General features: G+C 71.5%; 106 protein-coding genes, 2 rRNA genes and 1 pseudogene (2 of these 109 cut by a window edge). 68 read left to right on the top strand and 41 right to left on the bottom strand.

The window, feature by feature from the left end; genetic code table 11:
• Window positions 1-282: the beginning of an acyl-CoA dehydrogenase family protein gene (locus JOF41_RS04245; RefSeq protein ID WP_189226013.1), read on the bottom strand. 867 nt of this gene lie to the left of the window's left edge; only the first 282 of its 1149 coding nucleotides appear in the window; it begins with the start codon at window positions 280-282; its stop codon lies beyond the left edge, outside the window.
• Between the two features lie 90 nt (window positions 283-372).
• Between JOF41_RS04245 and JOF41_RS04240 the strand changes: the two genes are divergently transcribed.
• The gene (locus JOF41_RS04240; RefSeq protein WP_189226014.1) at window positions 373-984 is read left to right on the top strand and encodes a TetR/AcrR family transcriptional regulator; all 612 of its coding nucleotides are present in this window, start codon (window positions 373-375) and stop codon (window positions 982-984) included.
• A gap of 429 nt (window positions 985-1413) precedes the next feature.
• Here the strand turns inward: JOF41_RS04240 and JOF41_RS04235 are convergent, their stop codons facing one another.
• Window positions 1414-2331 carry a sporulation protein gene (locus JOF41_RS04235; protein ID WP_189226015.1) on the bottom strand — a complete coding sequence of 306 codons (918 nt, stop codon included), beginning with the start codon at window positions 2329-2331 and terminating at the stop codon, window positions 1414-1416.
• A gap of 250 nt (window positions 2332-2581) precedes the next feature.
• On the opposite strand from JOF41_RS04235, the gene secA2 reads away from it, so the two are divergent.
• Entirely contained in the window at window positions 2582-4900 is a 2319-nt protein-coding gene (secA2, locus tag JOF41_RS04230) for an accessory Sec system translocase SecA2 (RefSeq protein ID WP_209616261.1), read from the top strand.
• A 106-nt stretch (window positions 4901-5006) separates the two neighbouring features.
• Here secA2 and JOF41_RS04225 read toward each other — a convergent pair whose 3' ends face one another.
• The 4 genes from JOF41_RS04225 to JOF41_RS04210 all read right to left on the bottom strand — a co-directional run bounded on the left by JOF41_RS04225 (window position 5007) and on the right by JOF41_RS04210 (window position 8432).
• Window positions 5007-5324, bottom strand: a complete 318-nt coding sequence (locus JOF41_RS04225; protein ID WP_189226017.1) for a hypothetical protein — start codon at window positions 5322-5324, stop codon at window positions 5007-5009.
• A gap of 426 nt (window positions 5325-5750) precedes the next feature.
• The gene (locus JOF41_RS04220; RefSeq protein WP_189226018.1) at window positions 5751-6407 is read right to left on the bottom strand and encodes a response regulator; all 657 of its coding nucleotides are present in this window, start codon (window positions 6405-6407) and stop codon (window positions 5751-5753) included.
• A 19-nt stretch (window positions 6408-6426) separates the two neighbouring features.
• Complete coding sequence (locus tag JOF41_RS36580; protein WP_209616258.1) at window positions 6427-7884, bottom strand: sensor histidine kinase; 1458 nt, start codon at window positions 7882-7884, stop codon at window positions 6427-6429.
• On the bottom strand, window positions 7881-8432 hold the full coding sequence (locus JOF41_RS04210; protein WP_189226020.1) for a phosphatase PAP2 family protein: 552 nt from the start codon (window positions 8430-8432) through the stop codon (window positions 7881-7883). The genes JOF41_RS36580 and JOF41_RS04210 overlap by 4 nt, the downstream gene beginning before the upstream one ends.
• A gap of 459 nt (window positions 8433-8891) precedes the next feature.
• Between JOF41_RS04210 and JOF41_RS37620 the strand changes: the two genes are divergently transcribed.
• Entirely contained in the window at window positions 8892-9017 is a 126-nt protein-coding gene (locus JOF41_RS37620; RefSeq protein ID WP_268248850.1) for a hypothetical protein, read from the top strand.
• A 167-nt stretch (window positions 9018-9184) separates the two neighbouring features.
• Here the strand turns inward: JOF41_RS37620 and JOF41_RS04205 are convergent, their stop codons facing one another.
• The 6 genes from JOF41_RS04205 to JOF41_RS04180 all read right to left on the bottom strand — a co-directional run bounded on the left by JOF41_RS04205 (window position 9185) and on the right by JOF41_RS04180 (window position 14305).
• Window positions 9185-10198, bottom strand: a complete 1014-nt coding sequence (locus JOF41_RS04205) for an LCP family protein (protein ID WP_189226021.1) — start codon at window positions 10196-10198, stop codon at window positions 9185-9187.
• Window positions 10199-10270: 72 nt separating this feature from the next.
• Complete coding sequence (locus JOF41_RS04200) at window positions 10271-10660, bottom strand: DUF3037 domain-containing protein (RefSeq protein ID WP_209616254.1); 390 nt, start codon at window positions 10658-10660, stop codon at window positions 10271-10273.
• Window positions 10644-11438 carry a HipA family kinase gene (locus tag JOF41_RS04195; RefSeq protein WP_229796109.1) on the bottom strand — a complete coding sequence of 265 codons (795 nt, stop codon included), beginning with the start codon at window positions 11436-11438 and terminating at the stop codon, window positions 10644-10646. The genes JOF41_RS04200 and JOF41_RS04195 overlap by 17 nt, the downstream gene beginning before the upstream one ends.
• Window positions 11439-11495: 57 nt before the next feature.
• Window positions 11496-12233: an SGNH/GDSL hydrolase family protein gene (locus JOF41_RS04190; RefSeq protein WP_189226024.1), complete on the bottom strand. Its 738-nt coding sequence runs from the start codon at window positions 12231-12233 to the stop codon at window positions 11496-11498.
• 49 nt (window positions 12234-12282) lie between these two features.
• On the bottom strand, window positions 12283-13335 hold the full coding sequence (locus JOF41_RS04185) for a lactonase family protein (RefSeq protein WP_244989503.1): 1053 nt from the start codon (window positions 13333-13335) through the stop codon (window positions 12283-12285).
• A 139-nt stretch (window positions 13336-13474) separates the two neighbouring features.
• The gene (locus JOF41_RS04180) at window positions 13475-14305 is read right to left on the bottom strand and encodes a PPK2 family polyphosphate kinase (RefSeq protein WP_189226103.1); all 831 of its coding nucleotides are present in this window, start codon (window positions 14303-14305) and stop codon (window positions 13475-13477) included.
• Between the two features lie 180 nt (window positions 14306-14485).
• Here JOF41_RS04180 and rocD point away from each other — a divergent pair, with 180 nt between their 5' ends.
• The 4 genes and pseudogenes from rocD (at window position 14486) to JOF41_RS04160 (ending at window position 18819) form a co-directional block, all read left to right on the top strand.
• A complete protein-coding gene (gene rocD, locus JOF41_RS04175) occupies window positions 14486-15706 on the top strand; it encodes an ornithine--oxo-acid transaminase (protein WP_209616251.1) in 1221 nt (406 codons plus the stop codon).
• Between the two features lie 144 nt (window positions 15707-15850).
• Window positions 15851-17225, top strand: a pseudogene (locus JOF41_RS04170) (DUF2252 domain-containing protein).
• A 30-nt stretch (window positions 17226-17255) separates the two neighbouring features.
• Window positions 17256-17981, top strand: coding sequence for a histidine phosphatase family protein (locus JOF41_RS04165; protein WP_189226028.1), 726 nt, complete (start codon window positions 17256-17258; stop codon window positions 17979-17981).
• On the top strand, window positions 17959-18819 hold the full coding sequence (locus JOF41_RS04160; RefSeq protein WP_189226029.1) for an NAD(P)H-hydrate dehydratase: 861 nt from the start codon (window positions 17959-17961) through the stop codon (window positions 18817-18819). Before JOF41_RS04165 ends, JOF41_RS04160 begins: the two co-directional genes overlap by 23 nt.
• Before the next feature lie 105 nt (window positions 18820-18924).
• On the opposite strand, the gene JOF41_RS04155 is transcribed toward JOF41_RS04160, so the two are convergent.
• The 3 genes from JOF41_RS04155 to zapE form a co-directional block, all read right to left on the bottom strand.
• Complete coding sequence (locus tag JOF41_RS04155; protein ID WP_209616248.1) at window positions 18925-20553, bottom strand: ABC-F family ATP-binding cassette domain-containing protein; 1629 nt, start codon at window positions 20551-20553, stop codon at window positions 18925-18927.
• 42 nt (window positions 20554-20595) lie between these two features.
• A complete protein-coding gene (locus JOF41_RS04150) occupies window positions 20596-20841 on the bottom strand; it encodes a DUF3040 domain-containing protein (RefSeq protein WP_189226031.1) in 246 nt (81 codons plus the stop codon).
• Between the two features lie 70 nt (window positions 20842-20911).
• Window positions 20912-21916, bottom strand: coding sequence for a cell division protein ZapE (gene zapE, locus JOF41_RS04145; RefSeq protein ID WP_189226032.1), 1005 nt, complete (start codon window positions 21914-21916; stop codon window positions 20912-20914).
• Between the two features lie 39 nt (window positions 21917-21955).
• On the opposite strand from zapE, the gene JOF41_RS04140 reads away from it, so the two are divergent.
• From JOF41_RS04140 to JOF41_RS04120, 5 genes are all read left to right on the top strand, one after another.
• A complete protein-coding gene (locus tag JOF41_RS04140) occupies window positions 21956-22702 on the top strand; it encodes a pyrimidine reductase family protein (RefSeq protein WP_209616246.1) in 747 nt (248 codons plus the stop codon).
• A 67-nt stretch (window positions 22703-22769) separates the two neighbouring features.
• The gene (locus JOF41_RS04135) at window positions 22770-23360 is read left to right on the top strand and encodes a TetR/AcrR family transcriptional regulator (RefSeq protein ID WP_209616244.1); all 591 of its coding nucleotides are present in this window, start codon (window positions 22770-22772) and stop codon (window positions 23358-23360) included.
• Between the two features lie 94 nt (window positions 23361-23454).
• Window positions 23455-24315: an MBL fold metallo-hydrolase gene (locus JOF41_RS04130; RefSeq protein ID WP_209616241.1), complete on the top strand. Its 861-nt coding sequence runs from the start codon at window positions 23455-23457 to the stop codon at window positions 24313-24315.
• A gap of 84 nt (window positions 24316-24399) precedes the next feature.
• A complete protein-coding gene (locus tag JOF41_RS04125) occupies window positions 24400-25479 on the top strand; it encodes an ATP-dependent DNA ligase (protein WP_244989502.1) in 1080 nt (359 codons plus the stop codon).
• Window positions 25480-25535: 56 nt separating this feature from the next.
• Complete coding sequence (locus JOF41_RS04120; RefSeq protein ID WP_189226035.1) at window positions 25536-25985, top strand: hypothetical protein; 450 nt, start codon at window positions 25536-25538, stop codon at window positions 25983-25985.
• Between the two features lie 22 nt (window positions 25986-26007).
• On the opposite strand, the gene JOF41_RS04115 is transcribed toward JOF41_RS04120, so the two are convergent.
• Complete coding sequence (locus tag JOF41_RS04115; RefSeq protein WP_189226106.1) at window positions 26008-26913, bottom strand: EamA family transporter; 906 nt, start codon at window positions 26911-26913, stop codon at window positions 26008-26010.
• A gap of 98 nt (window positions 26914-27011) precedes the next feature.
• On the opposite strand from JOF41_RS04115, the gene JOF41_RS04110 reads away from it, so the two are divergent.
• On the top strand, window positions 27012-28556 hold the full coding sequence (locus JOF41_RS04110) for an alpha/beta hydrolase (RefSeq protein WP_189226036.1): 1545 nt from the start codon (window positions 27012-27014) through the stop codon (window positions 28554-28556).
• A 285-nt stretch (window positions 28557-28841) separates the two neighbouring features.
• Here JOF41_RS04110 and JOF41_RS04105 read toward each other — a convergent pair whose 3' ends face one another.
• The 4 genes from JOF41_RS04105 to JOF41_RS04090 form a co-directional block, all read right to left on the bottom strand.
• Entirely contained in the window at window positions 28842-29525 is a 684-nt protein-coding gene (locus JOF41_RS04105; protein WP_189226037.1) for a DUF6319 family protein, read from the bottom strand.
• Between the two features lie 43 nt (window positions 29526-29568).
• The gene (locus JOF41_RS04100) at window positions 29569-30174 is read right to left on the bottom strand and encodes a DUF2238 domain-containing protein (protein ID WP_209616237.1); all 606 of its coding nucleotides are present in this window, start codon (window positions 30172-30174) and stop codon (window positions 29569-29571) included.
• Between the two features lie 98 nt (window positions 30175-30272).
• Window positions 30273-33020 carry a glycosyl hydrolase gene (locus tag JOF41_RS36575; RefSeq protein ID WP_307867224.1) on the bottom strand — a complete coding sequence of 916 codons (2748 nt, stop codon included), beginning with the start codon at window positions 33018-33020 and terminating at the stop codon, window positions 30273-30275.
• A gap of 84 nt (window positions 33021-33104) precedes the next feature.
• Window positions 33105-33311 (bottom strand): DUF8847 domain-containing protein, encoded by a 207-nt coding sequence (locus tag JOF41_RS04090; RefSeq protein ID WP_189226040.1) that lies wholly within the window; start codon window positions 33309-33311, stop codon window positions 33105-33107.
• Window positions 33312-33572: 261 nt separating this feature from the next.
• Between JOF41_RS04090 and JOF41_RS04085 the strand changes: the two genes are divergently transcribed.
• Complete coding sequence (locus JOF41_RS04085; RefSeq protein WP_209616233.1) at window positions 33573-34442, top strand: hypothetical protein; 870 nt, start codon at window positions 33573-33575, stop codon at window positions 34440-34442.
• Window position 34443: 1 nt separating this feature from the next.
• Here the strand turns inward: JOF41_RS04085 and ligD are convergent, their stop codons facing one another.
• Window positions 34444-35442, bottom strand: a complete 999-nt coding sequence (gene ligD / locus JOF41_RS04080) for a non-homologous end-joining DNA ligase (protein WP_209616230.1) — start codon at window positions 35440-35442, stop codon at window positions 34444-34446.
• Window positions 35443-35602: 160 nt separating this feature from the next.
• Here ligD and JOF41_RS04075 point away from each other — a divergent pair, with 160 nt between their 5' ends.
• The 7 genes from JOF41_RS04075 (at window position 35603) to JOF41_RS04045 (ending at window position 40645) form a co-directional block, all read left to right on the top strand.
• A complete protein-coding gene (locus tag JOF41_RS04075) occupies window positions 35603-36448 on the top strand; it encodes a helix-turn-helix domain-containing protein (RefSeq protein ID WP_209616229.1) in 846 nt (281 codons plus the stop codon).
• On the top strand, window positions 36445-36639 hold the full coding sequence (locus JOF41_RS04070; RefSeq protein ID WP_209616227.1) for a DUF397 domain-containing protein: 195 nt from the start codon (window positions 36445-36447) through the stop codon (window positions 36637-36639). Before JOF41_RS04075 ends, JOF41_RS04070 begins: the two co-directional genes overlap by 4 nt.
• A gap of 127 nt (window positions 36640-36766) precedes the next feature.
• Window positions 36767-37336, top strand: coding sequence for a DUF3558 family protein (locus JOF41_RS04065; protein WP_307867223.1), 570 nt, complete (start codon window positions 36767-36769; stop codon window positions 37334-37336).
• Between the two features lie 189 nt (window positions 37337-37525).
• Complete coding sequence (locus JOF41_RS04060; RefSeq protein WP_209616223.1) at window positions 37526-37984, top strand: hypothetical protein; 459 nt, start codon at window positions 37526-37528, stop codon at window positions 37982-37984.
• Window positions 37985-38000: 16 nt separating this feature from the next.
• Window positions 38001-38567 (top strand): DUF3558 domain-containing protein, encoded by a 567-nt coding sequence (locus JOF41_RS04055; RefSeq protein ID WP_189226047.1) that lies wholly within the window; start codon window positions 38001-38003, stop codon window positions 38565-38567.
• 27 nt (window positions 38568-38594) lie between these two features.
• Window positions 38595-39917 (top strand): hypothetical protein, encoded by a 1323-nt coding sequence (locus tag JOF41_RS04050; protein WP_209616221.1) that lies wholly within the window; start codon window positions 38595-38597, stop codon window positions 39915-39917.
• Window positions 39914-40645 (top strand): ESX secretion-associated protein EspG, encoded by a 732-nt coding sequence (locus tag JOF41_RS04045; RefSeq protein ID WP_209616218.1) that lies wholly within the window; start codon window positions 39914-39916, stop codon window positions 40643-40645. Before JOF41_RS04050 ends, JOF41_RS04045 begins: the two co-directional genes overlap by 4 nt.
• On the opposite strand, the gene JOF41_RS04040 is transcribed toward JOF41_RS04045, so the two are convergent.
• Window positions 40614-41222, bottom strand: coding sequence for a TetR/AcrR family transcriptional regulator C-terminal domain-containing protein (locus tag JOF41_RS04040; protein ID WP_209616215.1), 609 nt, complete (start codon window positions 41220-41222; stop codon window positions 40614-40616). The genes JOF41_RS04045 and JOF41_RS04040 overlap by 32 nt on opposite strands.
• Before the next feature lie 76 nt (window positions 41223-41298).
• Here JOF41_RS04040 and JOF41_RS04035 point away from each other — a divergent pair, with 76 nt between their 5' ends.
• The 3 genes from JOF41_RS04035 (at window position 41299) to JOF41_RS04025 (ending at window position 44607) form a co-directional block, all read left to right on the top strand.
• Window positions 41299-42450 (top strand): acyl-CoA dehydrogenase family protein, encoded by a 1152-nt coding sequence (locus JOF41_RS04035; protein WP_307867222.1) that lies wholly within the window; start codon window positions 41299-41301, stop codon window positions 42448-42450.
• 12 nt (window positions 42451-42462) lie between these two features.
• Window positions 42463-43632: an acyl-CoA dehydrogenase family protein gene (locus JOF41_RS04030; protein ID WP_189226052.1), complete on the top strand. Its 1170-nt coding sequence runs from the start codon at window positions 42463-42465 to the stop codon at window positions 43630-43632.
• Window positions 43633-43746: 114 nt separating this feature from the next.
• Window positions 43747-44607: an alpha/beta fold hydrolase gene (locus JOF41_RS04025; RefSeq protein WP_209616212.1), complete on the top strand. Its 861-nt coding sequence runs from the start codon at window positions 43747-43749 to the stop codon at window positions 44605-44607.
• Window positions 44608-44675: 68 nt separating this feature from the next.
• Here the strand turns inward: JOF41_RS04025 and JOF41_RS04020 are convergent, their stop codons facing one another.
• Window positions 44676-45986, bottom strand: coding sequence for a serine hydrolase domain-containing protein (locus JOF41_RS04020; RefSeq protein ID WP_209616209.1), 1311 nt, complete (start codon window positions 45984-45986; stop codon window positions 44676-44678).
• Window positions 45987-46124: 138 nt separating this feature from the next.
• Between JOF41_RS04020 and JOF41_RS04015 the strand changes: the two genes are divergently transcribed.
• The 11 genes from JOF41_RS04015 (at window position 46125) to JOF41_RS03965 (ending at window position 59282) form a co-directional block, all read left to right on the top strand.
• Window positions 46125-47072 carry an asparaginase gene (locus tag JOF41_RS04015; protein ID WP_189226055.1) on the top strand — a complete coding sequence of 316 codons (948 nt, stop codon included), beginning with the start codon at window positions 46125-46127 and terminating at the stop codon, window positions 47070-47072.
• A gap of 61 nt (window positions 47073-47133) precedes the next feature.
• Entirely contained in the window at window positions 47134-47448 is a 315-nt protein-coding gene (locus JOF41_RS04010) for a hypothetical protein (protein ID WP_189226056.1), read from the top strand.
• Between the two features lie 9 nt (window positions 47449-47457).
• On the top strand, window positions 47458-47895 hold the full coding sequence (gene msrB / locus JOF41_RS04005; RefSeq protein WP_189226057.1) for a peptide-methionine (R)-S-oxide reductase MsrB: 438 nt from the start codon (window positions 47458-47460) through the stop codon (window positions 47893-47895).
• 222 nt (window positions 47896-48117) lie between these two features.
• Complete coding sequence (locus tag JOF41_RS04000) at window positions 48118-49044, top strand: TIGR04222 domain-containing membrane protein (RefSeq protein ID WP_209616206.1); 927 nt, start codon at window positions 48118-48120, stop codon at window positions 49042-49044.
• Between the two features lie 20 nt (window positions 49045-49064).
• Entirely contained in the window at window positions 49065-49985 is a 921-nt protein-coding gene (locus JOF41_RS03995) for a TIGR04222 domain-containing membrane protein (protein WP_209616203.1), read from the top strand.
• The gene (locus JOF41_RS03990) at window positions 49948-50736 is read left to right on the top strand and encodes a TIGR04222 domain-containing membrane protein (protein WP_209616200.1); all 789 of its coding nucleotides are present in this window, start codon (window positions 49948-49950) and stop codon (window positions 50734-50736) included. The genes JOF41_RS03995 and JOF41_RS03990 overlap by 38 nt, the downstream gene beginning before the upstream one ends.
• On the top strand, window positions 50736-51533 hold the full coding sequence (locus JOF41_RS03985; RefSeq protein ID WP_189226061.1) for an MbnB/TglH/ChrH family RiPP precursor modification enzyme: 798 nt from the start codon (window positions 50736-50738) through the stop codon (window positions 51531-51533). The genes JOF41_RS03990 and JOF41_RS03985 overlap by 1 nt, the downstream gene beginning before the upstream one ends.
• On the top strand, window positions 51530-51877 hold the full coding sequence (locus tag JOF41_RS03980; protein ID WP_209616197.1) for an SCO6045 C-terminal-like domain-containing protein: 348 nt from the start codon (window positions 51530-51532) through the stop codon (window positions 51875-51877). Before JOF41_RS03985 ends, JOF41_RS03980 begins: the two co-directional genes overlap by 4 nt.
• Window positions 51878-51903: 26 nt before the next feature.
• Window positions 51904-52389 carry a hypothetical protein gene (locus JOF41_RS03975; protein ID WP_209616195.1) on the top strand — a complete coding sequence of 162 codons (486 nt, stop codon included), beginning with the start codon at window positions 51904-51906 and terminating at the stop codon, window positions 52387-52389.
• A gap of 179 nt (window positions 52390-52568) precedes the next feature.
• Window positions 52569-55796, top strand: coding sequence for a S8 family serine peptidase (locus JOF41_RS03970; RefSeq protein WP_244989501.1), 3228 nt, complete (start codon window positions 52569-52571; stop codon window positions 55794-55796).
• Between the two features lie 249 nt (window positions 55797-56045).
• A complete protein-coding gene (locus tag JOF41_RS03965) occupies window positions 56046-59282 on the top strand; it encodes a S8 family serine peptidase (RefSeq protein ID WP_244989500.1) in 3237 nt (1078 codons plus the stop codon).
• Window positions 59283-59434: 152 nt separating this feature from the next.
• Here JOF41_RS03965 and JOF41_RS03960 read toward each other — a convergent pair whose 3' ends face one another.
• From JOF41_RS03960 to hemE, 4 genes are read right to left on the bottom strand one after another with little or no spacing between them, the layout of a single operon-like run.
• On the bottom strand, window positions 59435-59824 hold the full coding sequence (locus tag JOF41_RS03960; protein WP_189226064.1) for a YbaB/EbfC family nucleoid-associated protein: 390 nt from the start codon (window positions 59822-59824) through the stop codon (window positions 59435-59437).
• Between the two features lie 52 nt (window positions 59825-59876).
• The gene (hemQ, locus tag JOF41_RS03955) at window positions 59877-60569 is read right to left on the bottom strand and encodes a hydrogen peroxide-dependent heme synthase (RefSeq protein ID WP_189226065.1); all 693 of its coding nucleotides are present in this window, start codon (window positions 60567-60569) and stop codon (window positions 59877-59879) included.
• A gap of 15 nt (window positions 60570-60584) precedes the next feature.
• Window positions 60585-62006, bottom strand: a complete 1422-nt coding sequence (gene hemG, locus JOF41_RS03950; RefSeq protein WP_189226066.1) for a protoporphyrinogen oxidase — start codon at window positions 62004-62006, stop codon at window positions 60585-60587.
• Complete coding sequence (gene hemE / locus JOF41_RS03945) at window positions 62003-63058, bottom strand: uroporphyrinogen decarboxylase (RefSeq protein WP_189226067.1); 1056 nt, start codon at window positions 63056-63058, stop codon at window positions 62003-62005. Before hemE ends, hemG begins: the two co-directional genes overlap by 4 nt.
• A gap of 94 nt (window positions 63059-63152) precedes the next feature.
• Here hemE and JOF41_RS03940 point away from each other — a divergent pair, with 94 nt between their 5' ends.
• Window positions 63153-63701 carry a DUF3000 domain-containing protein gene (locus JOF41_RS03940; RefSeq protein ID WP_189226068.1) on the top strand — a complete coding sequence of 183 codons (549 nt, stop codon included), beginning with the start codon at window positions 63153-63155 and terminating at the stop codon, window positions 63699-63701.
• 116 nt (window positions 63702-63817) lie between these two features.
• Here JOF41_RS03940 and JOF41_RS03935 read toward each other — a convergent pair whose 3' ends face one another.
• Window positions 63818-64999, bottom strand: coding sequence for a dipeptidase (locus JOF41_RS03935; RefSeq protein WP_372448468.1), 1182 nt, complete (start codon window positions 64997-64999; stop codon window positions 63818-63820).
• A 248-nt stretch (window positions 65000-65247) separates the two neighbouring features.
• Here JOF41_RS03935 and JOF41_RS03930 point away from each other — a divergent pair, with 248 nt between their 5' ends.
• Both JOF41_RS03930 and JOF41_RS03925 read left to right on the top strand, forming a co-directional pair.
• A complete protein-coding gene (locus JOF41_RS03930) occupies window positions 65248-65964 on the top strand; it encodes a response regulator (RefSeq protein ID WP_015099292.1) in 717 nt (238 codons plus the stop codon).
• A 67-nt stretch (window positions 65965-66031) separates the two neighbouring features.
• Complete coding sequence (locus tag JOF41_RS03925; RefSeq protein WP_209616189.1) at window positions 66032-67273, top strand: ribonuclease D; 1242 nt, start codon at window positions 66032-66034, stop codon at window positions 67271-67273.
• Between the two features lie 54 nt (window positions 67274-67327).
• Here the strand turns inward: JOF41_RS03925 and JOF41_RS03920 are convergent, their stop codons facing one another.
• The gene (locus JOF41_RS03920; RefSeq protein ID WP_189226071.1) at window positions 67328-67978 is read right to left on the bottom strand and encodes a MerR family transcriptional regulator; all 651 of its coding nucleotides are present in this window, start codon (window positions 67976-67978) and stop codon (window positions 67328-67330) included.
• An 87-nt stretch (window positions 67979-68065) separates the two neighbouring features.
• Here JOF41_RS03920 and JOF41_RS03915 point away from each other — a divergent pair, with 87 nt between their 5' ends.
• From JOF41_RS03915 to JOF41_RS03890, 6 genes are all read left to right on the top strand, one after another.
• On the top strand, window positions 68066-68974 hold the full coding sequence (locus JOF41_RS03915) for a hypothetical protein (protein ID WP_209616187.1): 909 nt from the start codon (window positions 68066-68068) through the stop codon (window positions 68972-68974).
• Window positions 68971-69420: an ABA4-like family protein gene (locus tag JOF41_RS03910; RefSeq protein ID WP_209616185.1), complete on the top strand. Its 450-nt coding sequence runs from the start codon at window positions 68971-68973 to the stop codon at window positions 69418-69420. Before JOF41_RS03915 ends, JOF41_RS03910 begins: the two co-directional genes overlap by 4 nt.
• Before the next feature lie 83 nt (window positions 69421-69503).
• Complete coding sequence (locus JOF41_RS03905) at window positions 69504-70724, top strand: thiolase family protein (RefSeq protein ID WP_189226073.1); 1221 nt, start codon at window positions 69504-69506, stop codon at window positions 70722-70724.
• Window positions 70721-72832 (top strand): 3-hydroxyacyl-CoA dehydrogenase NAD-binding domain-containing protein, encoded by a 2112-nt coding sequence (locus tag JOF41_RS03900; RefSeq protein WP_209616182.1) that lies wholly within the window; start codon window positions 70721-70723, stop codon window positions 72830-72832. Before JOF41_RS03905 ends, JOF41_RS03900 begins: the two co-directional genes overlap by 4 nt.
• A 244-nt stretch (window positions 72833-73076) precedes the next feature.
• Window positions 73077-73526 (top strand): hypothetical protein, encoded by a 450-nt coding sequence (locus tag JOF41_RS03895; protein WP_189226075.1) that lies wholly within the window; start codon window positions 73077-73079, stop codon window positions 73524-73526.
• A 36-nt stretch (window positions 73527-73562) separates the two neighbouring features.
• Window positions 73563-74300, top strand: a complete 738-nt coding sequence (locus JOF41_RS03890; RefSeq protein WP_189226076.1) for a DUF72 domain-containing protein — start codon at window positions 73563-73565, stop codon at window positions 74298-74300.
• Between the two features lie 4 nt (window positions 74301-74304).
• On the opposite strand, the gene JOF41_RS03885 is transcribed toward JOF41_RS03890, so the two are convergent.
• Window positions 74305-74967 carry a MarR family transcriptional regulator gene (locus JOF41_RS03885; RefSeq protein ID WP_244989499.1) on the bottom strand — a complete coding sequence of 221 codons (663 nt, stop codon included), beginning with the start codon at window positions 74965-74967 and terminating at the stop codon, window positions 74305-74307.
• 64 nt (window positions 74968-75031) lie between these two features.
• On the opposite strand from JOF41_RS03885, the gene JOF41_RS03880 reads away from it, so the two are divergent.
• The 12 genes from JOF41_RS03880 to JOF41_RS03825 all read left to right on the top strand — a co-directional run bounded on the left by JOF41_RS03880 (window position 75032) and on the right by JOF41_RS03825 (window position 87648).
• Window positions 75032-75853, top strand: coding sequence for a DUF72 domain-containing protein (locus tag JOF41_RS03880; protein WP_307867221.1), 822 nt, complete (start codon window positions 75032-75034; stop codon window positions 75851-75853).
• Window positions 75846-76226, top strand: a complete 381-nt coding sequence (locus tag JOF41_RS03875; protein ID WP_189226079.1) for an HNH endonuclease — start codon at window positions 75846-75848, stop codon at window positions 76224-76226. The genes JOF41_RS03880 and JOF41_RS03875 overlap by 8 nt, the downstream gene beginning before the upstream one ends.
• A gap of 69 nt (window positions 76227-76295) precedes the next feature.
• Window positions 76296-76661 carry a peptidase inhibitor family I36 protein gene (locus JOF41_RS03870; RefSeq protein WP_189226080.1) on the top strand — a complete coding sequence of 122 codons (366 nt, stop codon included), beginning with the start codon at window positions 76296-76298 and terminating at the stop codon, window positions 76659-76661.
• A gap of 22 nt (window positions 76662-76683) precedes the next feature.
• Window positions 76684-78093, top strand: coding sequence for a plasmid pRiA4b ORF-3 family protein (locus JOF41_RS38105; protein WP_209616173.1), 1410 nt, complete (start codon window positions 76684-76686; stop codon window positions 78091-78093).
• Between the two features lie 73 nt (window positions 78094-78166).
• Window positions 78167-78856, top strand: coding sequence for a ComEA family DNA-binding protein (locus JOF41_RS03860; RefSeq protein WP_189226081.1), 690 nt, complete (start codon window positions 78167-78169; stop codon window positions 78854-78856).
• A gap of 108 nt (window positions 78857-78964) precedes the next feature.
• Window positions 78965-83179: a BREX system serine/threonine kinase PglW gene (gene pglW, locus JOF41_RS03855; protein WP_209616170.1), complete on the top strand. Its 4215-nt coding sequence runs from the start codon at window positions 78965-78967 to the stop codon at window positions 83177-83179.
• A gap of 103 nt (window positions 83180-83282) precedes the next feature.
• Window positions 83283-83648 (top strand): PE domain-containing protein, encoded by a 366-nt coding sequence (locus tag JOF41_RS03850; RefSeq protein WP_209616168.1) that lies wholly within the window; start codon window positions 83283-83285, stop codon window positions 83646-83648.
• Window positions 83649-83686: 38 nt separating this feature from the next.
• A complete protein-coding gene (locus JOF41_RS03845) occupies window positions 83687-84229 on the top strand; it encodes a DUF3558 domain-containing protein (protein WP_209616166.1) in 543 nt (180 codons plus the stop codon).
• 378 nt (window positions 84230-84607) lie between these two features.
• Window positions 84608-84973, top strand: coding sequence for a PE domain-containing protein (locus JOF41_RS03840; RefSeq protein ID WP_209616164.1), 366 nt, complete (start codon window positions 84608-84610; stop codon window positions 84971-84973).
• A 29-nt stretch (window positions 84974-85002) separates the two neighbouring features.
• Window positions 85003-85548 (top strand): DUF3558 domain-containing protein, encoded by a 546-nt coding sequence (locus JOF41_RS03835; RefSeq protein WP_209616162.1) that lies wholly within the window; start codon window positions 85003-85005, stop codon window positions 85546-85548.
• Between the two features lie 13 nt (window positions 85549-85561).
• Window positions 85562-86872 (top strand): PPE family protein, encoded by a 1311-nt coding sequence (locus JOF41_RS03830; protein WP_209616159.1) that lies wholly within the window; start codon window positions 85562-85564, stop codon window positions 86870-86872.
• Window positions 86869-87648: an ESX secretion-associated protein EspG gene (locus JOF41_RS03825; RefSeq protein WP_209616157.1), complete on the top strand. Its 780-nt coding sequence runs from the start codon at window positions 86869-86871 to the stop codon at window positions 87646-87648. The genes JOF41_RS03830 and JOF41_RS03825 overlap by 4 nt, the downstream gene beginning before the upstream one ends.
• On the opposite strand, the gene JOF41_RS37615 is transcribed toward JOF41_RS03825, so the two are convergent.
• The 3 genes from JOF41_RS37615 to JOF41_RS03815 all read right to left on the bottom strand — a co-directional run bounded on the left by JOF41_RS37615 (window position 87612) and on the right by JOF41_RS03815 (window position 88401).
• Entirely contained in the window at window positions 87612-87737 is a 126-nt protein-coding gene (locus tag JOF41_RS37615) for a hypothetical protein (RefSeq protein WP_276515660.1), read from the bottom strand. The genes JOF41_RS03825 and JOF41_RS37615 overlap by 37 nt on opposite strands.
• Window positions 87727-88023 carry a hypothetical protein gene (locus JOF41_RS03820; RefSeq protein ID WP_209616155.1) on the bottom strand — a complete coding sequence of 99 codons (297 nt, stop codon included), beginning with the start codon at window positions 88021-88023 and terminating at the stop codon, window positions 87727-87729. Before JOF41_RS03820 ends, JOF41_RS37615 begins: the two co-directional genes overlap by 11 nt.
• A 159-nt stretch (window positions 88024-88182) precedes the next feature.
• Window positions 88183-88401, bottom strand: coding sequence for a hypothetical protein (locus JOF41_RS03815; RefSeq protein ID WP_209616152.1), 219 nt, complete (start codon window positions 88399-88401; stop codon window positions 88183-88185).
• Window positions 88402-88541: 140 nt separating this feature from the next.
• Here JOF41_RS03815 and JOF41_RS03810 point away from each other — a divergent pair, with 140 nt between their 5' ends.
• The 3 genes from JOF41_RS03810 to pglX all read left to right on the top strand — a co-directional run bounded on the left by JOF41_RS03810 (window position 88542) and on the right by pglX (window position 93520).
• Window positions 88542-89390, top strand: coding sequence for a helix-turn-helix domain-containing protein (locus JOF41_RS03810; RefSeq protein ID WP_209616149.1), 849 nt, complete (start codon window positions 88542-88544; stop codon window positions 89388-89390).
• A gap of 10 nt (window positions 89391-89400) precedes the next feature.
• The gene (locus JOF41_RS03805; protein WP_209616147.1) at window positions 89401-89580 is read left to right on the top strand and encodes a DUF397 domain-containing protein; all 180 of its coding nucleotides are present in this window, start codon (window positions 89401-89403) and stop codon (window positions 89578-89580) included.
• A gap of 85 nt (window positions 89581-89665) precedes the next feature.
• Window positions 89666-93520 (top strand): BREX-2 system adenine-specific DNA-methyltransferase PglX, encoded by a 3855-nt coding sequence (gene pglX, locus JOF41_RS03800; RefSeq protein WP_244989497.1) that lies wholly within the window; start codon window positions 89666-89668, stop codon window positions 93518-93520.
• A gap of 42 nt (window positions 93521-93562) precedes the next feature.
• Here pglX and JOF41_RS03795 read toward each other — a convergent pair whose 3' ends face one another.
• The 3 genes from JOF41_RS03795 to JOF41_RS03785 are packed head-to-tail and all read right to left on the bottom strand — an operon-like array spanning window position 93563 to window position 95495.
• Window positions 93563-94075, bottom strand: coding sequence for a hypothetical protein (locus tag JOF41_RS03795; protein WP_209616143.1), 513 nt, complete (start codon window positions 94073-94075; stop codon window positions 93563-93565).
• Window positions 94072-94410 (bottom strand): hypothetical protein, encoded by a 339-nt coding sequence (locus JOF41_RS03790; protein WP_209616141.1) that lies wholly within the window; start codon window positions 94408-94410, stop codon window positions 94072-94074. Before JOF41_RS03790 ends, JOF41_RS03795 begins: the two co-directional genes overlap by 4 nt.
• A 5-nt stretch (window positions 94411-94415) precedes the next feature.
• Window positions 94416-95495, bottom strand: a complete 1080-nt coding sequence (locus JOF41_RS03785) for a hypothetical protein (protein WP_209616139.1) — start codon at window positions 95493-95495, stop codon at window positions 94416-94418.
• 277 nt (window positions 95496-95772) lie between these two features.
• Between JOF41_RS03785 and JOF41_RS03780 the strand changes: the two genes are divergently transcribed.
• The 6 genes from JOF41_RS03780 (at window position 95773) to JOF41_RS03755 (ending at window position 108251) form a co-directional block, all read left to right on the top strand.
• Window positions 95773-99462 (top strand): DUF6079 family protein, encoded by a 3690-nt coding sequence (locus JOF41_RS03780; RefSeq protein ID WP_209616138.1) that lies wholly within the window; start codon window positions 95773-95775, stop codon window positions 99460-99462.
• A complete protein-coding gene (gene pglZ / locus JOF41_RS03775; RefSeq protein WP_209616136.1) occupies window positions 99459-102128 on the top strand; it encodes a BREX-2 system phosphatase PglZ in 2670 nt (889 codons plus the stop codon). Before JOF41_RS03780 ends, pglZ begins: the two co-directional genes overlap by 4 nt.
• Window positions 102128-103447, top strand: coding sequence for a BREX system ATP-binding protein BrxD (brxD, locus tag JOF41_RS03770; protein WP_209616133.1), 1320 nt, complete (start codon window positions 102128-102130; stop codon window positions 103445-103447). Before pglZ ends, brxD begins: the two co-directional genes overlap by 1 nt.
• Window positions 103440-105557, top strand: a complete 2118-nt coding sequence (locus tag JOF41_RS03765) for a DEAD/DEAH box helicase (protein ID WP_209616130.1) — start codon at window positions 103440-103442, stop codon at window positions 105555-105557. Before brxD ends, JOF41_RS03765 begins: the two co-directional genes overlap by 8 nt.
• A gap of 117 nt (window positions 105558-105674) precedes the next feature.
• Window positions 105675-107561 carry a DUF2075 domain-containing protein gene (locus JOF41_RS03760; protein ID WP_209616127.1) on the top strand — a complete coding sequence of 629 codons (1887 nt, stop codon included), beginning with the start codon at window positions 105675-105677 and terminating at the stop codon, window positions 107559-107561.
• Between the two features lie 54 nt (window positions 107562-107615).
• Complete coding sequence (locus JOF41_RS03755) at window positions 107616-108251, top strand: hypothetical protein (RefSeq protein WP_189226085.1); 636 nt, start codon at window positions 107616-107618, stop codon at window positions 108249-108251.
• Window positions 108252-108263: 12 nt separating this feature from the next.
• Here the strand turns inward: JOF41_RS03755 and JOF41_RS03750 are convergent, their stop codons facing one another.
• Window positions 108264-109145, bottom strand: a complete 882-nt coding sequence (locus tag JOF41_RS03750) for a hypothetical protein (protein ID WP_209616123.1) — start codon at window positions 109143-109145, stop codon at window positions 108264-108266.
• Window positions 109146-109220: 75 nt separating this feature from the next.
• The gene (locus JOF41_RS03745; protein ID WP_189226087.1) at window positions 109221-109622 is read right to left on the bottom strand and encodes a hypothetical protein; all 402 of its coding nucleotides are present in this window, start codon (window positions 109620-109622) and stop codon (window positions 109221-109223) included.
• A gap of 337 nt (window positions 109623-109959) precedes the next feature.
• On the opposite strand from JOF41_RS03745, the gene JOF41_RS03740 reads away from it, so the two are divergent.
• From JOF41_RS03740 to JOF41_RS03730, 3 genes are read left to right on the top strand one after another with little or no spacing between them, the layout of a single operon-like run.
• Entirely contained in the window at window positions 109960-111000 is a 1041-nt protein-coding gene (locus JOF41_RS03740) for an XRE family transcriptional regulator (protein WP_209616119.1), read from the top strand.
• Window positions 111001-111034: 34 nt separating this feature from the next.
• The gene (locus tag JOF41_RS03735) at window positions 111035-111370 is read left to right on the top strand and encodes a nucleotide pyrophosphohydrolase (protein ID WP_189226089.1); all 336 of its coding nucleotides are present in this window, start codon (window positions 111035-111037) and stop codon (window positions 111368-111370) included.
• A 6-nt stretch (window positions 111371-111376) separates the two neighbouring features.
• Window positions 111377-111970, top strand: a complete 594-nt coding sequence (locus JOF41_RS03730; protein ID WP_189226090.1) for an LURP-one-related family protein — start codon at window positions 111377-111379, stop codon at window positions 111968-111970.
• 4 nt (window positions 111971-111974) lie between these two features.
• Here the strand turns inward: JOF41_RS03730 and JOF41_RS03725 are convergent, their stop codons facing one another.
• From JOF41_RS03725 to JOF41_RS03715, 3 genes are all read right to left on the bottom strand, one after another.
• Window positions 111975-112157, bottom strand: coding sequence for a hypothetical protein (locus tag JOF41_RS03725; protein ID WP_189226091.1), 183 nt, complete (start codon window positions 112155-112157; stop codon window positions 111975-111977).
• Window positions 112158-112382: 225 nt separating this feature from the next.
• Window positions 112383-112499 (bottom strand): 5S ribosomal RNA (rrf, locus tag JOF41_RS03720).
• 107 nt (window positions 112500-112606) lie between these two features.
• A 23S ribosomal RNA gene (locus tag JOF41_RS03715) occupies window positions 112607-114799 on the bottom strand (it continues 918 nt past the right edge of the window).

Here is a 114799-nt window from a genome sequence, read left to right as displayed (position 1 = left end):
GTCGGCGTGGATGCCGAGGCAGGAGGCCACGCCCGCGCTGAACCCCGCCAACTCCTCCCCCAGCACCGCGTTGAACCGGTAGTCCCCCGCGTCGCTGCCGCCGTACTCCTCGGGCACCCCCAGGCCGAGCAGGCCTTGCCTGCCCGCCTCCAGCCACACCTCGCGGTCGATGAACCGCTGGGCCACGAACTTCTCGTAGTGCGGCCGGACCGCCCGGTCGACGAACTCGCGCGCCGACTCCCGGAACGCTTCGTGGTCGGCGTCGAACAGCGTGCGGCGCACTGGGCCCTCCTCGGACATACTAAGCGGTTGCTTAGACCTAAGCGTGTGCTTAGCGTGCAGTACGCTCTCCCGCACTGTCAAGGAGGCCCCATGACGAGCACCCGAGGCGAGTTCGACCTGCTTGAACAGACCTGGAGCGAGGTCACCCCGGACGCGGCCAGGCGGATGCTGGTCGCCGCGGCGCGGGCGTTCGCGGAGAAGGGCTACCACGCCACCACCACGCGGGACATCGCCGCGCAGGCCGGGATGAGCCCGGCCGCGGTCTACATCCACTACCGCTCCAAGGAAGAACTGCTCTTCCAGATCAGCCGGATCGGCCACACCACGTCACTGGAAGTGCTGACGTCGGTGCCCGAGGCCGATCCCGTGCGGCGGATGACCGCCGCGGTGGCGGCGTTCGCGGGGTGGCACGCGAAGCACCACACCACCGCGCGCGTGGTGCAGTACGAGTTGAACGCGCTGACCCCGGAGCACCGGACCGAGGTGGTGCGGCTGCGGCGGCGGATCGAGGCCGTGGTGCGGGAGATGGTCGAGGCGGGTGTCGAGGCGGGCGAGTTCAAGGTGCCCGACGTGGACGGCGCCACGCTGGCGGTGTTGTCGCTGTGCATCGACGTGGCCCGCTGGTACCGCCCAGGCGGCCCGCGCACCCCGGTCGAGGTGGGCGAGCTGTACGCCGACCTGGTGCTCCGGATGCTGACCTGACCTCCTGCCCGCCCACCCTCCGCGAGCCGAACCCCCGAATACAACACTCAGGACACACACGCCCGCCCCCGGTGTCACCCGATCATTGGCGTGTCGGGCGTTTCGTCCCCGCGAGTCGCGCGTTCCGACACCACGAACCGAGCGTTCACGCACCCCAACCCGCACTTCCGCGCCTTGGCCCGCGCTTCCGCGCACTTCGGGCAGTACTTACCGGCCCCCGCCAGCCCCTCGGGTAGTACTTGCCGACGCACCAGAGGCGCGCGGAGCGTGCGCAGCGGGGTGCCCGCGAGCCCGCCATCCTTGGCGAGCTGCCGCGCGGCGAGCGCACCTTCCGCACCCCAACGCTCGGTTCGCGGTGCCTGAGCTCGACTCGCGACCTGGACGTAGAACTCAGGGGTTCTGGGGGTTCGACTCGCGGGGAGGAAGGGGTTACTCGCCCTCGAAGAAGTCGCCGATCTCGTCGAGGGCCTCGCCCAGGACCATCCCGCCGAACAGGCCCGCCGCCGCGCCCGCGACCACGCCGCCCGCACCGGGGCCGTGACCGTGCCCCCGACCGTGGAAGCCGGGCGCGGAGCGCCGCCCGGCGACTTGGTCCATCCACTGGTGGACCAGTCCCGCCCAGTCGGTGCGCAGCGCGTCGTCGTGGGTCATGGCGAAGTGGCCGAAGCTGTCGCCGCCCTGGCGGAACAGCCCGCCGCGGCGGTCGGCCTCCAGCACCACGTACAGGTGGTGCGGGTCGGTGACGAAGGTCAGCTCGACCTGGCTGATCTTGCCCAGGAAGTGCTGCGGCGGCAGGAACTCGATCTCCTGGTAGAACGGCAGCCGCTGCGGCACGCCGTGGATGCGGCCCCGCTCGTTGTCCGCGCGGGTGAACCGGAAGCCCAGCGCGCCGAAGGCGTTGAGCACGTGCTCCTGCGAGCGGACCGGGTGCACCGAGATCGGGTCCAGGTCACCGGGGTCGACCGCGCCGCGCACCTCCAGCTCGGTGCGCAGGCCCATGGTCATGCCGTGCAAGGGCTGGCCGTGCACCACCGTCAGCGGCGTCTCGAACGGCACCGGGAACCGGAACGGCAGCGCCAGGTTCTGCCCCGGCCCGACTTGGACGCCCTGGCCGACCACGGCGCGCTCGAACTCGACGGTGCGGTTGTGCTCGTCGTCCCCGCTCTCCACCTCCACCCTGGTGACCAGGGACAGCTTGACCAGGTCGATGGCGGCCGGGTGGTCGCCGCCCGCGATGCGCACCTCGCCGGTCAGCACCTCGCCGGGGCGCACGGCGGGGTTGGCCAGCACGGTGTCCACCGACGGCCCACCGACTCCGAACGCGCGCAGGAACCTCTTGAACACCACGGTGGCCCTCCCGGACGGCTTGTGCGGGCAGTGTCCCCCTTCGACGTCCCTCCGGGTAGGTCGGTTGCCCCTGGACGAAGACCTAGCTGAGCCACCGGCATGAGACGGTGGTCACATACCGAGCAGTCGCTCGGCTGGTTTGGTGGTCACCCTCGCCCGGACACCGTGAAGGAGAGCTCCACGGCGGCTGAGTGAACAGTCAACCGGGTGACGTGCGGAACGTCGGAGGCGTGCCGTACGTTGCCCGTCCGTGACCACTCTCCTGGGACGCTTCAAGCAGCGGCTGCGCCGGTTCGCGCAGAAGCCCGGCTCGGCCGACCTGACGCCCTACCGCGCGCTGCTCACGCAGGTCAACGCACGCGCCGAGGACATCGGGAAGCTCAGCGACGAGGAGCTGACCGAGGCCGCCGCCGCGCTGCGCGGCAAGGACGAGTTCACCAAGGCCGACCTGGTCGAAATCGTCGCGCTGGGTCGCGAGGCGGCCGACCGGGCGCTGGGCCTGCGGCCGTTCGACGTGCAGGTGCTCGGCGCGCTGGGCCTGCTGGACAAGCACGTGGTGGAGATGGCCACCGGTGAGGGCAAGACCCTCGCCGGGGCCATCGCCGCCGCCGGCTTCGCCATCCAGGGCAAGCGCGTGCACGTGGTCTCGGTCAACGACTACCTGGCCCAGCGCGACGCGGAGTGGATGGGGCCGCTGTACCGGCTGCTGGGCGTGTCGGTGGGCTGGCTCAGCCAGAGCTCCAAGCCCGAGGAGCGGCGCTCCGCCTACCAGGCCGAGATCACCTACGCCTCGGTCAGCGAGATCGGCTTCGACGTGCTGCGCGACCGGCTGGCCACCGACGAGGCCGACCGGATCGTGCCCGAGCCCGCCGTGGCCCTGGTCGACGAGGCCGACTCGGTGCTGGTCGACGAGGCCCGCGTGCCGCTGGTGCTGGCAGGCTCCACCTCCGGGCCCGCGGCCGACCCGAAGCTCGCCGAGCTGGTCAAGCGGCTGCGCCGCGACCTGCACTTCGAGGTCGACGACGAGGAGCGCAACGTCTACCTCACCGGCGCGGGCAGCGAGCTGGTGGAGCGCGAGCTGGGCGGCATCGACCTGTACTCCGACGAGCACGTGTCGACCACCCTGACCAGGGTCAACGTGGCGCTGCACGCCCAGTGGCTGCTGCACCGCGACGTCGACTACATCGTGCGCGACGGCAAGGTGCACCTGATCAACGACACCCGCGGCCGGATCGCCAAGCTCCAGCGCTGGCCGGACGGCCTGCAGGCGGCGGTGGAGGCCAAAGAGGCCGTGCAGACCACCGACGCGGGCGAGGTGCTGGACTCGATCACCGTGCAGGCGCTGCTCAACCGCTACCCCGAGGTCTGCGGCATGACCGGCACCGCGGTGGCCGTGGCCGAGCAGCTGCGCACCTTCTACGCCCTGGAAGTGCTGGTCATCCCCTCGAACGTGGACTGCGTCCGGGAGGACGAACAGCCCCGGCTCTACGCCACGCTGGAGCAGAAGGAAGCCGCGATCGTCACCGAGATCGCCGAGGTGCACAAGACCGGGCGGCCGATCCTGGTCGGCACCCTGGACGTGGCCGAGTCCGAGCGGCTGTCCCGCAAGCTGGCGCAGGCGGGTCTGGAGTGCGTGGTGCTCAACGCCAAGAACGACGCCGAGGAGGCGGCGATCATCGCCGACGCGGGCTCGTTCGGGCGCATCACCGTGTCCACCCAGATGGCGGGCCGCGGCACCGACATCCGGCTGGGCGGCCACGACTCGACCGACCGCGAGCGCATCGCCGAGCTGGGCGGCCTCTACGTCATCGGCACCGGGCGGCACGCCAGCAGCAGGCTGGACGACCAGCTGCGCGGCCGCGCGGGCCGCCAGGGCGACCCCGGTGGCTCGGTGTTCTTCTCCAGCCTCCAGGACGACCTGTTCGCCCAGTACGTGCCCGACTACGACGAGGCCATCGAGGTGGCCGAGGACGGCCGGGTGACCGACAGCGGCGCCCTGCACACCATGGAGCACGCGCAGCGCGTGGCCGAAGGCGTGCACCTGGAGATCCATCGCAACACCTGGCGGTACAACAAGCTCATCGAGCACCAGCGGTTGCTGCTGCTCCAGCACCGCGACCAGCTGCTGACCACCGAGCTGGCGTGGGAGGAGCTGTCCAAGCGGCGGCCCGAGCGGGCCGAGGAGCTGGCCGACATCGACCACGAGGTGCTGGTGAAGGCGGCGCGGCTGATCGCCCTGCACCACCTGGACCAGCGGTGGAGCGACCACCTGACGTTCCTGACCGACCTGCGGGAGGGCATCCACCTGCGGGCGCTGGCGCGGCAGAACCCGCTGGACGAGTTCCACCGCGAGGCCATCCCGGCATACCAGCGGATCGTGCCGGACTCCTGGGACGAGGCGGAGCAGACCTTCGCCAAGGTGGTCATCGACGCCGACGGCGCGCACCTGGAGGACGCGGGCGTGCAGCGGCCCAACACCACGTGGACCTACCTGATCAACGACAACCCGTTCTCCTCCGGTCTGGAGGAGACCTTCAAGGGCCTGGTGAAGCTGGTCCGCCGCCGCTGAGCGGCGCTGGAGCGGCGTTGGAGCGGCGTTGGAGCGGCGTTGGAGCGATGCCGCAGCGGCGCCGAGGCGGTCGGGCGCGGCCCCCATCCCGCTGGGGGCCGCTTCCCTAGTTGCCCGCGACGAGCCTGCTGTCCAGGGTTTTCTCCACCGGGCGCGGTCCCTGATCCGGGACCGCGGTCCTGGTTTTCTTCTTGTGCGCCGCACTCCGCTCGGCCACGCGACGTTGCGCGACCGCTCGTTCCACCGCCCACTCGGTCAGCGCCCGGATCTCCGCGAGGATGTCCAGGTGCTCCTGGGACGGCGGGGGGCCGACCAGGTTCGATCGGTTGTGGGCGGTGCGCTCGGCCCGCTGGGCCAAGCTCTGGATGCGGCGGATGAGGTCCAATTGCTGGTCGGAGGGCGGCGAGCGCCGTTGCTCAGTCACCCCGGAAGCGAACACCTCACGGCAGGTGAACGTAAATCACCTGGCAGTGCGATATTCACTGCGTCATCTCAGCTACCCCTATTGTCATCCGGAAAAACGCCACAATCGGGCGACTACAGGTTGCCGAGGTACGCTGGATACCACGCGGCGCAAGCGTTCACGCCGAGCGCACAGGCGGTTGTCGTGCCGCATTGCGCAGTAGCGGTATCAAGCCCCACCCGTTTCTCCGGCCCATTCCGGTGAGGGTTCGGATTTCCGCAAGCGGTGACCCCTCGCTATCGCAGTAGACCGAATGAGGGAAGCCTGTCACGGTGTCCGCCACACTCGTCATCGCTTCCGCGCCACAGCACCGACATAGCCGCCCACCACATGAGCCGGACGCGGCCAGGTGTGAGCACTCATCGCGGACAGGGCGCGACCGAATCGTCAGCACGTGGTGTCCGGGATGAGCCCGGCCTGGTGGGCCACCACCGCCGCCTGGACCCGGTTGCGCACCCCCAGTCGCTTGATGACCGTGCTGACGTAGATCTTCACGGTGCCCTCGGCCACGTGCAGGTAGGCGGCGATCTCGGCGTTGGACAGTCCCGCGCCGAGCAGGCCGAGCACCTCGCGCTCCCGGTCGGTCAACCCCGCCACGCGATCGTTCTCACGCAGCCTGGGACCGGTTCCCGACAGGTGGTCGACCACCCGCTTGGCCACCAGCGGCGACAGGTAGGCCGCCCCCGTCGCGACCGCGCGGACGCCGGCGATGATCTCGTGCGGGTCGCCGGTCTTGAGCACGAACCCGGACGCGCCCGCGCCCAGCGCACGGGCGATGTTCGCGTCGTCGGCGAAGGTGGTCAGCAGCATCACGGCGGTGCCGGTGTCCCGCCGCCGCAGTTCCGCCGCCGCTTCCAGCCCCGTCAACACGGGCATCCTGATGTCCAGCACGGCCACCTGCGGGCGGTGGGCCAGTACCAGGTCGACCGCCGTGCGGCCGTCCTCGGCCTCGGCCACCACCTCGACGTCCCCCGCCGCGGCCAGCACCGCGCGCACGCCCACGCGCACCACCGGCTCGTCATCGGCCAGCACCACCCTGATCACGCCGCCATCCTCGCCTCCCTCAGCCGCCTCGCCGCAGCAGGGTCTTGTCCACCAGCACGCCGTCTCGGAAGCACAGCCGGTACAGGTCGCGGCCACGCTCGTCGAACGGGTTGGCACGGGTGCTGTAGTAGCGGCACACCGCATCGACGGGCGTGACGTCGTCGGGGTCGTCCACCCGCGCACGCCAGGGCAGGGGGATCTCCGCTTCCGGCTGGCCGATCCGCAGCCGCTCGAACTCCGCCTCGGGCAGCATCGAGGTCGCCGCGTCGAACACGATGTAGCCGATCGCGGCCAGCCCGGCCGCCGCGCTCACCCCGAGTGTCGCCAGGAACATCCGGCGGACGCCCGTGCGGACCTGCTCCTCGGCCAGCTCCCGCCGGACGCGGGTCGGCGCGGCCGAGGTGATCGGCTGGGGCGGCAGCACCGCGGTCACCTCGAAACCGCCGTCGGGCAGCGGTTCGGCGGTGAAGGTGCCGCCCACCAGGGCGACCCGCTCGGCGAGGCCGATCAACCCGTAGCCGCTCCCCGGCGGTGAAGCGCGCGTCTGGGCCTCCCCGTTGCGCACCCGCACGGTCGTCCCGCTGAGCTGCACGACGACCGCCGAACCCGGCGCGTGCTTGACCGCGTTGGTGATGCCCTCGGCGACCACCCGGTGCACCGTGCGGGCGATGACCGGGTCGAGCGCGCCGCTCCGGCCGACCAGCTCCACGGCGACCCCGGACTCCCTGGCCCGCGCCACCAGCCGCTCCACCGACCCGGTCTCGTCCGGCTCGGTGCGCAGCAGCCGCACCGCGTCGGCGAGCCGTTCCGCCGCGGCCGTCACGGCCTGGCGGGCCGCCGACGCGGTGGCCCTGTGCTGCTCGGACAGCGCCGGGTCGACCTCCAGCGCCCCGACGCCGAGCGCGGCCCTGGCCAACTCGTGACCGATCAGATCGTGCAGCTCGGCGGCCAGGCGGGTGCGCTCCCGCGCCCTGCCCCGCTCGACGTCGCGCTCCAGCCGCTCGGCCTGCTCCCAGCCCAGCCGCAGCAGCTCGGCGTGCCGCAACCGGTACCGGCCGACGGTCCACGGCACCACCGCGAGCGCGGCGACGACCGCCGTGGCCAGCAGGGCGGTGTCCAGCCCGCCGAGCGCCAGGCAGAGCGCGAACACCGTGGACACCACCGCGACCAGCACCAGCGGGCCGCGATCTCCGGTGCTGTGGCGGCCCGCCAGGTAGGCCACCACCGGCAGCCCGGCCGCGGGGGCGAAGGAGGCCTCCGCACTCGAAGCCAGCACCCCCAGCACGAACCCGAGCAGCCACTGCGCGCACCCCAGGCCGAGGGCCGGGATCGGCCGGGTCTTCACCAGGGTCAGGGCCACGCCGATCACCACGAGGTGGAGCGCGGTCTCCCACACCGCCAAGTGGCGCTCCACGGTCGCCAGCAGCAGGGGAATGCCCGCGAGCACCCAGAGCGACGGCCGCAGGTCCCAGCTCACCGGCGAGCCTTCGCCAGTGGCAGGAACCGGATCATCGGCAGCAGCACGGCGGCCACCACCGCGCCCAGCGTCAACCCCGCCAGCACGTCGTGCGGGTAGTGCACGCCCACGAACACCCGCGACGCCGCCGCGCCCAGCGCCGCGGGCACCAGGAACCAGGCCCAGTTGCGCTGGCACCACCACAGCGCCAGCGCCGACGCGCCGGCGATGGTCGAGTGGTTGCTGGGGAAGGACCAGTCGCCCAGCTCGGGGCACTCCGCGAGCACGGTCAGCGCCCGGCACGGCCGGTCCTGCTGCCACACCGCCTTGACCCCCTCACTGAGCAGGTAGGCCACCACCACCGCGCCCGGAGCGAGCAGCGCCTGCGCGCGTTCCAGCGGCGACCCGCGCCACCCGCGCCACACCACGACACCGAACAACAGCCCGAACAGGACGATCACGCCTTCTGTGGCGATCTCGGCGAACACCTGCACGGGGTGCGGTGTGGCCAGGGCGAGACCGATGACGAAGCGGTACAGGTGAGCGCTGAGGAGGGGAACTTCCGACATGGGCCCGACCGTACGGAATGGATCATGGACGTACACCTGCCGGGTGCCCAGTGTTCACCCTGCCGACCGGCAGGTGTGCCGCCCTGCCGATCGGCAGGGCGGCACCGACGCGGTCCCGCCCCGCTGAGGACCGGCCCGTCAGACGGCGGGAAGCCCTGCCGGCAAGCGCCGGAGATGTTGATCACAAGTCGGCGATCCCGTCACGCGCGTGCGGTGGCCGGTGCTGGAAGGACGGCGGAAGAATGGCGGCACCACCTTCCGCAGCAGGGAGAACAGGGCGTGCTCCGGGCTGTTCAAGATCATGTGAACAACCCGCACGAGTGACGCTGATCATGCGCGTTTAGCCAACGCACAGCGTGCGGAGCAGGATTTCGTGAATACCGGGCGAAGGTGCGGGGTAGTCCGCAGTACGCTGCCTTGGTCCGATCGGGGGACCAAACCGACTACGGGAGTTACCAAGTGTCACTCACGCCGATCTACGACGACCTGATGCGCGAGTTCGAGGACATCGTCGGAGTCGCGCCGGCCGTCGAGGGGGACGCGGCACCGACCCCCGACGAGCAGCCCGCCGAAGCGCAGGGCTAATTCCACCTCGTGGGCGGACTCCACCGATGCGTCAGCGCGGTCGAGAGGACCCGGACGCGCGATGAGCCGAAGAGGGGGTGGCGCGGCACCGCCCCACCCCCTCCGTCCGCGCGATCAGGCTTTCCACGCCGCCCGTCGGCCGCACCGCCGCGCGGCGACGACCGCCGCTACTTCGGCTGCTGGAGCAGGTCCGCGGGAACCGGCTCGTCCTTCTCCAGCGCGCCGAACAGGCGCAGCGCGTTCTCCCGGTTCCACTGCACGACCGAGCCCGCACCGGGCACCGTGGGCGTGCCGCCGACCGGGACCGTCGCGGTGTCCACGCCGCCGCCCATGCCGAACGCCATCCCGGCCAGGTTGTGCAGGTGGTCGTCGTCGTCCACCGAGATGGAGTCGGTGGCGGCGAACAGCAGCGGGAACGCGCGGAACGGGTTGGCCAGCACGCTCGCGCTGGTGGCCCGGTCCGACAGCGCGGCGAGGAACTTGCGCTGGTTCTGCACGCGTTGCAGGTCCGCGGTGGCGAACGCGCGGGAGCGCACGAACCCGAGCGCCTGCGCGCCGTCCAGCTCCTGGCAGCCCGGCTGCAGGTCCAGTCCCGCCAGCGGGTCCTTCATCGGCTCCTCGATGCACATCTCCACACCGCCGACCGCGTCGACGATGCCCGCGAACCCGCCGAAGCCGATCTCCATGTAGTGGTCGACGCGCAGGCCCGTGGCGCCCTCGACGGTCTGCACCAGCAGCGGCGCGCCGCCGATCGCGAACGCCGCGTTGATCTTGTTCTTGCCGTTGCCGGGGATGTCGACGTAGGAGTCGCGCGGAACGCTCACGAGCGTGGAGTTCCCCGAGCCCTCGGGGATGTGCAGCACCATGATGGTGTCCGTGCGACGACCGCCCGCGTCCCCTGTGGACAGCGCGGCCTTCTGCTCCTCGCTGAGGTCGTCGCGGGCGTCCGAGCCGACCAGCAGCCAGTTCGTGCCCGGCGTGTCGGCCGGGCGGCCCTCGTAGTCGGGCAGGGCGTCGATGCGGCGCAGCGACGAGTCCACGTACACCCACAACCCGATCCCGGCGGCCAGCAGCACCACCAGCACCAGCAGGACGATCCGGCCCACCCTGGGCTTGCGGCGCTGCGGCGCCGGGCGGTACCCGGCGTTCTGCTGGTACCCGTGGTGGTATCCAGCGCTCATGCGCGACCCCGATCCGTGTCAGTGACTTGCTCGCACTGGAGTAGACGCGGTGCGAGCGAAGAGGTTGCCACCCTAGTGTTCCAGGGGCAGCACGAGCGCGGTCAGCAGGCGGTCCAGCTCGGCCGCCGGGTCGTCGGTCAGCCCGGTGTGCGTGGGCGAGGTCTGGATGATGGTGCTGCGCGGCGCGGTCAGCCAGCGGAACCGCTGCCCCGCCGAGGTCCGCGACACCGGCCCGGCCTCGGCCGCGCCGTCGCAGGACACGCCCAGGTGGCGCAGGCTCGCCTCCAGCGATTCCACGTCGACGAACGGGTCGAGCGCGCGCAGCCGCCGCTCGTCGACGTGCACCCTGGCCCCCAGGAAGTCCAGCGCGGCGCAGTAGACCAGCACGCCGACGTTGACGAACTCGCCGCGCTCCTGCCGCGGCACCGCGCGCAGCAGCGCGTACTCAAACACGTGCGGCACGAGCGGCCTCCAACGATTCGACCCACGTCCGCGGCCGCGCCAAGCGGGCCGCGAAGAACTCCTGGTAGGCGGCGCGGACCCGGTCCGGTTCGCCGAACGCCTCGTCCTGGTCCAGCCAGGCGTCGGGCACCAGCGCCAGCACCTCGGCGACCAGCTCGGGCGTCACCCGCGCGGACAGCTCGCGGTCGACCTCGGTCAGCGGTCCCGCGAAGGGCAGCATCAGGTGGTCGGCGGCGTCGAAGCGGTACTCCTTGGCGGGGAAGCGATCGGGCCGCCACGAGTGGTGGAAGTACAGCGAGGCGCCGTGGTCGATCAGCCACACCTGCCGGTGCCACAGCAGCGTGTTCGGGTTGCGCCAGCTGCGGTCCACGTTGAGCGCCAGCGCGTCCAGCCACAGCAGCCTGGTCGCCAGCTCCTGGCCCGGCTCGCGCACCACGGGGTTGTAGTCGAACGAGCCCGGCAGGTAGTCCAACCCGAGGTTGAGGCCGCCGCTGGCGCGCAGCAGCTCCTGCACCTCCTGGTCGGGCTCGGCCCGCGCCAGCTCGGGGTCCAGCTCCACCAGCACGATCTCGGGGACCCGGAAGCCCAGCCTGCGGGCCAGCTCACCGACCACGATCTCGGCGACCAGCGTCTTGACGCCCTGGCCCGCGCCGCGGAACTTGAGCACGTACATGCCGAGGTCGTCGGCTTCGACCAGCCCCGGCAGGGAGCCGCCCTCCCGCAGGGGCGTGACGTAGCGGGTGGCCGCGACGGTGCGCAGCCCGGTGGTGTGGTTCACGGGGCGCAATCATGGCCGCCCCCCGGCGGCGGGCTCAAACCGGTTGCGGGCGGGTGCTCACCCGGCGGCTGCCGCCAGCGCGGGCAGGTAGCCGGATTCCTGGCCGGCGCGGTTGGGGTGGTAGGACTCCCCGACCGGCAGCCGCGCGCCGTGCACCCAGGGCGAATCGCCGCACACCCCGTGCCCCGCGAACTCGTCTCGCACGTCGACGAAGACGAAGCCCGCCTTCCCCGCCTCGGCCGCGGTGACCTCGACCAGCGCGTCGGTGGCGCGGTTGAGGGCCTGCCGCTTGCGCTCGCCCAGCCCGAGCGGGCACGGGTCCGGCTCGAACACCCTGGGATAGCCCATGACCAGGACCCGCGCGGCGGTCCGGGCGCGGACCGCCGCGTACAGGCCCGCCAGTCGGCCCGGCAGGTCGGTGCGGGCGAACCGCTCGGCGACCTCGACCCGCTGCAGGCACGCCTCTTCGCCCCGGAGCACGCACGTGGTCATCACGTCCACGAACCCCGCGTCGTTGCCGCCGACGGTGATGGTGACCAGCGCGGTGTGCCGGGACACCCGCTGGGCCTGCCCCGCCACCTCGGCCGTGGTCGCCCCGGCGCACGCCTCGAACAGCAGCGCGGCACCGCGCGCGGCGGCGAGCAGCGCGGGGTGCGCGCCGTCGCTGCGCTTGCACTCGCCGCTCTCCCCGCCCGCTCCCGTGCCCGCCGCGTAGGAGTCGCCCAGCGCGACGTGCTCCGGCGCGGCGGGCGCGGGTACCAGTGCCACCAGCAGGACCGCTGCCACCAGGTTCATGGCATCCGGCGTACCACCCGGCGGCCCGCCGCCCCAGGCGGTTAACCCGTCAGAGCGCCACGCACACCGGGATGGGGGTCGTGAAGGTGCTCGACAGCCGCAGCCGCCCCGACTCGCGGTCGACCGCGAAGGTCGTCACGGCGTTGGAGTTCTGGTTGGCGGCGAACAGCAGCCCGCCGGTGCTGTCGAGGGTGATGTGCCGGGGGTAGCGCCCGCCCACCGGGGTCGCCTCGACCAGCCGCAGCCGCGCGCCGCCGTGCTCGACGGCGAACACCGCGACGCTGTCGTGGCCGCGGTTGGACAGGTAGACGAACCGGCCGTCCGGGGACACCAGCACCTCGGCCGGGTAGTTGCGGGGCGTGGTGGGGGCGTTCGCGGGCAGGGTGCTCAGCACCTGGCCCGGCTTGAGCACGCCCCGGTCGTAGGAGGCCACCACGATCGTGGAGTCCAGTTCGTTGGCGATGTAGGCGTGCCTGCCGCCGGGGTGGAACGCCAGGTGCCTGGGCCCCGCGCCGGGCTGGAGCTTCGCCTCGTCGACCGGCGACAGCCTGCCGTCGTCGCCGAGCCGGTAGCTGAACACCGAGTCGGTGCCCAAATCCACGGCCAGGACGAACTCGCCGGTCGGGTCGGGCAGCACCTGGTGCGCGTGCGGGCCCTCCTGGCGCTCGGGGTCGGGGCCGGAGCCCTCGTGCCGGACCAGGTCCGCGCGCTCGCCCAGGCCGCCGTCGGGCCGCACCGGGTGCACCGACACGCTGCCGGAGCTGTAGTTGGCCGAGAGCACGAACCCGCGGTGCAGCGCCAGGTGGCAGGGGTCGGCCCCGCCGGTGGACTGGGTGTTGATCACCTGCGGCACGCCGTCGGGGCCGATCGACAGCGCGGTGACGGCGCCGTCCTGCTGCTCGTTGACGGCGTAGAGCCTGCGGCCCTCGCGGATCACGAAGGAGGGGTTGGGCACGCCCGCGACCACGCCGGTGGCCCGCAGCCGCCCGGTGGCGCGGTCGTAGGACGCCAGCCCGATCCCGGTTCCCCCGCCCTCCCAGGAGGTGTACGTCCCCAGGTAGGCCCGCGCCCCCGGTTGCGCCTGCGCGACCGACTCCGTCATCAACAACCCCGCTCCCACGGCTCCCAGGAACCGTCGCCTGTTCAGCACCACGCACCGACCTCCGCTCAGCTCGCCCGCGGCGGTCACCACAGTGGCCTAGACCTTTCCGACCCGACAAGGGGTGCGCCGAAGACCGCGCTCAGCGCAGCGGATCGCGCTCCTTGATCTTGGCCAGCTCCACCCGCGGATCGTACGTCGGCCGCGGGTAGACCGGCGCGAGGTCGCGCAGCGCTTCCAGCAGCACCTGCGCCACCGCCCAGTTGCGGTACCACTTGCGGTCCGCGGGGATGGCGTACCAGGGCGCCACAGCGGTCGAGCACTCGCGCAGCGCGTCGGAGTAGGCCGCTTGGTAGAGCGAGAACTTCCCGCGCACGGCCAGGTCGCCCGGATCGTACTTCCACCGCTTGACCGGGTTCTCCAGCCGCGCGATCAGCCGCTCCCTCTGCCGCTCGGGCGAGATGTGCAGGAAGCACTTCACGATCGTCACGCCCTGCTCGGCCAGCTCGTGCTCGAAGGCGTTGATCCGCCGGTAGCGGTCGCGCCACTCGGATTCGGGCACCAGTTCCTCCACCCGGGGGACCAGCACGTCCTCGTAGTGCGAGCGGTCGAACACGCCGATGTAGCCGGGCGGGGGCACCTCGCGGCGGATGCGCCACAGGAAGTCGTGCCGCGACTCCTCCTCGGTCGGCTTCTTGAACGAGGCGATGCGCAGGCCCTGCGGGTTGACCAGGCCGGCGACGTGCCGGATGGTGCCGCCCTTGCCGGAGGTGTCCATGCCCTGCAGCACCAGCAGCACGCGCCTGCGCCCACCGCCGAGCCCCTCGGCGAACAGGATTTCCTGCAGCTGGTCCAGTTGCTCGCCGATGCTCGTCATCGCCTCGGCCGCGGCCCGCTTGGCGAGGGGGCCGACCGGGGTTGCCGCCGGGTCCACCCGTGCCAGGTCGAACTCCGCCGGGTCGACCAGGAACACGTCTCGGGCCGAACGGACCTGCGCGGACTTGTTCACCACCGTCGTAGGGTAGCCGGACCGACCAGGCGCTATCCCCCGCGCAACGGATCATCGGAGATGAGCGGAATTGCGCAACGAAGTTAGCCAAGGCGCAACACTCGACGGCTGAAATCGCTACCTCAAGCCCCTTAGCCTGGTGGTATGACCGCCATCGCCGCTCCCAGCACCGGGCAGTTCATCGCACTCGACGAGGAGTGGAGCACGCACAACTACCACCCGCTGCCGGTCGTGATCTCGCACGGCGAGGGCGCGTGGGTGACCGACGTCGAGGGGCGTCGCTACCTGGACTTCCTGTCCGGCTACTCCTCGTTGAACTTCGGCCACCGGCACCCGGAACTGGTGGCCGCCGCGGTGGCGCAGCTGGGTCGGGTCACGCTGACCAGCCGCGCGTTCCACCACGACCAGTTCGGCCCGTTCTGCCGGGAGCTGGCCGAGCTGACCGGCACCGAGATGGTGCTGGCCATGAACTCCGGCGCGGAGGCCGTCGAGTCGGCCATCAAGGTCGCCCGCAAGTGGGCCTACCGGGTCAAGGGGGTGCCCGAGGGGACGGCCGAGATCGTGGTGGCCGGGTCGAACTTCCACGGCCGCACCACCACCATCGTGTCCTTCTCCACCGACGACACCGCGCGCGCCGACTTCGGCCCGTTCACGCCCGGTTTCAAGGTCGTGCCCTACGGCGACCTGGCCGCGCTGGCCGGGGCGATCACCGAGCGCACCGCCGCGGTGCTGATCGAGCCGATCCAGGGCGAGGCGGGTGTGGTGGTCCCGCCCTCGGGCTACCTGGCGGGCGTGCGCGGGCTGTGCGACGAGCACAACGCGCTGATGATCGCGGACGAGATCCAGTCCGGGCTGGGACGCACCGGTGAGCTGCTGGCGCTGGACCACGAGGGCGTCCGGGCCGACCTGTACACGCTGGGCAAGGCGCTGGGCGGCGGCATCGTGCCGGTGTCGGCGGTGGTCGGCAGCCGCGCGGTGCTGGGCGTGCTGCGGCCCGGCGAGCACGGCTCGACCTTCGGCGGCAACCCGCTGGCCTGCGCGGTCGGGCGGGCGGTGGTGCGGCTGCTGGCCACCGGCGAGTTCCAGCAGCGCTCCCGCGAGCTGGGCGCGCACCTGCACGGGCGGCTGGGCGAGCTGGTCGGGCGCGGGGTGGCCGAGGTGCGCGGGCGCGGGCTGTGGGCGGGCGTGGAGATCGCGCCGGGCGGCCCGCGCGGGCGGCAGGCGTCCGAGGCGCTGGCCGAGCGCGGTGTGCTGTGCAAGGAGACCCACGACACGACGCTCCGGGTGGCGCCCCCGCTGGTGATCACCAGGGACGAGCTGGACCGGGGTATTGACGCAATTGCCCAGGTTGTCGCCAGCGCCTGACCGCGTCGGCAAGTACCACCCGACCCGCCCACTGGGGCCGCTGACCACTACCCGACCCGGTACCTCGTCGCACCGGGTAGTAGTTACGCGCGCGATGACGGGGCACGGGTAGTACTTGCCGACGCGGCGTTCATGATGGCGGCCATGGGTGAACGCAAGCGGGCCGAAGCGGCCGTCGCGCTGGGACGGTGGGTCGCGCCCGAGGAGGTCCGCGCGCGGGGTCGCGAGCTGCGCGCGGCGGTGGGGCACCAGTCCCACCGCAAGGTGCTGCTCGCCGCCGACCGGCCCTCCGTGGTCGAGTACGTCGAGCGCACCAACGAGGGCAGGCTGCCCGACCTGGTGCCGCTGCGCGTCGGCCGGATGATCGCCTCCCCCTACTCGTTCCTGCGCGGCAGCGCGGGCCTGATGGCGGGCGACCTGGCCGCGGGCGTCCGCAGCGGCCTGACCGCCCAGCTGTGCGGCGACGCGCACGCGGCCAACTTCGGCCTCTTCGGCACGCCCGAAGGGCAGATCATCATGGACGTCAACGACTTCGACGAGACGCTGCCGGGCCCGTGGGAGTGGGACCTCAAGCGGTTGGCCACCTCGCTGGTTCTCGCGGGCCGCGAGGGCGGCGTGTCGGACAAGGGCTGCCGGGACGCCGCCGAGGACGCCGTGCGCGCCTACCGCGGCGCGGTCCGGCACCTGGCCGGGATGCCGTTCCTGGAGTCGTGGGGCGCGCTGGGCGACGAGTCGGTGCTGTCCAAGGCCAAGGCCGACGACCTGACCGGCGCGTTCACCAAGGCCGCGGCCAAGGCGCGCAAGAACACCAGCCGCGCGGGTCGCGGCCCGGTGGACCCGGCGCGACGGCGAGCACTGGCGGTTCGTGCCCGACCCGCCGGTGCTGACCCGCGTCGACGACGCGACCGCACGGGCCGTGGTCGGCGCGCTGCCCGCCTACGTGGACACCCTGCGCGAGTCCCGCTTCAACCTGATCATGCGCTACGGCGTGGTCGACGTGGCCTTCCGCGTCGTGGGCACCGGCAGCGTGGGCCTGCGCAACTACCTGATCCTGTTGCGCGGCAACGGCGACGAGGCGCTGGTGCTGCAGGCCAAGGAGGCCAGGCGGTCCGCGCTGGCGCCGTTCCTGGACGTGCCCGAGGCCAAGCACGAGGGCAAGCGGGTGGTGCACGGCGCGCGGCTGGTGCAGGCGGAGACCGACATCCTGCTGGGGTGGACGACCATCGAGGGGCGGCCGTTCATCGTGCGGCAGTTCCGCAACCGCAAGGGCGAGATCGACGCGACCGCGCTCAAGCGCGACGACCTGGACGACTACGGCCGGTTCGCGGGCGCGCTGCTGGCCCGCGCGCACAGCCGCTCCCTGGACCCGCGCCTGCTGGCCGGGTACTGCGCCGACGGCGAGGAGCTGGACGAGGCGTTCGCCAAGTACGCGCTGGACTACGCCGACCAGACCTGCGCCGACCACGAGGCGCTGGTCGCGGCGGTGCGGTCGGGTCGAGTTCCGGCGCTGGTCGAGTAGCCGCGCCCGGCTCTGGGTACGTTGCCGGGGGTGACGGACTTCGCGTGGATCGGACTGATCAGGCACGGCGAGAGCACCGGCAACGTGGCCAGGGAGGTCGCCGAGTCGGGCGGGCACGAGGTGATCGACATCGCGGAGCGGGACGCCGACGTCCCGCTGTCCGAACAGGGCAGGAGGCAGGCCGAGGCGCTGGCCCGCTGGTTCGCCGAGCTGCCGCGCGCCCAGTGGCCCGACGTGGTGGTGTCCTCGCCCTACCTGCGGGCGCTGGACACCGCCAGGACGGCGCTGCGCGGGCACCCGCTGATGCTGGTCGACGAGCGGCTGCGGGACCGCGAGCTGGGCGTGCTGGACCTGCTCACCACGCACGGCGTGGCCGCCCGCTATCCCGAGGAGCTGGCGCGCAAGCGGCGGCTGGGCAAGTTCTACTACCGGCCGCCGGGCGGTGAGTCCTGGGCCGACGTGGCGCTGCGGCTGCGGGCGCTGCTCGGCGACCTGGAGCGGGTGCACCGGGGGCGGCGGGTGCTGCTGTTCGCCCACGAGGTGACCGCCCACCTGCTGCGCTACCTGCTGGAGTGCGTCCCCGAGCGGGACATCCTCGCCATCGCCCACAACACGGTGGTCCCCAACGGCTCGCTCACCTCGTGGGTGCGCGGCGAGCGGGGGTTCGAGCTGGAGCACGAGCACGTCACCGACCACCTGCGCGCCCACGGCGCCCGGCCCACGGAGTCCGAGGATGAAGCAGCGCACTCAGCCTGAGCCGGTCACCTCCGCGCTGCTGCGCGACTGGTTGCCCGAGCACGAGGAGCGCGGCACCGTGCTGGTGGTCGGCGGGTCGCGCCGGGTGCCGGGCGCGGTGCTGCTCAGCGGCATCGCGGCGCTGCGCACCGGTGCGGGGACGCTGCAGATGGCCACCGCCGAGCGGCACGCGGGCGGGCTGGGGCTGGCCGTGCCCGAGGCGCTGGTGGTGGGGCTGCCCGAGGCGTCCTCCGGGGCGGTGTCCCGCGACGCGGCCGACGTGCTGGCCGACTTCGTGCCCAAGGCCCAGTCGCTGGTGATCGGGCCGGGGCTGACCGACGTCGACGAGACCGCCGCGCTGCTGGAGCGCCTGCTGCCCATGGTCGCGCCGGACAGCCCGGTGGTGCTGGACGCCTTCGCGCTCGGAGCGCTGGGCACGCACCCCTCGCTGGGCGACCCGGTGCGGGGCCGCATGGTGCTCACGCCCAACGACGTCGAGGCGGGCTACCTGCTGGACGCGGAGGTCGACGACCACGTCTCGGCGGCGCGGGAGATCGCCGCCAAGCACGACGCCGTGGTCAACCTGATGGGTGTGGTGGCCGCGCCGGACGGGCGGCTGTGGCAGGACAGCACCGGCCACATCGGACTGTCCACATCGGGTAGCGGCGACGTGCTGGCGGGTCTGGTGGGCGGGCTGCTGGCCCGCTCGCCCGACCTGGCGCTGGCCGCCTGCTGGGCGGGCCACGTGCACGCCATGGCCGGGCAGCGGCTGGTGCCGCGCACCGGCCTGACCGGGATGCTGGCGCGCGAACTGCTCGACGAGGTGCCGCAGGTGCTGGTGGAGCTGCGCACGCGTTAGCGCGCGAGCCGACGCCCGAGCCCCTGGGTGCGACGTTCGCACCCAGGGGCCGGGTAGTAGTCACCTGCCCGCTGGGGCGGGTCGGGTAGTACTTGCCGACGCGGGTCAGCGGGCTCTGCGCACCCGTGCCTCGTCCCACACCGGCTCGTCCACCTCGACCACCTCGCCGTCCGAGCGGAACAGCAGGAAGCGGTCGAACGAGCGGGCGAACCAGCGGTCGTGCGTCACCGCCACCACCGTGCCGGTGAACTCCTCCAGCGCCCGCTGCAGCGCCTCGGCCGAGGTCAGGTCGAGGTTGTCGGTGGGCTCGTCGAGCAGCAGCAGGGTCGCGCCGGACAGCTCCAGCAGCAGCACCTGGAACCGGGCCTGCTGGCCGCCCGACAGGCTCTCGAACCGCTGGTCGCCGCGCTGGTCCAGGCCGTAGCGGCGCAGTGCCGCCATGGCCGCGCCGCGGTCGCGACCGGGGCGGCCCGCGTCGCCGTGCCAGAGGATGTCCACCAGCGTCCGGCCATGCCACTCGGGGTGCTGGTGGGTCTGCGCGAACAGGCCGGGCACCACGCGCGAGCCCAACCGCCACGCACCCTCGTGCGCCACCTCGTCACCGCCCAGCAGGCGCAGGAAGTGGCTCTTGCCCGAGCCGTTGGAGCCCAGCACGGCCACCCGGTCGCCGAAGAAGACCTCGGTGTCGAACGGTTTCATCAGGCCGGTCAGCTCCAGCGCCTGGCAGGTGATCGCGCGCACCGCGGTGCGACCGCCGCGCAGCCTCGGGGTGACCTTCTCGTCCACCGGCAGCTCCGGCGGCGGCCCGGCCTCCTCGAACTTGCGCAGCCTGGTCTGCATGGCGCGGTACTTGGCCGCCATGGCCTCGCTGATGGTGGCCTGGACCTGGAGGGTGCGCACCAGCTCGCGCAGCCGCGCGTGCTCCTCGTCCCAGCGGCGGTGCAGCTCGGCCAGCCGCTCGATCCGGGCGGCGCGGGCGTCGTGCCACGAGGCGAACGAGCCGGTGTGCACCCAGGCCGAGTGCGCCTCGACGGTGACCACGTGGGTGGCCGCGACCGCCAGCAGCTCGCGGTCGTGGCTGACCAGCAGCACGGCCTTGGGCGTCTCGGCGAGGCGCTGCTCCAGCCACCGCTTGCCGGGCACGTCCAGGTAGTTGTCCGGCTCGTCGAGCAGCAGCACCTGCTCCGGGCCGCGCAGCAGCGCCTCCAGCACCAGGCGCTTCTGCTCGCCGCCGGAGAGCGTGCGCACCTCCCGGAACCGCGCGCGGTCGAACGGCACGCCCAACGCGGCCACGGTCACCGTGTCCCACAGCACCTCGGCGTCGTAGCCGCCCACCTCGCCCCACCCGGCCAGCGCCTCGGCGTAGCGCAGCTGCGCGGGCTCGTCGTCGGCTTCCATCATCGCCAGCTCGGCCTCGTCCAGCTCGGCCGCCGCGGCGCGCAGCGCGGGCGGTGACGCGGCCAGCAGCAGGTCGCGCACGCAGCTGTCGTCGCGGACCGAGCCGACGAACTGCGGCATCACCCCCAGCCCGCCCTGCACCCGGACGCTGCCCGCGGCCGGGGTCAGCTCACCGGACAGCAGGCGCAGCAGCGTGGTCTTGCCGACCCCGTTGGCGCCCACCAGCGCCACCACCGAGCCCGCGCCGACCTTGAACGAGACGTCGTGGAACAGCTCGCGCCCGTCGGGCAGGCGGAAGGCGAGGCCGTTCGCGTCGAGAAAACCCACGTGCGGCATGGTGACCGCGCGCGGGCCGGGAAGCGAGTGAATTCCGGGAGGTCAGCGCCAGGTGTAACCGCGCAGCAGCATGAGCAGGGAGCCGAAGCCGATCGACGCCAGCGCTGGCCCGACCACGCCCAGCACCAGCAGCAGCACGCCCAGGCCGCCGAACACGCCCGCGAGCGCGTAGTGCACCACCGGGTGCAGGGGGCGTCCCTCCACCAGCGCGCTGGCCAGTGCCGGTTCCTCCACCGCGAGCCGGTGCTCGATCTCGTCCAGCGTTCTGCGTTCCGACTCGCTCAGCATCGCCCACTCCTCCCGACTTCCCCAAGGCAGCAGAGCAGGAGTACCCGTGCGCGGGGCGGTAAACACCCGCTCAGCGGGACAGCGCTACGAGCCGGGACACCGCTCGCAGGTACTTCTTCCGGTAGCCGCCGTTGAGCATCTCCGGGGTGAACAGCTCCGACAGCGCCTCACCGGACACCGCCACCGGGATGTCCCGGTCGTAGAGCCGGTCACCCAGCGCGACCAGCCGCAGCGCCACCGCCTGGTCGGGCGCGGGCGTCACGCCCCGCAGGTGCACCGCGGTCACCCCGTCGACCAGCCTGCCGTAGCGCGACGGGTGCAGCCGGGCCAGCCGCGCGCACAGCTCGGCGAAGTCGTCCAGCGTCGCCCCCGGCGTGCTCTCCGCCTTGGCCACCAGCTCCTCGTCGCTCATCGGCGGGGGCGCGTCGGGCAGGCCGCGGTGGCGGTAGTCCGGGCCGTCGACCCGCACCACGGTGAACTTCGCGGCCATGGACTGGATCTCGCGCAGGAAGTCCGCCGCCGCGAAGCGCCCCTCCCCCAGCTTGTCCGGCAGCGTGTTGGAGGTCGCCGCGATGGCCACGCCCGCCGCGGTCAGCTCCTTGATCAGCCGGGTGACCAGCATGGTGTCGCCGGGGTCGTCGAGCTCGAACTCGTCGATGGCCAGCAGCCGGTGCCCGGACAGCCGCCGCACGGTCTCCGGGAACCCCAGCGCGCCGACCAGGCTGGTCAGCTCCACGAACGTGCCGTAGGCCTTCGGACCGGGCACGGCGTGCCAGATCGAGGCCAGCAGGTGGGTCTTGCCCACGCCGAAGCCGCCGTCGAGGTACAGGCCGGGTTTGCCCGGCTCGGCCTGCTTGCGGAACAGCGATCCCAGCCAGCCCCGCTCGCCCGCCCCGGAGACCCGCTCGGCGAACGCCTGGCACTCCCGCACCGCCGCGGCCTGGCTGGGCTCGTCGGGGTTGGGCACGTAGGTGGCGAACCGGACGTCGTCGAACCGGGGCGGCGGGACCAGCGCCCCGATCAGCTCGTCCGCGTCGACGTGGGGATCGCGGTCGGACAGGCGAGGGGCGGGCATGGCCGAAGCCTATCGGCGTGCTGGGATGGGTTCGTGCAGATGTTGTGGCCGCCACGGGGCGCTGAGACCACCGTCACCGAGGCCGAGCTGGAACGGCTCTACGACTACCCCGCCGACCTGGACCGGCCGTGGGTGCAGGTCAACTTCATCGCCAGCGCGGACGGCGCGGTGTCGGTGGCGGGCAAGTCCGCCGGGCTGGGCAACGCGGCGGACAAGGAGGTGTTCCGGCTGGGCCGCGACCTGGCCGACGTGGTGCTGGTCGGCGCGGGCACGGCGCTGGCGGAGGGCTACCGGGGGGTGAAGGCGACCGAGGTGCGCGCGCAGCGGCGGGCCCGGCTGGGGCTCTCCGCCGTGCCGCCGATCGCGGTGGTCACCGCGCGGTGCTCGATCGAGCCCACCTCCCCCCTGGTCACCGACGCGGTGGTGCCGCCGATCATCCTCACCGCACAGGCCGCGCCCGCTCAGCGGCGGCGGGCGCTGGCCGACGCCGGGGCGGACGTGGTCGTCACCGGCGACGAGGCGGTGGACGTGCGGGCGGCGTTGCGGGCGCTGGACGAGCGCGGCCTGCGCCGGGTGGACTGCGAGGGCGGCCCCGTGCTGTTCGGCGCGCTGATCGAGCAGGACCTGGTGGACGTGCTGTGCCTGACGGTCGCGCCGCTGCTGGCGGGTGGTGACGCCGGGCGCGTGGCGACCGGTCCGGTGCCACCCGCGCCGCTGGCGATGGAGCTGTCCTCGGTGCTGCACCACGAGAGCGCGCTGCTGCTGAGGTACCGCCGCCGCGGTTAGCCCCGATCGTTCACGCCCCGGCCCGCCGACCGGACCCTGTTCTTGACCTGCAGGTCAAGAACAAGGCATGCTCGTCCCCATGGGCCGCCCCAAGGAGTTCGACCCCGAGCGCGCCGTCGCGGAGGCGATGGAGGTCTTCTGGACGCAGGGGTACGGCGCGACCTCACCCCAGCAGTTGGCCGACCGGCTGCGCATCGGCAAGGGCAGCCTCTACAACGCTTTCGGGGGCAAGCGCCAGCTGTTCGACCTCGCCCTGCGCCACTACCTCGATCTCCGCGTCGAGGGCCTGGCGCACTGGCTGGAAGGAACGGCGCCGGTCAAGGACCGACTGCGCGAGGCACTGCTGTTCCTGCTGAGCAGCGACCCCGACACCCTCGATCGCCGCGGCTGCCTGGCGATCAACAGCGCCGTCGAGCTGGGCCGCCTGGACGAGGCCGTGGCCACGCAGGTCCGAGGTTTGTTCGACCGGGTGGAGGGCGTCTTCGCATCGCTTGTCGCCCGAGGCCAGCGCGAGGGCGACATCCGGGGCGACGTCGACGCGAAGGCGCTGGCGAGCGTGCTGCTCAACACCGCCACCGGGCTCCTCGTCCTGTCGCGCCTGGAACCCGGACCCGACCGCCTGACCCGCGTCGTCGACACGACGCTGGCGCTGCTCTGACACGACGGCCCACCGCTCGCCTTCCCGCCCGCCCACATTTTGTACCCGCAGGTCAAGAATCTGTTCCGGCTCACACCACCCCTGGAGAAACGTCATGGGCACCACCCTGACCATGAGCACCTTCGACGCACCGGCCCGGCCGCTGAACATCCCGCTGCCCATCGACCCGCCCGAGGGTGGCTGGACCTGGCCGCCGACGTCGGTGACGCTGATCGCGGGCGAGGACGACGCCGTCCTGATCGACACCCTGCCCACCGTCGAGGACTCCGCCGAGCTGGCCGACTGGATCGAGGCGAGCGGCAAGCGGCTCACGCACGTCTTCATCACCCACGCCCACGTCGACCACTACCTCGGCACCGCCGCGCTCAAGGCCAGGTTCCCCGGCGTCAAGGTCGTCTCGACCGCTGCCACCGCCCGCTTCATCGCCGAGGAGCAGAAGACCAGGCGGGACACCACGGCCTACGCCGCGATCTTCGCCGACGACATCGTCGGGGAAATCGTCATCCCCGAGGCGCTGCCCGCCGACGGCCGCATCGACCTGGAGGGCCACGACATCATCGGCGTCCCGACGGGCCAGTCCGACCTGAGCGAGTCCTCCTACGCCTGGGTGCCCGAGCTGTCCGCCGCCGTCGTCGGCGACATCGCCTACAACGACGTGCACGTCCCCCTGTTCGAGAGCAGCTCCGAGGCCCGCAGGGGCTGGATCGCCACCCTGCGGGAGATCCAGAGCCGCGCCCCGAGGGTCGTCATCGCGTCCCACCGCAAGGCCGACGCCGTCAACGACGCGGGCTCGCTGGCCAAGACCATCGAGTACGTCGAGCTCGGCGACGAGCTGCTCAGCGCCGACCCGCGCCCGAGCCTGGCCGAGTTCGTCGCCAGGGTGGTCGAAGCCGACCCGAGCCGCGCCAACATCACGACGCTGATCTACAGCGGCGCCGTCCAGGGCCTCCGGTAGCACCGCGACCGGGCCGCGCCGATCCGGGACCGCGCCGGTCCGTGGGCGCGGCGGTTGCTGCGCGGCAGCCCTCGACCAGGCAGGATGTCCCCCGTGGCGCTCCCGTTGACCCCTCCCGTGCAGCCGATGCTGGCCAACGCCGTCGACGCGATCCCGACCGGCGGCGACCTGGTCTTCGAGCCGAAGTGGGACGGCTACCGCTGCCTGGTGTTCCGCGACGGCGACGAGGTGGTCCTGCAGTCGCGCAGCGGCAAGCCGCTCAACCGGTACTTCCCCGAGGCCGAGGCGGCGCTGCGGCGCGGGCTGCCCGACCGGGTCGTGGTGGACGGCGAGCTGGTCGTGGCCAAGGACGACAAGCTGGACTTCGACGCGCTGTCCGAGCGCATCCACCCGGCGGCCAGCCGGATCGCGCTGCTGTCGCGGACCACCCCGGCCGGTTTCGTGGCGTTCGACCTGCTCGCGCTCGGTGACCGGCTGCTGCTGGAGGAGCCGACGCACCGGCGCCGCCGGGTGCTGGAGGACCTGATCACGCCGGGTGACTCGGTGTACCTGACCCCGTCGACGGCGGACCCGGAACTGGCCCGGCAGTGGTTCGAGCTGTTCGAGGGCGCGGGCCTGGACGGGGTGATCGGCAAGCCGGACGGCCCGTACGTGCCCGGCAAGCGCGTGATGGTCAAGGTCAAGCACGCCCGCACCGCCGAGTGCGTGGTGGCCGGGCTGCGCTGGCACAAGGACACCGAGCCCGGCAGCGCGGTCGGGTCGCTGCTGCTGGGCCTGCACGACGCCCGGGGGGTGCTGCACCACGTGGGCGTGGTCGGCTCGTTCAAGGCCGCCGAGCGGCGCGAGCTGGCACGGGAGCTGAGCGGTCTGATCACCTCCGGCGAGCACCCGTGGGTCGGGCACGAGGACGGGCGCAGGCTGCCCGGCGAGATCAACCGGTGGCGCGGCAAGCACGCGGACTGGGTGCCGCTGCGCCCCGAGCGGGTGATCGAGATCGCCTACACCCAGACCGAGGGCGCGGCGCCCGCGCGGCTGCGGCACAACGGGCAGTTCCGCAGGTGGCGCCCGGACCGCGAGCCCGCCTCGTGCGGCTACGACCAGTTGGAGCAGCCCGCGCGCTACGACGTGGAGTCGGTGCTGCGCGGAGAGGTCCGGCCCGCCTAGCGGCTCCGGGTGCGAACCCGCCGCACCCGGTGCCTTGGCGGTGCCAGGATGGTGGCATGGTCGACGTGGACGGGTTGATCGCCGAGCTGGACCAGCGGATGCTGCGCGACTGCGGGCGGCTGTCGATGTGGCGCGTGGTGCACCGGACCACCGGCGTGGTCTACACGGTCGTGCTGATCCTGGTGCCCGCCCTGCTGGCCGCCGGTTTCGCCTCGTCGGAGACCCGGCTGGGCAAGGCGCTGCTGCTGGTCGCGGCCGTGGTGGGCGGGTTGAACGTGACGTTCAAGCCGTACCTGCACAGCCGCAAGCGGCGCAGCGACGTCAACACCATGCGCAGGCTGCGCGACGAGTTCCGCGGCGAGGTGGCCAGGGCGTCGGACCCGGCCGCGGTGTACGACAAGTACTCGGCCGCCTACGCCGCGGTGTTCGAGGCGCGCGGGATGGACCTGCTCGACGGCCAGCTCAGCACCGAGGACGCCGCGCGCCGGGAGCAGCCCGCGGCGTGACCACCGCGCACGACCTCCGGGACTACACCTCCGGGCGCGCGCTCCTGGTGGCACCCACCGACGCCAGGACCACACAGCCGATCGCGACCCACTGCGCGGGCCGCAGCGCCTCGTGCAGGACGATCAGCCCGACGAGCGCGGCGACCGCCGGCTCCAGGCTCATGAGGATGCCGAACACGCGCGGCGGGATGCGGCGCAGCGCCTCCAGCTCCAGCGAGTACGGGATCACCGAGGACAGCAGCGCCACGGCCGCGCCCGCGATCAGCACCACCGGGTCCAGCAGCGCGGCACCGGCCTCGGCGACGCCGAAGGGCAGGGCCAGCAGCGAGCCGAACACCAGTCCCAGCGCCAACCCGCGACCATCGGAGGTGCGGCTGCCCATCGCGGTCGCCAGCAGGATGTAGCCCGCCCAGCACACCGCCGCCACCAGCGCGAACGCCACCCCCACCCAGGACAGCCCGCCGTCGGCCCTGGTCAGCAGCAGCACGCCCACCGCGGCCAGCAGCGCCCACAGCCCGTCGACCCAGCGCCGGGACCCCAGCACGGCGACCGCCAGCGGGCCGAGGAACTCGATGGTCACCGCCGCGCCCAGCGGGATGCGCTCGATGGCCTGGTAGAAGGTCAGGTTCATGGCGCCCAGGACCAGCCCGTAGCTCGCCACGACCAGCAGCGTGCGGCGGTCCAGCCGCAGCGACGGACGCCACACCGCCAGCAGCACCACCGCCCCCAGCACCAGCCGCAGGGTGACCGTGCCCGCCGCACCCACCAGGGTGAACAGCTGCTTGGCCACGGCCGCGCCGATCTGCACGCTCACCACGCCCAGCAGCACCAGCGCGGGTGGGGGGATCGCGCCGAACGCCCTGGCCGCGAGGGCCAGCGGCCCCGTCTCGGACAACCTCCGCCTGGGAACCCGCTCCACGTGCACCATGACCACGTCCCCATCCTCCCCCAGCCTGCTCACCGAAGTCTCACTTGGACTGTGTGAGGCTCTGCGGTACCCGAGACGGAAGAGGCAGGGGGACGACTGTGCCGCGTCGGCGTCACGCCGCCTTGTTGCTGGTGGCCCTCAGCGCGCTGGCCGCGTGCAGCGCGGGCCCCTCGACGCGCCCGGTGATCGCCGTGCGCGGCGGTGACCAGGAGCAGTCGCAGGCCGCGGCCCCCACCGGGCCGCGCGAGGTCCCACCGCTGGAGGAGTACCGCTCGACCGGCCTGTCGTGGTCACCGTGCACCGAGGCCACGCGCCTGAGGATGGGCGGCACGGCCCCGCAGGGCGACCAGGAGTACGAGTGCGCGCGGCTGACCGCGCGGCTGGACGCGCCGAGCAGGCCCGGCCGGGGCAGCCTGGGGCTGGCCGTGCTGCGGGTGGGCAGCGGCACCAGCGCGCTGGTCGTGGTCGGCGACCCGGACGGCGAGCCGGGCACGCTCAAGGCCGCGCGGCTGGCGGCGAGCCTGCCGCCGCAGGTGCTCAGCACGTTCACCCTGATCGGCATCGACCGGCGCGGCACCGGCAAGTCCGACGGGGTGCGGTGCGTGCCGGACGCGGCGCGCACCGGCATCCTGGAGGCCGACCCGGCCGACGAGTCCCAGGAGGACCTGCTGGAGTCGCTCGGGCGGGCCAGCCAGGAGTGCGTGCTCGACCTGGAGAACCGGCTCAAGGCGGTCGACTCCTGGCGCACGGCGGCGGACCTGGAGCAGCTGCGCGAGGCGCTGGGCACCGCGCACCTCAACGCCATCGGCATCGGTGACGGCTCCAAGGTGCTCACCCTCTACGCGAGCCGCTTCCCCGACCGCGTCGGCCGGATGGTCTTCGACGGCGCGCCGGACCCGACGCTGGACGTGATGGGCGTGGCCGAGGGCCAGGCGGTCGCCGCGGAGCAGGCGCTCAAGGCGTTCGGCGAGGACTGCGCGGTGCGCCGCTGCCCGCTGGGCGCGGACGCGGGCCAGCGGTTCGCCGCGCTGCTGGACCGGTTGCGCGCCGCCCCGATCCGGGGGCTGGACTTCGACCTGACGCCGGGCACCGCCACCCAGGCGGTGCTGATCGGCCTGGCCGACCGCTCCCGCTGGCCCGCGCTGGCCGACGCGCTGGTGGCGGCGGAGTCCGGCGACGCCGGACCGCTGAACGCGTTCGTCGCGCCCCTGGTGCTGGAGCAGGACGAGAGCCCGCCGCGGCTGGACGCGGACCTGATCACCACCTGCAACGACACGACGACCCGCGTGCCGCCGGAGCGGGTGGCGGGGCTGACCTCGGACTGGCGGGAGAAGCACCCGGTGTTCGGCGCCTGGTACGCGCGCGAGCTGCTGCGGTGCGGCCCGTTCCCGGTGCCGCAGGTGCCGAAGCCGCCGCAGCTGACCGGGGCGCCCCCGATCGTCGTGGTGAGCACCGCCGCCGACCCGGTGACCCCGCAGGCGGGCACCGAGCGCGCCGCGCAGGCGCTGCCCGCGGGCGTGGTGGTCGGCTGGCAGGGCGGCGGTCACGGCGCGCTCGGCCAGTCGTCCTGCGCGACCGGGTTGGCGCAGGAGTTCCTGGTCAACGCCAAGGTGCCCACCCACGGCACGCTCTGCCCCCCGTGACGCGCGTCGGCCCCGTGAGCGCTGAAGCGCTCACGGGGCCGCGGCAGCCAGGGTCAACAGCTGGAACAGCACCCGCATCCAGGGCCTGTGCAGCCGCCGCAGCAACCGCAACTACCGGCCTGGGGCTGTTCCACCGTCTCGATCTCCACCGACATCTCGGCCTCCCCGTGCTCGTGCGGACATCCAGAAGGTATTTCCCCCCTCACCGTCGGACCTACCGCCGGGCGTGGGAAGCCCCCTCACTCGATCGCGACACCGCAATCAACTGGATGTAGCACCGCGCGTTCACGCGGTCAGCTCATCGAGCGCCCGCTGCGCCGCCTCCAGCTCCGCGCGCAACTGCTCGACCCGCGCCAGGTGGCGCTCCCGCGCGGCGCTGAGCACCGCCTCCACCGCTTCGGCCACCTCGGGCAGCAGGTGCTTGGCCGCTTGGGCCACCGCGGCCGCCTGGACCGGCGCGTTGCGCAGCGTGCGCTTGCTGCCGGTCTGCACGTCCACGGTCCACTCGCCCTCCGCCGTGGAGGTCAGCGTCACCGTCACCTCGGCGGGCTTGGCCTGCTTGCGCGCCGGGCGGGCGGGGGCCGGGGCCTGCGCGGGCGCCGCAGCGGGAGCGGGCTTCGGCTTGGTCACCACCGGCTTGGGCTCCGGGGTGTAGATGTGCTCGATCGGAGCGGGCTCGGCGGGCGCCGGAGCGGGCGGGGGCGCGGGGGTCCGCTTGCGCGGCGCGGGCTTCTCCAGCGTCAGCTCCGCCGGGGAGAACGACAGTTCGTCCTTGGCCCCGGTCGGGCGCACCTGGATGAAGTCGCCCTCGGCGGGCTCGGTGAAGGCGAGCACCTTCGCCGAGCGCCCGGCCTCCACGCCCACCGCCGCGGCGGTGAACCACACCGCGGGTTGGCGGCCCGCGGCCAGCTCCTCGCGCAGGTGGTCCAGGTCCTGGGGGGACAACGAGTTCTGCTTGGCCTTGGCCATCGGGCACCTCCACGACTGCGCACACGGTCGCGTGCAGCTTGCCCTATGGCACCGACAACCCGGCCAGCTGCCGGTCGTGCACACGAGCCCACACCCACTGTGCGACCAACGAGCCGGTCAGCGCAAGCAGCATGTCCCAGTGGGTGTCCCACACATCTCCTTGCGTGCCAAGGAAGTCAGTCGCTGCCTCGCCGCCGATGAGCGCGCCCGCCCACTCGACGAACTCGTAGCACGCGCTGATCGCCAGGCAGGTGGCCGAGACGAGGGTGAACGTCCACCCGCCCGGTCGCAGCGGGGTGCGGCGCAGCAGGACCTCGCGCACCACCACCGCCGGGACGAAGCCCTGCACGAAGTGGGCGAACCTGTCGTAGTGGTTGCGGTCGGTCCACGGCAGCTCGCCCAGCGGCACCTCGGCGTAGGTGTAGTGCGCGCCCAGCGCGAGCACCAGGGCGTGGCCGAAGAGCAGCCAGTGCGCCAGCATGGTGAGCGGGAACCGGCGGCGCGTCCACACCAGCAGCGGCAGCCCGATGAGGATGGGGGCGACCTCCAGCAGCCACGTCGGGTAGCTCTTGGGCCGGATGGCCGACGCCGCCACCGCGACGACGACCAGTGCGACCAGTGCGCGCGTTTCGACAGTCCTGCGCTCCATCGGTCGATCATGCCCGTTCCCGTCGCGCGACACCATGATCCACAAAGGACACGAGGGGCGGGAGGGCAACGCCCTCCCGCCCCTCGCGCTCCGGTCGGCTACTGGAAGGTGATCCAGTTGACGTTCACGAAGTCGGCGGGCTGGCCGCTGGTGAACGTCAGGTACACGTCGTGCTTGCCGGTGAGGCCGGAGATGTTGGCGGGCACCGTCCGCCAGCTCTGCCAGCCGCCGGTGTTACCGATGGCGAAGGAGCCGACCGGGGTGGCCGTGGGGCTGCCGAGGCGGACCTCCACCAGACCGCTCACGCCGCCGGCCGCGCCGCTGGCGACCCGCGCGACGAACTGCGTGCCGGTGCGCGTGCCGAAGTCGACCCCCCGGTACAGCGCCCAGTTGCCGTTGTTGATGGCGGCGATGTTCTGGCCGCCGCCGGTGTCCGAGGTGCCCTCCACGATGAGCCCGTTCTGCTGGTCGAACGACTCGGCCTGGATGGTGCCGAAGGCGTTGCGGCTGACCGGCGGAGCGGTGGTCGTCGTGGTCGTCGTGGTAGTGGTGGTGGTCGTGGGGTTGACCCCGCCGGTGCCACCGTCGACCCCGGAGCCTGCCGGGCCGCGCCATGCGGTCGACGAGGCGGGCACGGACAGGGTCTGCCCGTCGGAGAACGTCACCGTGGTCGCCGCCGTGCCGGGGTTGTAGGCGACGTAGGTGCGGGCGCCGTTCTTGTTCAGCACCGCGTGGGTCGGCACGTTCGCCGTCACCGACACGTCCGGCGTGCCGAACGCGCTGAGCGAGGTGATCCAGTGGTGGGCGTGGGCGCGCGAGTCCCCGTCCTCCGGGGCCAGTCCGCCGCCGTAGTTGGCCAGCGCCTGCGCGGGGTCGGCCAGCGCGAGGAACTGGGTGATGATGTCCTTCCACTCGACCTCGGTGCCGCCGTTGGCCGCGCGCAGCTCGTTGACGTTGCCGATGATGTCGTTCTTCCACGCCGCGTGGTACAGCGAGCCGCCGGTGATCGGCAGCATGTTGATGCCGTGGATCTCCTCGGGGTTCGCGGTCCACCACGTGCCGTAGGTGCCGCCCGCACCCCAGACGATGCCCAGGGTGTCGTGGCCGTAGGAGGCCGGGAACACCGCGTTGTCCTTGTCGAACCAGTACTGCCCGATCGCCTCTTCCTGCGTGGTGTGCAGGTAGATGCCCGCGTCGCGCAGGGCGGTGTCACCGGTCGCCTGGCCGAACAGCACCGCGGCGGTGGCGAACATCATCGCCTCGGACGAGGACTCCTCGTTGTTGCCGTGCGCGAAGCCCGCGTGCCCGGAGGCCCAGCCGTGGCCCGCGTAGGCGTCGAAGTGGCGCAGGAACGGGAAGCGCGTCTCGCCGCGGTCGTAGTTGTTGGCGTCCTTGACCAGAAGCTTGATCATGCCGCCGTAGCGGGAGTCGGAGGCCCACGCCGGGTCGTGCTGGGCGACCACCGAGGCGGCCAGCACGTAGTAGCCGTAGTGGAAGTGGTGGTCGTTGAGCTCGGCGTCGGTGCCGTAGCCCGACTTGTAGCCGATCAGCGTGCCCCACGTCGCGTCGTAGGCGAAGTGCCGCTCGGTCTCGCCGGGGGAGGCGGTGAGCCAGTCGGTGAGGCGGTCGCGCACCATGCCGATCAGCCGGTCGCGGCCCGCGGTGTAGCCGATCTGGTTGGCCACGCGGGCCAGCGCGGCCAGCCGCCACAACGCCTTGCCGGTCCAGTAGGTGTCGCTGGCGCCCTTCCACGGGTCGGCCGCGTTGAGCTCCTGGTCGATCTCCGCGCGCAGCCGGTTCTTGTCCGCGGACGGGGACAGCGGCAGGGCCGGCAGCACACCGTTGAAGGTGCTGCGGGTGGTGAAGGACGCGCCCTCGCGCAGCCGCATCTCACCGCGCGGCGAGGTGTAGCGGTAAGCGGTCGTGGTGTCGGTGGAGTTGAGCCACTGGTGCCGGTACAGCGCCTGGAGCGTGCCGGTCTGCGTGCCCTGCTTCGCCGTGGTCGTCGCCGTGTAGGTGGCGGTCATCCGGGCGCTGGCGGAGTCGTAGCTCCAGCTGACCTTCGTGTCGGTGACGAAGGAGAAGGCGTAGCGCTGGAACAGCGACAGCGCGTCGCGGGAGGGCAGCACGGCCACCGAGAAGAAGCCCGCCGGGGAGGTGGCCTCCGCCGTGCCGACCAGCGACCAGGCGGCGGGCGAGAACAGCGCGTAGTCCACGCCGTTGACCGTCACGCCCAGCGTGCCGCCGTTGTTGCTCCACACCGAGGTGGGACCGTTGAACGCGACCCGCGCGTTGCCACCGGTGGCCTCGGCGTAGACGTACGGGGACCCGTGGCCGATGGTCGTGCGCAGGGTGCGCGACCCGTCGGTCCACAGCGGACTGACCGTCCAGTCCGACCACCCGTCGACCTGCGTGCGCGGCGCGTTCAGGCCGCTGACGCCGACGAACAGGTCGTCGCGGTGCATGAACTCGTAGTACCGGCCGTCCGGCGTGATGTTCGGCGACGTCGGGTAGCCCACGCCCAGGCCCTGGGCGGCGGCGTGGAACGTCAGCGGGTGGGCGTACATGTTCTCGGAGTACGGGTTGGCCGGGTAGCGCTGGAACACCAGCGAGGACCACCAGTCGTTGGTGGGCACCGGCTTCCCGGCCATCCGCGCGGTCACCTTGGGGGTGAGCGCGGCGCCGTTGCCGTCCGAGGGGCCGACCGTCCCGGCGGGTCGGGAGGCGGCGTAGCTGCCCGCTCCGACGGTGACCGCGTTGGCCGAGCCGGGCAGGGCGAAGGGGACCGCGGCGGCGGCCACGATGGCGACAGCCAGTGCCGCGAGGCGGGGGCGGATCGAGCGCACAGGGACCTCCAGCCAGGGCGCTCTCGACTGTGAGAGCGCTCTCACGGCGTGAACGGTAAACCGAGCTTTGCTCGATGTCTACGCTCAGCCCTCGGCTTCGACCACGCGCAGGTGGTACTCGCAGCCGTACTCCACCGCGTACCGCAGGTCGTAGTGGTGCACGATCTTGGGACCTTCGTGCAGGTGGACATGGGTGAGCGTCGTCTTCGGCTCCTCCTGGGGACGGTCGAAGGAGTCGACCCGCCCGTCCAGCGGGCCGCCGACGAAGCGCACCACGTAAGCGTGCGTCATCCTCCGACCTCCCTCTCCCGACGTCACCACCCATGGTACGAGAGGCCCAGCGCGGTTGCCCCGAGCTGCGGAAACTACTAGCCGGTCGGAGCAGCACCGAACCAACCCGGACGAGCACGGACCACGCCCGCCCGACAACAACACGCCGACCTCGACATCAGCGCATATCCCACCCGATGTGGACGAATCATGCACGCATCGGATTGACCACCGGCTCATCGAGCGCACCATGGAACATTCGAAGCACACTGGAGGTACCTCGTGCTGCGGGACTTCATCGAATTCCTGGAGAAGCACCTGGACGGTTCCGGAATTACCGGCCTGATCAGAGCGGCGGTGGGAATCCTCACCTTCGGCAGCGTGCTGAGCGTCGTTCTGGGGAGCACGGCCATCAAGGCGAGCCTGGTGGTGGCCACCTGCCTGTGCCTGCTCGGCCTGCTGGCCCTCTCGACCGCTCGCAACCGCGCGTTGCGGGCGCAAGTCGACCACGACCGGCATCTGCTCGCCCTGCGCTGCGACGACCTGACCGGCCAAATCGGTCCCGAATGGCACATTCACCACTGGCACGAGTCGTTGACGGTCGCCCGGAACGGGGACGCCATCGTCTCCATCACCGTGCGCGCCACGGTGACCAGCGAGGAACTGCGCTTCCTCCGACTGCGCCTGGGCTCGGGGTGGCAGCAGTCCGAGCATGTCAGGCGGAGAGTGCGAGTGACGACGACCGGAGTCGAAGTCGATCGCCCCGGAAGCACTCAGTGGCATGACACGACCTATTGGCGCGTGGACGGCAGACTGGAGATCCTGGCGCATTGCGTGTCGTCGCCCCCGAGGAAGGGCGACGAGGTGCGCTTGCACATGGAGATCGTGTGGCCGGGCAAGGCAGCACCACTGATGCGCTGTGCCCCCGACGAGTTCACCGTGTGCTTCAGCCGCCCACTGGCCCACCTCACCTACCGCCTCGCGCTGCCCGCGGGCACTCGCTTGAAGCACCAGCCCATCAACTTGCGCGAGGACGTGGACAACTACGCGCTGTCGGTGTTCGCACCCCGGAAGGGGCGGTCGATCGTCGAACTGACAGCCCACGACATCCCGGCGGACCGCAGGGTGGGGATGCGGCTCGAACTGGCCTGACTCACTCCGCCTTGCGCGCCTTCGACGGCTGCACGCGCATCGGCTCGCCGGGCATTTTGGGGTAGTCCGGCGGGTACGGCATCTCCCCGCGCTCGTCCTTGGCGTACCACTCCAGCAGCGCCTCGATCCCGAACGCCTCCGAGTCCAGCGCGGCGTGCGGGTTCCCGTGCTCTTCCAAGTACTGCGGCACGGTGAAGACGTCGAAGTCATCCGGGTCCACAGTGGACAGCAGATCCCACGTCACCGGCGTGGAGACAGTGGCCCGAGCAGTGCCTCGCACCGACCACGCCGAGGCGATCGTGCGATCGCGGGCGGCCTGGTTGAAGTCCAGGAACACCTTCTCACCGCGCTCCTCCTTCCACCACGACGTGGTGGCCAACGACGGGGCCCGGCGCTCCACCTCGCGCGCCAGGGCGATGACCGCGTGCCGCACGTCGATGAAGTCCCACTCCGGTCGGATGCGCACTGCCACGTGCACACCCCGACCGCCGGAAGTCTTGGGATAACCGGTCATGCCCAGCTCGTCGAGGACTTCGCGCAGCACCTGCGCGACCCGCACCGCGTCGGCGAAGCCGGTGCCCGGCTGCGGGTCCAGGTCCACGCGCAGCTCGTCGGGGTGGTCGGTGTCGGGCCTGCGCACCGGCCACGGGTGGAAGTCGAAGGTGCCCAGGTTCGCCGCCCACGCCAGGACGGCGGGCTCGGTCGGGCACACCTCGTCCGCGGGCCTGCCGGAGGGGAACTTCACGCGGGCCGTCTCGACCCACTCGGGAGCGCCCTTGGGCAGGCGCTTCTGGTAGAACGGCTCGCCCTCCACACCGTCGACGTACCGCTTCAACGTCGTGGGGCGGTCGCGCAGCACACCGAGCAGGGGCTCCGCGACGGCCAGGTAGTACTCCACGACCTGCCGCTTGGTGATCCCCCGCGACGGGAAGTAGACCTTGTCCGGGTTGGACACCCGCACCACGCGCTCGCCTACGGTCAGTTCCAGAGCCTGGGCCACTCCGGGAGCCTAACCCCACTGACCGGGCCGGCGACGCGATTCGCGCCGAGGCGGCAGATGAGCCCGATCGGTTTGTCCACCCGCGCAAGGCGTCCCACCGTCGGGTGATCGATCGGATGGCGCACTGTCGCCGGAGGTCCGCCCTCGCCAGCATCTGCGCATGAACCCGACCGTGAGGGCGGAAGAACTCGGCACGGAGCTGCGCGCGCTGCGCAAGGCCAACGGGCTGAGCCTGGAGGAGGCGGGCGAGCGGATCTCCGCGTCGGCCGCCAAGGTCAGCCGGATCGAGACCGGCAAGTGCGGCGGCTCGTCCGAGGACGTGGCCGCGCTGCTCGCGGTGTACCGGTGCGTCGGGTCGAAGCGGGCGGAACTGCTGGACCTGGCGCGCGGGGTCGACCGGCTCGGCTGGTGGCAGCGCGCCAAGCCGGACTTCGCGCACCGCCAGCGCACGCTGATCAACCTGGAGGCCAGGGCCGACCTGATCGTCAGCTTCGAGGGGATGAACGTGCCGGGATTGCTGCAAACCGGCGAGTACACACGCGCGTTGATGATCGAGAGCGGCATCATTCCGGAAGCCGAGGTCGAAGGCCGCATGGTGACGCGGATGCAGCGGCACGCTGTGCTGCTGAAACCCGATGCACCACAGCTGATCGCGTTCATCGACGAACTGGTTCTTCACCGAGCGATCGGCGGTGTGGACGTGCTGCGACGCCAACTGGGGCATTTGGTGGAGGCTGCGCGGGAGCCGAACACCATCCTCCGCGTGCTGCCGAACGCTGGCGGCCATGCGGGCGCGAACGGCGCGTTCAGCCTCATCCGCAGGTCAAGCGGGCACAAAGTGGTGTTCCTGGAGAACCTGACCTCAAGCCTCTTCCTCGAAGAGCCGAACGAGATCAAGACCTACGAGACAGCCATCCGGGCGCTGGGCGAGCATGCCCTGGATCCGCAAGAATCGATCCGGGTGATCGCCGAACAGGCACGCAAACTGGAGGTGAATGCCGGATGACCACACGACAGGGCTGGCGCAAGAGCAGCTACAGCGGTACTCAGGAGAACTGCGTCGAGGTGGCGATGACCACCGCTCAGGTCGGGGTCCGCGACTCCAAGCACCCCGCCGCAGGCGAACTCTCCTTCCCGCCCGCGACCTTCACCGCATTCTTGCGGAAAGTTCACCTGATCGGACGTGGAGAGCAATAGCGCACCACATCCCCGCGCAATCACCGATACAGTCCCCGGCTGACTCGAACTCGACCGCTGGCGTCGACCAGGGCACGTGCCGGGACAATTCGACGGTGGCGTACAGCGGCCGGACGCCGACTCCCCGATGGGACGACACACGTTCATGAACCACGCGCTCGTCCGCGTCCTGACCGGCTGCGCCGCCGGACTCGCCTTGACTTCCACTGCCTGCTCCGGTGGGCCTAGCACGGCAACGCCCCCTCCCAGCACCGGCGCGGCCGTTGGCGGTGCCAGCACCAGGCCGGACACCGATGCCCTGGTGGGCGTCAAGCCCTGCGACCTGCTGACAGGCGCCGAAGCCGAGTCGCTCGGACTCGGCGCTTCCGGAGAAGCCGATGAGGTCGGCAGCGCCGACACCTGCCTCTGGAGCACGACCGGCAAGGGCGGGGTGACCGTCGGAGTCCGCCCCGAGCAGGGGTTCGACGACCTGGACTACACGGGCGATCCGACCACACCAGTCGAGTTGGGCAAGTTCGACGGGGTCCGGGTCGAAGCACCCAACGGCGGCAAAGGCACTTGCCACGTCGTGATCGATGTGGCCGACTCCGCCAGTGTGCAGATCGCCGCGCACCTCAGGGCGACTTCCACCGACACCGCGGCAGCGTGCGAACGGGCTGTCGAAGCCGCCGAGTTGGTAGCGGCCAAGTTGCCCTGATCGCCACCTCGCGATGCGCAGTGGAATTCCATTCGGATTGGACAAGTGGGTGAACTGCTCTTCACTCGCCGCTTTACTACGGACAGTTCGCCCAATCGGCTATAGATAGCGGTTTTCCGCCAAATCCCCGCCGCCAGGCCGATACAGTCCCCGGCTGACCACAGAGCGCAACCGGGGGAGGTTCGTACTGTGAGTGCCGATGCGGGCTCGACGAGCGATGTCGGCCAGTACGCGATGGAGCAGTACCGGGAGCAACAACAAGGTGGCGGGGGCCTCGCCGGTCTGCTCACCCTGGGCGTGGGTCAGGTCGTCGCCGCCGCCAAGGCGTTGGCCGCCGCGACCGAGGCCCAAGCCCTGTCGGTGGACCCGCACGTGGTGGACGCGATGCTCAAGAAGCTCACCGACATGCAGGACGCCTTGGACCAGGCCGTCGGACGGGCTCACGTGCTCAGCGCCAACACCCCGCTGGGCGGCGGGTACGCCGAGGAGATCGGCCGGGTCAACAGACAGCTCGGGGAGCAGGCGATCACCGGGGTCATCCCCGACATGGTCGCCGCCATCGAAGACCTCAAGACCCAGATCGAGAAGAGCCGGGCCTCCTACCAGAACGTCGACGAGGCCAAGGGCAAGACCTTCGACAACCTGTGACGGGACGACGCACCCCATGAACCCCACACTCGCCCGCATCCCGGTCGTCTGCGTCGCCGGGCTCGCACTGCTGGCCACCGCCTGCACCAGTGAGGAGGTGGGCACTCCCACCGCGGGCGCGGGTGCCAGCACCTCGAACAGCAGCCGCACCTCGAACAGCGGCACCGCCGAGCGGGGTAGCGCGCTGGCCGACGTGCGGCCCTGCGACCTGCTCACCGGCAACGAGGTCACCAGCCTCGGCCTCACCAACCCCGGCGAGTCCGACAACATCGGCGGCACCGACTCCTGCCAGTGGAGCGTGAGCGGCAACGGCGGGCTCATCGTCGGGGTCCGCCCCGAAGCGGGCTTGGACGACATCAGTTACGACCGGGACAAGGCGATCTCGGCCACCGTCGGCAAGTACGAGGCGGTCAAGGTGGAAGCACCTCGCGGTTCCAGGAGTTCCTGCGAAGTCCTCATCCCGGTCTCCGACTCCGCATCCGTCCAAGTCGTGGGGAACTTGAAGTCCACCTCCACCGACACCGCGGCGGCGTGCGAGCGGACCACCAAGGCCGCCGAGCTGATAGCGCCCAAGCTGCCCTGACCGGCGCATGTCCCGAGGGGGGATGACATGACCTACGAGCGACCGGTGGCGCCCACGCCCACCGCCAACTACCCCGCGCACGAGCACGCGGAGATGCAGCGGCAGGTCAACGAGAAGTTCGACCCGGCGGTGGCGGGGCAGATCGCCGACGAGTGGAAGGCCATCGGGGCCACGTTCACCGAGTTGGCGGTGGACTTCACCGTCATCGTCAACGGGTCGCAGGCGGGGTGGACGGGGAGCGCGGCGGAGGGGGCCCGCGCCGCGCTGGCCAAGGTCGGCGAGTTCAGCGACATGACCGGCGACCACTTCACCGCCACCGGGGCGGCGCTGCAGGCGCAGACCGACGTCGCCGCCGAGGCGAAGGCGCGGATGCCGGAACCGGTCGAGTTCGACCCCGGCCGGATGTTCCTGGAGGGGATGGGTGGCGGCATCGTCGGCATCGCCGCGCTGCCGGTGACCATGCCGCTGCGGTGGGCGCAGTCGGAGAGCGCCAAGGCGCAGGCCGTCCAGGTGATGCGGGACCGGGACGAGGGGATGCGGGCGGCGGTGGGCTCGATGCCGGGGTTCACCGAGATCCCGGTGGTGACGCAGGACCAGGGTGTGGCGACCTCCTCCACGCAGACCTCGTCGGTGAGCACCGCCACGATCAACGACCGCGTCGGTCCCACGGGTGTCGCCGACAGCGCCCGCGACAGTGCCCGCGACGCCGACGGTGCCCGCGACACCACGCGCGCGTCGTGGACTCCGCCACCGGCGGTCACGCCGCCGCCTCCCGGCACACCACCGCCCGGCACGCCGCCGACGGCTCCCCCGACTCCGGGGCCGTCCACGCTTCCGCAGGGCTGGGTTCCCGGACCTTCCGGTGGCGGCAGGCCGCCTGCGGACGGGCGATTAGTGCCAGGACCAGGACCAGGACCGGTGCCAGGGCCGGGATCGGTGCCGCCGGGCGGCAGGCCGCTGCCGCCCGGTGCGCGGCCGGGGCTAGGTCCGGGCGGCGGTTCCGCCGGGCGGGGCGCGGGCGGTGCCGGTGCGGCCGGAGCGGGGCGCGGCGGGGTTCCGGGTGGTCTCCCCGGTGGCGCGAAGGGCGGGGTTCCCGGCACGAGCAGTGGCGTCGCGCCCGGACGCGGGCCGAGCACGGGCTTCGGCCCGACAGGTGCCGGGCAGCCCGGTGGTGGCGCGGCCGGGCAGGCGGCGGCTCGCGGGGGCGCGCCCGTGGCGGGCGCGGGCGTCGGGGCAGGCCAGGGCCAGGGCGAGGAGGACCAGGAGCACAAGGCGAAGTACCTGATCCCCACCGACGAGTACTTCGACGACGACCGGCTCGTCGCCCCGCCGACGATCGGTGGCGAATGAGCGCCGCGATCACGCTGTCCCTGCCCGAGTTCGACGTGCTGTGGGAGGACCTGCGGGCCGGGGCGGTGCCCTACCCGTTCGGCATCGCCCAGCACGGGCTCACGCTGGACGAGCGCGCCCGGATCAGGGCCGACGTGCACGCGGGGCTGGAACGCCGCGGGCTGGTCCGCCGGGGCGGCCCGGAGCCGGAGCTGGCGAACGCGCTGCGCCTGCTGGCCGAACCGGAGGTCCGGATCACCGTCATGGGGATGCCGGACGCCGCCACCGAGGAGCTGCTGCGCGCGCTGGTGGCGGCGCGCGGCGGGGACGCGGTGCTGGCCGTGCAGCGGGGCGACGTCGTGCGGCTGGAGCCGCTGCGCGACGTGAGCCTGGCCGCCGCCGCGGTGAGCGTGCTGCCCAGGCAGCGGCCGGGGCCGGGCAGGCCGGTCACGGTGCCCGCGTCCGCGCTCGGGCCGAGGGCTCCCCGTGAGGGGTTCGCGCGGCCGGTGCGCGGCAGCGCCGACGACGACGTCCGGGCGCTGCTGGCGATGCTGGCGGGGCCGATCACCGGCACCGGGCACTTCTCGGTCACCGTCGAGGGGCGGCCCCCGGCCGCCCCGGTGAGCTGGATCGACACCCCGCGCGGCCGGTACGCGGGCACCGGCCGGGAGTGGCTGACCGTCGCCCCGGCCGACCACGACGGGCTGGCCAGGCGGATCAGCCAGGCGCTCGCGCCGACAGGCCGGTGATCAGCGCCTCCAGCGCCAGCTCGAAGCTGTCGTGGTCCAGTTCCCGCGCCACGGCGGGCAGCAGGTGGGCCTTGTCCAGGTTGGGGTACCGGTCGCCGTACTCCCGCGCGTCCCACCCGCTGGAGAACGAGTTCAGCGCCGAGCCGAACACCAGGTACATCAGCGCCGCCGCGATCATGGTGGCCTCGCGCCGCGACCAGCCCGCGGCGACCAGGCCGCCGTGCACGGTGTCGAGCCTGCGCAGGGACGCTTCGCGGTGAGCCGGGCCGTAGGCCAGGAAGGGCACGATGTTGGGGTGCGCCGCCAGCGCCGCGCGGTAGGAGCGGGCCGTGCTGCGCAGGCCGTGCCGCCAGTCGCCGCGGACGAACCCGCTGACGTCCACCTCCGCCAGTATCTCGCCCGCGACCTCGTGCAGCAGGTCTTCCTTGGTGCTCACGTGCCCGTAGAGGGAGGCGGCCTGGACGCCCAGCTCGGCGGCGAGCTTGCGCATGGACAGGCCGTCCAGGCCGTCCCGGTCGATGATGTCCAGTGCGGTGGTCCGGATGCGCGCGGCGCTCAGGATCGGACTCCTCGGCATGGCGCTCCCCTTGCCCGTGGTCGGCTCCGCGCCTACGTTAGATAACCTAACACTGTTCGTTCAGGAGGTCGGCCGGGTGGATCTGCGCGTTCCGGAGGAACACCGGCAACTGGTGGACCTGGCCAGGCGGTTCACCCGCGAGCGGATCGTCCCGCACGCCGCGCGCTGGGACCGCGACGAGGCGATCGACCGCGACCTGGTGCCCGCGCTGGGCGAGGTGGGCTTCCTCGGCCTGGGCGTGCCCGAGGCCGACGGCGGCTCCGGTGGGGACAACCTGGCGTACTGCCTGGTCCTGGAGGAGATCGCGGCGGGCGACTCGGCGGTGCGCGGGATCATCTCCGTCTCCCTGGGCCTGGTCGGCAAGACCATCGCCGCGCACGGCACCGCCGAGCAGAAGGCGCGGTGGCTGCCTCGGTTGTGCTCCGGCCAGGCATTGGGCTGCTTCGGGCTGACCGAGCCGGGCACCGGCTCCGACGCCGGGTCGCTGGCCACCTCGGCCGAGCGCGACGGCGACGACTGGCTGATCACCGGGCGCAAGGTGTTCATCACCAACGGGACGTGGGCCGACGTGGCGCTGGTCTTCGCCCGCACCGGTGGCCCCGGCCCGCGCGGCATCACCGCGTTCCTGGTGCCCACCGACTCCCCCGGCTTCCAGGCCACCGAGATCCGCGGCAAGCTCGGGATGCGCGGCCAGGCCACCGCCGAGCTGGTCCTCGACCGCGTGCGGGTGCCCGACAGCGCCCGGCTGGGCGAGCCGGGGCAGGGCTTCAAGCTGGCCATGGCCGCGCTGGACCGGGGCCGGATGTCGGTGGCCGCCGGCTGCGTGGGGGCCGCGCGGGGCGCGCTGGAGGCGAGCATCGCCTACGCCAAGCAGCGCGAGCAGTTCGGCAAGCCCATCGCCGGGTTCCAGCTGGTGCAGGAGCTGCTGGCGGACATGGCCGTGGAGACCGACGCCGCCCGCCTGCTCACCTGGCGCTGCGCCGACCTGGCCGACCGGGGCGAGCCGTTCGGCACCGAGGCGTCCATGGCCAAGCTCTACGCCAGCGAGGCCGCGGTCCGGGTGGCCAACAACGCCATCCAGGTCTTCGGCGGGTACGGCTACGTCGACGAGTACCCGGTCGGCAAGTACCTGCGCGACACCCGCGTCACCACCCTCTACGAGGGCACCAGCCAGATCCAGAAGTTGCTCATCGGCCGGGCGCTGACCGGCGTCAACGCGTTCGCGTAGAGAGGCACGCCAATGGACTTCACGCTCGACGAGGAGCAGCGGGAGATCCGCGACTGGGTGCGCACCTTCGTGCGCCGGGAGCTGCTGCCGCTGGAGCCGGAGGTGCTGCGCCGCGAGCGCGCCAACCAGCCGGGCCTGACCCGCGACGAGCTCAAGCAGCTGCAGGACAAGGCCAAGGCGGCCGGGTTCTTCGGCGTGCTGACGCCGCAGGAGTACGGCGGCATGGGCCTGGGCGCGCTGATGGCCGCGCTGCTGGAGGCGGAGCTGGGCCGCACCTTCGTGCCGTTCCGGTTCGGCGGCTACGCCGACAACATCCTCTACCACGCCAACGAGGAGCAGAAGCAGCGCTACCTGCTGCCGACCATCTCCGGCGAGCGCACCTCCTGCTTCGCGATCACCGAGCCCGGCGCGGGGTCGGACGCCAAGGCGATCCGCACCTCCGCCCGCAAGGAGGGCGCGGAGTGGGTGATCAACGGCGAGAAGACGTTCATCACCCAGGGCAACGAGGCCGACTTCGCGATGGTGTTCGCGGTGACCGACAAGGACCGGGGCGCCGACGGCGGCGTCACCTGCTTCCTGGTCGACCGCGAGATGGGCTGGCGGTCCGAGCCCATCCCGACGATGGGCCAGTGGGGGCCCGCCGCGCTGGTGTTCGACGAGGTGCGGGTGCCCGAGCAGAACGTGCTGGGCGAGGTCGGCCACGGCTTCACGCTGGCCATGCAGTGGATCGGCCAGGGCCGCTACCTGCTGCCCGCCCGCGCGCTGGGCTCGTGCGAGCGGCTGGTGGAGATGGCCATCGAGCAGGCGCGCAACCGGGTCACCTTCGGCAAGCCCATCGCCGAGTACCAGGCGATCCAGTGGATGCTGGCGGACTCGGCGGTGGAGATCGAGGCGCTGCGCTGGCTGGTGCTGCACGCCGCGTGGCTGGTCGACCAGGGCGCGGACTCGCGGCACGCGCAGTCCATGGCCAAGCTGTACGGCGGGGTCAAGGCCAACGAGATCGTCGACCGGGTGCTGCAGATCCACGGCGGCATGGGCTACACCCGCGAGCTGCCGATCGAGCGCTGGTACCGGGAGCTGCGGCTGCTGCGCATCTACGAGGGGACCGACGAGATCCAGCGGCGGACCATCGCCCGCAACCTCATCAAGGGCCACGCGAAGGTCACCGGATCGCTGGGCTGACCCGGCTCTCACCCGTTCGGGTAACGGTGCACTGAAGGAGGTAAGGCTGGCACCCGCCGGAGGTCGGGTGCGCACCGCAGGGACTCTCCGCGTTCGGATCAGCACTATGGGTGCATGTCATCCCGATCCGCGCTCTTCGAGGCAGACCTGACGCGACTGCGCATCCGCACCGGGGCGGGCACCTTCGACGCGGTCGCCGCCGGTCCGGCGGCCGGCCGCAAGGTGCTGCTGCTGCACGGCGCCTCGGAGTGCGCAGCCGAGTGGTGCCACCAGCTGCGCGCGCTGGCCGCGCACGGCTACCGCGCGGTCGCGCCCGACCTGCGCGGCTACTCCCCCGGCGTGCGCCCCCGGCTGGTGGACGGCTACCGGCTGGGGCACGCCGCGCGGGACGTGGCGGAGATCGCCGACGAGCTGGGCTGGCGGCGGTTCGACCTGGTCGGCCACGACTGGGGGGCGAGCGCGGCGTGGATCGCCGCGGCCCGCTGCCCGCTGCGCGTGCGCACGCTGACCGCGGTGTCCGCGCCGCACCCGGGCGCGTTCGCGCACGCCTTGCGCACCGACCCCGGCCAGTGGCGCCGGTGGGCGTACCTGGACCACCTGCGCGCACCGGGGGCCGAGCGCGAGCTGCTGGCGCACGGCGCGGCCCGGTTGCGCGCGGGGTGGCCGGAGTCCATCCCGCACGAGCGGGTCACCCACTACGTGCGCAGGCTCAGCGAGCCGGGCGCGCTCACCGCCGCGCTGAACTGGTACCGGGCCAACGACTTCACCGAGTCCTACCAGCCGGTGCCGGTGCCGACGCGGTTCCTGTGGGGCGAGGACGACGGCGTGGTGAGCCCGGAGACGGCGCGGAGCACGGCCGACTGGGTGACCGGCCCGTACCGGTTCGAGGCGCTGGCGGGCGTGGGCCGCTTCGTGCCGGAGGAGGCCGAGGAGGAGACCACCGCGCACCTGCTGGACCACCTGGCCGCGCACTGAACGCCCCCGAGCGGACCCGCCACGGGCACCCCACGCGCCCACGCGGTCAACCTCCTCGCTGTGCCCCGTCAGGCGATCCGGCAGGCGGCGGCACCGTTGTGCAGGAAGCGGGCACGGCCGTGCCCGTCGGAGCCGACCAGGGACAGGACTTGGTGGACGCCGGACTTCGGTTCCGCGGTGATGACCGAGTCGTCGTTGAGGCGGACGACCTCGACGCGGCTCTCCGCCCCGCCGAGGAAGGACCGGGCGATGTCATTTCGCGCGCGGTAGGTGAGGAACGCGCGACCCTGCTCGCTGGTCAGGGTGATGTCGTACAGCGTTGAGCGGTACGTGCCGCACATGCGGCCCGCGTCGATCCCGCCGGGGTCTGGGGGCGGCACGGGCAGTGGTGCCGTCTCGACGCGGGCGAGGTCCCTGAGCACGGCGCCGAAGATCTCGTGGGCCAGCGGCTCACCGCCCGTGCTGTTGGTCAGCACGGCCACCGCCACCCCCGCCGAGGGGACCACGCGCAGGAACGCCTTCTGCCCCTTGGCGACACCGGTGTGGCCGACGACGCCGTCCCGGTAGAGCATCCAGCCGAGCCCCCAGCCGATGACGCCGCCGCCGAAGTCCGGGACGGAGTCGACCTGAGGTTCGCGCAGTGCGGCCAGCGCGCGGTCGGTGAGGTGCGGGCGGACGAACTCCAGCAGGTCGCGTGCGCTGATCGCGAGGTGCGAACCGCTGGGCGCGGCGCAGTAGGAAACCGCCCACTCCTTCACCGGGACGACCTCTCCTCCGGTCCGGGTGTGGCCGACCGCGACGCGGTGCAGGATCGCCTCGTAGGCATCGGTGGCGGCGGTGCGCAAACCCAGTGGTACCACCAGTCGTTCGCGGAGCACGTCGTGGAATGGCTTGTCGCGCAACACCTCCACCAGCCTGCCGAGCACCACGTACCCGCTGTTGGAGTAGGAGAAGACGGTGTCGGGCGGGAAGGGGTGCTCCGCTTCGGCGAGGGTGGCGACGAACTTCCCGATCGCGTCGTCGTTGCGCCCGGTGTCGGTGAAGTGGTTGCCGTCGATACCGCCGGTGTGGGTGAGCAGGTGGCGGGCGGTCAGGGACTCGGTGGCGGCCGCGTCGCCGAGCCGGAAGCCGGGCAGGTAGTCGCGAACGGGGCGGTCGAGGTCCAGTGCGCCGTCGTCGACCAACTGCCGGATCAGCGTGGCCGTCCAGATCTTGGTGATCGAGCCGATCTTGAACACCGAGTCGGTCGTGGCCTCGACCCGTGTGCGCAGGCTCAGCACCCCTGCGGCCTCGTCCTGGATCTCCCCGTCGGCCAGCACGGCGACCTGCGCGCCCGGCACGTCGTGCTTCGCGACGAGCTCGTCCAGATCCCACTTCATCACGCCAGGCTAGGGCGCATGGCGGTGGCACCGGTGGACGGTGTCCGGCACCCGATCCGCTTCACCCGGTCCAGCAGCTCGGAAACCAGCACTTAGAGTGGCGACCACCGATGGTGAGCTTTGCTAAGGAGGGTCGGGATGGCGCACGAACTGGTCGCCGAGGTCTGGCGGGGCGAGTTCCTGGAGTCCGTGCACCACGGCTCGGTCGTCGCGCTGAACGGGGACGGGGAGCAGGTCCTCGCGGTGGGACGGCCGCAGGACACCACCTACCCGCGCTCCTCGAACAAGCCGATCCAGGCGCTGGCCATGCTGCGCCACGGCCTCGACCTCGACGGTGAGCTGCTCGCGCTGGCCTGCGCCAGCCACTCCGGCGAGGACTTCCACGTCGCGGGCGTCGGGCGTGTGCTGGCCCGCGCCGGCCTGACCTACGACGACCTGCGGTGCACCCCCGACCTGCCGCTGGGCGAGCGGGCGCGGGTCGCGCACCTGGCCTCGGGCCGGGGTCCGGAGCCCCGGTACATGAACTGCTCCGGCAAGCACGCCGCCATGCTGGCCACCTGCGTGGCCGCGGGCTGGCCGACCGACAGCTACCTCGACCCCGAGCACCCCCTCCAGCTGGCCGTCCGCGACGCGCTGGAGGAGCTGGCGGGCGAGCCGGTGGGCGCGGTCGGCGTGGACGGCTGCGGCGCGCCGCTGTTCGGCATCAGCCTGGTCGGGCTGGCCAGGGCGTTCGGCGCGCTGGCCAGCGCCGCGCCCGGCACGGTGGAGCACCGCGTCGCCACCGCGATGAGGAGCCACCCGGAGTGGGTCGGCGGCACGGGTCGCGACGTGACGGCGCTGATGCGCGGCATCCCCGGCGCCGTGGCCAAGGACGGGGCCGAGGGCGTCTACGCCATCGGCCTGCCCGACGGCTCGGCGGTGGCGTGCAAGATCGCCGACGGGTCCAGCCGCGCGCGGGCGGTGGTCCTGGTGGCCGCGCTGCGCAGGCTGGGCGTGCGGGCGCCCGAGGAGCTGGCGACCTTCCCGGTGCTGGGCCACGGCAGGCAGGTGGGCGCGGTGCGCCCGGCGGTGGCGCTGGCGGGCTGACCCGGCGGATCGGCGCGGCGGATCGGCGCGGCGGGCCCGGCACTCGCACTACCCTGGCGCCATGGCCAGTTCGAGAGCCGCCGACAGCCCGGACGACGAGCCGCGCCCCCGGCTCGACGACGAGCTCATCGGGCTCGACCCGGACGACCCGGAGACCAGGGCGTTCGCCGAGCACCTGGAGCGGATGCGGCGCGAGCGCCCCGCGTTCACCGTGGAGGGCTACCTGGAGGGCGTGTCCGAGTTCGCCGACTCCGCGAACCGGGCGGGCGGCCTGCGCAGGCAGGGCGCGGTGCTGGTGGTGCTGCTGATCCTGCTCGGGGTGGCGGTGAGCGTGTGGTTCGGCGTGGGCGAGATCCTCGCCATCTTGTTCGACTAACGTGGAGGTATGGAACCTGTCGTCGGCGCCACCCCGAAGGTGGTTCACTCCGAGCTGGAGTGGCGGGAGATCCTCACCCCGAAGGAGTACGCGGTGCTGCGCGAGGCGGGCACCGAGCCCGCCTGGACCGGTGAGTACACCGACACCAAGACCGAGGGCGTCTACACCTGCCGCGCGTGCGGCGCGGAGCTGTTCCGCAGCGACACCAAGTTCGACTCGCACTGCGGCTGGCCCTCGTTCTTCTCGCCGCTGGCCGCGGACCGGGTGATCCTGCGCGAGGACCGCGCCTACGGGATGGTCCGCACCGAAGTGCTCTGCGCCACGTGCCACAGCCACCTGGGGCACGTTTTCGAAGGTGAGGGCTACGACACCCCGACCGATCAGCGCTACTGCATCAACTCCATCAGCTTGCGCCTGGAAGAGAAGCCGGTCGGTCCAGCAGACTGAGGGCACATCCGCAGAGCGAGACCTGGGAGGGATCATGCGCTTGTTCAAGGGCACGGACGGCGAGGGCTCCGGCGGCGTCGACGGCGCCTCCAGCTCCTGAGCCGCAGGTCGGGGCAACCCTAAGGCTTGCTCAAGCACCCTTGTCGGGGTGTGGTCCATCGCACACCATTGGCTCTCGGCAGGTGGGACTCGTTCCACCAGGGGGCCACAGGGGGTGGACCGATGCAGCGACCGTGGGGGCTTTCCGGCCCGGAGTTCCTGGATCTGTACTGGATCGCGCTGGCGGTGGTGACCGCTTTCGCGCTCCTGCTCCGGGTGCGCCTGCGGGGGACGCGCGCGAGCGCCCCCGCAGGCGCGCCAGGGCTCTACGAACTGGCTTACCTGAGCGGCGGTCCGCGGCGCGCGGTCGAGACCTCGGTGGCCAGGCTGATCGACACCGGCGCGCTGCGCCTGACACGTGACAACACCGTGCAGGTGGTCGGCTCGCCCGTGCCGGCGGACCCGGTGGACCAGGCGGTGCTGGCCGACGCGGGCCGCTACCGCAAGCGCACGCTGACGCTGCTGGTGCCCTCGGTCTGCGAGCACGAGGCGGTGCGCGCACTGGCCGCACGTCTGTCCGAAGTGGACATGCTGGTGCCACCGGAGGTGGCGAAGTCCAAGCTGCGCCTCGGCGTCGCGCCGATGGCCCTGCTGCTCGTGGTGGGCGTGGCGCGCTGGGTCGGCGAACTGCTGGCCGGTGTGCCGGTCGGCTGGCTGACCCTGCTGCTGGCGCTCACCGGCGTGCTGATCGCCCTGCTGGGCAAGGCGGCTCCGCTGACCCGCACCGCGAAGGGCTCCGCGGCGGTGGCAGGCGCTCGCGCGGGCGAGTTCACCGGGGGGTGGCGGGCGACCGGCTCGACGAGCGACGCCGAGTCGGTCGCCCTGGACGGGATGAGCGCGCACTCCGACGCGGTGCTGCGCGCGAGCATGGACAAGCCCGCCTTCCCCAGCGCGGGAGGACGACGGCCGAGCAGGCGTTCGGCGGGCGCGGCGGGCTACACCTCGACGGGCATCATCCACTTCAACGACGGCGGCCACGGCGGCGGCGACGGCGGCGGCGACGGCGGCGGCAGTTGCGGGGGCGGCGGATGTGGGGGCGGCGGCACCTGACGGCACCTAGGCTGACCGCCATGTCCGACACGGTGTTCGCCCTGGCCTACGGCGCCTGCCTGCTCCTGGCGGTGGCGGCGGGCCTGTGGCTCAAGCGGGTCACCGGCACACCGCCCGCGCGGCGGCTGTCCTTCGAGGAGATCGGCTACCTCGGCGGCGGACCGGTGCGCGCGGCGGAGGTGGCGCTGGCCGGGCTGGTCGCCGACAACCGGGCGCGGGTCTCCGCCGCCGCGGTCACCGCCGTGGGCGGCCCGGACCCCGGCACGGCCACCACGCCGCTGCAGCGCGTGCTGCTGACCGCGCTGGCCCGTCCCCGCGACCTGGACGCGCTGCTGGCCGTCGCGGCCACCAGCGCACCCGCCCGGAACCTGGGCCGCGGTCTGGTCGCCGCGGGGTTGCTGGTGCCGCCGCGCGGGCGGCTGCGGCGGGCGCTGCTGGCGGTCCTGCCGCTGGCGGTGGTGGCGACGACGGGACTGGTGCGGCTGGTGCTCGCGGGCGCGGACGCCTGGGGCGTCGCGGGGCTGGCGGTGACCGGGGCGCTGGCCGTGGTGCTGCTGCTGGGTCCGCCGCCGGTGCTGACCAGGCAGGGCGCGCTCGCGCACGAGCGGGCCACCGCGGGGCTGGCGCCGGTCGACCCGGCGGAGGTCACCGCCCGGCACGGGTTCGCCCGCCCGTCCGCGTCCGAGCGGCGGCCGGAGCCCGCGCGGGCCGACACGGCGGTGTTCGACGGCGAACGGGTGGAACCGATCGACTTCCCCGGCACGTCACAGGAGCCACTGCCGCGCCGCCGCCGCGCCGTGGTCATCGAGCCGCGGCGCTGGCAGCGCCGCAACGGCTGGTTGGTGGCGGGTGGGTGGTTCGCGGGCGGGTGGCTGGCCGCGGAGTTGCTGGAAGGTGGTGGCGATGGCGATCACGTCGACTTCGGCGGGTTCGAGGTCTGAACTGCGCGTCGAGGAGCTGGCGCTGCTGGCGGGCGGCCCCGGTCGCGCGGCGGAGACCGCGCTGGTGGCCGCGCTGCGGGCGCAGGCCGTGCGGATCTCGCGCGCGGGCGTGCTGTCCGCGGTCGCGCGGGGCGCGCGGCCGGAAGGTCCCCTGCACGGCGCGGTGCTGCGCTCCGCGGGCCGCGACCTGGGCGACGCCATCGCGGCGGTCGCCGGAAGCCTGGAAACCCGCGCGCTGCGGGAGCAGCTGGTCGCGCGGGGCTACCTGACCTCGCCCGCCCGCAGGCGGACCGTCTCGGTGGTGCGGCTGCTGGCGCTGCTGCTCGCGATCGGCGCCGTGGTGGCGTCGGGCCCGGCGGACCTGCCGCTGGGCGTGACGATCCCGACCGCGCTGGCGCTGCTGCTGGTCCGGGCCCTGGTGGGGTCGCTGGGCAAGCCGCTGACCCGCTCCGGGCGGCTGGCCGTGCGCGGGCTGGTCGCGTCCGCGGTCACCTCGGACCCGGTGACGCTGGTGGCCCACCGGGGTCTGCTCGGCCGGGTGACCAAGCGGCAGCGGGTGTGGCAGGTGGTGGGCATCGAGCCCGCCGCCGCCGCGACGCTGCGCAAGCGCAAGGGCGGGAGTTCCGGCGACGGCGCCGGGTGCGGCAGCTGCGCCTCGGACAGCGGGTCCTCGTGCGGCGGCGGGTCCTCGTGCGGCAGCGGCTCGTCGTGCGGCGGCGGTGGCGGTTGCGGCGGAGGGGGCGGCGACTGATGGAGCGGCTCGGTGTGGGCATCGGCTGGCGGCCGGAGATCGACCTGACCGTGGAACGGCTGCCGGGCGTGGACTTCGTGGAGGTCGTCGCGGAGAACCTGCGCCCGGACCACCTCCCCGAGTCGGTGGTGCTGCTGCGCGAGCGCGGTGTCCCGGTGCTGCCGCACGCGGTGTCGCTGTCGCTGGGCGGGGCGGACCCGGTGGACCCGGCGCGGGTGGCGCACCTGGGCGCGCTGGCCGAGGTGCTGGACGCGCCGCTGGTCAGCGACCACGTGTGCTTCGTCCGGGCGGGCGGGCTGGACTCGGGGCACCTCATGCCGGTGCCGCGCACCCGCGAGGCGCTGGACGTGCTGGTGGCCAACGTCCGCGCCGCGCAGGCCGACCTGCCCGTGCCGCTGGCGCTGGAGAACGTGGCCGCGCTGCTGGACTGGCCCGGCGGCGAGCTGACCGAGGGGCGGTTCCTGGCCGAGCTGGTGGCGCGCACCGACTGCCTGCTGCTGGTCGACGTGGCCAACCTGCACGCCAACGCGCGCAACCTCGGCACCGACGTGGACCGGTTCCTCGACGAGATCCCGCTGGAGCGCCTGGCCTACGTCCACGTCGCGGGCGGGGTGGAGCACCAGGGCGTCTACCACGACACGCACGCCCACGCGGTGCGCCCGGAGGTGCTGGAGGTGCTCGCCCGGCTGCGCGAGCGCGTGGACCCGCCGGGTGTGCTGCTGGAGCGCGACGACGACTACCCCGCCGACGCCGAACTGGCCGCCGAGCTGGCCGCGATCCGCGCGGTGGTGGGGTGACCGGGCCGCAGCGCGACCGGTTGGCCGCGGCGCAGGCGGAGCTGCTGCGCGCGCTGCTGGCCGGTGGCGAACCCCCTGCGGGCTTCGACCGGGACCGGCTGCGGATCGAGGCCAGGGCGCTGCTGAACAAGCGGCGCGGCATCGTCGCCGCGCTGCGGCCGGACCTGGTGGAGGCGCTGGGCGAGCGGTTCCGCCCGCTGTTCGACGACTACGCCCGCGCCCACCCCCGGCGGGAGGGCACCCGGATGCGGCAGGACGCCGCCGAGTTCGCCGAGTGGGCCGCCGCTCGCGGGGAGCTGGAACCGCCGCGCAAGCGGCGCTGGTGGCAGCGGCGGGCAACCTGAGCGGCCCCCGGTCACGTCCTCGCCACATGTGGAGATCCGTTGTGCCGCTGGGACTGCTGCTGGCCACGGCGTGCGGCGCGCGCTCGGACGCGGGCGCGGTGTGCACGGGGATCGGCGTGCCGGTGGGCATCGGCGTGGACGTCGCGCTCCCGGACGTGGTCGCCGCCGAGATCGAGGTGTGCTGGGACGGCGCCTGCGTGAGGCCACCGCTGGAGCTGTTCCCGTCCAGCCGCGTGGCGGGGACGACCTGCGCGGGCACGGCCCCGGACGACGTGTGCGCCGCCCGCTCCGAGCCGTCCGGGGGCAAGCACGGGTTCGCGAGCGTGCCGGAACTGCCCGCCGAGCCGGTCGTGGTGACCCTGCGGTTGTCAGACCAATCCGGGACGCGCGTGCTGGACGAGCGGATCTCGCTGACCCCCGCGATGGTGCTGCCCAACGGTCCGGATTGCCCATCCGGTGGGCCGCAAGCCGGTGTGTCGATCACATCGGACGGCGTAACAGTTGCGCGCTGAGTAACCGGTTACTGGACTGAACCGGCCAAGAAGCGACCGACCAATCAGTGGCTGCCGCCACTGCTCCACCTGTCTAGCGTCGGTGGCGTCAAGGGCGACGTCGCTCCCGGCACTCCGCCGCGTCCGCGGGGATGCGCGCCCTCGGGCCGCGCAGCGCGGCACGCACCGGGAGGTTGATCTTGAGTCCCAGCACACGCCTGGCGGGCACGGCCGCGGCGGCCGTGCTCGTCCTGAGCGCGGCGGGCCCGCAGGTGTCCACCGCCGCGGGCCCGCCCCCGCCCCCTCGGGCGGACGGCGTCGCCCGCTCGGTCACGCTCATCACCGGCGACCGCGTCCTGCTCGACGGCGACCGGGTGCGCTCGGTGGTCGCAGGCCCCGGCCGGGACCGGGTGGTGTTCCGCAGCTTCCGCCGCGACGGGCACCTCAACGTGGTGCCGGGCGACGCGGCCCGCGCCCTGTCGCAGGGCAGGCTGGACCCGCGCCTGTTCGACGTCACCGGGCTGGTCGAGGCCGGGTACGACGACGCGCGCCGGGACACCGTGCCGCTGGTCGTCGCCGGCGACCGGGCCGACGAGGAGGTGGCCGCGGCGGGCCTGCGGACCACCCGCGACTTGCCCGCCGTGGGCGCGTACGCCGCGCAGGTGGCCAAGGACCGGGCCGCGGACGCCTGGCGCACGCTCGTGTCGAGGGCGAGCGTTCGCAAGGTGTGGCTGGACGGGGTGCGCCGGCCCAGCCTGGACCGCAGCACTGCCCAGATCGGCGCGCCCGCCGCGTGGTCGGCCGGGTACACCGGCGAGGGGGTCAAGGTCGCCGTGCTGGACAGCGGGGTGGACGGCGAGCACCCGGACCTCGCGGGCCGCGAGGCGGCACAGGCCAACTTCACCGACGAGCCGGACAACACCGACGCCGTCGGCCACGGCACGCACGTGGCCTCGATCGTGGCGGGAACGGGCGCGAAGTACCGGGGTGTCGCGCCGGACGCGCGGCTGCTCGACGGCAAGGTGTGCACGGTGGCGGGCTGCCAGGAGTCCTGGGTGCTGGCGGGCATGCAGTGGGCCGCCGACCAGGGCGCGGACGTGGTCAACCTCAGCCTGGGCGGCACCGACACGCCGGAGACCGACCCGCTGGAGGAGGCGGTCGCCACGCTGTCCGCGAGCAGCGGCACGCTCTTCGTGATCGCCGCGGGCAACTCCTCGCGCCCCGGCACGATCAACTCCCCCGGCAGCGCCGACGCCGCGCTGACCGTGGGCGCGGTGGACCGGCAGGAGGGCATCGCGCCCTTCTCCAGCCGTGGCCCGCGCGTAGGCGACGGGGCCGTCAAGCCCGACATCACCGCGCCGGGCGTGGCCATCGCCGCGGCCAAGGCGAGCAAGGGCTTCCTCGGCGACCCGGTGGACGACAGGCACGTGTCGATGTCCGGCACCTCCATGGCCACCCCGCACGTCGCGGGCGCGGCGGCGCTGCTGGCCCAGCAACACCCCGACTGGACCGGCGCGCGGATCAAGGCCGCGCTGGTCGCCTCGGCCAGGAACAACCCCGCCCTGACCGCGTTCGACCAGGGCGCGGGCCGGGTGGACCTGGCCAAGGCCATCACCCAGACCGTCACCAGCGAGCCCGCCAGCCTCGCCATGGGGCTGCAGAAGTGGCCGCACACCGACGACGTCCCGGTGACCAGGACCGTGGTGTACCGCAACACCGGCAGCGCGGCCGTGGCGCTGACCGTGACCACCGACGTGAAGGGGCCGGACGGGGCCGCCGCGCCCAGCGGCCTGATCACCGCCTCCCCCGCCAAGGTCACCGTGCCCGCGGGCGGGCAGGCGTCGGTGACCGTCACCGCCGACACCCGGCGGGGCTCGCTGGACGGCCTCTACGTCGGCTCGGTGGTGGCCACCGGCGGTCCGACCGCGCTGCGCACCGCGATCAGCGTCAACCGCGAGGTGGAGAGCTACGACGTGGCGTTCTCGTTCGTCGACGCCAACGGCGCGCCCGCCAGTGACTACTACGCCTCGGTCATCGGGCTGGACAACGACGTCTTCGCCTTCCCCTACGACGAGGACGGCGCGTTCACCATGCGCCTGCCCAAGGGCGACTACTTCGCCAACGCCGACGTGACGACCGGGGACCAGAAGCTGGCGCTGCTGCCCCGGCCAGCGCTGTCGGTCACCGCCGACACCACGGTCACCGTGGACGCGCGCACCGCCAGGCCGCTGCGCATCACCGCGCCCGACCCTGCCGCGCAGGAGGCCCTGGGCGACATCACCATCGTGCGCAGGCACGGCGACCGGCTGGCCAGCTTCAGCACCGCGTTCCTCGGCGGCTTCGGCCAGGACATCTCCATCGCGCACTCCGGCCCGGAGCTGGCCACCGAGGAGATGACGGTGCTGCTGGGCGCGCAGCTGCGCGGGACGCCGATGGGCGAGGCGCCGCTGACCTACCGGCTGTCCTGGACCCAGCACGGCAGGCTGCCCACCGGCTTCGAGCGCTCGGTGACCCGCGCCGACCTGGCCGAGGTGCGCACCCGGTTCGGCGCGGCACCGGCCGACGGGAAGCGCGGCCTCGGCGGCAACCCGATCACCCCGGACGGCATCGGCGGCTGGGCGTGGATGCCCGACGTCGCCGCGCCGGGTGAGGCGGTCGACCTGGTCACCGTCGACGGCCTGAGCTGGAGCTGGGGCTTCCTGCAGTTCACCCCGTCCGGGGCGGTCGAGGCGTCGCTGACCTCGCCGGAGCGGACCTACGGCAGGGGCACCAGCAGCGCGCAGCGGTTCAACGACCCGGTGTTCTCCCCCGCGCTGCCCCGCTCGCGCTCGCCGCAGGTCGCCCGCTCGGGCGACCGGATCAGCGTGGCCGTGCCGCTGTTCGCCGACGGCGCGGGCAACGGCGGCAGCACCAACGCCACCTCCGCGCGCACCGCGCTGTGGCGCGACGGCGTGCTGGTGGGCGAGACCGCCAACGGCGGCAACGGCCTGTTCGACGTGCCCGGCGGGGCCGCGGACTTCCGGTTGGAGACCTCGGCGGTCCGCGCGCCGGGGATCTCGGAGTTCAGCGCCGAGGTGCGGTCGAGCTGGACGTTCGGCTCGGACACCGTGCCCCAGGGCGAGTTCCGGCCGCTGCCGCTGTCGGTGGTGCGGTTCGCCCCGGTGCTCGACGAGCGCGGCGCGGCCCCGGTCGGGCCGCTGGAGGTGCCGCTGGTGGTGCAGCAGCTGGCGGGTGCGGGACAGCTGGGCCGGATCGACGTCGAGGCGTCCTTCGACGACGGCCGGACCTGGCGCGCGGTGCCGGTGTCCGACGGGGTCGCGCGGGTGGACAACCCGGCCGCCGGGTTCGCGTCGCTGCGGGTCAAGGCCGTGGACAGCGCGGGCAACGCGCTGGAGCACACCGTGGTCCGGGCTTATCGGATCGGCTGAGCGGGGACGGGGGCGTCCGGTCGGTCCGGGCGCCCCTGCCCGAACAGGGCTCACTGCGGGTGATTAACCGTTGGCCTGTTCGAGAGGGGAACTACCACCGAAGAGCCGCTGCCCTCCCCCTTGCGGGTGACTAGCTTCGAGGTGCTGGGGGGCTTCACCACTTCCGGTACACCGCCGCCACCGTGGGGGGCACGACGCCTTCCGGCCGCGCGCGTCCAGCGCGCAACCACCGGACTGGAGGTGTCTGTGTTGGGTTCCAGAGCACCAAGGCGCGGGCTCGCCCTGGCAGCGGCGACGATTGCGGCCGGGTTGGTCGCGGCGGGCGGGCAGGCGTTCGCCGCTCCCGAGACCCCCGCGCCGAGGACGGGCGGACCGAGCGTCGCGGTCACCCTGATCACCGGCGACCGGGTGATCCTCGACGGCGACCGCCCCGGCTCGCTGATCGGCGGTCCCGGCCGGGAGAAGACCGTCTTCCACACGTTCCACCGCGACGGCCACCTGCACGTGGTCCCGCGCGACGCCGTGCCCCGGCTCGCCGAGGGCAGGCTGGACCCGCGCCTGTTCGACGTCACCGGGCTGGTCGAGGCCGGGTACGACGACGCGCGCCGCGACACCGTGCCGCTGGTGGTGACCCGCGAGGGCGACCAGCCGCTGCGCGCCTCGGTGCTGACCGCCACCCGCGAGCTGCCCGCCGTGCGGGCGGTGGCGGGCCGGGTCGCCAAGTCCGGCGCCACCGCCGCCTACCGGGCGCTGCTCGACGATCCGGGGGTGCGCAAGATCTGGCTCGACGGCCTGCGGCAGCCCACCCTCGACCGCAGCACTGCCCAGATCGGCGCGCCCGCCGCGTGGTCGGCCGGGTACACCGGCGAGGGGGTCAAGGTCGCCGTGCTGGACACCGGCGTGGACGGCGAGCACCCCGACCTCGCGGGCCGGGAGATCGCCGAGCGGAACTTCACCGACGACCCGGACGCCGTCGACGCCGTGGGCCACGGCACGCACGTCGCCGCGACCATCGCGAGCGTGGACGCCAAGTACCGGGGCGTCGCGCCGGGGGCCCAGCTGCTGGACGGCAAGGTCTGCATCGACGCGGGCTGCGCCGAGTCGTGGATCCTGGCCGGGATGCAGTGGGCCGCCGACCAGGGCGCGGATGTGGTCAACCTCAGCCTCGGCGGCGGCGACACGCCGCAGATCGACCCGCTGGAGGAGGCGGTGAACACGCTGTCGGCCACCACCGGCGCGCTGTTCGTCATCGCGGCGGGCAACTCCGGCGGCCCCCGGACCGTCGGCTCGCCGGGCAGCGCCGACGCCGCGCTGACCGTGGGCGCGGTGGACCGCCAGGACGGCATCGCGCCCTTCTCCAGCCGTGGCCCGCGCGTGGGCGACGGGGCCGTCAAGCCCGACATCACCGCGCCCGGCGTGGCCATCGCCGCCGCCAAGGCGAGCAAGGGCACCATCGGCGACCCGGTGGACGACAGGCACGTCTCGATGTCCGGCACCTCCATGGCCACCCCGCACGTCGCGGGCGCAGCGGCGCTGCTGGCCCAGCAGCACCCCGACTGGACCGGCGCGCGGATCAAGGCCGCGCTGATGGCTTCCGCCAAGCGCAACCCCGCCCTGACCGAGTTCGACCAGGGCGCGGGCCGGGTGGACCTGGCCAAGGCCATCACCCAGACCGTCACCAGCGAACCGGCCAACCTCGCCATGGGCAGCCAGAGCTGGCCGCACACCGACGACGCGCCGGTGGCCAAGGAGCTGACCTACCGCAACGCGGGCGTCGAGCCGGTGACCCTGGAGCTGTCGGTCGACGTCAAGGGCCCCAACGGCGAGCCCGCCCCGGCGGGCATGTTCACCGTGACGCCCACCCGGCTCACCGTGCCCGCGGGCGGCACGGCCACCACCACCGTCACGGCGGACACCAGGGCGGGCTCCCTCGACGGCACGTTCGGCGGGGCGCTCGTCGCCTCGGCGGGCTCGTCGGCGGTGCGCACGCCGATCAGCGTCGACCGCGAGGTGGAGAGCTACGACGTCACCTTCAACCACCTCGACGCGAGGGGCGAGCTCACCGGCAACTCCGCCACCATGCTCATCAGGCTGGCCGACTTCCGCTTCGTCCCCCTGTCCGAGCCGGACGGCAGCTCGACGGTGCGACTGCCCGTGGGCGACTACTACGCGGCCTCCGACATCACCACCGACGAGAGCGACCTCGCCCTGGTGTACCGGCCGAAGTTCCGGATCACCGACGGCACCCCGGTGAACCTGGACGCGCGCGAGGCCAAGCCGCTCAAGGTCAGCGCGCCCGACCCGGCCGCCACGGCCCTGCTGGGCGACATCGAGCTGGGCCTGAAGCACCAGGGTCGGAGCTACGGCTTCAGCACCGCCTTCCTCGACGGCTTCTACGAGCGGATGTCCCTGGGGCACAGCGGTCCCGAGCTGCCCGCCGACGAGCTGGCCGTCCTGATCGGCACGCAGCTGCGGGGCACCCCCGTGGCCGACAGCCCGGTGCACTACCGGTTCGCCTGGTTGTGGCACGGCAAGGTGCCCACCGGCTTCGAACGCGCGCCCGCGCGGTCCGAACTGGCCGAGGTGCGCACCCGGTTCGGCGGCGGTGGCGATGGCAAGCAGCACGGGTACGGCGCCAACCCGTCCGTCGAGGGCCTCGCCAGCTGGAGCGTGCTGCCCAGGGTGCCCGCACCCGGTTCGGCGATCGACTACCTGACCTCGGACGTCAAGTGGAACTGGACGCTGATGCAGAGCAGCCCGCAGGGCGTCGAGGCCATGCTCGGCAACGACGGCCGCGCCTACCAGGCGGGCCGCTCGTACCAGGAGGACTTCAACAGCCCCGTCTTCGGCCCCGCCATGCCCGAGTCGTCCTACCCGTACCTGTCCAGGCTCGGCGACGAGGTCCGGCTCTCGCTGCCGCTGTTCGGCGACGGCGCGGGCCACGTCGGGTCCTCCGCCGTCTCGTCGGCGCGAACGACCCTGCACCGCGACGGGGTGAAGGTCGGCGAGACCACCTCCCCCGGCAACGGCCGGTTCGAGGTGCCCGCCGGTCGGGCCGGGTTCACGGTGGAGACCACCGCCGAGCGCACCCCCGGCGTCTCGGAGTTCAGCACGCGGGTCAGCGGCAGCTGGACGTTCCGCTCCGACACCGTGCCCGGTGAGCAGGCGCGGACGCTGCCGATGACGGTGGTCCGGTTCGCGCCGGAGCTGGACGAGGCGGGCGCGGCCCCGGTGGGCCGGGTGCTGCGCGTGCCGCTGGTGGTGCAGCAGGACGGCCCGGCGGGCCGGGTCGGGCGCGTCCGGGTCGAGGTGTCCTTCGACGACGGCGGGAGCTGGTCGCAGGTGCCGGTGGCGGGCCGCACCGCACTGGTGCGCAACACCGGTACGCCGGGCGAGTTCGCCTCGCTGCGGGTCAAGGGCACCGACAGCCGGGGCAACGCGTTCGAGCAGACCGTGATCCGCGCCTACAAGCTCAGCAAGATCTGACCCGCGCCCACGTCGCGAGTCGCGCGTTCCGACACCGCGAGTCGCGCGTTCGCGCACCACGAACCGAGCGTTCGGGACACCGGGTAGTGGTTACCGGCCCGCGCGGACGGCTCGGGTAGTACTTGCAGGCGCGGGGGGAGGGGCGTTCGCGATCAGCGGGCGCCCCTCCGGTACGGGGCCTGCGGCGGGTAGACGGGCTGGGTGGGGTGCTGGGGCTGGGCGGGCGGCGCGGGGGCGTGGACGACCGGCGGGGTGGCGGTGATGCCCAACCGCGTCGGGTCGACCGAGCCGTCCCGCAGCAGCGGCGCGGCCAGCTCCCGCGCCTGCTGCGCCGCCGCCGAGGACGCCTCGAACACCAGTGAGAGCAGACTCGCCGCCAGCTCCCGCCCGCTGCGCAGGGCCCGGTCGTCGATGCTCAGGTCGACCAGCTGCCCGGTGGCGGTCACCGTCGCGGTCAGCAGCCCGTCGGGGGACCGCCGGGTGACCCGCAGCCGGTCCAGCTGCCCCCGCAGCGCGTCGATCCGCACCTGCTCTTCCCTCATGGCGCCCCGATCCCCCGTGCCGCTGTGACCGGTCGAGGCTAGTGCACAGCCCCTACGGCAGGTTGGTGACCAGCTCGGCGGCGGGCACCCTGGTGCCGGTGTAGAACGGCGTCTCCTCGCGCACGTGCCTGCGCGCCTCGGTGCCGCGCAGGTGCCGCATCAGGTCCAGGATGCGGTGCAGCTCGTCGGCCTCGAAGGCGAGCATCCACTCGTAGTCGCCCAGCGCGAACGAGGCCACCGTGTTGGCCCGCACGTCCGGGTAGTCCCGCGCCTCTTTGCCGTGGTCGGCAAGCATCTTGCGACGCTCCTCCTCCGGCAGCAGGTACCACTCGTAGGAGCGCACGAACGGGTAGACGCAGACGTACTTGCGCGCCTCCTCGCCCGCCAGGAACGCCGGGATGTGGCTGCGGTTGAACTCGGCCGGGCGGTGCAGCGCGACCTGGCTCCACACCGGGGTGGACGCGCGGCCCACGGCGGTGCGCCGGAAGCCGGTGTAGGCGGCCTGGACCTGCTCGATCTCCTCGGCGTGCCACCAGATCATGTAGTCCGCGTCGGCGCGCAGGCCCGCCACGTCGTACACGCCGCGCACCACCACGCCCTTGGCCTCCAGGCCGTCGAGGTACTCCTGGGCCTCGGTGGCGGCCGGGCCGCGGTCCTCGGGGAGCCTGCCCGGCTCGACCCGGAACACCGACCACATGGTGTAGCGGATGGTGTCGTTCAACTCGGTGTAGTTCAGGCGGGACATGCCCTCATCTTCCTCTCATCTCACCCGGCTGAAGACGTGTGCCGCCACACGTGCCGCGGCCTTGTCGGCGGTGGCGACGCAGGCCGGGATGCCCACGCCGTGCAGCGCTGCGCCCGCCACGGCCAGGCCGGGGACCTGCTCGACGGCCCGCTCGACGCCCGCCACCAGGTCCAGGTGCCCGACCCCGTACTGCGGCAGTCCCCCGCCCCAGCGGGTCACCACGGCGTCCACCGGCGGCGCGGTGACACCGGTCAGCTCGGCCAGGTCGGCCCGGACCGCGGCCACCAGCTCCTCGTCGGAGCGTCGCAGCGACTCCACCTCGCCGTGCCTGCCGACCGAGCCGCGCACCAGGACCGGCTCGTCGCCGCCCAGGTGCGCCCACTTGCGGCTGGAGAAGGTGAACGCCTTGGCGGTGAACGGGGTGCCGTCGGCGTGCCGCTCGTGCTCGGCAAGCAGCACGCCGGAGCGCTCCGGCAGCGCCGTGCCCGGCGGCAGGGCCAGCGCGACCACCGCCATCGACGCGAGTTCGACCTCGGCGTACCGGGCGGCGGCGAGCGGGGCGATCCCGTCCAGCAGCTTGCGGGCCGATGGCGCGGGCACGGCGAGCACCACGGCGTCGGCCTCCAGCGCGGTGGGCGCGGCGGCGGAGCCGATCTCCAGCCGCCAGCCGCGCGCCGTGCGGGTCAGCGCGCGCACCGGCTGGCCAAGGACCAGCTCCGCGGCGGCGACCTCGGCCAGCCGGTCGACCAGCGTGGACAGGCCGCCGCGCAGGGTGCCGAACACGGGCGGGCGGGCGGCGCCCGGCGGGGGCGGTGCGGGCAGCGCGCGGGCGGCGGCGGCCAGCAGCGAGCCCGCGCCCGCGTCCAGCTCGCCCGCCAGCCGCGGCATGGTGGCGCGCAGCCCCAGCGACGCGGTGCGGCCCGCGTAGACGCCGCCCAGCAGCGGGTCGACCAGCCGGTCGGCCACCTCGGGGCCGAAGCGCTCGCGCAGCAGCGCGCCGACCGCCACGTCCGCGCCGTCCAGCCGGATCGGCGGCAGCTCCGGCTCGGCGGCCACCCGGCGCAGGCCGTCCTCGGACAGCACCGCGCGCACCGCCTCCGCCGAGGCGGGCACGCCCAGCACGGTGCCCGAGGGCACCGGTCGGATCTCACCGCCCGCGCGGATCGAGGCCGCCACGCCGGTCGGGTGCACCAGCTCGTCGGTCAGCCCCAGTTCGGCGACCAGGTCGGCGGCTTCCGGGCGGCGGTGCAGGAACGCCTCCGCGCCCACGTCGCAGGCCCGGCCGCCGACCCGCGCGGTGCGCAGCTTGCCGCCGAGCCGGTCGGCCTGCTCCAGCACGGTGATGCGGGCGTCGGGGCCGAGCAGGCGGCGCAGCCGGTGCGCGGCGGCCAGGCCGGAGACTCCGCCCCCGACCACCGCGACGTGCGGTCGGCTCATCGCTGCCGGTGCACCATCTCGACCGCCTTGGTGATCACGTCCGGATCGGTGTCCGGCAGCACCCCGTGGCCGAGGTTGAAGATGTGGCCCGCCGCGGCGCGGCCCTCCGCCACGATGCGGTCGATCTCGCGCTCCAGCACCGGCAGCCCGGCGAACAGCAGCGCCGGGTCGAGGTTGCCCTGCACGACCGGCGGGGGCAGGTCCGGTGCGGCGTCCCGCAGCCTGCGCACGGCCACGTCCAGCGGGGTGCGCCAGTCGACGCCGACCACGTCCGCGCCCGCCTCGCGCATGGCGGGCAGCAGCTCACCGGTGCCCACGCCGAAGTGGATGCGCGGCACGCCCTCGACCGAGCCCAGCACCCGCCGGGAGTGCGGCAGCACGAACTCGCGGTAGTCGCGCTCGGACAGCGCGCCCGCCCACGAGTCGAACAGCTGCACCGCCGACACGCCCGCGGCGACCTGCACCCGCAGGAACTCGGCGGTGATGTCGGCGATCCGGCCCAGCAGCGCGTGCCACAGCTCCGGGTCGGCGTGCATGAGCGCCTTGGTGCGCTCGTGGTGCCTGCTGGGGCCGCCCTCGACCAGGTAGGAGGCCAGGGTGAACGGGGCGCCCGCGAACCCGATCAGCGGCACGCCGCCCAGCTCGTCCAGCAGCAGCCCGATCGCGTCGACCACCGGCTGGACCTGCTCGGCGTGCAGCTCGGGCAGCGCGGCCACGTCGGCGGCGGTGGTGATCGGCTTGGCCACCACCGGGCCGGTGCCCGGCACGATGTCCAGGTCGACCCCGGCGGCCTTGAGCGGCACCACGATGTCGGAGAACAGGATGGCGCCGTCCACGTCGTGCCTGCGGACCGGCTGCATGGTGATCTCGCGGACCATCTCCGGGTCGAAGCAGGCGTCGAGCATGGCGGTGCCCGCGCGCAGCTTCCGGTACTCCGGCAGCGAGCGGCCCGCCTGGCGCATGAACCAGACCGGCGTGCGGGATGGGGTGCCGCCGCGGGCGGCGACCAGCAGCGGAGCTGCGTCCAGGGCGGGGTTCGGCTTGTCGCTCATCTCCCCCTCATGGTCCCACGGGCCGGGAAAGCCGTGCCGCGCGGTCCGGCGTGGCTTGCCCGCGCGGCGGGGCCGTGGGGCCTAGAGTCGGTCCGTGACCGGAGCCGCGGGGGAGCCCGAACAGTTCCGGCGGGCGGTGGCGACCCTGAAGTCGGTGCGAACCCGACCAGAGGTGGAGCTGACCGAGGTGCGCCCGCCGCAGCGGCTGGCGCCGTGGGCCTTCGCCCTGACCGCGGAGGTGACCGGCCCTGCCGACGAGCTGTCCACCGGGCGGCTGGTGCTGCTGCACGACCCCGACGGGGTGGAGGCGTGGGGCGGGGTGTTCCGGCTGGTCGCCTACGTCCGGGTGGAGCTGGACCCGGAGCTGGCCGCCGACCCGCTGCTGCCCGAGGTGGGCTGGAGCTGGCTGACCGAGGCGCTGGAGCAGTCCGGGGCGCGGTTCACCGCGCTGGGCGGCACCGTGACGCAGACCTCCTCGGCCCGCTTCGGCGACATCGCGGGGCCTGCCCGCACCGACGACCTGGAGCTGCGCGCGTCGTGGACCGCCGAGGACGCCGAGCTGGCCGCCCACGGCACCGCCTTCTACGACCTCATGGCCACCGCCATCGGCCTCCCCCCGGTCGGCGTCACCACCCTGCGCTGACCACCCCACCCGCGTCGGCAAGTACTACCCGACGAGCGCACGGGGGCCGCTAACTACCACCCGAGGTGCGCGAACGCGCGGTTCGGGGTGTCCGGAGGCTCGATTCGCGGGGGTGGTCAGGCGTCGGCATCCCGGAGGACGCGCAGGATGTTGCCGCCCGCCAGCTTGGCGCAGTCGTCCTCGCTCCAGCCGCGGTCCAGCAGCTCGCCGAACAGCGCCGGGTAGCAGGACACGTCCTCCAGCCCGCGCGGCTGCGCCCGCACGCCGTCGTAGTCCCCGCCGATCCCGATGTGGTCCACCCCGGCGACCTCGCGCGCGTGCTCCAAGTGGGCGACGACGTCCTCGACGGTCACCTCGGGGGTGGGCACGCGCTGGACGTAGGAGCGGATGAACCGCTCCCGGACGGCCAGGTCGTTGTGGTTCTGCCCGGCTTCCTCCATGGCCTCGCGCAGGCCCGCGTCCCACTCGGCGAACCGCTGGGAGACGAACTGCGGCACGAAGGTGATCATGCACACGCCGCCGTTCGCCGCCAGCGAGGCCAGCACGTCGTCGGGCACGTTGCGCGGGTGGTCGGCCACGGCGCGGCAGGAGGAGTGGCTGAAGATGGCCGGGCGATCGCCGACCTCCAGCGCGTCCCGCATGGTGGACGGGGCCACGTGGGAGAGGTCGACCAGCATCCCGATCCGGTTCATCTCGCGCACGACCTCGCGGCCGAAGTCGGTCAGCCCGCCGTGCACCGGCTCGTCGGTGGCCGAGTCCGCCCACGGGGTGTTCTCGTTGTGGGTCAGCGTCATGTAGCGCACGCCCAACCTGCGCAGCGCCCGCAGCACCCCGAGCGAGGAGTTGATCGAGTGGCCGCCCTCGGCGCCGATGAGGGACGCCACGCGGCCCGCCGCGAACGCGGCCTCGGCCTCGTCGGCGGTCGTGGCCAGCGCCAGGTGGTCGGGGTGGCGGGCGGCGATCGCACGGACCAGTTCGACCTGCTCCAGCACGGCGGTGACCGCTGCGTCGCCCGCGAGCGCGCACGGGACCCACACGGACCAGAACTGCATCCCCAACCGGCCCTCGCGGACCCGCACGAGGTCGGTCTGCAGCGCGGGTTGACGGGTGGTCAGGTCGACCTCGGCGGCCGCGGAGAAGACGTCGACCGACGTTGACTTTTCACCGAATTGCTCCGCGCCGTCGGGGGACACCAGGGCGCGCAGCGCCCACGGCAGGTCGTTGTGCCCGTCGACGAGCGGGGCCCGTGCCAGCAGTTCCGCCGCGCGGGCTCGCCCCTGGGTGCTCGCCACAGGCAACTCCTCTGTGTCGTTGCGAGAAGGACTCGCGTTACGGACCCTGACGGTTTGTCAGCCGATCGTGTGACATCGGGGCCCAACGGTGACAACTCATTCGGGATAGATACCCGATTGATCGTCCCGTAGACCCGCTTGGGCGGCTACGCTGCCCCAGACGACACCACTTTCGGTCGATCAGTGGCGCGGCTGATTGGACGAAAGTCCCGGTGCCGGTCGGGGGGCACGACCGACTCCAGGGAGGTAGTGACGTGGCTGCCGTCGGCTTAGGTCAGGCCGTTCGTACCACGCCAGCCGGCTCGTTGCCGGCGAACATGGTCCCGCACCCGCGGGAGGAGCTTTTTTCGGTGTTGGTGGTCGACGACCACCCGCTGCTGAGGGAGGCGATATCGGCTCGGCTCACCCAGATGGGAGCCGGGACAGTGCATGAGGCGGCTTCGGTCGCGGAAGCTCGGGCGCGGGCTCTCGCCACCGGACCGTGCGACCTCGCGATCCTCGATCTGGGTCTGCCGGATGGCACCGGCATCGACCTGGTCACGGAACTCCGTGCCCAGGGCTGGCCCCGCATCGTGGTCCTCGCGTCCTCCGACGACCCCTACGCGGTCAGGTCGGCCTTCCAAGCGGGCGCCCAGGCGTACCTGCTGAAGTCCGCCTCGCCGATGGTGGTCACCGACGGGGTGCGCAGGGTCCTCGACGGCGGCGTCTACGCAGATCCCAGCGTCGCCCCCGTGCTCGCCGCGGGGACGAGGGTGCCGGGCACCGACAACACGCCGCGGGAGCTGTCCGCGCGTGAGGTCGAGGTCCTCCAGCTGGTCGCCGATGGCCAGAGCAACAAGGAGATCGGCGAAGCGCTCAGCCTGTCCGCGCTGACGGTGAAGTCTCACCTCTCGCGGATCGGCCGCAAGCTGGGCACCGGGGACCGGGCGCAGATGGTGGCGCTGGCCATGCGCGCCGGCGTGATCCGCTGAGCAGGTCGGCACACTGAACCGGCCGAACACACCCGCGAGTGGTGCGTTCGTCGTAGGGTCATCCGCCGTGGACGTACCCGCCGACGAGCCAACCGAACCAACCGGAGCTGATCCGGTGCCGCTGACGGAACCCGCTGACGGGGTTCCGCCGGTGGTGGCCGACGCCTCGGCACTCCGGCGAGCCGCGAGCGCGCTCGCCGGAGCCGAGGGTCCGGTCGCGGTGGACACCGAGCGAGCCTCGGGCTACCGCTACTCGCAACGCGCTTACCTGGTGCAACTGCGCAGGCAAGGCGCCGGGACCTGGCTGGTTGACCCGATCGCCCTCGGCGGTCGGCTCGACCCGCTGGTCGAAGCGCTGGACGGGACCGAGTGGGTGCTGCACGCGGCGTCGCAAGACCTGCCGTGCCTCGCCGAACTCGGTCTGCGTCCGAGCGCGTTGTTCGACACCGAGCTGGCGGGCAGGCTGGCCGGGTTCGAACGGGTGGCTCTGGGCACGCTCGTGGAGCGCTTGCTCGGCTATCGGTTGGAGAAGGGGCACGGCGCGGCCGACTGGTCGCGCCGCCCCCTTCCCGCCGACTGGCTGAACTACGCCGCGCTCGACGTGGAGCTGCTGGTGGAGCTGCGCGACGTGCTGGAGCAGGAGCTCAAGCGCCAGGGCAAGCTGGCGTGGGCGCTGGAGGAGTTCGAGGCCGCCCGCACCGCTCCCCTGCCGCGCCCTCGCTCCGAGCCGTGGCGCCGCACCTCGGGCATCCACCGCATCCGCAACCCGCGGCAGCTGGCCGCGGTGCGGTCGCTGTGGGAGGCCAGGGACGCGATCGCGCGCGAGCGCGACATCGCGCCCGGTCGCGTGCTGCCCGACAGCGCGCTGGTCGAGGCAGCCGTGCGCAACCCGGCCGACGAGGCCGCGCTGCTGGCGCTGCCGGTCTTCCGGGGCCGGGCGCAGCGTCGCGTGGTGGGCGTCTGGCTGGGCGCCCTGCAGCGGGCCGCCGCGCTCCCTCGCAGCGAACTGCCCGAGACCTCGCAGCCGCACGACGGGCCGCCGCCCGCGAACCGCTGGGCCGACAAGGACCCGGCCGCCGCGGCCCGCCTGACCGCCGCTCGCGCGGCGCTGACCGCCGTGGCGCAGGCGCACACGCTGCCGGTGGAGAACCTGCTGCTGCCGGATCTGGTCCGGCGCACCTGCTGGCAGCCGCCCGCGGACACCTCGCCCGAGGGCGTGGCCGCGGCGCTGCGCGAGGGTGGCGCCCGCGACTGGCAGGTCCAGCTCACCGCCGAGGTCCTGAGCGGGGCGTTGACCTCGGATTCCTGATCGCACCCGCGTCCGGACGCGCGGTGGGTTCCGGCCGCGCGTCCGGGCGTGGGATCACCGCGCCCCGTCGTCCCCGGACTGCCCCGTACGGCGTTCGGACACCGCTTGCCTCGCCATCCGGCGCACCAGGGCCAGGGCCGTGTCCCCCAGCACGGTGCCGACCGCGACGCCTTCGAGCACCTCTTCCCTGGTTCCCGCGCCCAGAGTGAACACGTAGTCCAGGTCCCGCTCGGCCACCCGGTCGCACGCGTCGGCGTAGTCGTCCAGCAGGTCCGCGAAGCGGTCGTGCCCCACCTCGCGCGCGGTCGTCAGCACGCCGACCAGCGCCTGGAACGCGGGCGAGTCGGGTGCGCAGGAGTACCCCCGGCGGGCGACGAACTCGGTCGCCTGCTCGCGGGCCACCTCGTCCTCCCGCGACTGGACCGGGAACTCGGGCGTCACCGCGGCCTCGACCGTGCCCAGCGCCTTGTGCATCGACCCCTCGGGGTCGTCCAGCGCGCCCAGCACCTCCCGCACCGCGGCGATCGACAGCCCGCCGACCTCGACCATCGCCCGCACCAGCCGCAGCCTGCGCACGTGCCCCTCGCCGTAGCGGGCCTGGTTCGGGCTGGTCAGCTCGCCCGCGGGCAGCAGCCCTTCCCGCAGGTAGTACTTGATCGTCGGCACCGGAACGCCGCTGCGACGGCTCAACTCCGCGATGCGCACGCAATCCCCTTCCCGAGGAAGCACTCAATGTGGATACTGTAGCTATCCGATAGTAGAAAGTGCCGCTATCCAATGTAAGGGGACACCATGACCCGCCTCCTCCACCTGCACCGGCCACTGGTGCTGTTCTCCCTGCTCATGGCCGCCATGATCCCGGTGTCGCTGGTCGGCCTGGCGGTCGACGACCGGGTGCTGGCCGGGTCGCCGATCTGGCTCAAGCCGCTCAAGTTCTTCATCTCGCTCGTGCTGTACGGGCTCACGCTGGCCTGGGTGCTGAAGTTCACCACGCGGTGGCGCAAGCTCACCTGGTGGGCGGGCACGGTGCTGGCCGTGGGCGGCACCGTCGAGATGGTGGCCATCGTGGGCCAGGTGGTGCGCGGCAGGCAGAGCCACTTCAACGTCGCCACCTCGTTCGACGCCGCCGTGTTCGCCGTCATGGCCGTCACCATCACCGTGGTGTGGGCCATGCACGCGATCATCTCCGCGTCGCTGCTGCTGACCCGCTTCACCGACCGCGTCGCCGGGTGGGCGGTCCGGCTGGGCATGGCCATCTCCCTGGTCGGCCTGGCGCTGGGCGCCCTGATGACCCGCCCCAAGCCCGGTCAGAACCCGGCCGACGGCATCGTCGGCGCGCACAGCGTCGGGGTGCCCGACGGCGGCCCGCAAATGGCGGTGACCGGTTGGAGCACCACGGGCGGCGACCTGCGCATCCCCCACTTCGTGGGCATCCACGCGCTGCAGGTGCTGCCGCTGGTGGTCATGCTGCTCGGTTCGCGGGCCACGGTGCGCGCGGTGTGGGCCGCCGCCACCGGGTACGGGGGGCTGACCGCGCTGGTGACCTGGCAGGCCCTGCGCGGCCAACCGCTGCTCCAGCCGGACGCGCTGACGCTGGCGGGCCTGGCGGCGGTGCTGCTGGCCACGGCCGTCGTGGCGTGGGCGCCCACCCGGAGGACGACCGGGACCGCCCGGACCGAGAAGGCGGTGCAGCCCGCGTGACCGGATTCCTGTTCGGGATCACCTTCTGGCTGACCGTGCCGTTCTGGGGGCTGATGATCTTCGCGCCGCGCTGGCGCTGGACGCCCCGCGTCGTCTCCTCGCCGCTGATCGCCGTGCCACCGCTGGTCGTCTACACGGCGCTGGTCGTGGGCCACCTCCCGCAGCTGTGGTCGACCATGAGCGCCCCGGACCTGACCACGCTGCGGGAGTTCACGACCACGCCGTGGGGCGCCTCGGCGGTGTGGGCGCAGGTGATCGCGTGGGACCTGCTCATCGGCGCTTGGATGTACCGGGAGAGCAGGCGGCTGGGCCTGCACCCGCTGCTGATGGGGCCGCTGCTGGTGTTCACGATCATCCTCTCGCCGTTCGGCTTCGCGGTGTTCCTGGCCATCCGGGCGGCGTGTGACGCACCCGACAGGGCGACCACTGTGGTTACCGAGGAGTAACGAGGGCTAGAGTTGTGTTACCGACCGGTAGGGAGTCGCGCCCCCCGGTCGCTGGATTCGTCACCACAAGTGGAGGAGACGCCGTGGCCGCACCCGTAGCGCCGGCACGCGTTCGAAACGTGGTCTTCGTGGACGGCGTGCGCACGCCGTTCGGCAAGGCCGGTCCCAAGGGCATCTTCGCGGAGACCCGCGCCGACGACCTCGTGGTCAAGGTGATCCGCGAGCTGCTGCGGCGCCACCCGGAGCTGCCGCCGGAGCGCGTGGACGAGGTGGCCATCGCGGCCACCACGCAGACCGGCGACCAGGGCCTGACCATCGGCCGCACCGCCGCGCTGCTGGCGGGCCTGCCCAAGTCGGTCCCCGGCTACGCCATCGACCGCATGTGCGCGGGCGCGATGACCGCGGTGACGACCTCGGCCAGCGGCATCGCCTTCGGCGCCTACGACGTGGTGATCGCGGGCGGCGTCGAGCACATGGGCCGCCACCCGATGGGCGAGGGCGTCGACCCCAACCCCCGGTTCCTGTCGGACAAGATCGTCGACCCGTCCGCGCTGGTGATGGGCTCCACGGCGGAGAACCTGCACGACCGGTTCCCGGCCATCACCAAGCAGCGCACCGACGCCTACGCGGCGGCGTCGCAGGCCAAGTACGCCGACGCGGTCAAGAACGGCAAGATCGGCCCGGAGCTGGTGCCGGTGGCCACCCGCTCGGCCGAGCACGGCTGGGGCCTGGCCACCGCCGACGAGCCGCCGCGCCCCGGCACCACGGTCGAGGACCTGGCCAAGCTCAAGACGCCGTTCCGCCCGCACGGCCGGGTCACCGCGGGCAACGCCGCGGGCCTCAACGACGGCGCGACCGGCTGCATCCTGGCCGAGGAGGAGACCGCCCGCGAGCTGGGCCTGCCCATCGGCATGCGGCTGGTGGGCTACTCCTTCCTGGGCGTCGAGCCCGAGGTCATGGGCGTGGGCCCGGTGCCCGCCACGGAGAAGGCCCTCAAGCGCGCGGGCCTGACCATCGACGACATCGGCCTGTTCGAGATCAACGAGGCCTTCGCCGTGCAGGTCCTGGCGTTCCTGGACCACTTCGGCATCGCCGACGACGACCCCAGGGTCAACCCGTGGGGCGGCGCGATCGCCACCGGCCACCCGCTGGCCTCCTCCGGCGTGCGGCTGATGACCCAGCTGTCCCGGCAGTTCGCCGAGCGCCCCGACGTGCGCTACGGCATCACCACCATGTGCATCGGCATCGGCATGGGCGGCACCGTGATCTGGGAGAACCCGAACTGGACGGGAGAGGCGAAGTGACCGCGTTGACCCCCGAGGAGGCCAAGGCCCTCTTCCCCGACGAGGTCGTGACGCACGCGAAGACCCGGCTGATCACCGTGCCGGGCCTGACCGCGCCGGTCGCGCTGATCACCCTCGACAACGGCCACGACCACACCCGCCCGTCCACCTTCGGCCCGCAGGGCCTGGTGAGCCTGGGCCGGGCCTTCGACGAGGCGGCCGCGGCCTCCCCCGCGGCCATCGCGGTGACCGGCAAGCCGTTCGTCTTCGCCGTGGGCGCGGACCTGACCGCCGTGGAGGGCGCGAGCTCCCGCGAGCAGGCCGAGACCATCGGCAGGCTCGGCCACGACGTGTTCCGCAAGTTCACCGAGTCGTCGATCCCGACCTTCGCCTTCGTCAACGGCGCGGTCATGGGCGGCGGCCTCGAACTGGCGCTGTCGTGCCACTACCGCACGCTGGCCGCCAACGCGGCGGCCATCGCGCTGCCCGAGGTGTTCCTGGGCCTGTTCCCCGGCTGGGGCGGCACGCAGCTGCTGCCCAACCTGATCGGCGCGAACGACGCGGTCACCGTGATCTTCGAGAACGCGCTGAACCAGAACAAGATGCTCAACCCCAAGAAGGCGTTGGAGCTGGGCATCGCCGACGTGCTGTTCGACTCCGCCGACTACCTGGAGCAGTCGCTGCTGTGGCTGTCCTCGGTGGTGCGCGGCGAGATCACCCCGGCGCGCAAGGAGATCGACCGCGGCGAGGGCTGGGACGCCGCCGTGGCGCGGGCCAAGGCGATCGTGCACGGCCGCACCAAGGGTGCCGCCCCCGGCGCCCTCAAGGCGCTGGAGCTGCTGGAGCTGGCGCGCGAGAACGACCTCGACCGCGGCTACGAGGCCGAGACCCAGGCGCTGGCCGACGTGGTCATGACCGACGAGCTGCGGGCGGGCCTGTACTCGTTCAACCTGGTGCAGAAGCGGGCCAAGCGGCCGGCGGGCGCGCCGGACAAGTCGCTGGCCCGCAAGGTCACCAAGGTCGGCATCGTCGGCGCGGGCCTGATGGCCTCGCAGATGGCGCTGCTGTTCGCGCGGCGGCTGGAGGTGCCGGTGGTGCTCACCGACATCGACCAGGCGCGGGTGGACAAGGGCGTCGGCTACGTCCACGGCGAGATCGACAAGCTGCTGGGCAAGGGCCGGGTGTCGCCGGACAAGGCCAACCGCCTCAAGGCGCTGGTGTCCGGGTCGCTGGACAAGGCCGCGTTCGCCGACGCGGACTTCGTCATCGAGGCCGTGTTCGAGGACCTGAAGGTCAAGCAGCAGGTGTTCGCCGAGGTCGAGGAGCACGTCTCGGCCGAGGCGGTGCTGGCCACCAACACCTCGTCGCTGTCGATCACCGACATGGCCTCGGGCCTGAAGCACCCCGAGCGCGTGGTGGGCTTCCACTTCTTCAACCCGGTGGCGGTCATGCCGCTGCTGGAGATCGTGCGCGCCGAGCAGACCGACGACGCCACCCTGGCCACCGCGTTCGCGGTCGGCAAGCAGCTGAAGAAGTCCAGCGTGCTGGTCAAGGACGCGCCCGCGTTCGTGGTCAACCGGCTGCTCACCCGGTTCATGGGCGAGGTGGTCAAGTCCATCGACGAGGGCACCCCGTTCGAGGTGGCGGACAAGGCCACCGAGTCGCTGGGCCTGCCGATGAGCCCGCTGGTGCTGCTGCAGCTGGTCGGCCCGGCGGTGGCGCTGCACGTGGCGCAGACCATGCACGGCGCGTTCCCGGACCGCTTCGGCGTCAGCGAGAACATGGCCGCGTTCGTCAAGGCGGGCAAGACCGCCGTCTGGCAGTGGGACGCGCAGGGCAACCAGACCGTGGACCCCGAGGTCCAGGCGCTCTGGCAGTTCGGCGACAAGCCGCTGACCGGTGAAGAGGTCAAGGCCCGCGCCCTGGAGGCGCTGGCCGAGGAGATCCGGATCATGCTCGACGAGGGCGTGGTCGCCGAGGCGCAGGACATCGACCTGTGCATGATCCTGGGCGCGGGCTGGCCGTTCTGGCTGGGCGGCATCACCCCGTACCTGGACCGCTCGGGCATCTCCGAGAAGGTCACCGGCAAGCGGTTCCTGGCTCCCGGAGTCGCCTCCGTCCCGGCCTGACCCCCGCTCGTCCGCACGCGCCCGGTCCCCTCGCGGGGGCCGGGCGCGTTGCTGTGGCCACTCACGCGGTACGGCCGATCGGGTCAGGGCGAGCCAACGGACGACAACCGCCGCTCACCGCGCGCAACGCCGCGACGACGACCGCTCCGCACCGCGTTCACCGGTTGCTGCGGCGGGGTCACGCACTCGCGCAGAGGAGTGAGGGAGCGCTCCCCGACGTGTCCGGTGACCGATCTTGGGTGGCATGAGCTCCCACCGTCGAAGAACACGCTGCCGCAGCCGCCGCCCCGACCCCGTGCGGGTGGAGGAGCTGGTGTCGTTCCTGCGCCAGGACCGGGCGTGGCGCGACGAGGTGCACCGCCGCCTGGTCGCGCGGCTGGACCAGCGGCTGGTGCGCTCGGTGCGCGCGTGCGGCTGCCGCCCCATCGCCCACGTCGCCGAGGAGCTGGACAGCCAGGCCTGCGTCGACCTCGGCCCCAGCGCGCCCCACCAGCTGGCCAGGGCCGTGTACGGGCAGGTCCGGCTGCGCGGGGCGGCCCGGCTGCGGCAGACCGCGCGCAGCCTGCGGGTGCTGGGCGTCTACCTGTGCGGCAGCGACCTGGCGCAGTGCCCCTGCGCCGCCGCGCTGGCCCGCGACCCGCAGGCCGAGGTGGACGCGGTGGTCCGCGGCGCGCTGGACGGAGCGGGGTTCTGAGGTTTCGGCGAGCCCCGAGGTGGCCACCCGGTCACGGTGGGTGAGACCAGGATCGGGACCGCGGGCTGGCGCTACCCGGAGTGGCGCGGCGACTTCTACCCCCGAGGGCTGCAACAGCGGCTGGAGCTGGAGTTCTTCTCGCGCAAGCTGAACTCGGTCGAGATCAACGGCTCGTTCTACGGCCTGCGCAAGCCGTCGGACTACCGGGGCTGGGCCGACCGCACCCCCGACGACTTCCTGTTCGCGGTCAAGGCGCACAAGATCGTCACGCACGAGCGGCGGCTGCGCGACGTGGCCGACGACGTGGCGGAGTTCTTCGACTCCGGGCTGCTCGACCTGGGCCCCAAGCTCGGCCCGGTGCTGTGGCAGCTGCCGCCGTGGCTGCCGTTCAAGCGCGCCCGCCTGGCCGAGTTCCTGGAGCTGCTGCCCGGACCTCCGGTGCGGCACGCGCTGGAGGTCCGGCACCCCAGCTTCGACACCCCCGAGCTGCTGGAGCTGCTGCGCGAGCACGAGGTGGCGCTGGTGCTGTCGGACTCGCCGCCGGGGCGCTTCCCGGTGCTCGACCACGACACCACCGACTTCCGGTACGTGCGGCTGCACGGTGACGAGGAGCTGTACGTCAGCGACTACTCCCCCGAGGCGCTGGACGGCTGGGCCAAGCGCATCCGGGAGTGGGACACCGACGTCTACGTCTACTTCGACAACACCATGCACGGGGCCGCGCCGCACAACGCGCTGGCGCTGGCCGAACGGCTGGCCGTGCCGGTCGGGTAGCCGTTCAGGGGGCGGGCCACCGGTCCTCCACCGAACCGTCATCCCGGACCAGGAACACCGCCAGGCGCATGGTGCGGATCGTGCTGTCCACGGTGGCGAGCAGTTGGCGATACGTGCCCCTGTCGGGCAGCGCGAGCGCGACGGCGTCCTGCGGGTAGTCCTGGCGCAGCTGGAGGACTTTCATCAGCCCGGCGCTGAACCAGTGCCGCGCTTGCGTCGCGGGCTGAGTGGGTTTGACCTCACCCGCGCGACGCGGGTCGGCGTACGACTTCGAGGGGAATCCCTTCACCTCGACGTGCAACCGCACCCCGGCCCGTTCGGCCACGATGTCGATGCCCCGCTCACGACTGGCCGTCTCGGCGACTCGACCGATGCTCCACCCGCTTGCCACCAGCCAGGTGACCACTTCCCCCTGCACCAGACCTTCACCGCGTTCGACGCCGCCCTTCACCTCCGGAGCGGGTGGTGGGAGCGCCTGCTCACCGGGCAAGCGGTTGCGGATGGGTCGGGCGAAGCCGTCCCGAACGATCTGCCCCTTGTCCGCCAGCGAGCGGCAGCAGCTGTTCACATGCTGGTGGACGACGTGGAGCGCGGACGCGATCTCGGCATCGGTCAGCCCTTCCGGGTGCTCCGCGAGCAGCCGGAGAACGCGGTCGGCGAGCGTCACAGAACCATGGTGGCCGGAATTCGCCCTCCGAGTGCACTGGACCTCGAACGGGTATCCGTTCGAGGTGACGGGTGATGTTCGGATCGGCACATCGGGCTGGGTCTACCCGACCTGGCGCGGCGCGTTCTACCCTCAGGGCCTGGTGCAGCGGCGGGAGCTGGAGCACATCTCCGGCCTGCTCAGCTCGGTCGAGCTCAACGGCTCGTTCTACTCGCTGCAGCGCCCGAGCAGCTACCTGGCGTGGGCGGCGCAGACCCCCGACGACTTCGTGTTCGCGGTCAAGGGCGGCCGGTTCATCACCCACCTCAAGCAGCTGCGCGACGTGGAGACGCCGCTGGCGAACTTCTTCGCCTCCGGCGTGCTCGCCCTGGGGGCGAAGCTGGGTCCGTTCCTGTGGCAGCTGCCGCCCCGGCTGTCCTACGACGAGGAGCGCCTGACCACCTTCTTCGACCTGCTGCCGCGCACCACCTCGGCGGCGGCCAAGCTCGCCGAGGGGCACGACGAGCGCCTGCCCGAGGAGCGGGCGTGGACCACGACCGAGGTCGACCTGCCGCTGCGGCACGCCCTGGAGGTCCGCCACCCCACGTTCCTCACCCCGGACTTCCACGACCTGCTGCGCGCCCACGACATCGCCCTCGTCGTCTCCGACTCGGCGGGCACCTTCCCCTACCTGGAGGACGTCACCACCGACTTCGCCTACGTGCGCCTGCACGGCAACCAGGCCCTCTACGTCGGCAGCTACACCGACGAGCAGCTCGACGCCTGGGCCGCGAAGGTCCGCGCGTGGTCGGCCGACCACGACGTCTACGTGTACTTCGACAACGACACCGACGCCGCGGCCCCGCACGACGCCGTCCGGCTGGCCGCGCGGTTGCGCGATGCCTGACACCGCACCGGACCGGGCCGCGCGGTTGGCGCTGGCGATGCTCCGCGACGGCGACGACTGCACGTGGTGCCGCCGCGTCTTCTCCGAGCGGGTGGCGCCCACGACCGACCACCTGGTGCCGAAGGTCAAGGGCGGCCCGTCGTGGCTGGAGAACGAGGTGGCCGCGTGCAAGCGCTGCAACCGGCAGCGCGGCCACCTCAGCCCGGTCGACTGGCTGGCCGAGTGCGAGCGGCGCGGCTGGCACCCGGACGCCGACCGCGTGGAGCGGGTGCTGACCGACCTGGACGACGCCATCACCGAACGCGGCGGCCAGCGCCGCGCCCGCCCGTACCTGGAGGGGCAGTTGCGCAGGTTGCGCCGACGGGTGCGGTGAAACCACACGATGTGGTGAAGCGTTGCGGAGATCGTCGCCTGCTTGATCGGAAGTGCGGAATCTGGAGGCATGCACAAGGCACTGCTCGCCGTCCTGGCCCTGCCCCTGTTCCTGGCCTCGGCCGGGAGCGCGGCCGGGAGCGCGGCGGCGACGGATTCCCCCTGTGACCGCGGCGAGTTCTGCGCGTGGGCGGGCGTGGACTACACCGGCGCGGCGCACCGGTTGGACCTGGAGACGGCCAACCCGCGTGAGTGCATCCCCCTGCCGGACGGCTTCGTGGCCCGGTCGTTCGCCAACCGCCTGAGCCGGGACACCTCGGTCTACCAGGGGGCGAACTGCTCCACGGAGGCCGACTTCACCACCTACCCCGGCGGCGGCACGTTCGTGCCCGACGCGCCGTTCGTGGTCAGGGCGATCCAGGTGTGGGAGCCCTGAGCGCCCTGGCACCATGAGCCGGGTGTCGAGCACGGACCTGCCCACCCTGTCCGAGATCCGCGCGGCGCTGGTCGAGGCGGGCGCCGATCGGGAACTGCTGCGGCTGGTCGACAGCTCGCGCGACGCGGAGGAAGCCGTCGACCGCCTGTCCGAGGCGGGTGTGGTGTTCTCCGCGGAGGAGTCCGTGGAGGAGATGCTCGACGACTTCGCCCAGCTGCTGGAGCCGGGGATCACCCCGCTGGGCGTGGAGCTGTTCGGGTCGGAGTTCTTCGCCGCGCTGGCGAACGGTGTGGCCGAGGACGACTTCCCCGCCGCGCTGGCCTCCCTGATCGAGGGCGTCGAGGTCGTCGGTGACGAACGGGCGCTGGCGATGCTGCGCGTGCTCGCCGCGCTCGCCCCGCCGGGTGGCGCCCGCGCCGCCGCCGAGGCCGCCGACCGGCTCGTCGCCGCCGGGGTGCGCACCCCCTCGTGGGCCAAGGAGGTCGGCAAGCCCGCGGTGAGCACCTGCTTCGGCTACGCCGATCCGGTGGGCGCGCAGGAGGGCATCGCCATCACGTTCGCCTACGGCCGCAAGTCGCACGCCGTCGTCGTGCTGATCGACCACAGCCTGGGCGGCGGCGTGAAGGACTGCTTCGTCAGCGACCGCCCGGACCTGATCCAGGAGGGCTACCGCGAAGCCGCCGAGCAGCTCGGCACGGCCTACGTCGAGTACAGCCCGGACGAGGCCAGGGCGCGGCTGGAGCGGGCGCTGGGCAACGACGTGTGCGCGGAGCATCCCGACCAGCGCGAGGACGTGCACCTGAGCATGGCGCTGCTGTGCCAGCGGGTCTCACTGCTGTCCGGCTCCGCCGCCGTGCCCGCGGCGACCGTGCACCGGCTGAAGATCACCCTCGGCGGCAGCAAGCCGCCGATCTGGCGCAGGCTGGAAGTGCCGTCCACGATCACCCTGCAGCACCTGCACCAGGCGATCCAGGAGGCCTTCGCGTGGGAGGACTACCACCTGTGGGTCTTCTCCACGCCCGTGGGCGAGTACGGCCCCCGCTCCGACCGCGAACTGGGGCACCGCAGCGCCGCCACCAAGAAGCTCTCCGAGGTGACCCCGGAGGTCAAGGCCCGCCTGCTGTACCTCTACGACTTCGGCGACAACTGGGAGCACCGCATCGTGGTGGAGGACGTCCTGGACGCCGAGCCCGGTGTCGCCTACCCCCGCTGCCTGACCGGCAAGCGCGCCGCTCCCCCGGAGGACTGCGGTGGCGTCCACGGCTACGAGCACCTGTGCGAGGTCGTGGCGAACCCGGCCGACCCCGAGCACGCCGACATGCTGCAGTGGCTGGGACTGGACAGCGCCGAGGGCTTCGACCCGGCCGCGTTCGACCTGGCTGCCGTCGACGAGCGGCTGGCCAAGCGCGCGAAGGTCCTGGTCAAGGCTTGACCACCTGCTGAAACGATCGGCGACGCGGAGCCGATATTCCACTGCACCCGGACTGACGCTCAGTGGAGGCACCGTGAACCGCCCGCGCCGCCCCGGCAAGTGGTACTTCGTCGTCGTGATCGCGAGCGTGGGCCTGTTCGCCGCCATCCCCTTCGCGCACGCCGCCCACCGGCTGCGCAGGAAGGCCCTGTGGCTGTGGACCGCGGCCTACGCGGCTCTCGGAACGACACTGATGATCATCGTTCCGCCCAGTGAGGTGGACCACCCCGAGGGGTCGGCCCAGGACGTGCTCAGCTCGGTCGTCGGCGCTGTCGCCGTGGCGACCGTGGTCGCGGCCTGCCTGCAGCTCAGCCGCGTCCGGCGCGAGGTCTACGCGCTCCCCGAGCCGGTCCTGCCGCCCGCGAGGCCCGCCGACCCGTGGGCGTCCGACCCGGCGGTCGCCGCCGCGCTGGCGATGCGCGCCAAGCGCGACCAGGCACGCGCTCTCGCCGCGAGCGATCCGGTGTTGGCGCGGGACCTGCGCATCGGCCGCCCCGACCTGCCCAGGCAGTACGACGACGGCGGCCTGCTGGACATCAACACCGCCCCGCCCCAGCTCATCGCGGCCGTGTGCGAGCTCGACGCGACAGCCGCCCAGCAGATCGAGGACGCCCGGCGGCGGCACCCCGTCCCGTTCGGCTCGGTGGACGAACTGCTGGTCTTCGCCGACCTGGACGTGAGCACGTGGGACCGGCTGCGTGATCGTGCGGTCGTGATCCCCTGAGGGACGCGGCTCGGCCACCTCCGACGACACCCAAAGCGCCACATCCGGTAACCGCTCGATCCGAGTGCGCGATGGTGCAGGATGGAGCGTCGAGCAGGAGGGGACGGGGTGGACGAGCAGTCGAACAGGTGGCACGAGATCACGCAATCCGCTTTCCGCCACGAGCGGGCGGCGCTGCGGCACGTGCGCGAGCTGCTGCCCGATCGGCACCCCTACGAGGCGTGGTCGAACTTCACCTTCATCTCCCAGTACGGGCACATCAGGGAAGTGGACCTGCTCGTCGCCACGCCGAGCGGCCTGCACCTGATCGAGATCAAGAGCCTCAGCGGCAGGCTCACCAACCGCCACGGCACGTGGGTGCAGCACCGCGCCAACGGCGGCCCGCGGACCTTCGACAACCCCCTGATCCTGGCCAACCAGAAGGCCAAGGAGCTGAAGTCGCTGCTCGGGCGGGCCGCGCAGCGGGACAGGATCGCCATCCCGTTCGTCACGGCGGCCGTCTTCCTGTCCGAGGCGGGCATGGTGTGCCAGCTGGACGACAGCCAGCGCCACGGCGTGTACGGCCCGGAGAACGGCACCTCGTTGCGCAAGATCGGCTCCGACCTGCTCACCGGGCCGGTGAGCAGGTCGCCGATCGGGCCGGAGTTCTTCCGGGCGCTGCCCCGGCTGCTGGAGCGGGTGGGCATCCACCGCACCAAGCGCAGCGTCACGGTCGGCCAGTGGCAGATCGAGCCCCGCCCCTACGACAGCGGCCCGACCTGGCAGGACCACCACGCCACCCGCGAGGACATGCCCGCGGAGTACCGCCGGGTGCGGATCTACCTCTACGAGCGCGAGGCCGACCCGGACAAGCAGCGCTCGATCCGGGCCGCCGCCGAACGCGAGTTCCGGGCTTGCCAGGGCATCCAGCACCCCGGTCTGCTGCGGCCGGTGGACTTCGTCGACCACGAGGCCGGGCCCGCTTTACTCATCGAACAACCGCGTGATGCGCAGCGGCTGGACCACTTCCTCGCCCAGCACCACGCGGAGCTGGACCTGCCGACGAAGCTGGACATGGTGCGCCAGCTCGCCGAGGCGGTGCACTACGCGCACGAGCGCAGGCTGGTGCACCGCGCGCTGTCGCCGCGCGCGGTGATCGTGCAGCCGACCGGCGGCGACTGGACCAAGCCGCGCCTGCAGGTCGGCGAGTGGCAGGCGGCGGCCCGCGGCCTGTCCGGGCCTTCGACCGACCACCGGCTGCGCCCCAGTTCCGGGGCCGCCGCGCACGTCGAGACCACGGCAGGCCCTTACCTGGCGCCGGACTTCACCGACGAGCCGGATGGCACGGTCGCGATCGACGTGTTCGGCGTCGGGGCGATCGCCTACCTGGTGCTCACCGGTCAGCCGCCCGCGTCGTCGCGTTCGGAGCTGGCCGAGCGGCTCCAGCGGCAGGGCGGCCTGCATCCCCGCGCGGTGGACGACAGCATCCCCGACGACTTGGACGCCGTCGTCGCGCTGGCGACCGCACCGGTGGTGAGCGACCGGTTCACCGATGTCGCCGACTTCCTCGAGGAGTTCAGCGCCGCGCAGCGGCCCACCGAGCCCGACACCGAGCACGTCGACCCGTGGGACGCCGCGAAGGGCGAGCGGCTGGCGGGCAGCGATTACGTCGTGCAGCGCGTACTGGGCACGGGTGCGACGGCGCGGGCCTTCCTGACCCTTCACGACGGCCTCGACACGGTCGTCAAGGTGTCGAGGTCGGTTGAGGCGGAAGGCCGCCTGGACGACGAGGCCAAGGCTCTGGAAGACCTGCGGCACGACCACATCGTGGTGCTGCGGCGCAACCTGTTCCCCCTGGGCAACCGCCAGGCGATCGAGATCGACTACGCGGGCGACCGGTCGTTGGCGAAGGTGCTGCGCGAAGAGGGCGCGCTGCTGCCCGACAAGCTGCAACTGCTGGGCGACCAACTGCTGGACGCGCTGTCGTACTTGGAGAAGAAGGGCGTCCTGCACCGGGACATCAAGCCGGACAACCTCGGTGTGCGCAACCACCCCCGGCACGGCCAGGGTCTGGTGCTGTTCGACTTCTCGCTGGCGGGGGCTCCGCTCAAGGACGTCCAGGCGGGCACCCGCGGCTACATCGACCCCTTTCTGGGCAGCGACCGCCGCCCGGACTACGACGCGCACGCCGAGCGCTACGCCGCCGCGGTGACGCTGCACGAGATGGCCAGCCTGGAGCTGCCCTCGTGGGGGGACGACGGCACCAACCCGCAGTTCCTCGACCAGCCCGTGACGTTGTCCAGCGAGCTGTTCGAAGCGCCGCTGCGGGAGCCGCTGCGCACCTTCTTCAGCAAGGCCCTGCACCGCGACGCCGAGCAGCGGTTCTCCTCCGCGGCGCAGATGCGTGAGGCGTGGCGGCGGGTTTTCACCGCGCTGGACGAGACAGGCCCGGCGGCGGTGTCGTCCTCCGGTTCGGACGACCCGGTGGAGCTGCGGCAGGAGGCCGCCGACCGGGCGACGCTGGACACCGCGCTGGACGCGGCCGGGCTGACGCTGCGGGCGGTCGCGGTGGCGCACCGGCTGGGCGCGAACACCGTGGGCGACCTGCTGGACCTGCGGCTCAACGAGGTGCGCAAGGCGCGCGGGCTCAGCCGCAAGACCCGCACCGAGCTCATCGACCGCATCACCGCGTGGCGCACCAGGCTGGTGACCGATCCGGGGGCGATCAGGACCGTCCCGCTGCCCGCGGACCTGGACGGGTCGCGGCTGCCGCTGGACTCGATCGTCGCGCTGCTGCTGCCGAAGGCCAAGCGGCGCAACGACACGCAGGCCACGATCTCCCGCCTGCTGCTCGGGCTCCCCGACGAGAGCGGGGCGCTGCCCGCTTCCCGGTGGCCGACCAACGTGGAGGTCGCCGGGATCACCGGGTTGACGCAGGGCCGGATCGCCCAGGTGCTGTCCGGGCGACGCAAGGCGTGGTCGGGCTTGGACGTGCTCGACGAAGTGCTCGACGAGGTGGTGGACACCCTCGTCTCGCTGCGCCGGGTGGCCGCCGCCGAGGAACTGGCCGAGCACCTGCTGACCCAGCACGGCTGCGCGGAGGTGACGGACCCCCGGCTGCGCCACGCCTACGCCCACGCGGTGCTGCGGGCCGCGTTCGAGCTCGACTGGCAGCGCGAGGAGCAGCGCCTGTCCCTGCGCAGGCACCACGGGCGGGTGCTGCTGGCGTTGCAGGTCGGCTCCCGCGACCCGGTGGACACGCCGTCGGACGAATCGCTGCTGGACCTGGCCGTGCGGCTGGCGCGCGAGGCCGAGGAGCTGGCCGCCCAGGACCCGCTGCCCACCCCGACCGCAGTGGTGCGCGCGCTGGCTGGGTGCGCCGAGCCCACCGGGGAGGTCTTCGACGAGAAGCGCCTGGTCAGGCTGGCCACGGCCGGTTCGGGCTCGGTGCTGGCCAACGTCCGGCTGGAGCTGTACCCGAAGGACCTGCCGCTGGTGCGGGCGCTGCGCCTGGCGCAGGCCGGTGCGGGGCTGCCGGAGGAGGGGCTGCGCGCGGAAGCCGTGCAGCAGCGGGTGGACAACCGCTTCCCCGGCCTCGAGCGCCTGCCCGTCGGCCGCGAGTTGGAGAAGCTGCTCGGCGAGGCGGGGTTCCCGCTGATCTGGGACGGCGAGTTCTACCGCCCCCGGCAGAGTTCGCCCACCACCGCGGTCTCCTCGCAGGCCCCGTCCACCGGCTCGATCAGCCGTCCCCTGGTGGAGGGCACGGCCGCGAGCGACGTGGACGCCAGGCTGGTGGAGGTCGTGCGGCACGGCGGGGTCCGCATCATCACCGTGCGGCGCAAGCGCTGGGCGCAGGCCCGTTCGGCGGTGGAGGCGGCGCTGGAGCTCCCCGTCGTCGACGTGACCACGGCGTTCGTCCAAGCCGTGCGGCAGGTGTCGCGGCAGTTGAACATCCCCGACTTCGACCGGGTGCTGCGCGCCGACGCGGCGGCGCCGGGCAGCAACGACCAGCTCAACCTGCACCGGGTCGTGGAGCGGGCGTGCGGGCTGCTGGAGGAGCGGTGGACGGCCGGGCCGGTGCTGGCGCTGGACGGCCTCACCCCGCTGGGCCGCTACCCGGCCGGGCAGGAGTTGCTGGAGCGGCTCGCGGCGCGGGCCAGGTACGGTGCCGGGACGGGCGGCCTGGCGGGACCGGACGCCTTGGTGCTGTTGTGCCCGGTGGGGGACGAGACGCAGGCCCCTCGCATCGGTGAGTACGTCGTCCGGGTGAACACGCCGGAGGAATGGATCATCGCCCGGTCCCCGTGGCCGCCCGCTGACATACTCCGCCCCCAGGCGAGCTGAATCCGGCAGATCTCGGGACCGGGCGTACCGGTGTGTGGGAACCTGTGCACGCACAGCGACGTCTCATGTGCTTTGAGTTGTCGGGCAGGAGAAGGGGAGTCTCATGCCGTTCCTGGCCAGCGGTGATGCAGGCGGGACCGCCGGCACCACCGGCGGAGTGACCATGCAGGTCGAGCCAGGGCGAATCCTGGCTCTGAAAGCCCGCTACGAGGCGGTCCGCGACATGGTCCAGGACTTCTACTGGGCTCAGCGGGAGAACTTGAAGATTTCATCCTTCGGCGACGACGAAGTGTCCAAGGATGCTTCCAAGGTCTTCCGTAAGAACGCGGACACCGCCATAGACGTGATCACTCGCTTCATCGATGAGCTGAACCTAAACATCGAGCAACTCGATCAAGCGGCCAAGACCTACAACCTGGTCGAGGACACCAACCACAACACCATGCAGCAGCAGAACAGGGGCATCTGAACGCCATGAGGCGACCTTTGGTTCTGACGCTGGCTGCCTTGGCCCTCATCACGGCCTGCACCGCCGAACCCGGCACCCCCAAGGCCGGATCGAACGCCAGCACTGGCGCTTCCACCACGACGCCGACTTCGGCTGAGCCGACGTCGGCGCGACCTCGTGAGATCAGACTCGACGGCCAGGACCCGTGCAGACTCCTCACCTCCGAGCAACTGCCTGCGCTGAAGATCGATCGCGAGGGCAGGCCACGACAGAGCGAGGCGTACCAGACCACGGGGTGCGCGTGGACGGTCACCGGCGCGAGCAACAGTCTGGTGCCGGTGACCAGAGAAGGCATCGAAGCCTGGACCGGCGGCAAGCGCACTGGGAAGGCGACCGCGGTCGAGCCGGTCATGGGTTTCCCGGCGATCACCGTCACCTTGGAGTCGGACTCGCTGAGCTGTGACGTCATGGTCGACACCGCGGAGGGGCAGTACCTGGCCGCTGCCTTCACAGTAAGCCCGAGTTTCCAGGACCGTTTCCCACAGCCGTGCGCCGTGGCGCGGCAGCTCGCCGAAGCGGCCATGCAGAACTTGCTGAAGTAAGGGGGAAGCGTCGATGGGCATCGGCAACCACAACTTCGACGCGCAGTCGCACCAGCAGCTCTACGACAAGATCCACGGCGGGCCGGGTTCCTCGGCGGCGCAGGCCGTGGATGTCGCCCAAGCTGGATGCCTTGGTGCTGCTGTGTCCGGTGGGGGACGAGACGCAGGCCCCTCGCATCGGCGGGTACGTCGTCCGGGTGAACACGCCAGAGGAATGGATCATCGCCCGGTCCCCGTGGCCGCCCGCTGACATACTCCGCCCCCAGGCGAGCTGAATCCAGCAGATCTCGGGACCGGACGTACCGGTGTGTGGGAACCTGTGCACGCACAGCGACGTCTCATGAGCGTTGAGTTGCCAGGCAGGAGAAGGGGAGTCTCATGCCGTTCCTGGCCAGCGGTGATGCAGGCGGGACCGCCAGCACCGCCAGCGGAGTGACCATGCAGGTCGAGCCAGGGCGAATCCTCGCTCTGAAAGCCCGCTACACGGCGGTACGGAACATGATCCAGGACTTCCTGGACGGCCAGGAGTACAACCTGATCGCCAAGCCGCTGGCGGACGACGAGGTGTCGAAGGACGCCGCCGGGGTCTTCGCCGAGAACGCAACCGCGGCGATCGACGTCACCAGGCACTTCATCGATGAGCTGAACCTGAACATCGACCAACTCGACCAGGCCGCGAAGACCTACAACCTCGTCGACGACGCCAACCACAACACCATGCAGCAGCAGAACAGGGGCATCTGAACGCCATGCGCCGAATTCCGCTAGCCGTCATGGTCGCGCTCCTCGCGGCTGGAGGTTGCAGCGCCGAAGGCGGTACGCCCAAGCCTGAGACCACCACCGCCGATGCTCGGACCACGACAGCATCGTCCGAGCCGTCCTCCACACGTCCTCGTTCGATCAGGCTCGATGGCAGGAACCCGTGCGAGTTGCTCACCAGCGACCAGTTGGCCCAGCTGGGGGTCGACCAGGAGGGTCGCTCATCCGAGTTCGAAGCACTGAAGTCGACCGGGTGCACGTGGACCGTCACGGGTGCCAACAACATCCTCGTTCCCGTGCTGCACGAGGGAATCGAGGCGTGGACCAGCGGAAAACGGACCGGGCAACCGGTGGATGCAGAGCCGGTCGCGGGTTTTCCGACGATCACGGTCGCCATCCCAGGCAGTCCCAACCGCTGCGACCTCATGATCGACACCGCAGAGGGGCAGTACCTGGCCGTGGCTTTCTCGGTCAGTCCGAGTTTCCAGGACCGCTTCCCGAAGCCGTGCGACGGGGCGCGGCAGCTCGCCGAAGCCGCCATGCAGAACTTGCTGAAGTAAGGGGGAAGCGTCGATGGGCATCGGCAACCACAACTTCGACGCGCAGTCGCACCAGCAGCTCTACGACAAGATCCACGGCGGGCCGGGTTCCTCGGCGGCGCAGGCCGTGGACGACGCGTGGAACGGCTTCCGGGCAGTGATGGCCAACGCCAAGGCGGAGCTGGAAGCCGCGATCCGGGACGCGGGCGCGGTGTGGGTGGGCGCGGCGGGCGAGCAGTTCACCGGCAGTGCAGCCCCGCTGGTCCAGTGGGCCGAGGACGCCCGCCAGGCCGGGGTGGCGACGCACCAGTCCTTCCAGGCTCAGCAGTCGTACTACACCGGCGCGGTGACCAGGATGCCCGAGCCGGTGCAGGTGTCCTCGACGGCGAATGACGACTGGTTGGGCATCCCGGCCGGGTTCACGCACCTGGTGGGCGGGCAGACCGACCAGGACATCCAGGAGCAGCAGGCCAACGAGGCCAAGCGCGAAGCGGTCCGGGTGATGGACGGCTACCGCGATGGCGCTTCCTCCGCGGTCGCGGCGCTGGGCGCGTTCACCCCGCCGCCGCGGGTGACCACCGAGGTGGCCGAGCCGCACTTCGAGCAGCCCGAGGCGCAGCGGCAGTACTCGCAGCAGTTCTCGGACGGCCAGTGGAGCACCACGTCGGCCACCGAGCAGAGCCGGTCGACCCGACAGACGACCCAGCAACCGACTCAGCAGCAGGTGAGCACGCCGCCGGCGTTGACGCCGGTTGACCAGGACACCACCGACACCTCCGCCGTTGGGCCGCGTCCGGATCTGGTGCCGCGTCCGGGTCCGCTCCCCACGCCTGTCCCCTCCCCCACCCCGACGCCGCCCCCGATCGGCGGGCCGCCGATCGTCGGCCCGATGCCGCCTGGGCTGGTGCCGCCGAAGCCGATGCCGCCGGGACGAGACCGGATCGGCAACCAGGATTCCCGCGTGAACGGCCCTGGCTCGGGACCTGCCAAGGGCACGGGCGTCGGCTCGCCCAGGGGTTTCGGCGTCGCACCGAGGTTCGGTGGTCTGCCCGGCCAGCCTTCCCTTCCCGGCCAGCCGCCCCTTCCCGGTCCGACGTCCGGGATCGGCGGCGGCGATGTCCACACTGGACGTCCCGGAACGACGCCGGGATCTGCCGCGGCGGGTGTCCGGGGCGCAGCCGGTGCACCGGGCATGGGTGGCATCGCGGGCGCGCCGCAGCGGGGCCAGGGCGAGGATGACTTGGAGCACAAGGCCGCCCCCTACCTGGAGGAGTTGGAAGACGTGTGGGGTCAGGACGACATCCCGCGCGTCGCCCCGCCGGTGATCGGGGACGACCAGTCGTGACGTGCACGCTGTCCCGGCTGGAGTTCGACCTGTGCTGGGAGCACCTCGGGCTGGGCGAACTCCCCACCATCCTGTCCATTCCCTCGCACGGTGCCACGCTGGAGGAGCGGCGCGTCCTGCTCCAGGACGCGTGGCGGGCGCTGCAAGCCAAGGGTTTGGCCGAGCGCGGCCGGCTCGACGCGCGGTTGGCGGGGCAACTGGACTTGTTGGCCCGCCCGGAGCGCGAGGTCGACGCCAGGCTGCGGCTGGACGCCGGACCGCGGGTGCGCGCGGTGGCCGCTGCCCGTCGCGGTCATGGGGTGCTGGCCGTCCTCACCGCCGACGCACTGCACCTGCGTGACATCGACGAGAGCACGCTCGCCGCGTCGGTGGTGTCGCTGATCCCTTCCCACCCCATGCCAAGGTCCCGTTCGATCAACCTGCCCTCGGCGGACTTGGAGCGCGCGGCGGCCGCTGCCGGCGAGTCGGCCGCCCGGATGGAGGCCGCGCTGCGGGACAGCGGTCTGCCGCGTCCCGACGCGCAGAAGGTCAGTTCGGTGTTGGGCAGCGTCATGCGGATGGGCCAGTTCGGCACAGCCGTCCGCCCCACCCAGTACGGCAGGCCGGGGCCGAGGAAGCGCGGCCCCTACGCGGTGACCTTCTACGACACCCCGGAAGGGCGGTGGCAGTTCACCCGCCGCCCTTCCGGTGACGGCCGCGCGTGGTCCACGCTCAGCCCGGCCGACCACGCGCGGCTGGTTCACTCGGTGTCGGAACTGCTGGGCCGGACCGGCTGAGCTTCCTCGCGTTCGAACGGCTCCTGGTCGAGCTGGTTGGTCAGCAGCTCGGACATCGTCATGTCCTCGATCGGCTTGTCAGGGGTCACTGGTCCTTCTCTCCGGGAGGCAGGCGCCAACGGCCATGTCGAGCGCCTGCGAGCAGATCCGCCACAGCCGGACGCCCGCGACCGCGAGCAGCACCATGCCGGGCAGCATGAAGGCGTAGGCGAGCACGGCCAGGTCGAAGGCGAGCGCCAGCAACGCCGCCAGGTGCGCCAGCAGCCCGGCGGTGAACAGCACGGGGAACCGCACCGTCCACCGCACCCAGAACGCGAGCACCGGGCTCGTCGCGGCGAGGTGGCGGCACAAGGTGTGCCGCTGCTCCGGAGACATGCGGGCGGTCCTCGACAACAGCGATTGCGAAGCGAGGGCCACCCGCTCGTGACGCAGCAGCACGGCGTTCTCCTTATCCGAGGACGGCGGCGCGGGAGGGGAGAGCGCTAGGAGGAGCGCCACCCGCGCCGCCGCCGTGAGGAGCCTGCGCCACGGGCATCAGGGCGAGGCTGATGTCGTTGCGGAGCAGGCATTCCGGCGAACGCGGCACGCGGTGCACGAACCGGACTGGTCGAGCGCGTGCGCGCGGAGGCATGCGAGCAGCGCGCCCATCAGCCGGTGCGTCTCCGCCCTGGCCAGCCGCAGCACGTCGGCGTCCTCGCCGCACTCGATGCCGATCAGCAGCATTGCCAGGTGCTGGCGGAGCACCTTGTCCACCTCAGAACCGTTCACAGCGCCGAGAATTGCAGCAAAACAAGATCCAGAGCAAGGCTCGAATCTACCTCAATGGGGTGACTTTCCGCAGGTAGAAGCTGTTTCTCTGCTTCGATGCGTGCACACCATGCAAGGAGGTCATCGTGACGAGGCAGAAGTCCGGCGTTATCACCAGGGGAATCGGATTCGAGTTGGAACGCCTGCGAACAGCCGCCAAGCTGACCCTGCAAGATGTCGGCAACGGGCTCGGCGTCTCGGCCAGCACTATCAGCAGGCTGGAGAACGGCAAGCGGGAGCCGACGCCGGAGGAGGTCTCCGCCATCCTGGCGGTCATCGGCGTCATCGGCCCCGAGCGCAACCGTCTGCTGGACCGGGCGCGCGGTGGCGATGGCTCCGGGTTGCTCGAAGCGAGCAACCCGACCGTGCAGAGCCGCACCTACACGAACTTCGAGACCAGGGCGACCGTCATCACCGACTTCGAGCTGATGCTCGTCCCAGGGTTGGCTCAGACTCCCGAGTACGCCTACGCGGTCATCTCCGCCATCCAGGTGGACGAGGAGGAGCCGAGCATCGAGGTTCGCGTCGGCCGCCGGATGGCCCGGCAGGCGATCCTGGCGCGACGCACCCCACCAGAGCTGAACCTGATCATCACCGAGGCGGCGCTGCGCCTGCCGATCGGCGGCCCCAAGGTGATGGCCCGGCAGGTCAAGCACCTCATCGACCTGACCGATCGGGCCAACGTGACGATCCTGGTCATCCCGAGCGCAGTCGTTGGTTACGCCGGGCTACTCGGTCAGTTCGTCATCTTCGACTTCGCAAGCGATCGACCGGTCGTGCACATCGAAGACCGCACGACCGGTCTGTTCCTAGACGACCCAGCGAAGGTCTCGCTCTATAGGCTGACGGTGGAGAAGCTGACGGACGTGGCGCTGGACGAGCAGGACTCGGTGCGGTTGATGACGTCCATCGCGCACGACCTCGACCGAGAGTGAGGTGGAGCGCATGAGCGCGTCTACTTGGCGGAAGAGCACCTACAGCGGCAACGACAGCAACTGCGTGGAGGTCGCGCTAGGCAGCGACACGGCTGGCGTGCGGGACTCGAAGCGTCCTGCCGCCGGTCATCTCTCCATCTCTACCAGCGCCTTCCAAGCCTTCGTGCGATCGTTGAAGATCGCCGTTTGAGTTGTTCGGAGTGGGACGGCTCACGAGCCGTCCCACTCGCCTACCCTGACTCCTCGTGACGTCCCCCTCCCTTGATCGTTCCAGGTTGCTCGCCGACTTGCAGAAGCAGGTGCTGGCCTTGGAGGAAGACCTACGAGAGCAGGTCGATCGACTGCCCGAGGTCAAGGCCAAACTCAAAGCTGACTACGAGAAGGCAGTCAAGGCTCAGCGCACCGCTGCCACCTTCAACTCCTTCCTCGCTGATGAGATCACTCAAGCTGCTGTTGCATGGGTACTCGGCACGGTGTTCGTGCGCTGGTGCGAGGACAACGGACTGATTGACCCGATGCTATCGGGTCCTGGTAATCGCTTGACCGAAGCGGAAGACGCGCACAGCGCATTCTTCCGAGAGCAGCCTCACGCTACCGACGCGGACTGGATCAAACAAAGTTTCAACTCGCTCAGGCGCAGCGATGCGGGCGCGATGCTGTTCGATCGCCGCAACAATCCTGCCTACCGCATCCCACTATCACACGACGGAGCTAAGGCTCTAATTAGGTTCTGGCGCATTCGACACCCGGAAGGTCCGCTAGTTCACGACTTTCATGACAAATCTTGGAATACCCGCTTCCTGGGGGATCTGTACCAAGATATGTCTCAGTCGGCAAAGGATAAGTATGCGCTTCTTCAAACGCCACATTTCATCGAGGAATTTATTCTCGACTACACTCTAAACTCTGCACTCGGCGAGTTTAACCTTAATGAATTTCGCCTCATTGATCCGACCTGCGGTTCCGGACACTTCCTACTGGGCGCATTTCACAGGCTCGTAGATGCATGGCGCGAAGAAGCTCCGGGACTAAGCGATACGGAGGTAGCCCGTCGAGCACTCGATTCCATACACGGCGTAGATTTGAACCCTTTCGCCGTTGCTATCGCCCGCTTTCGACTCATCCTGGCAGCTTGGCGCGTAGCAGGTGTATACCGTATCGAACAGGCCGCAAACCAGCGCTGGGCAGTGACGGTAGCTACGGGCGACTCCTTGCTCGCAAAGAAACGTGAAACCTTCGAAGAAATAGACGAGTTCGTTGGCCTCAAACTCGCATCAGAAGACGTTGATGAATTCCCTTCACTTCTTGACGAGGGCTCCTACCATGTGGTTGTAGGGAATCCTCCATACATCACCGTAGGCGATCCGGCACTTAATCGAGAATACCGCACTTACTACTCGACCTGTTACCGTCAGTATCAACTCACAGTGCCATTTGCTCAAAGGTTCTTTGAACTTGCCCGACGGGCAGGCGCAGATCGTCGTGGCGCAGGATTCGTCGGTCAAATTACATCAAACGGCTTTATGAAACGTGAATTTGGAGCTAAGCTTATAGAGAAGTTTTTTCCCACCGTTGATCTTACGCACGTTATTGATACGTCTGGCGCTTTCATTCCCGGACATGGCACACCGACCGTAATTCTAATAGGACTTCGCCAAATGCCAAGTTCCTCACGTAAAGTGCGCGTAGTTCTAGGGATACGCGGCGAACCCTCCCAGCCGAATAATCCCGCCGAAGGCGCGGTGTGGCAGGCGATCAGAAATCAAATTGAAGTCGTCGATAGCGAGTCGGATTGGGTAAGCGTTACCGACTTTTATCCCAATCAACTTCATAGCCACCCCTGGTCACTTAGCGGTGGCGGCTCAGATGAACTCCTACGGAGGATCGAAAGCGTCAACCAACGCCTGACGTCACTAGAAATTGATACAGGAAGAACCACGCACACCGGCCTTGATGAAGCTTTCTTTTTGCCACCCGACGCCACTAAACGATTGCAGCTTTCCAACGAAACAGTTCCGGTAATATTGGGCGACAACACCCGAGACTACTGTTTGAACAATCGTACGGTCACACTATTCCCATATAATGAAGATGGCACCTCGAAGTCGCCGACCGCCGTCTTCGTACAACACTTGTGGCCTCTACGAAACAACCTACGTGAGCGCATCGACTTCGGTCAACGCCCTCACGAACGCGGCCTTCGCTGGTTCGACCACAGCATGTTTTTCGCCAACCGCTACAAAACGCCCATTTCCATCGTTTTCGCTTTCGTGTCCACACATAATCACTTTACTCTAGATCGCGGCGGGAAAGTATTCAATAGATCTGCACCGGTAATTAAACTTACCCAAGGATCGTCGATTGACGACTACCTTGGCCTGCTTGGCGCATTGAACTCCTCTACGGCCTGCTTCTGGCTAAAACAAGTAAGCCAGAAAAAAGGCGGAGCTGTGCAGTCAGGAGGCGGCTCATCGGATCAACCTTGGTCTTTTAGTTATGAGTTTACCGGAATGAAGCTCGAGCAGTTTCCGCTGCCAGATAAATCCCCCCTGTCACGAGCTCGCAGATTGGATGATCTCGCCCAGAATTTGTCTACCCAGACGCCGTCGGTCATCACTAAGCATTTCACACCAAATCGCAGTTCATTGTCCAAAGCACGCATCGAGTACACCGAACTCCGTGCTCGGATGATTGCCGAGCAGGAGGAGTTGGACTGGGACGTCTATCAGCGCTACGGCCTGCTATCCGATGCCGAAGCGGCCGAGGTGGTCATCCCCGACCCTGCTACCGTTCCCGGCCTCAACCTGGGCGAGCGCGCCTTCGAGATCGTGCTCGCTCGCAAGATGGCTGAGGGCAAGGTGGAGACGCAATGGTTCGCCAGGCACGGCTCGACGCCGATCACTGAGCTTCCCGCGCACTGGCCCGAGGAATACCGGCGCGTGGTCGAGGCGCGTATCGCGTTGATCGAAAAGCGTCGGGATATTGCGCTGATCGAGCGGCCGGAGTGTAAGCGGCGTTGGGCTACCGAGCCGTGGGAGAAGCAGCAGGAGCGGGCGCTGCGCGAGTGGCTTCAGGACCGCCTGGAAGCCCGCCACCTTTGGTATGCCGAGGACGCGAATGGCCTCGAACAGCCCACCGTGCGATCCGTGTCGGAATTGACCGACCTGATGCGCGGCGATACCGACTTCACCGAAGTCGCGCGGCTGTGGGCGACCGACGCGCTGGGCAATCAGGACGCCGACCTGGCCGAAATCGTCGCGGCGCTCGTGGACGAGGAGCACGTCCCGTTCCTCCCCGCCTACCGCTACAAGCCCGCCGGTCTGCGCAAGCGCGCCGACTGGGAGCACGTGTGGGATTTGCAGCGCCAGGAAGACGCGATCGCGGCCAGCATGGGCAAGGAAGTCACCGATCCGGCCGTGCGGATCAAGGTCAAGGAGGAACTGGGTGACATCCCGGTTCCTCCGAAGTACGGCTCGGGTGATTTCCTGCGCAACTCCTACTGGCGACACCGCGGCAAACTCGACGTGCCGAAGGAGCGGTTCATCTCCTACCCGGCGGCGACCCGTGACGGCGACGGGAGCCTGCTGCTCGGCTGGGCCGGGTGGAACCACCGCGACCAGGCCCACGCGCTCGCCGTGCTGATCAGCCAGCGCCAGGGCGAAGAGGGCTGGGAACGGGACCGACTGCTGCCCCTGCTGGCTGGTCTGCACGAGGTGCTGCCGTGGGTGAAGCAGTGGCACAGCGAGGTCGACCCGGTCTTCGGTGAGTCGCCCTACGCGATCTACCAGGGTTTCCTGGACGGGCAGCTCGGCGAGCTGCAGATCGCGTCCGAGGATCTGGCGGCCTGGAGGCCCACCGGTCGGGTGGACGTCTCGCCGCTGCCCCGCAAGGCGGGCAAGCCCCGGAAGGCCGCGCCGCGCACGAAGGTGGACATCGCGTTCACTTCCGAGCAGTACCAGGTGGTAGTCGAGTTCGCGGCGAACGGGCCGATCACCACGGCCCAGGCCGCCGAGGTGGCCGGGCTGCCCGCGCCGAGCGCGCGGGCGCTGCTCAAGGAACTGGTCGAGCGCGGTGACCTCGTGCAGACCGGGCAGGGCCGGGGCACGCGATACGAGGTGGCCGGGCGTTGAGCGCGATGGGCTGGCGGCCGAGCCGGCCGCCAGCCCATCCCGTCACCTCATGGCGTCGGCTATCGCGACTGCCGCCGCGGCCGTGCGGCGGCAGTCGTTGTCCAGTTCGGTAAGCGCCTCGACCTCGATCACACCACCCGCGGTGTTGTCGAACGCCGCTGTGCAGTAGGCCGCGCGGTGCACGAGTTTGACCTCCACGGCACGCGGTGAGCGCGTGGTCAGGTCGATCTGCTCCATGGACCGGGTCCACCTGTCCAAGGACATCGAGGCGCGGCGGGCGACGAGCTGGGTGCTCGTCGCCCCCTCGCGCCAGACGCATCCCTTGCCGTCCTGGTAGCGGCCGACGATCGGCCCCACCAGTGCGCTCACTTCGGTCAACGCCGGGTCGCGCTCGCACACCGACCGCAGCCGCTCGTCGACCGACCGCAGCCGCTCCTGCTCACCGCCGTCGAGCAGAATGCGCAGCAGTGTCCCGGCCAGCACCACGAGGGCGAGGACGACGACGAAGTAGACCGGCCACCTCTGCTTGCGCGGCAGCCAACTCGGGTGGTTCATCGCAGGTAGGTGTCGTCGCTGAAGTCGCCGTCGTCGGCCGGCCCGTAATCCTGCGCGGGGGCAGGGCGCAATCGGTTCTCGTAGGCGTCGGTGACCGCGTTCTTCATCGCGGCGAGATCCTCTGGCGACACGTTCCGCAATGCGGCTCCGGTGTCCTCGACGCCGCGGAGCAGAGCGAGTTCGAAATCCTGACCGCCCGCCTCGGCCAGTGTGCGCCGCAAGTCCGTACGGCCGTCGAGGACTTCCTGCGCGAATCGTGCCACGGCAGGCGAACGCCGCTCGGCGGCCAGCGCTTCGAGGACCGCGTGCCGGATGGCCGACTGGAAATCGTCCACGAGGGTCACCTCCCCGGTGGGGTGTAGGGCTCGAGGGGCAGGTGTGCCACCCGGTAGCCGTCGAAGGACGTTCCTTGGATGTTCTTCAGCAATCCCGCCAGTCCCTCGAGGGTGTTCTTGAAATTGCTGATCATGTTGGCGACTCTGGCCATCATGGTGATGACGCGCTCGACGGCGATGCCGGCGAGCACCCAGCCCGCGACCCCGATGCCGTAGAACTGGACGGTCGCGGTGCCCGCACCCGCGGCGACCGTGGCGGTGATCGCCCAGTCGATCGCAGTGCTCACCAGCCCCGACGCCGCTTTGTACATCTCGGCCGCACCGTCGGCGGCCTCCACCAGCTTGTCCCGCACGTACCGGCAGAACTCCGCCTGCCCGTACAAGGACTCGGACAAGCGTTGCAGATAGGTGAGGCATTCGCCCGCGGCGTTGCCGGTCCACTGCTCCGAGAGGTCCTGGGCGGCCTGCACGACGTTCACCGAGAGGTCCTCGAAGCCGGAGCGCACGCTGTGCCAGGCGTCGGCCACCGAACGGATCTTCGCCCAGTCGCCTGTCCAGTCCCGCATGACCGGCTCGAACGGATCCCAGCCGGCCGTGGACACCAGGGTCTGCCGGACAAACGCGGTAATGCTCAGCCCCACGGCGTCGAGGATGTCCATCTGCCAGCGGAACTGGCCGGAATACTCCCCCGGTGCCGCCAGTCTGCCGCTGGGATCCCGACGCGGGGTGAACGGAGTGGCGGGCTCCCGCTGGTCGGCGGGTAAGACCGCGCCGCGCTCCTTGCCCGGCATGGTGGAGTCGAGCGCGACCGCCGAGTTGTGATCAGTCGACTCGTACATCTCCGCGGTGCTCGTCAACGCCGCCGCGGAGCTGTTCAGCAAGTGACTGGTCTTGTTCAAGGAATCGCCCAGCTCGTCAACTACGGTGGGGTACACCTCGCCGAGCACGGCGAGCAGACCACCCCAGCCGATCTTCGCGTCGATCTCGGCCTGCGCGTAGGACCGCATGGTCCCGGCCTCATTGACCTGACCGCTCAACAGCTCCGCGCACCCGCGCAGAGCGGCGGGCTGCACCGCAAACGCCACTGGCCCTCCCCTGCCAATCGCACCCGTCCCCCAGTGCCGACCCGCAGCATACTGGTGGTAGTCAAATCATCACGGTCGGTGCAGAAAACTCCGGGACAGACCGGTTTCGACGGCGGCACCGGAACGCCACGCGGGTCCGAGGAGTAGCTGAAACGCCGAGCGCCGTTGATACGACAAACACCACCGGAGCATCAGAGGTCCGACCGGCTCCGACGCGCCCACTACGGTGAGGGCTACGGTCGGTTCCCACAGACTGCGAACCAGGGGGTTCACCAGCGTGACCATCGCCGGACCGAACGCGGCACCGCTGCTGCGCGACCTCATCGGCATCCCGTCCAGCGTCCACCGCGGCGACTTCGTCCTCAAGCTGACCGAGGGCGTCGACGGCAAGCGGGACGAGGCGCTGCGCAACTACGTGGTCACCCCGCAGCTGCGCGTGGCGTTCGGCGAGGCGCTGGACCTGATCAGGACCGCGGTGGACGAGCACAGCTCCAAGGCCGCCTACCTGCACGGGTCCTTCGGCTCCGGCAAGAGCCACTTCATGGCGGTGCTGCACGCCCTGCTCGACGGTCACCCCGGCGCGCTGGACCGGACCGACCTGGCCGAGGTGGTCGCCCGCCACCAGTGGCTGGGCTCACGGCGCTTCCTGCTGATCCCCTACCACCTGACGGGCTCGGAGAGCCTGGAAGCCGCCATCCTCGGCGGCTACGTCGACCACGTCCGGCAGCACCACCCCGACCAGCCCATCCCCCAGGTCTACCGGGCGCAGGGACTGCTCGACGACGCGCGGCGGCTGCGCGAGAAGATGGGCGACGCGCAGTTCCTGGCCGGGTTCCCCAACGTGGCCGACGCGGGCTGGGGCGACCTGGGGCAGGCGATGACGGCCGAGAAGCTCGACGAGGGCTTCGCCGCGCCGATCGGCAGCCCCGCCTCGGACGAGCTGATCGCCAAGGTCGTGCAGGCGTACTTCCCCAACTACGTCGACTCCGTGCGCGGCGCGGCCAACGCCTTCCGGCCGCTGGACCAGGGGCTGTCCGAGATCAGCAAGCACGCCAAGAGCCTGGGCTACGACGGCGTCGTGCTGTTCCTGGACGAGCTGGTGCTGTGGCTGGCGGGCAAGATCGGCGACCAGGCGTTCATCAGCAGGGAGACCGAGAAGGTCGCCAAGCTGGTCGAGGCGGGCGACGCCAACCGCCCCGCGCCCATCATCAGCTTCATCGCCCGCCAGCGCGACCTGCGCGAACTGGGCATCGGCGCCGAGCGCACCGGCGCCGAGCTGCAGTCATTCCACGACCGGCTCAACCACTGGGACGGGCGCATCGAGCGCATCACCCTGGAGGACCGCAACCTCCCCCTGATCGCCCACGAGCGCGTGCTCAAGCCCCTGCCGGACAAGGAGCCGGTGCTGCGGCAGGCGTTCCAACGCACCTCGGCGCTGCCGGGGTGGGTGCGCGACGTCCTGATCGGCACCGGCGAGGGCGACGCCTTCGCGCTGACCTACCCCTTCAGCCCGGCGTTCATGGACACCCTGGTGCACGTCTCCTCGGCCCTGCAGCGGGAGCGCACCGCGCTGCTGCTGATGAAGCAGATCCTGGTGAACCGGCGCGACGAGTTCCGCCTCGGCCAACTGGTGCCGCTGGGCGACCTGTTCGACGCGGTCGCCGACGGCGCCGACCAGCCGTTCACCGAGAAGCTCAAGCACGAGTTCGACGAGGCCCGCGTCCTCTACCAGCGCACGCTGCGGCCGATGCTGCTGCGCGAGCGCGGCCTGCGCGAGGACCAGGTCGCCGGGCAGGCAGACGCCGAGCCCAGCGTGCTCAAGGCGTTCCGCAGCGACGACCGGCTGATCAAGACGCTGCTGCTGGCCGCCCTCGCGCCGGATGTCGACGTGCTCCGCGACCTCACCGCCCGCAGGCTGGCCGCGCTCAACCACGGCACGATCACCACCCCCATCGCGGGCCAGGAGGTCGGGGAAGTGGTGCGCAGGCTGCGCAGGTGGGCCAGCCAGGTCGCCGAGCTCCAGGTCGGCGAGGGCAACGACCCCAGCGTGCGGCTCAACCTCGTCGGGGTCAACGTCAACGCGATCCTCGACCGCGTGGTGTCGCTGGACCAGCAGCCCGCGCGCCGCAAGCTGGTGCGGGAACTGCTCTTCGCCGAACTGGGCGTCAACGACACCGGGACCATGCCGGTGGAGCACCCCGTGGCGTGGCGGGGCAGCAGGCGCACGCTGGAAGTGGTGTACGGCAACGTGCGCGACCACCACGACTTGCGCGACGAGATGTTCGAGCCGTCGCAGGACGGTCGCTGGCGGCTGCTGCTGGACTACCCGTTCGACGCCGAGACCCACTCCGCCGCGGACGACCGCACCCGCGTGCACAAGCTGCGCGAGGAGGTGGGCAACCGCGCCGCCGTGGCCTGGCTTCCCGGCTTCTTCACCTCGGACGTGCTGGACAAGCTCGGCAGGCTCATCAAGGTCGAGTACCTGCTCCAGGACCGCACCCGGCTGGAACAGCACACCCGCACCATCGGCGCCGAGGACCGCCAACGGGCCAAGGACCTGCTGACCAACCTGCGCACTTCACTGCGCAGCGAGCTGCGCGAGGCGCTGAAGAACGCCTACGGCCTGATCAGCCGCCCGAAGGAAGAAATCGTCCAGGACTGGCACGACCACCTGGTCAGCCTCGACGCGTCGGTCACCCCCCGCATCGACGCTGGCCGCTCCTTCGCCGACGCGCTGCGGTCCCTGGCGGACCAGCTCTACGCGGCGACCTACCCCGACCACCCCGACTTCGACCCGCAGCGCAAGGGCGACGTCGTCCGCGACGCCGACCTGCGCACGACGCTCAAGCACCTGCGCGCCGCCGCCGATGAGCCGGAGGGGCGGATCGAGGTCGAGCGGCAGCACCGCGAGGCGCTGCGCCGCATCGCGCACCCGCTCAAGCTCGGCGAGGAGCACAACGGCCCGTTCGTGCTGAGCAGGCACTGGGCCAACGAGCTGGAGCGCAAGGCGGCGCAGACCGCGGACGCCGAGGCCGGGCTGGCCGTGCGGACCGTGCGGGGGTGGCTGCGCGAGTTCGGCATGGAACGCCGGGTCGAGAACCTGGTGATCGCAGCCTTCGCCGAGTTGACCCATCGCACGTGGATGCGCGGCGAACGTCGCATCGACCCGCCCGAGACGCCGGACGCGATCGCCGACGACATGGTGCTGCACCGCCAAGCCCTGCCGTCCGCACAGGACTGGGAGACGGCCTGCGCGCGGGCCTCCGTGCTGACCGGTGAGCAGTTGCGGACCGCCGTCATCTCGCCGCGCGCGGTGGCCCGCTTCTTCCGCGTGGTCAAGGAGAAGATCGACAAGCTGCGACTGCCCGCCGTCGACCTGGTCGAGGTGCTCGACCAGCACGCCCAGCGGCTCGGCCTGGACATCGACCGGCCCGCCGGGCGCTACCGGGTGGCGGCGGTCACCAGCGACCTGCTGACCGGGCTGCACCCGATCGGCGAGCCCACCGCCCTGGTGGAGGCGCTCGCCCGGCACGACCTCGGCGGGATCGAGCCGCTGGTGCTGAGCCGGTCGCTGGAAACCGCCCAGGACGTGACCAACGCGCTGCGCTCGGCGGACTGGGCCATCCTCGACTGGCTGGACAACCCCGCCGCGGTCTCGATCAAGGAGCAGCTGCGGGAGAACGCGAACGCCAACGAGCACGCGGTGAGCATGCGCACGGCGTTGGACAACGCCAAGCGCCAGCTCGTCGACCTGCTGCGCCCGCCGCCCCCCGGTCAGGGCGGTGGTGGTACGGACGGCGGTGGCGGCACGGATGGTGGTGATGGTGATACGGACGGTGATGAAACGCGACCGGTCCGCCACGCCCGAGGCGGGCTCGACGAGGTCTTGGCCGAACTCCGGGAGTTCGGTCAGGAGCACCCCGGCGCCACCATCGAGGTGACCTTCCGCGTGGTGGAGGGCGGATGACCGCGACCGACCTCGGCTCGGCCGTCGAGAACGCGGTCACCAGCCGGGTGACCGACATCGTGCGCACGCTCGACGCCGAGCACGGCCCGCACTCCGTCCGAGGGCCGCTGGTGATCGGTATCCGCACCCGCGGCGAACCGGTGTGGAGCGGTGACCCGGAAGGCACCGTGGAGGGCCACCCCGTCCGCTACGCCGCCTGCCCCTCCGTGCTGTCGGTGCTCGACGCCCTCGCGCAGGAGCCACCCGCCGGTGACACCTACAGCGTGCTCGTGATCCTCACCGACCGCGACGAGCGGAGCGAGCTGGGCGACGCCGTGATGGCGCGGCTGCACCGGGAGAGGCTCTACGAGGTCAGCAAGTACACCCTGCTGCAGGACCTCCTGCGGGCCAGGGAACTGGACCCGCGGCTGCGCGGCGGCGACAACGCCTGGCTCGTCGACGCCCTGGTCGACCTCGCGCGTGCCGGGCAGCTCCCCAGCACGACGGGCCGGTCCCTGGGGCGGGAGGTCGCGCTCGGCCACGTCGTGCGCAGCAGGCTCTCCGTCGACCCGGCGACGCTCGACCTCAGCGGGCTGATCACCGCTCTCGACGACCCCACCACCCGGTCCCGGTGGCGCGACCTGGGCGACGACGAGCGCCGCGGCATCACCGACCACCTCGTGGAACGCCTGGGACGCCCCGCGGAGGTGGTGCTGCGGTTGGCCGCCGCCCGCGACGACGTCGTCGCCGAACTGCTCGTCGCCGACGTGCTGGCCTGCGCGCCCGAGGACGACCTGAAGGCCGAACGCGCGTTCGGCGCGTTCGCCCACTCCCGGTTCGGCTCCGACGAACCGCCCAGGGCCGAGCTGGCCGCCGCCGCCGCGCAGGCGGTGGAGATCACCACGCGGGTGGACACACAGCAGACCTGGCGGCAGATCCGGCAGGCGGACGCCCTGCTGGCGCAGCTCAACGCCACCCCGCTGGCCCACCGCAGCCGCGTGCTGCCCAGCGGATTCGCCCTCCGCGTGGAGCAGGCCGCCAGCTCGCTCGACGAAGCGGACCTGCGGGCGGTGGAGCAGCACCACGCCGCCACCGACAAGGCCCCGCTGGTGCGCAGGCTGCGCGCGGCGGTCCGGCTGCGGCGCTGGCTCGACTCGATCCCGGCCGACGTCACCACGCTGCCCGCGGCGCTGCGCGCCCACGCCCGCGACCTGGCCTGGGTGGACAGTGAACTCGCCCAGGTGCGCCAAGGCGCGAACAACCCCGCCGTCGCCCGAGCGCTCGACCGCGTCAAGGCCCAAGTGGTACGGCAACGCGCCGAACTGGACCGCCGGTTCGCCCGCGCGTTGCCCGAAGCGGCCCATAGGCACCCCGACGAGGTCTGTTCGGTCGAGACCTTCCTGCCCACCGTCGTCGCCCCACTGGTGCGCAAGCACAAGGTGCTGTTGGTCGTGGTCGACGGCATGTCCGGCGCGGCGGCCACCGAAATCGCCCACTCGATCGCGGAGAACCCGCGACTGGGGTGGACCGAGGTGGTGCGCTCCCCCGACGGCGGGCGCGAAGCCGTGCTGGCCGCGTTCCCGACCGAGACCACCTACAGCCGCACGGCGTTGCTGACCGCGTCGCTGACCAGTGGAACCGCCGACGACGAGCGCAGGGCTTTCCCCCGGCACACCTTCTGGCCACCGCGCACGCACGCGGTGCTCGTGCACAAGGCGGGCGTCACCGCGTCGGCGGGATTCGACCTCGGGCCGGAACTGGACGCGGAGTTCGCTCCGCGCGACGAGCCGCAGGTCGTCGGAGTGGTGCTGAACACCGTGGACGACGCGCTCAGCAAGGGCAGGCAGTCCGAGGACCCCGCGTGGAACTACCGGGACGTCGCCTACCTGCCCGAGTTGCTGGACCGAGCCGCGGAGAGCGGATGGGTCGTGGTGCTCACCAGCGACCACGGCCACGTGCTGGAGGACGGCTCCGAACGCCGACCGGCCCCCACGGGCACCGCCCGCTGGAGGCTTCCCGAGGGCGAGGTCCACGCCGACGAGGTGCTCCTGTCCGGACCTCGCGTGCTGGTCCCCGAGGGGACCGCGGTGCTCGCGACCACCGACCGCATCCGGTACGGGGCGAACAGCCGCGGCTACCACGGCGGAGCCGCGCTGGCCGAGGTGGCGATCCCGCTGATCGTCCTGCTCCCCCCTGGGATGGAGGAACTCGACGGGTGGGCGGTGCACTCGCAAGGCCCGCCGGACTGGTGGACCGGGCGTCAGGGCGCCCGCCCGGCCGCACCGCCGACCGCGAAGCCCGTCAAGCTCACCAAGCGAGCCGCCAAGCAGCAACCGGACCAACCCGACCTCTTCGCCTCGGACACGCCGTCGCAGTCGCGCGGGGCCCAGCTCGTCCAGTCGAAGACGTTCGTCAACACCCACAAGGACCAGCCCGCCAACCGGGTGCTCAAACCGGAGGTGTTCCGGGACGTGGTCGACGCGGTCCTGGCCGCGGGCGGCAGGCTCCCGGTCGCCGACGTCCTGCAGGCTGCGGGCACGCCCGGCCGCAACCCGCGGGGCCTGGTGGCGGCCCTGGGCCGGGTGCTCAACATCGACCAGTTCCCGGTGGTCGACCTGATCGACAACGGGCGCACGGTCGTGATCAATGAGAAGCTGCTCGACGAGCAGTTCCCGAAGGAGTCCTGATGGCGGCGGTCAGCCCGGCACGCAGGCGGGCGGTGCTCGCCGCGCTGCGGCGCGGCACCGTGCCCGACAGCGGCCTGGACCTGTTCGCCGTCGGTCTCGACCGGTTCGCCCCCACCCTCGACGAGGAACTCGCCTCGTGCGCGGCGGGCGGCGCGGAGTTCAAGGCCGTGCGGGGCGAGTACGGCGCGGGCAAGACGTTCCTGTCGCGGTGGCTGGCGGAACGGGCGAAAGCCACCGGCATGGCCGTCAGCGAAGTGCAGGTGTCCGAGACCGAGACGCCCCTGCACCGGCTGGAAACGGTCTACCGCCGCCTGTGCGAGAACCTCACCACGGCGGTCAGCCCGCCCAGCGCCTTCCGCTCCGTGCTCGACAGCTGGCTGTTCGCGCTGGAAGAGGACGTGCTCGCCGAGGGCGAGGTCGACGGGTCCGACGCCGAGCAGCTCGGCAAGGCCGTCGACGCCTTGTTGGAGCTGCGGCTGGGTGCCATCGCCCGCACCACCCCCGGCTACGCGGCGGGCCTGCGCGGATACCGCAAGGCCGTCGCCGACGGCGACGTCGAGACCGCCGACGGGCTGGCCGCGTGGCTGGCGGGACAGCCGCACGTCGCCGCGTCCGCCAAGCGCGTGGCGGGCGTCAAAGGCGACATCGACCACTTCCAGGCGCTGGGGTTCCTGCAAGGTCTGCTGACCGTGCTGCGCGACGCGGGCCACCCCGGTCTGCTGCTCGTGCTCGACGAGGTCGAAACCCTCCAGCGCGTGCGCAGCGACGCGCGCACCAAGGCGCTCAACGCGCTGCGCCAACTCATCGACGAGATCGACAAGGGCCGGTTCCCCGGCCTGTACCTGCTCGTCACCGGCACCCCCGCGTTCTTCGACGGCCGCCAAGGCGTGCAGCTGCTGCCCCCGCTGGCGGGACGGCTGCACACCGACTTCGGACCGGACACCCGCTTCGACAACGCCCGCGCCCCGCAGATCCGGCTGACCGGGTTCACCCTCGACCGCCTGGTCGAGCTGGGCAGCCGGGTGCGCGACCTCTACGCGGCGGGCTCGCCCGCCGCGGACCGGGTGAACTCCCTCATCGACACCGACTTCCTGGCGGCGTTCGCCTCGAAGGTCGCGGGTGGGCTCGGCGGCAAGGTGGGCGTGGCGCCCCGCCTGTTCCTGCGCAAGCTCGTGCTGAACGTGCTCGACACCGTCGAGCAGCACCCCGACTTCGACCCCCGCCGCGACTACTCCCCCACCATCGACCGGGGCGAGCTGACCGACGCCGAGCGCGAAGCCGCCGCCACGAGCCCGGACGACATCGACCTCGATGTCTGACGCCGGTCTGCGGGCGCTCACCTCGCTGCACCCCGTCATCCAGCACCACGTGGTCAACACCCTGGGGTGGCCGGGGCTGCGACCACTGCAGGCGCAGGCGGTCGAGCCGGTCCTGTCCGGCGCCGACTGCCTGCTGCTCGCGCCGACCGCAGGAGGCAAGACCGAGGCGGCGTCCTTCCCGGTGCTGTCCCGGATGGCCTCCGAAGGCTGGACCGGCACCTCGGTGCTGTACGTGTGCCCGTTGCGCGCGCTGCTGAACAACCTCGCCCCGAGGCTGGCCTCCTACGCGGAGTGGCTGGGACGCCGCGCCGAGGTCTGGCACGGCGACACCGGCCAGGCGCAGCGCAAGCGCATCCTGCGGGAACGCCCGGACGTCCTGCTCACCACGCCGGAATCGCTGGAAGCGATGCTCGTGTCGGTCAATGTGGACACACAGCGCGCGTTCGGCGAGCTGCGCGCCGTCATCGTGGACGAAGTGCACGCCTTCGCGGGCGACGACCGCGGCTGGCACCTGCTGGCCGTGCTCGAACGCCTGTCGCGGGTCGCGGGTCGGCAGTTGCAGCGCATCGGGCTGTCCGCGACCGTCGGCAACCCCGCCGAACTGCTCACCTGGCTCCAAGGCGGCCATCACGACCGCCCCCGGCAGGTGGTGGCACCCGCGGTCGCCGCCGCGGCGACCGCGGAAGTCACCCTCGACCACGTCGGCACGATCGACAACGCGGCCACGGTGATCGCCACCCTGCACCGCGGCGAGAAGCGCCTGGTGTTCGTCGACAGCCGACGCCGCGCCGAAGAACTCGGCGCCGCGCTCCGCGCCCGCGACGTCACCACGTTCCTGTCGCACTCGTCCTTGTCGGCAGCCGAGCGGCGGCGCTCCGAGGAAGCGTTCAGCGAAGCGCGGGACTGCGTCATCGTCGCCACGTCCACCCTGGAACTGGGCATCGACGTGGGCGATCTCGACCGCGTCATCCAGATCGACGCGCCGCGCACGGTCGCGTCGTTCCTGCAACGGCTGGGCAGAACCGGGCGACGGGCGGGCAGCAGCCGCAACTGCCTGTTCCTGTGCTTGGAACGCGATTCGCTCCTGCACGCGGCCGGCCTGCTCCAGCGGTGGTCCCAGGGCTGGGTCGAGCCCATCAGCGCACCGCCCTCACCCCGGCACATCATCGCTCAGCAGTTGCTGGCGTCGGCGCTGCAGGAGAAGACCATCGGTGTGCGGACGTGGCGGCAGCGGTGGGGCGGACTGCCCCTGTTCGGCCCGGACGCACCCCGGATCATGACCCACCTGCTGGCCGAAGGATTCCTCGACCGGGACGGCGACCTCGCGTTCATCGGACCACAAGCCGAGCGCAAGTTCGGCAGGCGCCACTTCTCGGACCTGACCGCCGTGTTCACCGCCGCCCCCGAGTTCCTGGTCCTGTTCGGACGCGAGGAAATCGGCCAGGTCGGCGACGAAGCCCTGCTGGTGGAGGTAGAAGGACCGCGGGTGCTGCTGCTCGGCGGGCGCACCTGGCAGGTGACCCACGTCGACTGGCCGCGCCGCCGGTGCTACGTGGAGCCGTCCGACCTGCCTGGACGCGCACGTTGGGGCGGCGGGAGCGGCGGCCTGTCGTTCGCCATCACGCGCGGCATGCGGGAAGTGCTGCTCGGCGCGGACCCGCCGGGGGTGGTCCTGACCCGTCGCGCTCGCACCGCGCTGGCCGACCTGCGCGAGCACCACAGCGGTCACGTCGCCGCCGACGGCACGCTGGTCGTCCGCTCCCCCAACGGGGACCTGCACTGGTGGACCTGGGCAGGAGCCGCGACCAACCGCACCCTGCACGCATCACTGCCCGGTGTGGTGGACCGACGCCAACGCATAGACGACCGCGCCGTGCGGCTCTTCCCCGACCTCAAGCACAAGGAGATCACCTCGGCGCTCGCGGGTCCCGTCGAGATCCGGCTGCCGGAGGTCAACGACAGCGCGGTGGCGGGTCTCAAGTTCGCCGCGGCGCTACCCGAGCCCTTGGCCAGGGCGACCGTCGCGGAGCGCTTGGTCGACCACGACGGTGTTCGGCACGTGCTCACGGAACAACGCCGTCATGTCCGGGAGAGCGCCGAGCGTCCCTGACACCGGCTGTCGGTGCGGCGCGCTAATCTCATCGCGCGGCCCGCCGGGCACCGAGTACGTCTCGTCGCTGCCCCCACCCGCACGTGTATTCCGCGTGCCCAGGTGGGGGATCAACCAGTGGCTCTTGTCCGCCGCAGCGCTCAAGCCCTTCTCGACTCCGTAGACCGGCTGCACACCGTGCTGGAGGAGCAAGCCAGGATCCAGTTCGAGTCCGGCGTGGCCGCGGCCGAGGTGCGCTCGTGGCAGAACAGCCTGCCCGCCTTCCTCACCGACGTGGTGGACGCGGGCCTGGGACACGTCGAAGTGCTGCTGGAGCACAAGCTGCCGCACAATCCCAAGCGCGTCGACGTCATCCTCTGCGGCACGCACCCGCGACGCGGCACGCCGTCGTACGTGCTGGTCGAGCTGAAGCAGTGGTCCAGCGCCGAACCAGCGGGCGGCGACCTGGTGAAGGTCCCCCAGTACAGCGAGCCCGTCCTGCACCCGGTCGAGCAGGTGCGGCGCTACTGCCAGTACCTGGTCGACTCGACCCCGGCGCTGGCGGAACAGCCCGGAACCGTGCACGGACTCGCCTATCTGCACAACGCCCTCCAGCACGGCGTCTGGCGCTTGACCCAATACCAGATGGACGACTACGGACAGCTCTACACGCTGGACAGCCGCTCGAAGATGGTTGACCGGCTGCGGTCGCTCCTGGACACCGATCCGTCCAGCCGCGACGCGGCGAGCAAGGCGGCGGAGGACCTGCTCAACTTCCGGCACGCGCCGTCGAAGCCCTTGCTGAACCTCGCCGCGCGGGAGATCAGGGAGCGCGAGCAGTTCGTGCTGCTCGACGAGCAGCAGGTGGCCTACAGCCTGGTCGTGCAGGCCGTCGAACGGGCCCGCGCGAGCAGACGGCAGACCGTGGTCGTCGTGCTGGGCGGTCCGGGCTCCGGGAAGAGCGTCATCGCGCTGAGCCTGCTCGGCGAACTCGCGCGGCGCGGCCGCAGCGTCTACCACGCCACCGGGTCCAGCGCCTTCACCAACACCATGCGCAAGCTGGCCGGTGCGCGAGCGCCTCGGGTGCGCAGCATGTTCAAGTACTTCAACAACTTCATGGATTCCCCACCGCGTGAACTGGAAGTGCTGATCTGCGACGAGGCGCACCGCATCCGGGAAACCAGCGTCAACCGGTACACCAAGGCCGAAGCCCGGCAGCGGGCGCGCAGGCAGGTGCAGGAGCTGATCGACGCCGCACTGGTTCCGGTGTTCCTGCTGGACGAGCACCAAGTGGTGCGACCGGGCGAGATGGGCTCCCTGGAGGAAATCACCGCCGCCGCTGACGCCTTGGGCTGCGACGTGGACGTCGTCCGCTTGGCGGGCCAGTACCGCTGCGGTGGATCGGAGTTCTTCGACGCCTGGAGCGAAGGACTGCTCGGCGTCGGCCGCCGACCGGCCACGCCGTGGTCCGACCTGGTCACCCGCAGCGACGAGGACTTCGTGGTTCACGCCGCCGGATCGCCCTCGGAGCTGGAGGCATGGCTGCGGGCACAGCAGTCGGAACTCGGCGGCACGGCCCGCATCGCCGCGGGCTACTGCTGGCGGTGGAGCGACCCCGTCGTGGTGAACGGCGTCAAGGTGCTCGTGCCCGACGTGAAGATCGGCGACTGGGAGCGGCCGTGGAACGCCAAACCCGACAAGCGGGTGCCCGACGCCCCGGAATCCCACTACTGGGCCAGCGACGAGCGCGGGTTCGGCCAGGTCGGCTGCGTCTACACGGCCCAGGGCTTCGAGTACGACTGGGCCGGGGTGATCTTCGGCGACGACTTCGTGCGCCGCGATGGCGAGTGGGTCGCGCGACGCCAGTTCTCCCACGACCCCGCCGTGAAGAAGGCCACCGACGAGCACTTCCACGCCCTCGTCCGGAACACCTACAAGGTCCTGCTGACGCGGGGGATGCGCGGGGTGTGCGTCTACTCCACCGATCCGGAGACGCAGGAGTACCTGGCGGCGATGGCACGCTGAGGGCGAGCACCGCGAGCCGCGGAATTGTCGGTGGTCGCGGCTACCGTGCAGGTCATGAGGATGTCGCACGCCGCCGAGCTGACCGCTGACCACCACACCCAGCTGGCCGAGCTGGGGCTGCGGGTCGACCAGCTGGACGACGCGATCTGGGCCGGGATCAACGCCCGCCTGTCCGCCCCGCCGCTGGGGCCGACCAACGGGCCGGGGCTGCTGGACTGGATCCACCGGGTCGGCAAGCTGCGCGAGATCCTCGTGGACGAGGGGTGGGTGCGCCTGGACAAGTGGAACGCGGGCCTGGTGCAGCACCCGAGCAAGCCCATCGTGCTGGGCACGCTGCAGGGCAACCGGCACACCGGCACCCTCGGCGCGCCCCTGCGCAGCGACTACGCCAAGGGCCCCGCCATCGCGGCGATGATGCGCGGCAACGACCACGACCAGTTCACCCTCTTCGACTCGCTGCACACGCACGAGTGGAAGCTGTGGTTCCTGGTCACCTACCCGCACCAGGAGGGCGACCGCATGGTGGTGCTGCGCGAGGTGGCGCAGCCGGAGCCCACGCCGCAGGGCCAGGTGGTCGACCGCTGGGCGCGGCGGATCACGCTGCCGCCCGTGGTGTTCGGCCCCGTGCCCGCGCCGCGCGACGCCTCCGGCCCGGCCCCGGTGGACTTCACGGTCACCTTCCGCGGCTAGGACCGGCGCCGCTCAGCAGGTCTGCGGCGGAGTGGTCCGGGGTGGGGTGAACTCCAGGCGCAGGGCGTCCGAGCGCGGGATGACGAAGGCCGTGCCGGTGGAGCGCCGCCAGTTCTCCTGCACGAAGACGTACTGGCCGCCGGACTGGAGCAGCAGCTTCAACCCCGTGTAGCGATACCGGTAGGCCGTGTCCGCCTCCCCGCACACCAGTTCGCGCACACCTGCCGCGCGCAGGTTCAGGCTGCGTGCGCTGTAGACGGTCACCGTGGGCCGGGACGACAGGCTCGCCTCCATCCGGGCCCCCTCGCGGACGCCCACCCCGTTCGAGTAGTCCCCCGCCGCCCAGAACAGGCCGAACGCCACGAGCAGGTAGGTCACCAGCCACTCGGCCACCCCGAACCACGGACCGAGCCGGACGCCCCCGCCCCACCCCCACCGGCGGCCTGCGAAGACCAGCAGCAGCGCGCCGACGGCCAGGCCGAGTCCCGGCAGTCCGGCGAGGTCCCGGTAGGGGGCCGGGTCGACCGCGATGAACGCCGCCGAGCCGACCAGCACCACCCCCGCCACGGCGGCCACCGGGGCGCAGACGCGCAGCACCCGCGTCCAGGACCGCTCGGACAACCACGCCCGCAGCACCCGCAGCGCCCCGAGCACGACCAGGCACGCGAACCCGACGCCTCCCAGCGGCAGCAGCAGGCCGTTCACCCCGCGCATCAGGATCTCCGGCACCGACTGGTCCAGCAGCGTGTAGTGCACGCGGAAGTACGCGAAGTAGACCTGGGTGTAGAGCAGCCCGAAGAAGTAGAGCAACGCGGTGAACAGCGTGGTGTTCGCGGCCACGGAGGCGACCACCCTGACCGCGCGTGCAGGCGTGGCGCCCTCCCTGCCGGACACCGGTGCCGGCACCGATGCCGCGCGGCGCGTTGGACGCGGGCGGAGAAGCCGCGTGCGAGGAGGCACTGCTCCCCCCTATGTCGTGGGAACGGATTCGCCGGTCAGCTCCGCGGTCTCCTCGGTCGTCTCTTCAGTCGTCTCCTCGGTGGTCTCCTCGCTCGTGGTCCCCTCCCCGTCGCAGAGCCTCGCGGTGATCGTGATCGTCCCGTTGCGCGGCACCGGGTCGGGGCTGATGCGCGACGTGCAACTCCCCTTCCCCGAGATGACGACGTCGATCCCGCAGCTGTCCCGACCGCACAGCCCTTTCAGGTCCTCGCGCACCGAGATCTGCGCCTCGTCCGGGGGAAGGCCGGTCTTGCTGCTGTCGTAGTCGATCGGCCCCCCTGGCACGCCGGGCAGGCGGTCGGGTGGCGGCTCCGGAGGCGGCTCCTCGCCTTGGTCCCCCTGCTCGGTGTCCCCACCGGTCGTCGTGGTCACCTCGGTGGTCCTCTGCTCAGAGGTCTCATCACCGGGGGACTCGCTCGGCCCTGTCGTCCCGCATCCCACCAAGCACGATGCCGCCAGCACCGCGCTCGCAGCCCATCGCTTCACCGTGGCACCTCCCGAGGGATTCCGCTCGTCAAGGTGGTGGAGCGGAGCCGCCGAGAAATACGCCCTTCACCTGTTCGTAGTACATCCGGGCCTGCAAGTACTACCCGGCGCCTTGGGGCGCGCGTGGTGAACTCAGGGGTGCTGGACGTTCGGCTCGCGACTTCGGCGGGACGGGTGGGGGCGATGGCGTCCGGGAGCGCCGGGAGACGAGAATGGCGCGATCATGCTCACGCCCTCGCGCCTCGCCCTCGCCCGCACGCGCCGCGGACTCACCGCGACCGAACTGGCGCGCAAGGCCGGGGTGAGCCCGCGCAGCATCGGCGACTACGAGCGCGGACGGCGCCAGCCCGGTGAGGCCACGGTCACCGCGCTCGCGGCGGCCCTGGGATTCCCGGTCGCGTTCCTGTCCGCCCCGGAAGCCGCGGAGCTGGCGGAAGGTGCGGTGGCGTTCAGCAACGCGGCTCCCAAGTCACGGCGGGCCGCAGCGATCAGCGCGGGACGTTTGGCGGTCGAGTTCGGCAGGTGGCTGGCGCGCGCGTTCGCACTGCCCGCCACCGATGTGCCGAGGTTGGAGCACCCCGACCCGGAGACCGCGGCGGGGATGGTCCGGGCGCGCTGGGGCATGGGTTCCGGACCGGCTCCCAACGTGGTGCACCTGCTCGAAGCCCACGGCGTCAGGGTCTTCTCGCTGCCCACCGACTGCGCCGAAGTCGGCACCTTCTCGTTCTGGCACGCGGGCACCCCGCACGTGCTGCTCGACCCCACGGCCACGCCGGAGCGCGGCCGGTTCGAAGCGGCGCGCGAACTGGGGAGGCTGGTGCTGCCCAAGGGGGACGCAAACGCTTTCGCCAGTGCTTTCCTGCTGCCGCGAGCGGGTGTGCTCGCCTCGGTTCCCGCCGCCGCGGTGACCCGGCACGTCATCGGCCAGGGCAAGCGGTGGCACGTGTCGGCCCTCGCCCTGACCTACCGGCTGCGCGACCTCGGTCTGCTGACCGTCCGCCAGTACCAGGTGGTGTGCGCGGAGCTGAGCAGGCGTGAGCCGGACGGCATGGCGCGGCGGGAGGACTCGCAGCTGCTGACCAAGGTGTTCCGCGCACTGCGCGACCGCGGCATCACCCCGCACCAGGTCGCCCACGAACTGCTGTTCGACGTCGAAGAGCTGAACAGCCTGGTCTTCGGCCTGGTGTTCACCGCCTTGCCGGGCGCGGCCACGGGTCGCCGCCGGGGCAGGGCGGACCTGTCCCTGGTGCCGCCCCGGAGTTGAGCGCCCGCACCGGCCGTGTGGTAGCTCTGCGGGCATGAGCAACCTGGAGGACCTGAGGGATGCGCTGCGCCGGTTCGCCGCCGCGCGGGACTGGGACCAGTACCACACCCCCAAGAACCTGGTGATGGCGTTGTCAGGTGAGGTCGGTGAGTTGACCGACCTGTTCCAGTGGCTGACCCCCGAGGAGGCGGCCCGCGCGATGGATGATCCCGAATTGGCCCGGAACGTGCGCGACGAGCTCGCCGACGTGATGCACTACCTCGTGCGACTCGCCGACAAGCTCGACGTGGACCTGGTCGAGGCGGCGTTCGCCAAGATCGAGCGCAACGAACGGCGCTTCCCGACCGGAGACCTCCGGCCCGTCGAATGAGGAGACATGGACCTGCAGTCCCTGCACACCCTTCACCTGCACCAGAAGGTCACCATGATGGTGAACCGCTACGAGGCTTTCGCCGACAACGGCTCCGGTGAGCCTGGGCCGACCGTGGCGTTCGCCGAGCAGAAGCGGATGACCTTCAAGGAGCAGGTGACGATCTACACCGATTCCAGCAAGCAGCAGGTGCTCGCCGGGTTCAAGGCCCGCAAGGTCATCGACCTCGGCAGCGGGTACGACGTGGTGGACGCCAACGGCCAGTCGATCGGGCTGTTCCGCAAGGACTTCGGCAAGTCGCTGGTCAACTCGACGTGGCACCTGGAGCCCTACGGCGTTCAGGGCACGATGACCGGCCGCGAACGCAGCCAGGCCGTCGCCGTGCTGCGGCGGATCTGGAACTTCCTGCCCTTCGTGGAGAACTTCCCGTTCCCCATGCGCTACCACTTCGACATCGCCCGCGACGGCGTGCCGGTGTTCTCCGTGGACAAGAAGACCTGGGTGCGCGACCACTACCTGATCCGCATCCAGGACCCGACCATCGACCGCCGTCTGGTGATCGCCATGGCGGTGGCCCTGGACGCCTTGCAGTCGCGCTAACCGCTCAGAGGTAGGTGAGCAGCAGCAGGATCAGCGCCACGAGCACGACCATGCCGAGGATCACCGGAGCCCAGGTGGACAGGTCAGCGGACGGTCGTGCTCGGGCGTGCCTGCCCTGTCGCCTGCGTCTCCGCCACGGCACCAAGTCCTCCTCGGCCCACTCCGCGTGCTTGCTCCTCACGTTCATGACTACGAACGTAAGGACCGCGGGGGACGACAGGCAGCGCATCACTCGGTCGCCGTGAGTCGACCGCCCGGACAGCGGCAGCGACATACGGAGGCGGGCTGAAGCCGCAGTGAGCGGAGGCCGTCCGCGTGACGTGGCCGAGGAGCCTGATCGCCGGAACGGCCCAGGAACGCGAAAAGCCCTGTGGGGCACCCGGAAAAACCGGGTGCCCCACAGGGAAAGAATGTTCGGCGGCGTCCTACTCTCCCACACCCTCACGAGTGCAGTACCATCGGCGCTGGAAGGCTTAACTACCGGGTTCGGAATGGGACCGGGTGTTCCCCCTCCGCCATGACCACCGAAACACTATGAAGATAACCAACCCACAGCACCCCATCGCCTCCCACAGGAGGACGACCGGATGGTCGGTTCGGTTCCTTCAGAACCGCACAGTGGATGCGTAGCGTCTTCGTGACAAGTCCTCGGCCTATTAGTACCGGTCAACTCCAGCCGTTACCGACCTTCCATCTCCGGCCTATCAACCCAATCGTCTCTTGGGGGCCTTAACCCACAAAGGGTGGGATACCTCATCTAGGAACGAGCTTCCCGCTTAGATGCTTTCAGCGGTTATCCCTTCCGAACGTAGCCAACCAGCAATGCCCCTGGCGGGACAACTGGCACACCAGAGGTCCGTCCGTCCCGGTCCTCTCGTACTAGGGACAGCCTTCCGCAAGTATCCTACGCGCGCGGCGGATAGGGACCGAACTGTCTCACGACGTTCTAAACCCAGCTCGCGTACCGCTTTAATGGGCGAACAGCCCAACCCTTGGGACCTACTCCAGCCCCAGGATGCGACGAGCCGACATCGAGGTGCCAAACCATGCCGTCGATATGGACTCTTGGGCAAGATCAGCCTGTTATCCCCGGGGTACCTTTTATCCGTTGAGCGACCACGCTTCCACAAGCCATGGCCGGATCACTAGTTCCGACTTTCGTCCCTGCTCGACCCGTCGGTCTCACAGTCAAGCCCCCTTGTGCACTTGCACTCGACACCTGATTGCCAACCAGGCTGAGGGAACCTTTGAGCGCCTCCGTTACCCTTTGGGAGGCAACCGCCCCAGTTAAACTACCCACCAGGCACTGTCCCTGATCCGGATCACGGACCGAGGTTAGACATCCAGTACGACCAGAGTGGTATTTCAACGACGACTCCACAACCACTGGCGTGGCCGCTTCACAGTCTCCCACCTATCCTACACAAGCCGAACCGAACACCAATACCAAGCTATAGTAAAGGTCCCGGGGTCTTTCCGTCCTGCCGCGCGTAACGAGCATCTTTACTCGTAATGCAATTTCGCCGGGCCTGTGGTTGAGACAGTCGAGAAGTCGTTACGCCATTCGTGCAGGTCGGAACTTACCCGACAAGGAATTTCGCTACCTTAGGATGGTTATAGTTACCACCGCCGTTTACTGGCGCTTAAGTTCTCAGCTTCGCCCCGAAGAGCTAACCGGTCCCCTTAACGTTCCAGCACCGGGCAGGCGTCAGTCCGTATACATCGTCTTGCGACTTCGCACGGACCTGTGTTTTTAGTAAACAGTCGCTTCTCGCTGGTCTCTGCGGCCGAAAAATCCTAGCCCGCAAGGGGCTTCAAATCCCTCGGCCCCCCTTCTCCCGAAGTTACGGGGGCATTTTGCCGAGTTCCTTAACCACAGTTCGCCCGATCGCCTCGGTATTCTCTACCTGACCACCTGTGTCGGTTTGGGGTACGGGCCGCATGAACACTCACTAGAGGCTTTTCTCGGCAGCATGGGATCACCCTACTTCGCCTCAATCGGCTATGCATCACGTCTCAGGATACGTGAGCTGCGGATTTGCCTACAGCTCTCCCTACACGCTTACACCAGTACTACCACTCACTGGCGGAGCTACCCTCCTGCGTCACCCCATCGCTTGACTACTACAAGTTCGGTTCCCGCGCTCCACACACCGGCAAACCCGAAGGTCCACCAGCGGCTTTGGGCGGTTAGCATCACAAGCCTCGCCATGGGCGCGTTCACACGGGTACGGGAATATCAACCCGTTGTCCATCGACTACGCCTGTCGGCCTCGCCTTAGGTCCCGACTTACCCTGGGCGGATTAGCCTGGCCCAGGAACCCTTGGTCATCCGGCGGCAGAGTTTCTCACTCTGCTTTCGCTACTCATGCCTGCATTCTCACTCGCACAGCCTCCACGGCTAGCTTCCGCTGCCGCTTCACTGGCTGTACGACGCTCCCCTACCCATCCGAACGACTGCGCACAACCCGAAGGCTGCACGGATCTGTATGCTCGAATGACACGGCTTCGGCGGTGTGCTTAAGCCCCGCTACATTGTCGGCGCAGGACCACTTGACCAGTGAGCTATTACGCACTCTTTAAAGGATGGCTGCTTCTAAGCCAACCTCCTGGTTGTCTGGGCGACCCCACATCCTTTCCCACTTAGCACACACTTAGGGGCCTTAGCCGGCGTTCTGGGCTGTTTCCCTCTCGACTACGAAGCTTATCCCCCGCAGTCTCACTGCCGCGCTCTCACGTACCGGCATTCGGAGTTTGGTTGATTTCGGTAAGCTTGTGGGCCCCCTAGACCATCCAGTGCTCTACCTCCGGCACGAAACACACGACGCT

The sequence above is a fragment of the Saccharothrix coeruleofusca genome (assembly GCF_017876325.1).
GTDB lineage: Bacteria > Actinomycetota > Actinomycetes > Mycobacteriales > Pseudonocardiaceae > Actinosynnema > Actinosynnema coeruleofuscum.
Note: the sequence above shows the minus strand (reverse complement) of the source record. Positions and strands in the feature narration are given on the sequence as shown.

Coding starts and splice junctions, on each gene's coding strand:
- JOF41_RS04240 (WP_189226014.1), top strand. CDS start 373: ATGACGAGCACCCGAGGCGAGTTCGACCTGCTTGAACAGACCTGGAGC.
- JOF41_RS04210 (WP_189226020.1), bottom strand. CDS start 8,432: ATGTCGGAAGTTCCCCTCCTCAGCGCTCACCTGTACCGCTTCGTCATC.
- JOF41_RS04205 (WP_189226021.1), bottom strand. CDS start 10,198: ATGAGCGCTGGATACCACCACGGGTACCAGCAGAACGCCGGGTACCGC.
- JOF41_RS04190 (WP_189226024.1), bottom strand. CDS start 12,233: ATGAACCTGGTGGCAGCGGTCCTGCTGGTGGCACTGGTACCCGCGCCC.
- JOF41_RS04185 (WP_244989503.1), bottom strand. CDS start 13,335: ATGACGGAGTCGGTCGCGCAGGCGCAACCGGGGGCGCGGGCCTACCTG.
- rocD (WP_209616251.1), top strand. CDS start 14,486: ATGACCGCCATCGCCGCTCCCAGCACCGGGCAGTTCATCGCACTCGAC.
- JOF41_RS04160 (WP_189226029.1), top strand. CDS start 17,959: ATGAAGCAGCGCACTCAGCCTGAGCCGGTCACCTCCGCGCTGCTGCGC.
- JOF41_RS04155 (WP_209616248.1), bottom strand. CDS start 20,553: ATGCCGCACGTGGGTTTTCTCGACGCGAACGGCCTCGCCTTCCGCCTG.
- JOF41_RS04150 (WP_189226031.1), bottom strand. CDS start 20,841: ATGCTGAGCGAGTCGGAACGCAGAACGCTGGACGAGATCGAGCACCGG.
- zapE (WP_189226032.1), bottom strand. CDS start 21,916: ATGCCCGCCCCTCGCCTGTCCGACCGCGATCCCCACGTCGACGCGGAC.
- JOF41_RS04140 (WP_209616246.1), top strand. CDS start 21,956: ATGTTGTGGCCGCCACGGGGCGCTGAGACCACCGTCACCGAGGCCGAG.
- JOF41_RS04135 (WP_209616244.1), top strand. CDS start 22,770: ATGCTCGTCCCCATGGGCCGCCCCAAGGAGTTCGACCCCGAGCGCGCC.
- JOF41_RS04130 (WP_209616241.1), top strand. CDS start 23,455: ATGGGCACCACCCTGACCATGAGCACCTTCGACGCACCGGCCCGGCCG.
- JOF41_RS04125 (WP_244989502.1), top strand. CDS start 24,400: ATGTCCCCCGTGGCGCTCCCGTTGACCCCTCCCGTGCAGCCGATGCTG.
- JOF41_RS04120 (WP_189226035.1), top strand. CDS start 25,536: ATGGTCGACGTGGACGGGTTGATCGCCGAGCTGGACCAGCGGATGCTG.
- JOF41_RS04115 (WP_189226106.1), bottom strand. CDS start 26,913: ATGGTGCACGTGGAGCGGGTTCCCAGGCGGAGGTTGTCCGAGACGGGG.
- JOF41_RS04105 (WP_189226037.1), bottom strand. CDS start 29,525: ATGGCCAAGGCCAAGCAGAACTCGTTGTCCCCCCAGGACCTGGACCAC.
- JOF41_RS04100 (WP_209616237.1), bottom strand. CDS start 30,174: ATGGAGCGCAGGACTGTCGAAACGCGCGCACTGGTCGCACTGGTCGTC.
- JOF41_RS04090 (WP_189226040.1), bottom strand. CDS start 33,311: ATGACGCACGCTTACGTGGTGCGCTTCGTCGGCGGCCCGCTGGACGGG.
- JOF41_RS04075 (WP_209616229.1), top strand. CDS start 35,603: ATGAACCCGACCGTGAGGGCGGAAGAACTCGGCACGGAGCTGCGCGCG.
- JOF41_RS04070 (WP_209616227.1), top strand. CDS start 36,445: ATGACCACACGACAGGGCTGGCGCAAGAGCAGCTACAGCGGTACTCAG.
- JOF41_RS04065 (WP_307867223.1), top strand. CDS start 36,767: ATGGGACGACACACGTTCATGAACCACGCGCTCGTCCGCGTCCTGACC.
- JOF41_RS04055 (WP_189226047.1), top strand. CDS start 38,001: ATGAACCCCACACTCGCCCGCATCCCGGTCGTCTGCGTCGCCGGGCTC.
- JOF41_RS04050 (WP_209616221.1), top strand. CDS start 38,595: ATGACCTACGAGCGACCGGTGGCGCCCACGCCCACCGCCAACTACCCC.
- JOF41_RS04045 (WP_209616218.1), top strand. CDS start 39,914: ATGAGCGCCGCGATCACGCTGTCCCTGCCCGAGTTCGACGTGCTGTGG.
- JOF41_RS04040 (WP_209616215.1), bottom strand. CDS start 41,222: ATGCCGAGGAGTCCGATCCTGAGCGCCGCGCGCATCCGGACCACCGCA.
- JOF41_RS04030 (WP_189226052.1), top strand. CDS start 42,463: ATGGACTTCACGCTCGACGAGGAGCAGCGGGAGATCCGCGACTGGGTG.
- JOF41_RS04025 (WP_209616212.1), top strand. CDS start 43,747: ATGTCATCCCGATCCGCGCTCTTCGAGGCAGACCTGACGCGACTGCGC.
- JOF41_RS04020 (WP_209616209.1), bottom strand. CDS start 45,986: ATGAAGTGGGATCTGGACGAGCTCGTCGCGAAGCACGACGTGCCGGGC.
- JOF41_RS04015 (WP_189226055.1), top strand. CDS start 46,125: ATGGCGCACGAACTGGTCGCCGAGGTCTGGCGGGGCGAGTTCCTGGAG.
- JOF41_RS04010 (WP_189226056.1), top strand. CDS start 47,134: ATGGCCAGTTCGAGAGCCGCCGACAGCCCGGACGACGAGCCGCGCCCC.
- msrB (WP_189226057.1), top strand. CDS start 47,458: ATGGAACCTGTCGTCGGCGCCACCCCGAAGGTGGTTCACTCCGAGCTG.
- JOF41_RS04000 (WP_209616206.1), top strand. CDS start 48,118: ATGCAGCGACCGTGGGGGCTTTCCGGCCCGGAGTTCCTGGATCTGTAC.
- JOF41_RS03995 (WP_209616203.1), top strand. CDS start 49,065: ATGTCCGACACGGTGTTCGCCCTGGCCTACGGCGCCTGCCTGCTCCTG.
- JOF41_RS03990 (WP_209616200.1), top strand. CDS start 49,948: ATGGCGATCACGTCGACTTCGGCGGGTTCGAGGTCTGAACTGCGCGTC.
- JOF41_RS03985 (WP_189226061.1), top strand. CDS start 50,736: ATGGAGCGGCTCGGTGTGGGCATCGGCTGGCGGCCGGAGATCGACCTG.
- JOF41_RS03975 (WP_209616195.1), top strand. CDS start 51,904: ATGTGGAGATCCGTTGTGCCGCTGGGACTGCTGCTGGCCACGGCGTGC.
- JOF41_RS03960 (WP_189226064.1), bottom strand. CDS start 59,824: ATGAGGGAAGAGCAGGTGCGGATCGACGCGCTGCGGGGGCAGCTGGAC.
- hemQ (WP_189226065.1), bottom strand. CDS start 60,569: ATGTCCCGCCTGAACTACACCGAGTTGAACGACACCATCCGCTACACC.
- hemG (WP_189226066.1), bottom strand. CDS start 62,006: ATGAGCCGACCGCACGTCGCGGTGGTCGGGGGCGGAGTCTCCGGCCTG.
- hemE (WP_189226067.1), bottom strand. CDS start 63,058: ATGAGCGACAAGCCGAACCCCGCCCTGGACGCAGCTCCGCTGCTGGTC.
- JOF41_RS03915 (WP_209616187.1), top strand. CDS start 68,066: ATGACCCGCCTCCTCCACCTGCACCGGCCACTGGTGCTGTTCTCCCTG.
- JOF41_RS03895 (WP_189226075.1), top strand. CDS start 73,077: ATGAGCTCCCACCGTCGAAGAACACGCTGCCGCAGCCGCCGCCCCGAC.
- JOF41_RS03875 (WP_189226079.1), top strand. CDS start 75,846: ATGCCTGACACCGCACCGGACCGGGCCGCGCGGTTGGCGCTGGCGATG.
- JOF41_RS03870 (WP_189226080.1), top strand. CDS start 76,296: ATGCACAAGGCACTGCTCGCCGTCCTGGCCCTGCCCCTGTTCCTGGCC.
- JOF41_RS03850 (WP_209616168.1), top strand. CDS start 83,283: ATGCCGTTCCTGGCCAGCGGTGATGCAGGCGGGACCGCCGGCACCACC.
- JOF41_RS03840 (WP_209616164.1), top strand. CDS start 84,608: ATGCCGTTCCTGGCCAGCGGTGATGCAGGCGGGACCGCCAGCACCGCC.
- JOF41_RS03835 (WP_209616162.1), top strand. CDS start 85,003: ATGGTCGCGCTCCTCGCGGCTGGAGGTTGCAGCGCCGAAGGCGGTACG.
- JOF41_RS03830 (WP_209616159.1), top strand. CDS start 85,562: ATGGGCATCGGCAACCACAACTTCGACGCGCAGTCGCACCAGCAGCTC.
- JOF41_RS03820 (WP_209616155.1), bottom strand. CDS start 88,023: ATGTCTCCGGAGCAGCGGCACACCTTGTGCCGCCACCTCGCCGCGACG.
- JOF41_RS03805 (WP_209616147.1), top strand. CDS start 89,401: ATGAGCGCGTCTACTTGGCGGAAGAGCACCTACAGCGGCAACGACAGC.
- JOF41_RS03795 (WP_209616143.1), bottom strand. CDS start 94,075: ATGAACCACCCGAGTTGGCTGCCGCGCAAGCAGAGGTGGCCGGTCTAC.
- pglZ (WP_209616136.1), top strand. CDS start 99,459: ATGACCGCGACCGACCTCGGCTCGGCCGTCGAGAACGCGGTCACCAGC.
- brxD (WP_209616133.1), top strand. CDS start 102,128: ATGGCGGCGGTCAGCCCGGCACGCAGGCGGGCGGTGCTCGCCGCGCTG.
- JOF41_RS03765 (WP_209616130.1), top strand. CDS start 103,440: ATGTCTGACGCCGGTCTGCGGGCGCTCACCTCGCTGCACCCCGTCATC.
- JOF41_RS03755 (WP_189226085.1), top strand. CDS start 107,616: ATGAGGATGTCGCACGCCGCCGAGCTGACCGCTGACCACCACACCCAG.
- JOF41_RS03740 (WP_209616119.1), top strand. CDS start 109,960: ATGCTCACGCCCTCGCGCCTCGCCCTCGCCCGCACGCGCCGCGGACTC.
- JOF41_RS03735 (WP_189226089.1), top strand. CDS start 111,035: ATGAGCAACCTGGAGGACCTGAGGGATGCGCTGCGCCGGTTCGCCGCC.
- JOF41_RS03730 (WP_189226090.1), top strand. CDS start 111,377: ATGGACCTGCAGTCCCTGCACACCCTTCACCTGCACCAGAAGGTCACC.
- JOF41_RS03725 (WP_189226091.1), bottom strand. CDS start 112,157: ATGAACGTGAGGAGCAAGCACGCGGAGTGGGCCGAGGAGGACTTGGTG.